Consider the following 115343-nt stretch of genomic DNA (forward strand, 5'->3'; position numbering starts at 1 on the left):
TTGCCCAGCAACCGAGCGATCGCTACCCCAGCAGCCCCAGCACCGTTAATTACGATGTGGATTTCCTCCATTGACTTATGCACGAGTTTCAGAGAGTTAAATAAGGCTGCCAAGGTGACAATTGCTGTACCATGCTGGTCATCATGAAAAACTGGTATATCTAATTCTTGTCGCAATCTCCGTTCAATTTCAAAGCAGCGAGGAGCAGAGATATCTTCTAAATTTACACCCCCAAAAACTGGAGCAATATTTTTAACTGCCTGGACAATTTCATCTGTATTTTGGGTGGCTAGGCAGATTGGAAAAGCATCCAGCCCGGCAAATTCTTTGAACAGCATCGCCTTGCCTTCCATCACTGGTAGGGCAGCAGCTGGGCCAAGATTTCCTAACCCTAGAACAGCGCTGCCATCTGTAACAATGGCAACAGTATTTTGTTTGATTGTTAAATTGTAAACTTCCTCTGGGTCTTGGGCGATCGCAGTACAAATCCGACCAACTCCTGGCGTATATGCCATTGCTAGGTCAGAAACACTTTTTAGCGGAATTCTGCTGGTAATGCTGATTTTGCCCCCGCGATGCAAATTAAAGGTGCGGTCATACACACTCAGCACCTTAATGTTTGGTAATGCTTTCACTGCTTGCACAATGGTTTCAGCGTGTTCAGTGCTAGCAGCATCAACTGTAATATCGCGGGTGGACTCTTTGCGGGTTTGCTCGATTAAATCAATTTGTCCTAGTAGTCCACCACTGGAGGCGATCGCCTGGGTTACTGACGCCAACATCCCTACACGATTGGGAATCTGCAAGCGAAGCGTCAAACTAAAACTAGAATTAGGAGTGAGGTCTGCCATTGTGATTTTTGAATTTAAGTTTTAGATTTTATATTGAATTCATTATTGAAAATCTGATCTAAATCTCAAATCTCATATTTTCTTGATATAAAAGAGTAACAATTTTGTAAATTTACTTGGATACACCAATATTTTTCCTATCTCTTCTTTATTGCTCTGTGTGCATCTATAGTTCCATAAAAAAGCGCTCTCTAACTAGAGAGCGCTTTTAATTTATCCTATCCTAAGATTAGCTATGAATTGCAAGACCTGATAACGCTACAGGTATTGCTTCATCAAATGCCAAATCTAACGGGAAATTGTGAGCATTGCGTTCGTGCATTACTTCAATCCCTAGATTGGCACGGTTGACCACATCTGCCCACGTACTAACTACACGACCTTGAGAATCAAGCACTGATTGGTTAAAGTTGAACCCATTTAAGTTAAACGCCATTGTGCTGATACCCAAAGCCGCCAACCAGATACAAACTACAGGCCAAGCAGCCAAGAAAAAGTGCAAAGAACGAGAATTATTAAAGCTGGCATATTGCCAAATCAACCGTCCAAAGTAACCGTGAGCCGCTACAATGCTGTAGGTTTCTTGTTCTTGACCAAATCTGTATCCATAGTTGATGGATTCAACCTCAGTCGTCTCTCTAACTAACGAGGAAGACACCAAAGAACCATGCATTGCACAGAATAATGCACCGCCGAATACACCTGCCACACCAAACATGTGGAACGGGTGAAACAGAATGTTATGCTCTGCTTGGAACACTAACATAAAGTTAAATGTTCCACTAATACCCAAAGGCATCCCATCCGAAAAACTACCTTGACCAATTGGGTAAATTAAAAAAACAGAAGTCGCAGCAGCTACAGGTGCAGAGTAAGCAACACAAATCCAGGGACGCATTCCCAGACGATAGCTTAACTCCCATTGCCGACCTAGCCAGCAGAAGATACCAATGAGAAAATGCAAGACGATTAGCTGATAAGGGCCGCCATTGTAAAGCCATTCATCCATCGAAGCAGCTTCCCAAATTGGATAGAAGTGCAAACCAATGGCATTAGATGTAGGCACAACAGCACCAGTAATGATGTTATTGCCGTATAGTAAAGAACCTGCAACAGGTTCACGAATCCCGTCAATATCAACGGGTGGCGCAGCAATAAATGCAATAATGAAACAAATGGTAGCGGTCAACAGGGTAGGAATCATTAAAACCCCGAACCAGCCGATATAAAGCCGATTTTCGGTACTAGTAATCCATTCGCAGAACCGATCCCACAGTTTACCGCTTTCGCCTCTTCTTAGAGTTGTGGTCATGGCTGTATTCTTGATTAAACGCTAACAACAAACTTTCTCAAGCCTTAAGATTTGAGAATTTTGGTTTTTTAAATACTCTGCCAATACCTTCTCCCTGATCACCGGGATTCTGCTCAATTACCTCACACCAAAAATACTGCTAACCTATTTTCCAAGGGAGACGGTGAAATCACAGGGAAAACTATCCCGGCTCTCTAATATCAGGTTTTACATTAACTATTTCTATTTTTCAATAAACTTAATTTAAGTTTTACTAATAGTTTGTAATAATTAATTGTTTAATATCTGTATCCATTACAGATAGTATTATTCAGTAATACAAGTTTGACTACACTTTATTTTAAGTATTATAAATTACTATTCATTTAATAAATATGATTTTGATTGTTGACCAATTTGCAACATCAGTTTTTAACTTACTACAATACCGAACACTCTAAGCATCTGTGGTAAGTGATCATCAAGGTTCTTAATTTGACACTCCCCCGACTGTTTAAATTTCGCTTCGCTGATTTAAACAGTCGGGGGATTCTTAAGAGTCCACAAACGAACTCTTAACGGCGTAGTCAATTCGCCTCTACTGACTCCACTGAGGTCAAGACCCAATGTTGTCGCTACTTTAGAAATTATGTTTGCTGCTCCATTGGCATCTGCGTTAATGTACCAATTGTTTGCAGTACGGAATAATCCACGCTTTACTCGCTTACCTGATGACTTCCAACTATCGGGTTTTTCACCATGTTTGGGTAGGCTATCACTATCTATAAACGAGGCAGCAGAGGTATTGGCTTCTTCGGTTTCTACAAAATCAATTCCGTATTGTTGACAAAGTTGAGAAATACGTTCTTTGAGTTTGGCTGTAGGGATTTGAACAAATTTCTGATTAGCTTTACGCCCCATATTAGACTTATCTTTTTGTCTTTGGTTCCACCCAAAAACAATTCGACCAATACCATTTTTTAGGCAGTGATTAATAACTAGTCTTGCTGCTTTGTTCACAGCATCCTTTATCTGACGGTTACGTTTTTCGGTGATTGCAGCTAGTTGCTTAGACCAGAAACCTTGAGGTTAATTCTCTTTTAAAGTGGCAACTCGCTTGTTGTACCATTGATTGAGAGACTTGAGATGCTTCCCATCAATAATAAAACTTGTGCCGACATTGCTAACGCAAGTCAACCAATTATCAATTCCATGATCAATCCCTAGTACTTTGCTTACATCCAATTGAGATTTGGCATCTTCAACAGGATAAACAAATTCGCTATAAAAACATCTGTTTCTAGGTAAAATCCTAATTTCTTTGATATTTTCCCACTTCAAATTAGATGGCATTGGTAGAAAAAATGCGTCAATACCGAACCAAGCTTTTACCTGATTCCCTAGCGGAATTCTGATGCCTTCTTCTGTCAACTTTAACCATCGTTTAGGGTAAGTGACTGTGAATAGTCCGTTTTTGCGATATTTAGGCAGCGAGGGTTTGTCTTGAAGTTCCCCACACTTCCAAAGTTTCATTAACTTTTGGAATGATTTGAAAGCTTCTGCGACATTATTGCAAGTTTGCTGCGCTGAGGACACATACATTGCTCCAAAATGCCTGTTCTTGGAGCGAGTCATTTCAGCACATATTTCAGCACGTTTAATTATCTTGCCAGTCTTAAAATAGATTTGCCTAGCGTAGTAAACAGAACAGTTCCAAACCTTGTTAGACTCTGTGCATAGGTACTCAATAACAGCCTGAACATCAGGTGGTGCGTGAATTAACGTCTGTTGGCATCCATACATATTTTGTTGATATCTTTAGACTAAACGACAGTAGATCACAAGATAATGAAGCTAAATATGATGGTTGAAAAATGGCGAGACTTCATGCGTAAATAGACTTTTGAGTATCAGCACTATAATCACTTTGTAGGCTTGGCTATTTTTCATTTCGTTTTCATCCCAAAGCGGCGTAAACCAGTTTTAAAAGGTGAAGTCAGAAATCGTCTCTATCAAATATGGCAAGAATTAGCTACAGAGAAAAAGTGGAACATCCGAGCTTTAGAAATTGCCCCAGACCATATCCACTTATTTGTTGAGATTAACCCAACAGATCCAATTCATTTAGTTGTTAAGGCTTTTAAAGCGAGGTCTTCAAATTATCTACGCAAAGAGTTTCCTGAACTACTGAAACTGCCTAGTTTATGGAGTAAAAGCTACTTTTTTAGCACAGCAGGTAATGTTAGTGCTGAAATTATCCAGAAGTACATTGAAGACCCGCATCACTACTAGACGGCTGAAGCCGCACGAGTCACTTTTCCGCCTCGCTCTGAAGAGACGAGGCTACCAAGTTTCCCGCTTTTTCGGGTGTAAATCAGACAGTTCAATTTAATTGAACTCATATTTTTGATAGATACGTTGTTTCTCCCGCTTACGTGATAAATACTCCTCTTTTTCATAACCCCAATATTCTATATAAACTTTACCTGATGGAATATAGAAGTCACAGAAAACTTCTTCTTCTACAGGAAGCTTTCGTTCATAAGCATGAACAATATCCGCCATATATAACCAGTTATCGATTGCCAACTCTGCTTTTGAACGAACCCAGTGTCCGTCTGTTGTGCGGTACTCCCCCGCCTGAAATTTCTCACGAAAGCCTAAGCTAGCATTACTTTCAAGTGAGGTAGGCTTGACATCTTCATGTTGACTTGTTTTGCGGAGTTCAGCAACAAAAATTTGATTATTAAGAATTTCCTCTGGCCAAAGAACATAAGGCTTATTATTTTTCTCCTCATGCTTCTGAACTGCTCCAAAGCTAAGACCTAAACGTGTAGCTAGCCAACCATTCGGAACTTTATCTAGCAACCCTAATTCAGCAAGGATAGGATTAATCTTATTCCTAGATAAGCCTAGCTGCTCACTAATTTTCGTAGTTGACAGTAATAGGTTAGAAGAGGAAAGAGTAGCAGACTTAGAAGTGTTTGCATTACTCACTTTTAGATTATTTGCTTTCCAATGTTCATAGCAAAGCTTGTGACCTGGTTTTGAAACTGACTGGTTACAGCCTGGTACAGTACAAGTCTCCATCGTTTGATTTGTAGTTTTCAAGAGAATATCCAGACCATAACATCAACAAAATTTGCAAACCCCCGAATTAATACCTATCTGTATCTAATTTGGGAACGCGAAATGTTTAGTCACCAATTGGTGTGTATCTATAGATTCCTAAAAAAAACACCCTCCAGAAATGGAGGGCGCTTTTTTATTTAGCTAAGTTTCAGTATTAGCCGTTGATAGCAGGAGCGGTCAGAGCAACGGGGGTAACTTCACCAGAAGCCAAGTCTAAGGGGAAGTTGTGAGCGTTACGCTCGTGCATAACTTCCATACCCAGGTTAGCGCGGTTGATGACATCAGCCCAGGTAGCAATGACGCGACCTTGAGAATCAATCACAGATTGGTTGAAGTTGAAACCGTTCAAGTTGAACGCCATGGTGCTGATACCCAGCGCGGTAAACCAGATACCGACAACTGGCCAAGCAGCCAAGAAGAAGTGCAAAGAACGGCTGTTGTTGAAAGAAGCGTATTGGAAAATCAAACGACCGAAGTAGCCGTGAGCCGCAACGATGTTGTAGGTTTCTTCTTCTTGACCGAACTTGTAACCGTAGTTTTGAGATTCGGTTTCGGTGGTTTCACGCACCAAGGAAGAAGTTACTAGTGAACCGTGCATAGCGGAGAACAAGCTACCGCCGAATACACCAGCTACACCCAACATATGGAAGGGGTGCAACAGGATGTTGTGTTCTGCTTGGAACACAATCATGAAGTTAAAGGTTCCAGAGATACCCAAGGGCATACCATCAGAGAAGGAGCCTTGCCCGATGGGGTAGATCAAGAATACTGCGGTAGCAGAAGCCAAAGGTGCGGAGTAAGCTACGCAGATCCAAGGACGCATACCCAAGCGGTAGGACAATTCCCACTGACGACCGAGGTAGCAAGCGCAACCGATCAAGAAGTGGAAAATTACCAACTGGTAAGGGCCACCGTTGTACAACCACTCATCTAAGGAAGCTGCTTCCCAGATAGGGTAGAAGTGCAAACCGATAGCGTTGGAGGAAGGAACTACTGCACCAGAAATGATGTTGTTTCCGTAGATTAAGGAACCTGCAACTGGTTCACGGATACCATCGATGTCCACTGGAGGAGCAGCGATGAAAGCGATTACGAAGCAGGTGGTAGCGGCTAGCAGGGTTGGAATCATCAGTACGCCGAACCAACCGATATAAATCCGGTTTTCGGTGCTGGTGATCCACTCGCAAAACCGTTCCCATACACTGGTGCCAGAGCGCCGTTGTAAGGTTGTTGTCATTGTTTTATGAGTGCGATGTTAGTTTTGAGAAAATTAATCAGGTGAATTAATTGCACCTGTAATCACTCAGTGTACATGAATTTAAATTAAAAATATTATTGATTCTTTTCTACTTAACAATAGTTAATAAACAATAATTAGTAATTAACAGTAATTAACTTTTATTAAAAAATGTAACATTAAGGGTAGGCATTACCCACCCTTTCCAGCAATAAAGATTAATTAAAAATCAAAGTAGATATATGGTAAGCCGCCTTCGGGGGCTAATAACCAAACCGCGTAGAGGCAAAGAGGTACAAAGACAAGCTTAACGGGCCAGTTGAACTCTAACTTTAGCCGACTCTTGAAAGTATAAACTAAGGTCATAAGAACAGCTAAAACCCCCAATATCCAAGCAAGTTGGTATTGGCTGATATTTAGAGCTTCTACATAGACTTTTTGAGCAAACTGGACATCAGCAGGATGACCCCAGAGATGTTGAATTACCAAAGAAGATTCTTGGAGGTTGGGTAGGCGAAACCAAATCCAAGAGGTAAAAACCATAAGTTGAGTTAACAGCCAAGCTAAAAATATCCCCAGAGGATTTTGCCAAAAATGCTCTAAATTCTCAAAGCGCTCGCTTAAAGCATCTGTGAGTCGATGAACTATCAAAGCTAATCCGTGATATGCACCCCAAACGACAAAACCCCAGGCAGAGCCATGCCAAATACCAGCAATCAACATCACAATTAATAAATTCCAGCAGGTGCGCTTTAAACCCCGACGGGAACCACCCAAAGGAAAGTAGACATAGTTACGTAGCCAATCTCCCAGAGTCATGTGCCAGCGCCGCCAAAATTCCGCAATACTGGTGCTGAAGTAGGGAAAGTCAAAATTCTCAGGTAAAACTAAGCCAAATAGCAAAGCACTACCACGGGCAATGTCTACATAACCGTTGAAATCTAAATACAACTGTAAGCCATAGGCAAATGTGGCTAACCAGAGATCGGTACTACCTGCTCGTTGCAAGTTGCCAAAACATAAATCGACAAAAATACCCAAATGGTCTGCCAAAATTCCTTTTTTTACTGCACCTCTAGCAATCAACCACAATGCCTGTGCGACTATATCAGGAGTAGGAATTTGCAGATGATGGAATTGATTCGCTAGGTTGTGGTAGCGAGTAATCGGCCCGGAAATTAGTTTGGCGAAGAATAATTTATAAGCAGCGAACTTAATAAATTGTTCAGTAGCAGGCGCCCCACGATAGACATCTATTAAATAAGAAATGCACTCAAAGGTAAAAAATGAAATTCCCAAAGGTGCAATAAATTTAAAAGAAGCATCTTGTGAGTTTGTTGACCAAGGAAATACAGAACTCAACCAGGGTGCTAGGTATTTAAATCCTAACAGGAGTAAAACATTTAAAATTACCCCTAACCACAAAAGCTTGAGACGACGCAGATTCCAGTCGGCTTGGGCAAACTGCCACTCTTCGTTAGAAATTTCCCAGTCAAGAGAATGCTGTCCAGGTGAGGTATTTTTCCCAATTTCTCGCCCTAGACGAAAATTAATAAAAGTAAGCGTTAATAGTAGTGGTAGATACTGAATATGTAAAGATGAATAGAAAATTATGCTGGCAATCAACAGTATCCATAACTGCGATTTCTGTTCTGTCACAGTCCAGTAAATTACTAGCACACTCAGCAAAAAAAGCCCGTAAAAAATTGATATAAAGTTCATTTAAATAATCAAGTGTCCATAGCAATATTTCAGAGTTAATAGCCTATAATAAACCGTCAATATTCAATAGCCATTGCTTATTTTCTCCTTTAACTATTTTGTAGGCCAAGGAATCATTGGATCATGAGCTAACTTCTTCGAGACTTCGTAAGCTCCAAAGCGGTTGAGGTGGCTGGGGTCAGAAAAGTAGTTATTGATTTTTGTCCACAGATGACTGATATCTCGATAGATAAAGTTTGAATTATTAGACACATCCAACATATATTGTTGAAACTCTTGCTCGTACTTTTTACGTACTGGATCGAGATAATCTGCGGTAACGGGTAGGTTGATAAACACTAAAGGAATTTTTTTATCCTGTGTAAACCGCAGCAATGATTGGAAGGCGGTATCTTGTTCACCGACTACTTGGAAAGATTGATAATCGCTGTCGTAATTTCCTGAAACTCTGGGGTGTTTTTGATAATATCTAGCGGGATTGTAGCGGATAGACAAAGGTAGAAAACCATCAAAGTCAACCGCTTGTAAGGAAGTATCCTCTTCTGAGGAATCGGTTTTTAGCTGTGTGGGTGATGTACTTGCCTGAGTGCGATCGCTAGCTAAAGGCAACGAGTTGAGTTGTTTGCGTAGTAAATCTTTAATTTGGTCTCGGTTTTGGTAGCTAGCAGAAGCAGCAGCTACAGCCTGATTTAACCATTTATTGGCAAGCTGATAGCTACTCATTTCGGGCTTTTCTGTTTTAGTTTTTTCCTCGTCAGATGAAGTCTCAGAGTTTTCGGGTAAGCGATCGCTACTGTTTGTTGCCACTGCTTTCTGCAAAGCTTGTTTATAGCCTGCTGATGCAGCGATCGCATTAAAAGTGATATCTTTACGACCACTGTTAAAGGCACGGGAACCATCTGCCCAAATAATCAGCTTTGGTAGTTCCGATGGTTCCAGCACTCGGCGAACAATAAAGTCTACAACTTGGGCTGTAGCACCGTTAATACCAAAGTTAAATACATCAATGTTGCGATAACCCTGAGTTGCCAAAGCTTGAGAAAGGGCAGCTGGATCGACTCCTCTTAGCGCACGGGAGGAACCCATAATCAAAACCTGGGGGGGTTTACCAGTTTTAGCCAAACGCTGTTTATATAGTGCTATTTGCTCATCTAACTGCCTAGCATTAAAACTGGGCATTTGCGATCGCGCGGCTAGCAGAATTGCGGTTGCGGTTGCTTTTTCCTTCAGTGGTGCAGCTACTAGGCTTTCTGTTTGAGTTTCATCACTTTGGGTAAAGCCAGAAGCATTGAATGCAGAACTCTTACCTTCAGTCGGTTTAGTTTTAGAAGTGTTAGCAAAAAATACTGTTCTGTGATTTTGATTTTCCTGAAATTTTACAGATGGCTTTTCAGGAGAAGATGATGAAGTCAAAATACTAGCGACCTTTGGAGTACTAGGTACAGCAGTGCGAGTGATGCGAGACATGATTTGACCCAACACCCAATCGGTTTGAAGGGTGAGTAACAGCCCCAAGCTACCCCAGACCAAAGCGACTTTTAGGTTTTGAGAATCAAAATATGGCTCTGTTGATTGGTCAGGTTCTGCAAATAGCTGTGTTCTCAGCAGCCATTTCTTCACTGTGGTACTCACCGTTGTTACCCAATCTCGTGCTACCTCTGTAATCAAAGTTTGGATTTCTTCGGTAGTTAAGTCGGGACGCAGAATTGATTCATTGGTATCAGTAGTTACAAGCTCGTTAACGTAGATAGCAGTAGCAGCAAATTCTGGGGTAGCTTCTGGGACTAAACGTTGACGATGTACAAAATCTTCACCGTGATGCCAAACAGGTTCCTTATTACCTGCACGGCGACCGTAAACACGTACCCCCTTAATGTTAGGAATTTTTAACTGGCGGATAAACTGCACGACTGCGTATGCCACTTTTTTACGCTCTGGACAAACGGGTGCATCACACATAATGTGCAATAAATCACCTTTTTGGCGTAGCATGACACGAAGACCGCCTGTTTTCAGCCGTCTATCTAAATCAGGATTGAGTAAACGCTCTAGTAAAAAATGTACAGCAGGTTCATCGCCAGATATTGCTAAATCGAGGGCTGATGTAGCGAGGGCTGGATGCTCCGCAGCAGGTAAAGACAGCCAATCAATCCAAGCTGGCTGCTTGTCGGTGGTTGTTTTTCCATAGACAGTTGCGGCGAGAATACCTTGGGGCGCGATCGCTTCGAGTCGAGATGCGATCGTCTCCAAGCATAAAGTTTTATCGGGTGCTGAAGCGTTTTCTAAAGGGTCAAAAGCTGGGGTGCAAAAAATATGTAGAGTCGATTCTTGCAGAGTAGCTTGTACGGCTACTTGAGACTCTAACAACACCTCAGTTAACAGCCGGGCGATCGCTTGCACATCCCCCCAACGCGCCCATCCCTTAAGCATCACCTCTGGTGGTGTCAAATCCACCCGCAAAAGCCAATCAGGTGTAGTTTCGCCATTTACTTGCGAAACAATCACTGCATCCTGATAGCCTACCAGCTTGAGATGTCGCAACTTCTGGGATACTGGCTCTGCTAACAATAAAGGATCAGGACTATAACCCGAATAACAACATATCCACAGACGATTTGACTCTAGCTGACCCTTCATTGTGGGCTTTGGCGGCTTGACTTTTACTTGTACTGCCACACCTAAAGTACTCAAAGTTTCGCTAAGATAGCGAGCAATGGCATCTGGATTTCCTTGCTTTGCCAAACTTTCGTTAGAGAGAATTAACGCTCCACCCGATTGTTTGCTTTTTCTCGTGTCCGCTAATAGAGCTTGATTGACCTGCTCTAAGTGCCGTTCTAGTTGATTTAAATAAACCCGATGACACCATTGGGGCCGCGACTCCCCTTTTTTCCGACCGTAGACAAATACTTGGTATATTGAGGGTTGTTCGTTATTTGTCAGGACATCCAAATCTGTTTGCTGTATTGCTTGCAGTAAGTCCGACAGAGTACGCCAACGCTGTGGACACTCTATACCTTCGCAAAGGATATGTAAATCATTTCCCCGCAACCGGACTTTCACCCCGAAAGTGTTAATGCCTGTTGCTTGGCTTACCCATTGCACTAAGGATTTTTGGCGATCTAGTAATGCTGTTTTCATGGGCAGTTAACTTTAAAGGAAGCAAGTATTGGGGGATAGTGCCTGTACTTGTAAACTAGAACCATAGATTTATCACACTCGGAAGTTTGGTTTTAACACTTTTGTTACCTTATTAGCTTGCAAAATGGGCAAAGATAGTTATATACACTTGCAAGCCTTACTAATGTGGGATTTTCTGTTTATTTTACTAATCTGTAAACCAAGAATTAGCAATGTCTCCTGTTACCCAAAAGACCTCACCTAACCCCGAATTAAATTTGTTGCTGTTTAGTATTCCCCAATCTTTACTTCTACAAATAGGTACAGCGTCCATATTAATGCTGCTTACCGCAGGGCAAGCCACAGTAAAAACCCTAGAAGCTATGGGACAAGCCAGTGAGGAGTTGTTTCGGGGCGATCGCCTACCCATACTCGACTTTCCAGAAGATAACGAAATAAATAATAGTTAAAAATTTTACTCTAAAAAATGGTTTACGCAGGGCAAATTCCATAATTTTTGCTTGCTGACCCCAGAATCCTCAACAATAAACGTCTTTGCAAGAATAAAGAATATGAGTTCCCTTTTATACTCTTTGTCTCACGCGGCGAACATCTATCCCGCATCAGAATTATTTTTGCGTCGTCGCCTCCAAATAGTGGAGGAATTATGGGAAACGGTTCTGCGGCAAGAATGTGGTCAAAAAATGGTGGATTTATTGCGGCAACTGCGCGATCTGTGTTCGCCAGAAGGACAAACCACTAATGACCAAGCATCGTCTGCTGTCAAGTTGATTGAACAACTAAACATCAATGAGGCAATCAGGGCAGCTCGGGCCTTTGCTCTGTATTTTCAGTTGATCAACATCATAGAGCAGGAATATGAGCAACGGCAGCAACTAACTCGTTATTCTGACGCAGAAATAGAAGCAGAAGAGTCAGAGAATCTACCAAATGTTACTTATTCATCCAACCAGAGCGAAAATGATGTACCTGTAGCGAAGGCGCTAGGAGCAGATCTACTAGCAAAGACTTGGGCCGCTAAACAGAAAGAAAAACAAAAAGGTACGTTTGCTGCTTTGTTTCCCTATTTATTCAAACTGAATGTACCACCGCAGCAAATTCAACGCCTCATAGCACAATTAGATGTGCGCTTAGTGTTTACAGCTCATCCCACGGAAATTGTTCGTCATACCATCCGAGATAAGCAGCGACAGGTAGTAAATTTATTGCAACAGCTAGATACGGTAGAAAACCGTACTGCAAGCACAATTGGAGGCTATCCTTGGGAAGCGACAGAATTACGCGAACAATTACTTGAAGAAATTCGCTTGTGGTGGCGCACGGACGAACTCCACCAGTTCAAGCCTACAGTACTCGATGAAGTAGATTATGCCTTGCACTACTTCCAAGAAGTTCTATTTGACGGCATTCCCCAACTGTATAAGCGGTTTAAATATGCTCTTGAGAGAACCTTTCCTTGGTTGGAACCACCCCAGAAAAATTTCTGCTCTTTTGGCTCTTGGGTAGGTTCAGATAGAGATGGTAATCCCTCGGTAACACCAGAAATCACCTGGCAGACAGCTTGCTATCAGCGCAAAATGGTTTTGGAAAGATATATTCAGTCAGTGAAGCAACTGGTTGAATTACTAAGCGTGTCGATGCACTGGAGTGATGTCTTACCAGATTTGCTGGAATCACTAGAGTTAGATCAGTCACATTTGAGCGAAGTATATGATGCGCTGGCACTACGTTATCGCCAAGAACCTTATCGGCTGAAGCTTTCTTATGTGCTAAAACGGCTGGAAAATACCCGCGATCGCAATTTAGCTTTGTATAAGCGGGAAATGCCAAAAAATGAAGACAAACCGATGTATCGTTCGGGGTCGGATTTTTTAGCAGAACTGCGGATGATTCAGCGCAACTTGACCGAAACCGGTTTAAGCTGTCGGGAACTAGATAATCTGATTTGTCAGGTAGAAATTTTTGGCTTTAACTTGACACAGTTGGATATTCGCCAAGAGTCTTCACGTCACTCAGACGCGCTGAATGAAATTCTGGAATATCTGCAAGTTTTACCCCAATCTTATAATGAATTATCAGAAGCACAGCGAGTTGCTTGGCTAACTGGGGAATTACAAACTCGCCGCCCCTTAATTCCGGCAGAGTTGCCATTTTCGGAAAAAACTAATGATGTAATTGAAACCTTTCGCATAGTGCGATCGCTACAGCAAGAGTTTGGTATTCATATCTGCCAAACTTACATTATTAGTATGTGCCGCGAAGTCAGCGACGTTCTGGAAGTTTTACTTTTAGCTAAAGAAGCTAGACTTTTTGACCCCGCAATTGCTGTAGGTACAATTCAAGTAGTTCCTCTTTTTGAGACGGTAGAAGACTTGCTACGCTCTAGAAGCGTGATGCAGCAGTTGTTTGAACTACCCTTATATCGTGCTTTGCTAGCTGGAGGCTACGCCGCAGACACGGGGAAACAATCCACCGCATCATCCCATCTCCCCGTATCCCCCGCTACTTGCCCTCTCACCCTTAACCTACAAGAAGTGATGCTAGGTTATTCTGACAGCAACAAAGACTCAGGCTTTTTAAGCAGCAACTGGGAAATTCATAAAGCCCAAAAATCACTTCAAAAAATTGCAGAACAGTATGGCGTGAATATGCGGATCTTTCACGGCAGAGGCGGTTCTGTTGGACGAGGTGGTGGCCCGGCTTATGAGGCGATTTTGGCTCAACCTGGTCATAGTATTAACGGACGAATTAAGATTACTGAACAAGGGGAAGTTTTAGCTTCTAAATACTCTCTGCTAGACTTGGCTTTGTACAATTTAGAAACGATCACCACTGCGGTAATTCAAGCCAGTCTGCTGCGGACAGGTTTTGATGATATCGAACCTTGGAATGAAATTATGGAGGAGCTAGCAGCGCGATCGCGTACTCATTATCGCTCCTTAATCTATGAACAACCAGATTTCATTGACTTTTTCCACCAAGTCACCCCAATAGAAGAAATTAGCCAATTGCAAATTAGCTCCCGTCCAGCGCGTCGTCCATCTGGTAAGAAAGATTTAAGTAGTCTTAGAGCAATTCCTTGGGTATTTAGTTGGACACAAACTAGGTTTTTATTGCCTTCCTGGTACGGTGTGGGTACAGCTTTGCAAGAATTCTTGAACGAAGAACCAGAAGAACACTTAAAGCTGCTGCAATACTTTTATATTAAGTGGCCTTTCTTCAAGATGGTAATTTCTAAGGCAGAAATGACCTTGGCAAAAGTAGATATGCAAATGGCACGTCATTACGTCCAGGAGTTGTCGAATCCCGAAGATAAACCCAGATTTGAGAAAGTTTTTGAGCAAATTGCTAGCGAATTTTATCTCACTAGAGATTTGGTGTTAAAAATTACTGGCCACAATCGGCTTTTAGATGGCGATCCTGTACTACAGCGTTCAGTGCAGTTACGTAATGGCACGATTGTACCGCTAGGTTTTATCCAAGTTTCCTTACTCAAGCGCCTACGACAGTCACGGAATACTGCCACATCTGGGGTAATCCACTCTCGTTACAGTAAAGGCGAATTATTGCGAGGGGCATTGTTAACCATTAATGGCATTGCCGCAGGTATGAGAAATACAGGTTGAAAACACACTAATCAGTGTCTAGTTATCAGTAAGCAGTGTTTGAATGTTAACTGACAACTGATAACTGACTAATAACTAATGGCTAACAAGCGAATTTTAATTTGTACTTTGGTGGCATTATCATCAGGATTTTTTGGACTTTACTTCGGTGGACAAATCACATTCATATTTCATAGCCAAAAGTGTCAAAACCAGCCTTGGGGCTTAAAGGAGATGTGTAACACTTGGGTAGCACCAGGAGCAATGTGGCAAGGTAGCACAACAGGATTATGGATAGGCACAGTCTTGGGAGCATTTGCCGCTGGTTTGGCAACTCGCCAAGCTTGTAATTAAGCTGGGGACTGGAGGCTGGGAAGCAGAGGGACAGGGAGCAGGGGAGGTAGCAACTCAGCACTCAGCACTCAGCACTCTTTCAAATCAGTGGGTGTTTGCAAATGGCTCAAGGTTTTCCAGGAGTGAGTGCTGCTATCGAAACAGCGCCAAGTTCCTCCTTTGGCTTCTTTGTAGCAAAAAAGAGTGCGATCATGACCGTCTAAATAGTCAGTTAAATAATATACAATCCCTCGAAACGGATAAGTTTTGCGGCTGAGACGCTTGGCCACTGCTTGATTTGGGCATTCAACGACGAAAACTGTTTTTCCATCTAGGTGAGCCAAAGAGAAGATACACATCCGCAAAATGGCTCTGAGCCAACTTTCAGAGTTGTCAAAATAGTCGTCTATGATTTTGTTAGTCAGAGCTTGTTCGAGGGTACGATCCTGATCGTAAGGAGTTTGAGCATCAGACATAGCATCACCTATTGCTACACCGTTGGTTTGAGATTAAACCAAAATCTTCAAAACTGACAACAGTATAGTCACTTTCAATGCCAAACCATTGAAATCATTTTATGGGAGCAAAAAAAGCTAGCGCAGCACCGAGTTCCGTAATTGGTTTTTAGTGTGAGCAAGGCTGGTAAAATCTACCTATAGCCTTCTGAGCGAATTGTCATGCCTGCTGAAACTAATCCAGTAAATCAAACAACTACAGGTGCTGATGCTATTGATGAAGCGATCGCACAAGGAATTGATTTTGACGGTTCTCCTATTCCAGTTGCCAAACTCGAACTGTATAACAAAGTGATGGCGCTGGAGGCAAATAGACAACGTAGTGGTGTATCTAACACCATGCGATCGCGCATCGTGCGTATTGGGGCCAAACATATTCCCCAAGCAGAACTTGATACATTGCTTGTAGAAGCTGGCTTTGCACCCTTAAAAGAAAAAGAAATTGCTTTTTTTTACAGCGGCAAGTAATTAATAATTAGAGATTTTTAAACTCCACCTGCAACTCTACCTCAGCCACGGGAAGAGATGCAGGTGATATTTTTTGAAACTACATACGCTCAAAAATTACAGCGTTCTGACACTCAACACTTGCGGTGGTGTTGAATCTGGTGGATAGATTAAATCTACCTGCACCATTCGCTGAGTTGAAGGTGGCAGCACAACCTTTAGTAACGGTTCTAAAACCTGGCCTGTTCTGTGCCATAAATGCACGTAGCGCGTCTTTTGTTGTCCTTGGTCATCGATATAACGTAGCCGCACACTACCACGGAAAAAGGGAAAATCTAGGGATGGTTTGCGTAAGCGTAGACCACCTTGAGATAATTTATCTTCCTTTAAAGGTGTTTCTAAAGTAACGGTAACTGTTTGGGTTTGATTAGTTGTATTGCTTAATGGCAAGCTGAGATTATATTCCACTCCATAATTGCCGTGGGCTTCGTATGCGGTATCTGGATAACGTACCAGCATCTTTGCTGTTTGGATTTGTTCAGTACCCAATCGACCACCTCGTAGAGTGTCTAAAGCATAAGAAATTACTTTGCCACGCTGAGGAATTGTAAGAGTTTGGGCTTTGGAATCTACCAGTTTGGCTTGCCACTGGGAACCTTGGGACACACCAGCTACACGCCCATAAATCAGTTGTCCACTAGTAGCATCTGGAGGAGTAGGGGTTTTATCCCGTGGCCCTGCAAAGGTTCCGGTATTTAATAGAGTTTGCCATTCTCTGAGAGTGGGTGCGCGTTCACTACCATCAGAATTTTTCCTAGCGAACATTGCCAAGCTAGCTGTATAAACTTTGCCACTACTACGCAGCCTCATAAAGCTAGAGCGTCCATTCACAGGCTTTTCCAGATTTTTTACGGGAATTGGATGATTTAGTAACAATCGGCTTTGTCCAGGTGGAATTACCAGCTTTGCCGGGAAATCTGCTTGCCTAATACCTCGCAATACATCACTAACGGCGCGATCGCCTGGCCCTGAGAAAGCTTTACCATCATTATTTTCTACGTAGGAAGGTAAAGTGGTAAAGGGCGCATCCTGCATCAAACAACTCGCCGCTTGTAAAATATTCACCGACACGGTTTTTTTACCTGGGTTATGCAAAATTACGCCTAAGTACAGCGTCTGTAAATCCTTGGGTGTGTGGATATAGTGATGAGCAAATAAGTCAAAGCGTCCCTGAAAAGGAAAATTAAGGTGTGCTGCTGGAGTTTTTTTACCAGTAGGGGAAAAGGTTGACAGTAAAATGCCCTCAGTTTTTACCCATTCTGGGCTATTGCTGTTAAAGACAGGTATTGTATCCAACTTCCCAGGTAAAGCACGTACTTCTCCTGGTTGCACAATTTCTTGAGGTGCTGGTTTGAGCGAAGTTTGGGCAACTGCTGAACCGTCACTAGGACGATTTAATTTAAAACCTGTGCATCCAAAACTTTGGGCGATCGCAAGTCCTGATAACAGTATGAATATAGTTGCAGATAGTTTGTTTTGTAGCTGATTAGCAGGCATAAATATTACTTTTCAAGGAAGCTTTAGTGTCAAAAATGACCCATTTTAACTACAAGTTCCTTGAGACTGATTTCTGAGAAGCACTCAACACTTACGTAACAAAATTGTTATGAATTATTAGAAAAATTTAACATACAGCAGTCCTAAATCATTCGTAAAATTTTCTTCTGCCACTCTCTGCGCTCTTTGCGTCCTCTGCGGTTCGCTAACAAGAGAAAAATAACCTGTTTTGTTAAATAATTTTCTCTTGCACACACAGCTTATAAATAATCAAAAAATATTTCTGGCACTAACCTTAATTCGCTAGATTTAAACCGATAAATATCTATCCAAAGCGCTCTATGCTTATGATTTGCTGACTCTGAAAAAATTAAGCTTTCTAATTGATAAAATTTAGGGTCTGCAAAATCGCATTGATACAGTTGAATTACTTCATGCCCTTGTCTCCCATTGAACATAAACAGGTTTTCTATACAACCCAAATAGCGAATATTTGTTAATTCTGCCTGAATTTCTTCTTGAAATTCTCGTTCTAAAGCTGCGCGACTAGTTTCACCAAATTCAACACCACCACCTAAAGCACGATAAAATGTTGACTGTTTTGTGGGGTCGTAACCTTCAGAAACAAAAATGCGATCGCCATCACGAATTAGTCCCAAGACTAACATCCGAATTTCGCCTGGTTTGTTCATTGGTTTAACTTAAATAATTAATTATCGTACATGGAGTAAGAACGGCTGTCGCTATCCTCAACGGGCCAGTCTGCATTTTCACCGCCAATGTACAATTCTTCAACAGTGACATATTCCTCGCTCAGTTGTTTGAGAGCATTAATTAAAATATCCAAAGCGATCGCATCACTGGTTCCTAAATCAAACCAACAACGTGCCCACTGCCCCTCATACTCAATCTCACCCATGTTATGCATCAGCGCTAGTAAGCTTTTGTCATATCCTTGGGAGTCGTAATTCATATAGCTGATATCCAACCCTGTTTCCTGCACCTGGAGATTTTCTGCATTAAATGCACCCAATTTGCCCAGATAAAACCAGGAATTAAAAACCTCTTCTACATACTGCTTTTCACGACCAGAAGGAATGGTGCTAAATTTTAGCCAAATCCATACATCAAAAGGATTAAACTCACGAAACTGGATGTGCATTGCTGTCAAATATGTGAATTACTATTTTCTCAAAACAAGCATATCAGGGTGAGGCATGAGATAGAAATAAGCGCTTGAGCGCTTATTTCTATTTAATTATCGGACTGCGTTACTCAAACGACTGTTAGCGTTGCTGCGTTCAGACTCAATCTGTCTTACCAAATCCGCTGGTAGTTGGGATCTTTTAGCCAAAGCTGTGTCAAAGTTAGCGATCGCTTCCTGAATCAGTTGTCGGCTGTTTTCTCTTCTACCTTGTGCGTGAAGAATTTGAGCTTTGAGATAATACAACTCTGGGTTATCCGATGCTGATTTTAAAGCACGGTTGGCATAATCAAGTGCCTGGGAGTAATTTTTTAAGTCTCGATAGGCAAGGGCAATACCCCGATCCACTAGATATTGAGGCGCAGCATTTTTTTCCAACCGTTGAATTGCCTCATCTGGATTAGCAAAAGGTAAATTCACGGCCAGTAACAAATCCATATAGCCCTTAATTAAGTTAAGTTCAGGATCGTTGGCAGAAATCGCTTCTGCTTTGTCTAAATGTTGATAAACTTGCCGTAGTCGACTTAAGGCTTTTGGCGCACCGCCTGCACCCTCACGGCTAATAATTGCACCACCCTCTAAGAAATTTCCTACTGCTACATATAAATTGCCGCGCAATGGATCGCTAGAAATCAGCTTTTGTCCGGTTTCTAAGGTTCTCTTGCTGTATGTGTCTAGTGTAGAGAAATCCTTATTAACATATGCTAAGGATGCCCTCATTGCATAAGCTAGAGGTTCATTTGGCTCACTGGATAGCGCTTCTTGTAAGTAGCTTTCTGCCACTCGATAGTTACCTTGTTGGAAAACTGCTTTAAAAGCTGCTTCTGTTTTGTCACCAATTTCACGAGGTTTGGTAGTACGAAACGGATCTCCAGCTAGAGAAGGAAGAATTGATAGATGAAATGCGATCGCGGTTGCAAAAGTCGCCTGAGCAAAACGACTCACTCTAGCAAACACAATTGGTTGAGGAGCAGAAAACCATTTAGTCATTGTAACCCTCAGAATAATTGCGGTTGTAATAGTTGTTTGTGTTACTTAGAATGCAAAAAATGTTTAATCTTAACGTGCGCCTGTTTCAGCAAGCATGATTTATAAGATCGACTTCCGTAATTATTCTAGGTTCCCATGCTGGTTGTAGCCATGGCTCATACGATAGGCTTTTGGATTAAAAGCTTTCACCACAAAGCTGCTCTGGTATAACAGCGAAGTCTGCCACAATAGAAAGAAGTACCTGAAGTGGGGCTTTTGTAGTTAGTGTCGGATATTTGCCAAGAAAAATTCGTCACTTTCAGAAAGGATAGATGATTATTGCTGTTAGATTAAGGTTTTAAGGCAGGTTATGCGCTATGTAAAATTTTTAGAGTTTTCCAGTTGCTCTTAGTGTAGTTCAGCGTAGTGATCAGTTATTCGCCAACTTTTTGGTAATCTTTACAAATGCTCTATCTCAGAAATCTGATTTATCACCCCACAGCCTGCCCAACAGCGATTCTTAAAACAATCAACCTGGAATTAGCACCTCAACAGCTGGGTTTGATTATTGGCCCAAGTGGTTCTGGTAAAAGTACCTTATTAGAAATTTTGTCTGGACTAGCCGAACCTACATCAGGCGCAGTTTTTTGGCGTGAACAAGAACTTATATCTGAACAGCTGCAACAATTAGCTGGGCTGGTGTTTCAGTTTCCTGAACGGCATTTTTGCGGCGGTACAATTTTAGAAGAATTGCGTTTAGGGCATCCAGAACTAGGGATAGAGCGAGTAAGACAGGCACTAGGTGAAGTAGGATTAGATCATTTATCGCTGTCAGCTGCACCCTATGCTTTAAGTGGTGGTCAACAACGGCGTTTAGCTTTGGCAGTACAGTTAATTCGCCAACCAAATTTATTATTGCTGGACGAACCAACAGCAGGTTTAGACTGGTCGATGCGTCGTCAGTTGATCAGTTTATTGGCGAAGTTGAAACAAGATTGGACACTGTTAGTAGTTACACACGATGCTGGGGATATGTTGGCGATCGCAGATAGTTGCTGGACGCTCAACCATGGTGAACTAGAATCAGTTGACCCAACAACACTGGAAGCCACAATTAAAGAACCCCTACCTGCGGCGTGAGATCACGGAGTTGGGGATGCGGGGAAACTCCTTGTGTCCTCAGCATAGTTACCTTATTTTCAAGCTAGAACTCCATGGGCGATCGCCCACAATAAAGGCATGAATTTTCATGCCCAATGTCCAATGCCCAATGTTTAATGCCCAATGACTAACTTATTGCCTGAAATGGCAGAAATATGGCAGCAAACTCTCAATTGGCAACCAGCTGCTCAACAACAGTTGCAATTCCAGCAACTTTACGAGTTAATTTTAGAAGGTAACCGCCACCTCAATTTAACTCGCATCACCGACCCCCAAGAATTTTGGGAAAAACATCTGTGGGATTCTCTGCGGGGAATTGCGCCTCAGGGAAGATTTATCTCTTCTCTACAAGAAGGTGCATCTGTAATTGATATTGGTACTGGTGCGGGTTTTCCTGGCATTCCAGTAGCGATCGCTGTACCAAATTGCACAATTACTCTTTTAGATTCAACCCGAAAAAAAATTACTTTTTTGGATAAAATATTAACCGAACTTTCCCTGAGCAATGCCAAAACTCTGATTGGTAGAGCTGAAGAAACAGGCCAGCAATGCCAGCATCGACAAAGTTACGATATTGCCTTAATCCGCGCTGTTGGGCCAGCCTCCGTCTGTGCGGAATATGCTTTACCATTGCTCAACCTGGGTGGTTTAGCCATAATTTACCGTGGTAATTGGACAGAAGAAGAAACTACAACTTTACATAATGCAGTTGAACACTTAGGTGGCGTTGTAGAATCAATTGAACAATTTACTACTCCTTTAAGTACAAGTATCCGTCACTGCTTGTACTTACGTAAGATAGCAACCACGCCAGCTAATTTCCCCCGTGCTGTTGGAATACCTACTCAAAAGCCACTTTGACCTCTGAGCTAGCTGTTCTTGCGTAGAATTAGGTTGCGAACGCAATTGGGCAAGATTAAATATACAGATGTAGACAAGTGTTCTAGATCAGGAAAAAGGAATTAGTTAATCTCAAGACAAAGGCTTGTGTGTTATTTAGTCTAGACGCGATTACCAAGCAATCGAGCGTACTCATTTTTGATAATCGAATAACATTCACAAGATGTACCTTCCAAATCTCCCCTATTCAGGATGGTAATTTCTCCACGCCTGTAGCTAATCATTCCGCCTCGGCTGAGAGTGCCGAACCCGTTCGGCCTTCGTGTAGCGTGTCCGCGCTGGCAAGTATGTTATGCCGTTGTGAAATTAATACCTTGGGAAGAAGTCCATCTTGGCCCTAAAATTCTACACGGGGAAGCAATTAAGTGCGCCCGTAATTTACTGTGTCATAAGAGGAGTTTTTTGTGGACTTATCCCGTATACCTGCCCAACCAAAACCGGGTTTAATCAACGTTCTGATTGAAATTCCAGGCGGGAGTAAAAATAAATACGAATACGACAAAGACTTGCAAGCTTTTGCCCTAGATCGGGTACTTTATTCTTCGGTACAATATCCATATGACTACGGTTTTGTGCCCAATACTTTAGCCGATGATGGCGATCCTTTAGATGGTATGGTTATCGTCGATGAGCCAACCTTTCCAGGCTGTGTAATTGCTGCGCGACCGATTGGCTTGCTAGAGATGATTGATGGGGGCGATCGCGATGAAAAGATTCTTTGCGTTCCTGACAAAGATCCGCGCTACGCTCAAATAAAATCTCTGAAAGACCTACCATCACACCGCTTGGATGAAATTGCTGAATTTTTCCGCACTTATAAAAATCTGGAAAAAAAAGTAACTGAAATTCTCGGTTGGCAGGATGTTGACCAAGTTAATGCTTTGGTAGAAAAATCCATCAAAGCTGTTAAAGGATAATTGATCATGAGAGTAGGGAATTGAGCATCGGGTTAATTACTAATACTTGGTGTTCAATTCCCAATTCTCAGTTAGTAATTTAAAGTTGAATTATCTACTTTGGCACAAACTAGCTAAAATCCTAGTCACCAAAGTTGAAGAACCAGGAAATAATAATTTTTACTGGTTACGAAACACAAAAATTGCCACAGAATCCCTAAATGCAATGCAGCGTACTCTCCTTTTGGCAAAAATTCACAACTGTACTCTCACAGGGGCAAACATCAACTATGTAGGTAGTATCAGCATAGATAAAGTTCTGTTGCAAAAGTCTGGCATCTTACCCTATGAACAGGTACAAGTAGTGAATAATGCTAATGGCGAGCGCTTCATTACTTATGCAATACCTGCTCCAGCCAATTCAGGAGTAATCGAGCTAAATGGAGCTGCGGCACGTCTAGGCATTATAGGTGATCGCTTGATTATAATGGCTTACGGGCAGTTCACTCCGGAAGAGTTGCAAAATTACTCGCCTACGGTCGTCATTGTAGACGAAAAAAACCGACTGTTGGAAGTGCGGCACTACGATGACCTGCTCAGTAAGGTCTAGACTTCAAAGAATAATGTCAAATTTTGAACTGTCGGCTTCCCAAAGCTATTTAACCGAGAAGCAAACTACTGTACTAAGTGGTTCAGCAGAACAATTGCTCGTGCAATTTTGGGGTGTTAGGGGTTTAATTCCTACTCCAGATAGCAGCACCCATAGTTATGGTGGGAATACTGCTTGTGTAGAAATGCTTGTAGGAGGGAAACACTTAATTTTTGATGGGGGTACTGGCTTACGTATATTGGGTAAAGCTTGGCAAAAATTGCAACAGCCAGTAGAAGCCCACTTATTTTTTACTAACTCCCAATCAAATCGCATTCAAGGGTTTCCTTTTTTTGCTCCTGCGTTTATTGCAAAAAATTGCTTTCATATCTACGGCACAGCTGCCTCTAATAGTGCCTCAATCAAACAATGCCTACATGACCAGATGCTTCAACCGCACTTTCCTTACCCTTTACAGGTAATGCAGTCGGAATTGCATTTTCACAATCTAACTCCAGGTAGCGAGGTCAAACTAGATGATGTCATAATTAACACAGCAGTAATTAATCAAACTCAGCGCTCAGTAGGCTATCGAGTTACTTGGCAGGATTATAGCGTTGCCTACGTTACAGATTTGCACAAGAATGCCGAACCATTAGAGCAAGAACGAATTTTACAGTTTATTAATGGCGTGAATTTACTAATTGCCAATGCTACATACACTCCTCCCACTGCTCACAACCATGACTCATCTGATTTGCAGTGGCAAACTGCTGTCAATTTAGCTAATAGCGGTGGTGTACAAAGCTTGGTCATATCTCACCATCACCCAGATGATGATGATGATTTTCTTGATCAAATGCAAAACAAAGTTAAATCTGCATATCCTAAAGCGCTGTTAGCCCGTGAAGGTCTAACATTAGCTATTGGTAAGTAATTTTCAAATTTTTAGCTTATACCGCCACCTTCTGTATCAACCATAAATGTTCTTTTTGTGAAGGGTGAAAGTCCTTTTTCAAAGCATCTATTGCGTTGAATAATACTTTGTACAAGAACTTATCTTTGGTAATCCAAAACTCGATTAACTCCTGCCACACTTTTCTATCTAACAATTTTTTGTCTTGATACAGCAATATAGCTAAACCTAAATTCAGGAAAAATAAAATTAAAATATGAGCTATAAACATACCTACTAGACGCAGCAGGTAGTTACTAGTTTTATCTTGCAATACATCAAATAAAACTGTTTTGTGTTCGAGTTCTTCTACTGCGTGCCATTCAAAAAGCTGCTTTAATTGTGGTTCAGCTTCGGCAAATAAATCAACTTCTAAAACAAATTCAGCCATTAAAGTAGTCAAATGTTCAATTCCTACACTAATAGCTAAATTTAAATTCGTACTCATTCGGCGTTCCAGAATATTAAAAAAAATCATCTGTAGCCAATTGAGATAAGTATCAAATTTATAACCTAAAGATTTTAAGTTATGCCAAAATTTTATATGCTGAACCGAATGTTGACCTTCTTGCAATATAAAAGCTTGGGCTTGTTGTTTTAGTTGAGGATTTCCAATAAATTTGATTCTTTTTTTGGCATTGCGAATTAGATATTTTTCAATATCAGGAACGCCAAGGGTGAAGCTATTAAATAAGTGCGTTTTGAAAATACTTTGTTTAAACCAGTATCTTTCAAAAGATTGAGAAAAATCAAGATTTAATTGCCGGACTTTGATGTTATCCATCTGGGTTAATCTTCTCAACTAAAAACTTAGAGAGAATTCCACACTAACCACAATAATAATTTTACAACTTAAACTGGTTGAAAAACTGCTTCAGAAACAGAATTTACTACTTGAGCGAGTTCTTGAAGTTTTGCTGCTACTGCACCACTGGTTAATAATTCTTCTACTTTGGCTATACCCGATCGCATATCTGGGCAAATGCCACTACGCCAAAGGTAAAAACCTCCATTCCATAAGGCTGTTTGCTTCAGTTCTTCAGAGTGACCAGCTAAAACTGCTTGCATTTCGGTAAACAGTTCTTCAGTAGCGCCAAGGGGGACGTTCTTAGTAGTAAATCCATATTCACGAGGTACGAGGTGCAACCGTTCTAGATCCCCAGAGGCTTCAGGTGCTGATAAGGCAATGATAGCAGTGCGATCGCGTGGTAACTCGCAACTACCTTCCAAGCCCTTGATTAATGTAAATTTTGTTACATTTTGCCGCGCCAATGTTTCCTGAAATAGCGTTTCCGTTGGAGGATGGACAAACCCAGCAATAATGTGAGCATCCCCAGCATAAGGACACCAAATTAGCTCCATTGTCGCCAAGGGTGGACGCTTACCTAATTGGTCGCGGTAATCCCAAATACTTTGGGTTAAGGGAAAATGTTTAGGCGTATAAACAAAGCCAATTCCTGTTTGCTCAAAAACCTGCTGAGTTTTTGCTAGTGGCAAGTTAGTCCAATCGACCCCTAACCCTTGCCAAATCTCTACCAAGGGCAGTCCGTACTTTGTCGGTAGGCGATCGCCACCGTGCATGATTACTGGTTGACCTACACAAGCCAGTAGTAAAGCTATGATCGGACTAATTGGTGCGGTGCGCGTTCTGCCATCGTAAGGTATTCCCAAAACTATCACTGACCGTGCAGAAGCAATAGGTTGAAGCTTTGGCCCTAATTCATTGTAAGCATCTAACATCCCTGCTAACTCTTCTCCTGTGGGACGCTTGATGCGGTGGGCAATTAAAAATGCTCCTATTTGGGCTGGTGTTGCTTCACCTAGCAACATCATTTTGGTAGCCGTGGACGCTTCAGGACGAGTTAAGTTTTCTGCTGTGTGGTTACCACTGCCTACCTTTTGCACGAATTGCCTAAATACGTTGCTCATAACAGTAATTAATTATTGGTCATTACTCATTAGTCATAGTAATTACTTATTAGCCAATCTGGGAAATATACATTTTTGACTAGAAACTCATCAGGCTTACGAAGCCGATCGCTGCTGGCGTATTTGCGGTGGAATACTTTCTCGCACCAGTTGCCAAAAGTGCTTGATGGGGGGTATTTGGAGGCGATCGCCAGTTGTCACCATAACTACTCGACGAGTCAAGCTAGAACTATCAGGCAAAGTACCAGAAATATTACTGGCTAAAGGGCGCACTGCCAGAGTGGGGTCGTGTCGTGCTTCAATTAATGCTGAGTGAGGTAGCAAAGCGATGAGTTCGCCTTGGCGCACCACTCCCCGGAAAGCATCTAAGGTGTTAACCTCTAAAGCAGCTTGGAGTGTGACTTCTATGCGCTCAAATCTATCTTGGATTAAGCGTTGCATCCCATAACCATCTTTAAACACCACTTGCGGATAACGAATTAGCTCAGGCCAAGGAATACATTCGTATTGAGCTAGTGGATGTTTGGCTGCGGTGAGAACTTCTATCGGTTCGTCATAGAGTACTTCTACCACCATTTCTCTGCCAGTAGTCAAAAAGCGATTATTCATCACAATCGCTAGATCTACTAATCCATCTTTGAGAACTTTTAAAGCGCGATCGCTACCCAATGAGGTTACCCGCAGTTGTACATCTGGATAATCGCGGCAAAATTGTTGTAGCACTGGTGGTAAATATGAGCCGCACATTGAATGAATGGCTGCAATGCACAATTCTGGCTGCTTTCCTGCAATTAAATCTGTTAATTCATCTGTAGCAGTTTGCCACTCTTGGCAAATTTTGCGAACACGAGGCAGCAAACGTTCGCCTCCCAGCGTCAGTTTGGCGTGAGTTGTTCGATGAAACAGTTCTATCCCCAAATCTGCTTCTAATGCTTGGATTTGGCGACTAATTGTCGATTGAGTAACACCGCATTTCCGCGCTGCTTGTTGAAAGCTGCCTGTTTCCGCGATCGCAAGAAAGGCTTGCAACTGCTCTAGTCGCATTTTTTCGTAGCCTGAATTACATTTAGAGATTTCATTAACTTAACGGTTTTTTCTCCTAAATTTGGTACAGTTTGTTACCAGGAATTTTCTTTACAATATTTTAATTTAAATTTTTCGGATTAGTATTTTACGGTTTTACTCGTCCATAGTCGCCTTTGCGTCAGATTACTAGCAAATTCTCCTCTCAAAAAATTTGATTATTTTCTTTTGCTGTATCTAAATACCAAAATGAAAATTTCTGGTTCATCACATTTTGGGGCAACGCAATTCGTAATTCGTAATTTGGTTACCATTCCGCCAGGGCGATCGCTACTCCTTGTTGCAAATCTGGTGTGAGTGCGGCATCATTCGCTAGCTGCTGTAATTGTTGATGTGCGACTTCAGGCGCTAGATTCTTAAGTGCAGCGATCGCATGTAGTCTTACCTGTGCATCTGGATCTGCCAATAGCAAAATCAATGGTTCAATCGCCTGCAATCTGCCTAACTGCCCTAAAGACAAAGCGATCGCGCTTTTGATGTTGGTTATTTCTGTAGCTGGATGCTTTGATTCCAGCATTTCCAGCAAAATTTCTGTGGCTATGATGCTTAACTGCGGCTGTTGTACTCGCCCTAGAACTGTGACTATTTCCTGCCACAGTGTTTCTAGCGAGCTTTGATTCAGCGCTTGTTGCAGATATTCCAAACTGGAAGAATTCCCTAACCAGCTAAGGGCACGAGTTATCTCTAATTGCAGCTTCAGCGATGTCTGAGGTGAGATCAGCACTTGGAATAAGTGTTGGGCAGCTTCGTCACAAGCCATCCGGGAAAGGGCAATTGCTGCTGCACAAGCAACGTCTTCATTTAAGTCATGCAGTCTAGGTTGCAATCTTGCGACTAAATCGAGTGTTTCGCATAAGTCAGGACGAAAACCTAAACCCTGCACTGCGGCGCGTCGGACTGTAGCAGCCACATCATTCAAAGCGTTGATCAATATGGGTGGTACACGTTCATCATGAAAACTGCTGAGGGATTCAATTGCTGCAACCCTAACTGTGGCTTGGGAATCTTGTACCACACTCAACAGCGGTACAATCGTTTCTGTTCGCCGGATGTAAGAGAGCGATCGCACTGCTAAAAGTCGTGTATCTTCCTCTATTAAGAGTTCGGAGAGTGCCGCGATAGCCAGAGTATCCATTTGCCCTAATGCGGCAGCGGCCATTTCCTTCAATTCTTGATTTTCGGCGCTTTTCAATAATTGCACCAAAGGAGCGATCGCATTTGGATGCTGAAACTCGCCCAATATTCGCACCGCATACCAGCGTACTTCTTCCTCTGCGTCTTCATCTTCTAATATCTCAATTAGCCGAGGAATAGCAACATTACCCAATTGAATCAAAACCTTGGCAATGTCCCAGCGTTGCTGAAAATCTCCCATATCTAAAATCGAGAGTGCTAATTCCAGGAGATATTCTCGATTTTTCACTATTTCTGGATTTGTAGAGTCTTCTTTTAGAATCATCTGCTGTAAATATTGCATCAGCGATGACCAATCAGCTGCATCATGTGCTGCCTGTGCCTGCACCAAAAGCTGGTTGATATTATTCACGATTCGTAGAATCCCCTATTCTGCTAGTTTATATTTTTTCAATGGCGGCTCAATAAAAACTCTGCGTACCTTTGCGTTTAAAAACGTTCTACTCATATTTGCTTCACTACAACAGAATTGCCCTCAATTTTAGCGGCATAAGTTTTTAATGGTTCTGTAGCTGGGCCTTTTTGCACTTTACCATCAACTCCAAATTCTGAACCATGACAGGGACAAGAGAATTTTTTTGCTTGTTCTTGCCATGTCACTATGCAACCTGCATGAGCGCAGGTGGGGTTAACAGCAATTATATTTTCAGTTTTAGATGTACCAATTACCAGCACAGCTCCAACAGGTGAGTTTTTCTCCAACAATTGGCCAGTCTTATCTAAATCCGTGGAAGTGCCTACTTTTTGCCAATCCCCAGATACTGAAGACGTCGGTGCATTTGTTTGGGAAGAACAAGCGGCAATTGCTACAGGCAAAGAACTCGCTATCCAACCTAAACCTACCCAATTAATGAAATCACGACGTTTCATGGCTGTTGCAATTATGTCTAGGTTTTAACTAACATACGCCATCTTCAAGAATTTTTGAATTCAAATTAGCTGCGATCCGCGCAATCGCTCTTACTCATGAGGCTTGCGCCCCTAAATAGCCATACTAAGTGCAGAAAACGCATCAGAATAATACGTTTTTGGCAATTTTATCAAAATTTCGTAGCTATTTATACGATTTTAGCTAAATTACCACTTTAACCTTAAGAGTATGTAAATCGTTACACTTTCAGTACCAGAACAACCTTTACACCTTTACCAAATGGAAGCACGCAAAGATTGTTCCTGAAGCCATAATTCAAGTAACAAAATATACACTTAATGAGAATTAACCCCGTATATCCGGGAATTGCTGAAACTACGAGTCAATTGATAGTGGGCAATGAGTAGAGTATGGCGAAAACAATTCTACCATTCAAAAACCCTCAAAAGCTCAAAATAGCAAGTTTTGAAATTTTAATGCGATAGACGATTAGCTTATAGAGATTTTTCGAGATTAACAATTTGCAATGAGAGTCAACTCATGACAGATACAGCAACTACCACCACAGCTAGCCTCAACAAGTTTGAGAAATTTAAGGCAGAAAAAGATGGACTTACCGTCAAAAGCGAGATAGAGAAATTTGCTGCCCTTGGTTGGGAAGCAATGGATGAAACAGACCGTGACCATCGGCTCAAGTGGGTGGGTGTATTTTTTCGCCCAGTTACGCCTGGTAAGTTTATGATGCGGTTGCGGTTACCTAACGGTATCCTCACGAGTGATCAGATGCGTGTGTTAGCGGAAGTCGTACAGCGTTACGGTGACGATGGCAGCGCCGATATTACCACGAGGCAGAATATCCAATTACGGGGGATCAGGATTGAAGACTTACCGGATATTTTTAATAAATTTAGCGCTGTAGGTTTAACCAGTGTTCAGTCAGGGATGGATAACATCCGCAATATCACAGGTGATCCAGTGGCGGGGTTAGATGCGGATGAATTGTTCGACACGCGAGAGTTAGTGCAGCAAATTCAGGATATGCTCACTAACAAAGGAGAAGGGAACGCAGAGTTTACCAACCTCCCCCGCAAATTTAACATTGCAATTACTGGTGGAAGAGACAATTCAGTTCACGCCGAAATTAACGACTTGGCTTTTGTACCAGCGTTTAAGCAAGGGAATGGGCAAGAATTTTCTCAATCCCCGACATTCGGATTTAACGTCCTGGTAGGTGGCTTTTTCTCAGCCAAACGCTGTGAGGCGGCGATTCCTTTAAATGCTTGGGTAGCACCTGAAGATGTGGTTGCTTTATGTAAAGCCATTTTAGAAGTTTTTCGTGACCACGGCTTACGCGCTAACCGACAAAAATCTCGCCTGATGTGGTTGATTGACGACTGGGGTTTAGATAAATTCCGTTTAGAGGTAGAAAACCGTTTGGGTAAGTCATTGTTACCCGCAGCGCCAAAAGACGAAATCGACTGGGAAAAACGCGACCACATTGGTGTATATAAACAGAAGCAACCAGAATTAAACTACGTAGGCTTCAATATCCCTGTTGGTCGTTTGTATGCCGAGGATATGTTTGAAATTTCCCGCCTGGCAACAGTTTACGGTAACAGTGAAATCCGGCTCACGGTTGAGCAGAACGTAATTATCCCCAATATTCCTGACTCACGTTTAGCCACATTTTTAACTGAGCCATTGCTAGAAAGGTTTGCTGTTAACCCTGGTTTACTGACGCGATCGCTAGTTTCTTGCACAGGCGCACAATTTTGCAACTTTGCCCTCATCGAAACCAAAAACCGCGCTTTGGCAATGATTCAAGCCTTGGAAGCAGAGTTAATCCTAACTCGCACGGTACGTATTCACTGGACTGGGTGTCCTAACTCCTGTGGACAGCCACAAGTAGCCGACATCGGCTTGATGGGAACTAAAACTCGCAAAAATGGCAAAACCTTGGAAGGAGTTGATATCTACATGGGCGGTAAAGTCGGTAAAGATGCTCATTTGGGAACTTGCGTCACCAAAGGCATACCTTGCGAAGACTTACAGCCAGTCTTACAAGATTTACTCATCCAACACTTCGGGGCGAAACTCAAGCAAGAAGCCTTAGTTACTCATTAGACCTGTCTTGAAAAGAAGGCAGAATGACAGGAGGCAGAGGGCAGAAGGAAGGAAAAAGTTTTCATCCTTAGTTTCAATCTCAGATTATAAACTCTCTGCGCCTCTGCGACTCTGCGTGAAACTTAAAATTCTTGCTTTCCAAATATTCCTGCAAGAAGTCTATTAAATGAGTGCCGAGTGGATAAAAAGCAACAACCAACAACAGCAACAACCAACAACTAAGTAACTAACAACTAAAGGAAAAATGGCAAATCTTTCGCGTAGAAAATTTATTTTCACCACCAGTGCTGCGGCTGCTGCTTCTATCTTGGCTCATGGTTGCTCCTCTAATAATTCCAATTCAGCCACAACAGGTGGACAAGCACCTTCGGCTGCCTCAGCTGCCAACGTCTCTACAGCAGCTAACGCACCGAAAGTAGAAACAACCAAAGCAAAGCTAGGATTTATCCCTCTAACTGACGCTGCACCACTAATTATTGCTAAAGAAAAGGGCTTTTTTGCCAAATACGGCATGGCTGATGTTGAGGTCATCAAGCAAAAATCTTGGCCTGTCACCCGCGATAACCTGAAAATTGGTTCAGCTGGCGATGGGATTGATGGCGCACACATCCTCAGCCCCATGCCTTATTTAATGACTATCAACGATAAAGTGCCCATGTATCTTTTGGCACGGTTAAATACCAACGGTCAGGCGATCTCTGTAGCTAATAAATTGAAAGATTTGAAAGTTGGCTTAGAGAGTAAGGGGTTGAAAGAGGCAGCTGAAAAAGCCAAAGCTGATAAACAATCCATGAAAGTTGCCATGACTTTCCCTGGTGGTACTCATGATTTGTGGATGCGCTATTGGCTAGCGGCTGGCGGGATTAATCCCGATCAAGATGTGGTTTTAGAACCTGTACCACCACCACAAATGGTGGCGAATATGAAAGTTGGTACAGTCGATGCCTTTTGTGTGGGAGAACCCTGGAATGCTCAATTGGTTAGCCAAAAGTTAGGTTATACAGCTTTAGTTACAGGCGAGTTGTGGAAAGACCATCCAGAAAAAGCCTTTGCTATGCGTAAAGATTGGGTTGATAAAAATCCCAACGCTACCCAAGCACTTTTGATGGCAGTTCTAGAAGCTCAACAGTGGTGCGATAAGCCAGAAAACAAAGAGGAGATGTGCAAAATCTGCTCTGACCGCAAATACTTTAACGTTGCTGCCGCAGATATTTTAGAAAGGTCTAAGGGCAATATTGACTACGGCGATGGACGCACGCAACAAAACTTCGCCAATAGTATGAAGTACTGGGCTAATAACGCTTCCTATCCTTACAAGAGCCACGATACTTGGTTTTTAACAGAAGAGATTCGCTGGGGTTATTTGCCAAAAGATACCAAAGTTAAAGAAATCGTCAATCAAGTAAACAAAGAAGACCTTTGGAAACAAGCAGCGAAAGCAATTAATGTACCTGCTTCTGAGATTCCTAGTAGTACTTCTCGTGGGGTTGAGACTTTCTTTGATGGTGTCAAATTTGACCCAGAAAAACCAGAAGAATATCTCAATAGTTTGAAAATTAAAAAAGTTTAATGATAGCTGCGATCGCTGCTTTTTGGCCCAACTAGAGTACAACAGGAGAAAGTAAAAAAATGACAGCTATTGTAGGCAGCCGTATTAACAGAAAAAAGTCTCAAAATGCTATCAGTAAATTATTTTGGCAAAAGATTGCGCCGCCACTAGCAGCATTAGCTATTTTTCTAGTGATTTGGCAATTACTTTGTTTAAACCCTAACTTTAAATTACCTGGGCCAATAGAAACAATTACTGAAACTTGGAATCCTTTTATCATTCAGCCATTTTTTGATAATGGTGAAAGTGATAAAGGCTTGGGTTGGCAAATACTTAGTAGTTTAGGAAGAGTAGGTTTGGGATTTTCCCTATCGGCAATTGTGGGAATTGCCTTGGGAATTGTCATCGGCGCAAATTCATTACTCTTTAATGCTGTAGATCCCCTATTTCAAGTATTACGAACTGTACCGCCTCTAGCATGGCTACCCATCTCACTGGCAGCATTCCAACAGGCTAATCCTTCAGCGATTTTTGTCATTTTCATTACATCTATTTGGCCAATTATTATCAACACCACAGTAGGTGTACAACAAATTCCTCAAGACTACGTTAATGTTGCTAGGGTGTTACGTCTCAAAGGCGTAAAGTATTTCTTTAAAATAGTGTTTCCCGCCACTGTTCCTTATATCTTCACAGGCTTACGCATTGGTATTGGTTTATCTTGGTTAGCAATTGTTGCCGCGGAAATGTTAGTTGGTGGTGTAGGTATTGGTTCGTTTATTTGGGATGCCTACAACACTACTACAGAAACAAACATGAGCGAGATTATTTTAGCCCTCGTCTACGTTGGTTTAGTTGGCTTGCTGTTAGATAGAATGGTAGCTTTTATCGCTAGCAAAGTTGTAGCAGAACAGAAGTAATGAGAGGGCAGAGGGCAGAAGTATGAAGCTTTAGTCCTGCAAATAAGAAATGACGAATGACCAAGGACTAATAACAAATGACTACTTTTGTAGAAGTTGACCATGTTGACCGTGTATTTGAACTACCAAATGGTGGCAAATATATTGCTCTTAAAAATATTGAATTGAAAATCCAACAAGGGGAATTTGTTTCTCTAATTGGACATTCTGGTTGCGGTAAATCTACCTTGCTCAATATCATTGCAGGTTTAGATAGAGCCAGTATTGGCGGTGTAACTTTGGAAGGGCGAGAAGTTAAAGAACCAAGTCCAGATAGGATGGTAGTGTTTCAAAACTACTCGTTGCTTCCCTGGTTAACAGTACGGGAAAACATCGCTCTGGCCGTGGATGAAGTCTATAAGGATCAGCCCAAGGGTAAACGTCGCTTAATTGTCGAAGAACATATCGACATGGTAGGACTGCGCCTTGCAGCTAATAAACGTCCGAGCGAGTTATCTGGGGGGATGAAGCAACGGGTAGCGATCGCCCGCGCCTTGGCTACCCGTCCCAAGTTGTTACTGCTAGACGAACCCTTTGGGGCGTTAGACGCCTTAACACGCGGTAGTTTGCAAGAACAACTGATGAAAATCTGCAACGAACATAACGTTACCTGCGTGATGGTGACACACGATGTCGATGAAGCGCTATTGTTGAGCGATCGCATCGTTATGCTCACCAATGGCCCAGAAGCACACATCGGGCAAATTCTAGAAGTCCCGATCCCCCGCCCTAGACAGCGCCTAGAAGTAGTAAATCATCCCAGCTATTACAATCTGCGGAACGAAATGATTTACTTCCTCAACCAGCAAAAACAGGCTAAGAAACGCAAAGCTGCACAGACTCAAGCACCAATCGTTGTATCCCGCAATGGCTTAGAAAAAGTCAATCTAGACATTGGCTTTTTACCCCTGACTGATGCCGCACCGTTAATCGTTGCTCAAGAAAAAGGCTTCTTTGCTCAGTACGGCTTAGAACAAGTCACCCTCAGCCGCGAAACTAGTTGGAAGGAAATCGCTAAAGGTGTGGGTACTGGCAGATTAGATGCAGCCCAGATGGTCGCTGGAATGCCTCTTGCCCTCACTTTAGGTGCTGGTGGTAAACCGTCGATTCCTGTAGTCAACGCCTTAAATCTTTCCCGCAACGCTAACGCCATCACCTTAAGCAAAAGATTGTATAGTCAAGGCGTGAGAAACCTGGCTGACTTAAAAACAGCAATTAATGCCTCTCCCGACCAAATTCTGACTTTGGGAATCGTACATCCCACATCAATGCAGAACTTAATCCTGCGTTACTGGCTGGCCGCTGGTGGGATCGATCCTGATAGAGATGTCAGTCTGACGGTAATCCCACCAACAGAAATGGTTTCCCAACTTAAAGCCGGAAATATTGACGGTTACTGTGCTGGAGAACCCTGGAACTACCTTGCTGTTCATGAAGATATCGGTTTTGTTGCTGCTACCGCCCTAGAAATTTGGTCAGGACAGCCGAAAAAAGTTTTGGGAGTGCGGGAAGAGTGGGCGCAGCAGTACCCAGAAACTTATCTTGCTTTGGTAAAAGCACTGTTAGAAGCCTGCAAATACTGCGACGACTTCCGCAATCGAGAAGAAATTCTGGAATTAATCTGCCGCCCTGAGTACTTGAATACCAATCCTGCATACGTCCGTCCTGGTTTTATCGATCCTTACGATCGCGGCAACGGTACAGAACCCCAGGAACTAGCAAGATACAACCAGTTTTATCTCAATCAAACCAACTATCCCAACCGCACCGAACTTTTGTGGATGGTGACTCAGCTAGCACGTTGGGGTTTAGTAACCTTCCCCAAAAATTGGGTGGAGGTAATTGACAGAGTTTGCCGCACGGACGTTTTTGGTGCTGCTGCACGCGACCTCGGCATCCTCGATATCGGACAGGACAACCCCATTCATTTATTTGATGGTAAAGTTTTTAACCCTTCAAATCCCATAGAGTACCTCAACAGCTTGGAAATCAAACGACAAATCCGTATTGAAGAAGTATTTATTTAGTCAAGAGTCAAGGGTCAAGAGTAATTAATTATCCTCCTCATCTTCCTCTCTCTGCGTGAGGAAATTATAAATTCATCGAACAAAGCAAAAAAACATCATGCAAACAGCAAAAAGAACAAACACCCAACTCAACCAACTACAAACACAAAAAGCAGAAAATTTTCTGGTGATTGAAGGCGTCAGCAAAATTTACCCCACTCCCGAAGGCCCTTACACGGTATTGGATGGCGTTGACCTAAAAGTTCGTGAAGGTGAATTTGTTTGCATAATTGGTCATTCTGGTTGTGGTAAATCAACCCTACTCAACATGATTTCCGGGTTCAACACCCCTACTGATGGTGTAGTTCTCCTGCAAGACCAGCCGATCACCGAACCAGGCCCAGACCGGATGATGGTATTCCAAAACTACTGTCTTTTGCCTTGGTTGAGTGTCTTTGACAACGTTTACTTGGCTGTTGATTCGGTGTTTCCGAAAAAAACTCAGGCAGAAAAAAGAGCGATCGTTAGAGAACATTTGGCAATGGTGGGGCTAACAGAAGCCGCAGATAAAAAACCGAGTCAGATTTCTGGGGGGATGAAGCAGCGAGTTGCGATCGCCCGCGCCCTCTCTATCCGTCCGCAAGTTCTGATTCTTGATGAACCCTTCGGTGCATTAGATGCGATCACTAAAGAAGAATTACAAGAAGAACTACTGCAAATCTGGCGCGATCATCAAGTCACCGTACTCATGATTACGCATGACATTGATGAGGCACTTTTCTTAGCCGATAGAGTTGTGATGATGACTAACGGGCCTGCTGCTCAAATTGGTGAAATCTTAGATATTCCTTTCTCCCGCCCCCGCAATCGTCGCCGCATCATGGAAGACCCGGAATACTATAACTTGCGGAACTATGCCCTAGACTTCTTGTATCGCCGTTACGCTCACGATGATGAGTAAAAACAATTAGCAAAATTCTTTGGCATCTATCTTTGAAAGTATGAATTTTAACGCATAGCTATGATGCCGTTTTTACATTCATATCATCAAAATGTGATTGCAGATACAAATAAACTTGCTAGGTAATTTTAGTTTAGTATTAACAACAACTTACGCACTCCCTAAAATTTTTCTAATTAGGGAGTATGAATTTCAGCTTTAGAGTTAGCACAAATATCAAGAAATATCTGATCTGCTGAGGGTAATTACTTAATTACCCCTGTATTTTTCCATGCAGTTTTTTGACTGAGGAAGGTTTGAATGCTCAAAGGATTATTTTCATTCAGGGATCGCTATCGTATATTGCATCAGACTTGGTTTGCCTTTTTTCTCACCTTTGTCTGTTGGTTTAATTTTGCTCCCTTTGCGACCACTATTGGCAAGCAACTAGATTTAGCACCTGAGCAAATTAAAACTTTGGGCATTTGTAACCTTGCCCTCACAATTCCAGCACGGCTAATTATCGGTATGCTTCTGGATCGCTTTGGCCCCAGAATTACATACTCAATACTGTTAATGTTCGCTGCCGTTCCTTGTTTAGCTACGGCGTTTTCGCAAGACTTTAACCAACTAGTGATCAGCCGCCTACTGATGGGGATTGTTGGTTCTGGGTTCGTTGTGGGTATCCGCATGGTAGCTGAATGGTTCCCTCCAAAAGAGATGGGAAGTGCCCAAGGTATTTATGGCGGTTGGGGTAATTTTGGGGCTTTTGGTGCAGAGTTTGCCCTACCAATGATTGCCGTTGCTACTAGCTTTTTGGCTGGTGGTGCTTCCAATTGGCGGTTGGCGATCGCCCTTACAGGTATCATTGCTGCTATATACGGTGTAATTTATTACAATACAGCCCAAGATACACCTGCTGGCAAAGTCTACAATAAACCCAAGAAAAATGGCGCTTTGGAAGTAACTAGCGTTAAAAGCTTTTGGGCAATGATTCTCTCAAATTTTGGTTTGATTTTTGCCTTAGGTTTGTTGGCTTGGCGCTTAGAACAGAAGAATATTCACTTTCTTAATCAAACCCAAATGTATTTGGCTTGGGTGTTGTTAGCAGGATTGTTTGCTTACCAAACTTACAAAGCTTATCAAGTTAACAAAGAATTACTAATTGGCAAGAAAACTTACGCGCCTGCACAGCGTTATCAGTTTGGTCAAGTTGCTTTACTCGAATTCACTTACGTAACTAATTTTGGTAGTGAGTTAGCAGCCGTTTCTATGCTACCTGCCTTCTTTGAAAAAACCTTTGGTTTAGAGCATGTAGTAGCAGGAATGATCGCCGCTACTTATCCCTTTTTAAACTTAGTTTCTCGCCCCAGCGGTGGCTTAATTTCGGATAAATTTGGCTCACGTAAGTGGACAATGACAATTATCAGCGCTGGCATTGGTATTGGCTATTTAATAATACATTTTATTAACAGTAGCTGGCCAATTCCTTTAGCGATCGCAGCGACTATGTTTGCTGCTTACTTTGCCCAAGCTGGCTGCGGTGCAACCTACGGTATTGTACCTCTAATTAAAAAAGAAGCTACCGGGCAAATCGCCGGCAATGTTGGAGCTTACGGTAATTTCGGTGGCGTAATTTATCTGACAATTTTCAGCTTAACTGATGCATCAACACTCTTTAGCACAATGGGTATAGCAGCTATAATTTGCGCTTTCATGTGTGGTTTCTTCCTCAAAGAACCAAAAGGTTCATTTGCATCTGGTGATGAAGTTGAATCCCAAGAAACAGAAGTCAATCGATCTTCTTTATTAGTAGAAGAATAAGCGAAAACTAAGATGAAGAGTATTTTATTCTTCATCTTATACTTATGTATTTAGTAAATCAGCAGTAGCTTATAAAAATGTGTTTGTTTATTATTTATATATAAAGAACAAAATAATCACATAAAGAATACTCATAATTTTGCAAAATTGAAATCATTAATTACAGCAACTTTTGATCTACAACCTGCTACTTAAACATTTAAACAATTGGCGAATACGGTGTACCTGCCATGAGCGAATTTACCAAAACTTTATGTCCTTACTGTGGTGTTGGATGTGGACTCGAAGTTTCACCCCCAGCCCAACACGGCAAAGCGACTCATCGTGATAGTCAAGGAACTCCAATTTGGCGGGTGCGGGGAGACAAAGCCCATCCATCAAGCCAGGGTATGGTTTGTGTCAAAGGTGCGACGATCGCTGAGTCTTTGGATAAGAACAGACTACATTACCCAATGGTGCGGGACTCTTTAGATCAGGAGTTCCGGCGCGCCAGTTGGGATGAAGCTTTTGATATCATCACCAAACGTATTCAAACAGTGCGCTTCACCCAAGGGCCAGAAGCTATATGTATGTATGGTTCTGGTCAATTTCAAACTGAGGATTATTACATCGCCCAGAAACTGATGAAAGGATGTCTGGGTAGCAATAATTTTGATGCCAATTCTCGTTTATGTATGTCTAGCGCTGTAGCTGGGTACATTCAAAGCTTTGGCGCAGATGGCCCTCCCTGTTGCTACGATGATTTAGAGTTAACCGACTGTGCATTTTTAATTGGTACGAATACCGCTGAGTGTCACCCGATTGTTTTCAATCGCTTGGCGAAGTACCACAAAAAAAATCGTAAAGTCAAAATGATTGTGGTTGATCCCCGGCGCACACCAACCGCAGAAGCCGCTGATTTACATTTAGCTATTCGTCCTGGTACAGATATCGACTTATTAAACGGTATTGCTCACTTGTTGATGCGCTGGAACTACATTGATGTCGGATTCATTGACGACTGTACCAACAACTTTCCTGCTTATGCTGAAGTTATTCGCCACTATGCCCCGAATGTAGTAGCTTATCGATGTGGGATAAGTATTGCAGATTTAGAAACAGCGGCTCGCTACTGGGGGCAATCTCAGCGGGTACTGTCTTTATGGTCGATGGGTGTGAATCAATCAAGCGAAGGTACGGCTAAGGTCAGAACTATTATTAACCTGCACTTGATGACCGGACAGATTGGTAAGCCTGGGGCGGGGCCTTTTTCGCTGACAGGACAGCCAAATGCTATGGGAGGGAGGGAAGCTGGAGGTTTAGCGCACTTATTACCTGGTTATCGCTTGGTAAAAAATCCCCAGCACCGTGCAGAAGTTGAAGATTTTTGGGGACTGAAGCGGGGGCAGATTTCACCCAATCCCGGTCTGACGGCTTGGGATATGATTACTGGGTTGGAAAATGGCGCAGTGGGTTTACTGTGGATTGCTGCTACCAACCCAGCTGTCAGTATGCCAGATTTAGAGCGGACGAAGAAGGCGTTGTTGCGATCGCCCTTCACTGTCTACCAAGATGCTTATTACCCGACAGAAACCGCTGCTTATGCTCACGTCTTGCTACCTGCTGCTCAGTGGGGCGAGAAAACTGGGGTAATGACCAATTCGGAACGCACAGTTACCCTGTGTCAAGCATTCCGCCAACCACCAAGAGAAGCGAAACCAGATTGGGAAATTTTCGCCGAAGTAGGGCGCAGATTAGGCTTTGTCAAAGAATTTGCTTTTGCTAACTCTGCTGAAGTCTATGCTGAATTTGTCCAACTAACTCGCCACCGTCCCTGCGAGATGACGGGTATTAGTCATGAGCAATTACAAGCACAAGGCCCCACGCAATGGCCTCATCCAGAAAAGGACGCGGGGCCATTTCCCTTCTCCGTATATCCTAAGTATGGTAAGCGCCTCTACACCGATTTACGCTTTCATACTCCTGATGGTCGTGCGCGGTTTGGGGCGTATCACTCACGAGGGCTGGCAGAACCACCAGACCCGGATTATCCCTTTGTGCTGACCAATGGGCGACTTTACGGACACTGGCATACCCAAACTCGTACTGGTCGAATTGATAAAATTCGACAAATGCATCCCGAACCGTTTATTGAGATTCATCCTCGTGATGCTGCTTTTTTAGGGATTACAGATAACCACTGGCTCGAAGTGCGATCGCGTCGGGGTAAAGCTAAGTTCCCGGCAAAAGTCACAAAAGCGATCGCCCCTGGTACGGTGTTTGTTCCTATGCATTGGGGGGCGTTGTGGGCAAATGATGCTGAAGCTAATGCTCTCACCCATCCAGAATCTTGCCCCGATTCATTGCAACCAGAATTAAAAGCTTGTGCAGTGCAGGTAATGCCAATTTCTGTGGAAGTTCCACACAAAAATTATCAACTTCAGTCCTCGCAATGGTAAGCTGCTACATATACCATTAAATAAGTAATTGGTAATTCAGTTCATAGGTAATAGTCAATAGTTGCTATTATTTTTTCTAATCTTGTAAAAACACGGGTAACTGTATCCTTATTTTATAAGTATGACCGATCAATTCTCACTGAATTATTACTAGCAAAAAAGCAAAAACTCCAATAAAAGTTAATTTCCTGCCGTTAGCCTTAGCTATGAAAAAACACAAATCGCGGCACTGTGTTTTTTGCTAATCCTCTAGATTTATCTACGAGGGTTTTCTTTTATATTTTTGCTAATTACTTGCTATTTAAAAAGAGGGGGCAGCACATGAGAAGGCTAGTCAAGGGAATTAAAGAACTTGCTAAAGACGATAACTTTATGCACTCAATTGAAAAAATAGAAGTGCTAGTCTCGAAAGTGTTATCCCTATTGATGGTGCTGGTAATTTTGGCTGCGATCGGAGATTTAGTGATTTTCCTGATGAAAGAGTTATTTACCACACCATACGGGAGATTCAATACTACATTATTTAAAATTTTTGGTTTATTTTTAAATATTTTAATTGCATTAGAAATTTTAGAGAACATCACTGCTTACTTGCGAAAACACGTTGTTCAAGTTGAGTTAGTTATTGTTACTTCTTTAATTGCTGTGTCGAGAAAAATTATTATTCTTGACTTAGAAAAAGTAACAGGAATTGATATCATTGGATTGGGAGTTGCCGTTCTGGGTCTGTCAATTAGTTATTTGCTCATCCGTTTTAGTAATTCTAGAAAACATAATTAATACCATATTAATATTGAAGATGCATATTATTAGCCTTCTGTGGCAGTTTTTGTTCTGTAGTTATCGGCTGGAAGCTTGAAGTGATAATGTGCAGATCACATAAAATTAGTATGTCATTTTCTATATAAATGAGTGTTGCAATATAAAATTATGGTAACTTTCTTTGAATTTGAAGCAGATTTTGTTGATTCTCTTCGCTGTATACCGATGCAGGTACGCTACAAACTAGATACCTGTGGTATCAAGCTAAAATTATCTGATTGGAATCAGATGTCTCAAGCTGATCGTCAGGCTTTAGTTGAATTACCTTGCACTACAGAAACAGAAATTCAATCTTATCGGCAAGATCTCGAACAGTTAATTTTAAATCGCACTGGTGTACCAGCTACACATTTGCCTATTGAGCCTGAACCTGCATGGATTGACTCTACAAATATCCCAACTAGTGTTCAAGAGCAAGCTCAAGCAATAGATATCACCCTTACACCTCAACAGTGGGCATCTTTAACTCCTTTACAGCGTTTTGCCCTGATTAAACTCAGTCGTTCTGGGCATGAAAATAAAAACTTTCCCAAAGCAATAAGAGAGTTTAATCTGCTGTAAATGCAATATTTACACAAGTACTAACTGAAACCGAGGATGCTTTCCTTGTCCCCCCTGGGCGAACGGTGTATTAAGCATTTACCAGTACTGAATGTTATTTTTTAGTTACAAAAAATACTATAAAATGGCTACAAAAAATTATAATTTTTTTGTATTTAGCTAAATATAGTAAATACTACTAAATATCTAATAAATGACCAACCATAGAATTTCTACTAGGATGTCAGTAATACCTAATCTATATAATCGATAATTACTACACGTTTCAAACAAGCTTGAGGACAAAATTCCAGTAGTTATAATACTTGTTAACACTTGATAAGACAATTTTAAATTTTCATTGAGCAAATTTTGAATGCCTGAGCAGTGAGTAAAGCTATAGTGTATTTAGCAAAGCCACAGCTACAGCAGTCGTAATTAGTATATGAACAAGTTACAAGTCAAAATCCTGTTAAATCAGATACTCTTTTTTCACAAGCTAAATGAGATTGCTGTAATGTGGCTTTGCTGAGGTTCTAATGCCAAAGTATTTTAAGAATTAGTTTAAACACGCACTCTAACTCGATGACAGGCAAAAACGCAAGACATAATGCATTTCTGCGGCTAGTGTCTGGTAATGGAGCACCTTATAGGTCAGAATCCCGCTACTCGCTGCTCCCTAGTAAAGAGGTGGTAATTGGACGCGACCCCAGCTGTCAAGTTGTCTTGGATGCCATGATGTATCGGATGGTATCCCGTCGTCATGCTGTGATTCGTCCCCTCTCTTCATCTCCAGATGGCAAATTTAGCTGGCTAATTTGTGATTTGAATAGTGCTAATGGCACTTATTTAAATGGACACCGCCTACAAGGTTGTCAAGAATTACATGCAGGCGATCGCATTTCTTTGGGTGCTGATGGACCGCAATTTGTGTTTGAACACGAATTTGTCTCCCCAGTTACGATCATGACCAGGCCAGCCACACCACTGCCATCAGCAGGTTACCCCCAAGGGCAATTAAAACCTGATTCGGTGAGCTTTACTCAACTGTTTCCCATTATTTCTACTGGCAAAGATTTAACTCGTAAAGCTTACCTCGTACCGGGAATTCTGACAGTAGTATTCGTGGTGCTAATGTTTGCTACGGTAGGTCAGCCGCAAGCTAATCAAGTTATTGTAGCGAGCTACATAGCATTTGCTGCCTATTATTTTGTTTACCAACTGTGCGGTAAACCGAAGCCTTGGTGGGTACTCATGTCAGTAGCATTGGGTACGTCGTTTATTTTGCTCAGTCCCCTATTAGATTTATTTATCTTTGTGTTTCGTGGCATTCTGCCTGGTAACTTGCCTTCAAATCAGGATTCGATCACCTTTACAGAATTGCTGGTGCGAATGTTTTTTGGTGCTGGGTTGATGGAAGAATTACTAAAGGCTTTACCTGTATTGGCAGTGTTGTTAATTGCTATTAAATTGCCCTCACCTTGGCGAGAACGCATAGGCGTTTGGGAACCTCTAGATGGGATTCTCTTAGGAACAGCTTCTGCTGTGGGTTTTACCCTGTTAGAAACTCTCGGACAATATGTGCCAGTAATTACACAAAATGTTGCCCAACAGTCAGGAGTAGGGACTGGTCAATTGGTGGGATTGCAATTGCTCATTCCGCGAATTTTAGGCTCTGTAGCAGGACACATGGCTTACAGCGGTTATTTGGGGTATTTTATCGGGTTGGCTGTCCTCAAGCCCCGCCTGAGTTGGCAAATTCTCCCCATTGGTTATATTAGCGCTGCTGCACTCCATGCTTTGTGGAACGCTACCGGATCTATCAATGCTTTACTGTTGGTGGTTGTTGGCGTGTTGTCGTATGCATTTTTGATGGCGGCAATTCTTAAGGCACGTGCTTTATCACCAACGCGATCGCAGAATTTCGCTACCCGCTTTCTCGGCCCTAAATAAGCAGCTAATTAGCGATTACCAAATACGTAAAATTTTGAATTGTTAATTAATTGAAGTTAGTTCTCCACCAGGAACTAAGTGTCTAGAACTCCAACCATTTTTTATGTCTTTGGGTAGATAGTGCTAGTTTGGCAATCCGCTTATAGTCTGAAGTATATTAGGGAAACTGTACTTAGAAAAAAACCAGCAAAAACGCATCAGACCCGCAAGACAAGCGCCGAGTGCGGGCAAAGTTAATAGTTACCTGAAATATAGCCCCATTCAGGAATAACAGACAACTGCATTTAGGATTCTGGCTGAAAGCTATTTAGTCTGGTGAGGGCGTAGTAAGAAATTGCTAAACTAACCTTTGCTTGCTCGACTTCCGATAAAGATGTCCACTCGCGGTTACCCAAGTTACTCATTACACATACCACATTTTGTGGTTCGCCACTACGCATAGCATAGGCATAAGGACGCGCTAAAACCAATAAATCTTCTGCGCCCCAAGTAGGCAGTACATCTTGAACACAGTGAACGAGTTGCTCACCAATTGATTGTTGGGAAGTAAAAATTTCAGCAGCTTTGTGAGCGATCGCATTTAGCCAGCCTTGGGGTACAGCTGAAGCAAAAGATGTTTGTAAGCTTTCTTGCAAAGCCATGACAATCTGGCTGATATTTGTCTTAGAGTCTGAAGCAGTAGATTTTTTTTCCCAAAGATTATCTAACTGGCTATAAAAAACTTGCGATCTTGCCGTAAGTTCTTGCTCAAGCACATCATCGATAAGAAACTGCTGTTCTAGTTGGCAAAAATAAGCTTCTGATTTCTCATCAGCTGGATTCCAGGGGTAACTAGCATCCTCAGCTTCTAGTAAAGTTGCTAAAAAATCTAATTCTACTTGAGATGGTAAAGATGAGATAGTCTCTGAATTGTTGATTTGGTGAGTCATTTGTCGCCTCCAGACTAATTATTTAGCAGTATTGACAGCTACAACTGTCAGAATCACATTTCCGCAAAAAAAAGTGAATTTTGCCTATGGTGAGAATAAATTTGTGAGGCTGTTGCTCATGACTGAAATTGCAATTATGCAATACCTAAGTTAAGAGCCTTCGATAATAAACTGCCATATCTCACCTCTAGAACTACCAAACTTTAATTGCATTCCTGATGTTAAAGGTACTTCCTCTCGGAGGATTTGTTGCCAACCATTAGAACTGAAAATCCAGGTTGTCCCGTAGGTAGATAAATCTTGTAAGTAATAAGTTCTTGCCGGAGCAGTGTCAGTGAAAGTATTCCGACATAAGATTTCAGCATGGCGTTTAGAAACAGAGGGTTCTGGGATGACAATATCATTGTCTTTTGTGCGACCAATCCGAGTCACTCCAGAACGTAATACCCAGGTTTTACCACCTGCTGATAGCGATCGCAAAGAGGCTGTAGGAAATGAAGCTACCACACTCGGAATAGTAGTTTCTGGTAATTCTGTAATTCCTTCATCAAAACTTTTAATCAATTCGCCATTAAAATCTGGATGTAGGTAGAGGACAGGTAAAGTCCATGCTGGTTGATTGAACTTATATACTGTTAACAGTTCTTGCCTAGCTTCTGCCACAGCCTCATCAATTGGCTTGCGCGATCGCAAAGCTTCCGTAAAGACTTGAATAAAACTGTGGCTTTCTTCGTCAGCAATCTCATCGCGCATTCCCAAAACCGCAGGTACGCCATGACGAATCAGCACTTCTGCCAAACTGCTAGAGGGTATAGCTTGATTATTTATAGCAGCTGGTTGTGCGCCCCAGCAGGCATTGAAAACCGCCAGTTTTACACCAGTACGAGTCAATACTTGGGCCAGTTCTATGCCATTGAGGGTCATGCTTGGGCGCAAAAACAGTAATCCTCCATCTGGATCTGGCAGACCGTGACCAGCGTAAAAGAAGACATTGTATGCTTTAGTTTCTAACTCCTGAATCAACTCTTGTGGGCTTGGTTGCAGAAGTGTATGTACCATGCAGGGTGCATATCCCTGAGAATTGCTACCTAAAGGCCCTGCATTGGCGAGAGTTTTTTCTAAGATTGCCGCTTCTTTTTCCAGTTGCAAATTTTCATCTTGTCCTAAAACCAGCAGAATATTTAAAGCTTGGTCTGTTCGCAAATAAGGCAATGATTCAACTTCACTGGTAGTGCGACTAAATAGTAAATCTTGAGATAGAGACATCGCCGATTGGCCAGGCTCACGTTGCATAATTTCCCAAGGTAGGGCGATGAGATCCGGGTCACGAATTTCCAGTCGAAAGCGCAGACGTGTATGCTGCCCCATAGCAATGCCACGACTTCGTTCTAAACTTCCGAGAATTTGCCCATTAAATAACCAACGCCATAAATGAATTCCCAAGTATTGCATTAAGCGGCTACTGTAGCCTCCTGGCTGACCCGAAGGCAATGAAACCAAGTTCACTGGTAATGGATTTGTTTGTAGAGGCGTTGAGCGAGAGTAAATACTTAAGGGGCTATGACCAGCAAACATCTGCTGCCATTCTTGCCAAACTTGAGAGAGTTCCACAGGCCATATACAATCATGCAAAACATAACCACTGGGATAGGGAGCCTTAACCACCCATATGGCGAAGTTATCAGAGCTAGTATTAATCAAACGGGCGATCGCCAGGTTCAGGCATGGCAATGGATTCATTAAATCAAAAGGTATTAAATAACAAATAATTTCAAATAAAAATTTTCCAATGTAAAAATATCTACATTGTATTGTAAGTTTTTTTCGCTGGTTATTACCTGTATTATTTCAGGTTTTTACCAATTTATGGAGTATTCGATTTGGTTGGACTAGTATCACTTTGTGGATTTGGTACAGGTGTCTGGTTATCTAGCGATGGCGAGACATCATCACATGCACTCGGCTGTTTTGCTGATAAAACATTGACCTTATATTTTTTTAGTTGAGATTGGGAGAATTGAATTGGTGCTAATTTCTCTACTTGTTGCGAAGAGTTAGAATTATCTGGTTTATTCACTGATGACTGAGCTGGTGTATCTTGGGGGCACAAGCGCAGTTGCACGAAAAAATCTCTAGAACCCGCTTTAGGATTTGGTTTTTTATCGATAACTTGTAAAAGGCTACCAGAGGGTAATAATTCTTGGTTATTTAGGCGGATTGGGGCCTGGGTTTGAATTACCCACCCAGAATCAAGGTTGTCAATAGTTCGCGGTGCAGTTGCTTCTGTGGTAGTTGGCTGCGGAGTTGCGGTTGGGCTAGTCACAACTGGAGTTTCACCGGATGGCGATCGCATCTGCATTACTAAGTATCCCAAATAACCGGCTGCTAAAACTAATATTAACGGAACTATAAAATTTAGTGGTAGTTGGGCAGTTTTGGCAGGCTTAGTTTCTGGGATTACTTGTGTTTTCTGATTGGGGTTACCTAGGAGTGTTCCTTGTACTGTTCTGGACGGAGCATTAGTAGCTTTACCCAGGAAACTGTCTGGTATGACCGCTGCCAGGCTTGAGTTTGGTTCAGAGTATCGAACTTGACAATGTACTAAGGCAATAGTGACATTATCATGTCCATTTTTAGTGTTAGCAATTTCTACTAATTTTTCAGTAGCATGTGCTACATCGGTTTCCCCTGTCAAAATCGGTAAGACTTCTGTTTCCCAATAGTCCTCAACGCGGTCAAAGTCGCTCAAACCATCGGATGTAAGTAGGAAAACAGCATCTTCATCCAGAATAAACCTCTGGGCAGTGGGATGTAATGAAGTACTGGGACTCATTCCTAAAGCCTGGACGAGAGAGCCAGATCCACCTTGTAATATTGCTTCACGGTAGACAGCATAGCCTAACCGTACCTCACGCGAAGCTACATCATCATCAAGGGTAACTTGATAACAACCGTGGCGCGTAATCCAGTAGGCACGGCTATCACCGACGTGGGTAATGTACATTTCATGGGCAATTGGTAATGCCATTACCAAGGTGGTGCCCATGCGTTGACGTCCCTGCCGATTTTCGCCGTCATTGCGTTGGCTAATTTTGTCATTTACAACTGCCACTGCTGATTCTAAGTCATTTAGCAGCAGTGAAGGGTCTATGTGGTCATACGGAACTTTTGTGAGTTCATGTACCTGATGCTGAATCGTTTCAATTGCTAAATTTGATGCTACATTGCCTCCCTCGTGCCCACCGATGCCGTCACAGACAATGGCTAGGGCGGTCGCCTGTGGAGGTTTACTTACTAAGGTACCACTGGGAGGGTAACAGGCATCTTCATTACGTTGGCGACTGGGGCCAGTGTCAGTTTTAGTGAAAATTTTGATAGTAGACTTTTGCGATCGCCCTAATTGAGCTAGTCCTTGATCTAAGACTGTAATTAATTGATCAGGTGAATTGATCTGTTGCTGAATTAAAGCATTACTAATTTTGTTGATAAGTTCAGCTATAGCTGGTTTTGCCTCTCTGTGCAATTGCTGCCAAAATTCTCCTAATTGAGGTAAGCCTGGTGTTGTTGAGGAGTCAACACGCAATTCTAACAAGCGTACTAACGACCCTTCTACCCTTAACAAATATGGGTCTAGTAAGCTAGAGGCCACACCTTCACTTGCAAATGGATGCCAAAGATGAGCTAACTGCCATAGCCAATTGAGTTGGCGCATTGATGTAGCGTCACGCCAAGCACTGATTAACTCGCTACACAGTTGCACTTGTAGCGCTGTACCATCGGTCAGTATTGGGGGTTTTTCTAAAAGTAATATGTCTTTACGAGAACGACCATCGGTTACAGGTATTACTCCATATACCTGCGGTACGTGTAATCTGTAAGGAATAAGTCTTAGATAAGCTCTAATTGCCGACGAATTATCTAATTCAGGTGTTTGCGGAACTAACCCAGGCTTAGTATCTAAAACAACAGATTTATTGATCACTAAATAGCGCTCGTCCAAGATTTCTCCGGGAGTGGCAACACTCAGGCCATCTCCCTCAGCCCAGAGGTAATGCTTGGGTAGAGGTGTGGAGCATCGCAAGCAAAATTTATGTGTTAAGGGGTTGAGAGCTTGACACATCTCATTTGGGCAGTAGAGCGTTGCCACATCATTTTCCATAGTTTTCGCACCGATCAGCAATTGGCAATTTCTTCAGCAGCATTGGCAATTTCTTCAACAGCATTAGCAGAGGCAATCTGGATCGCTCATGTTTCTTTAACCCGACATATCCAACTTTGGATCAATGATTTTAGCTGGCTGATACTAGCAGGCGCTAATAATTATCTACTTATCCAAAGAAATCGCTCCTCAGTCAATCCTACAGCCTCATCATACTTTCTATTCCTTATATGACTCTCTATCAACAGCGCAGCTAACTTCAACTCTGCCACCACAGCTTAACTCCAGCCAGCATAACTGTACTGTTTACTTTTGATAAATTACCTGATCACAAAGCGGTAGATAATACTAGTATTTCTATAGTTTATAAGTTGTGAGGCATTAATAACTTTAATTAAGAATTAAGATAACTGAACACATAAGCTAAACGAGGCTCTCAACTTTGTCAAATATAGTTCACCAATTTTTAACGTAATTTAGAAAAACCATTATCCGATTAATGATGCCATTGTTAGTTAATGTTTTGGGTAATTGGCATTTCTAGCACACCTACCAGTGATTTTGCATCTATGAGAATTGTCTAGAATGTACTGTATTATCTCTTGGCTAGCTACATCTCTTCACAACGAGGACATATGTTACTAATCACATACTGCATAGCTGTAGATCCGAAATTTTATAAAAAATAAATATATTCAAGTTTTACAGATATATTTTGAGAGGATGACCAAGCACTAAAGCGGTAGCTATCATATTAATTAGTGCGAATCTATACTAACTCTGCTAGCTTGGCTTTTAGCACAAAAAATTGGTTAACAATCCATTGAATAATTTAAATCTAGCAATACTAGCTGTTACAGCTGTACTAAATATTAACTGTGTCAGAAAGCTTCTACCTAAAAAATTCTTATCAGCAACTTCAGGGTATTGACCTATACGTACTGTAATTCAGCATAGATAGCTGAGGATTATTTCGTTCACCGAAATCGCAAGTGGTAGATTAACTACTAAAACTTAAACTACCAAAACTTAGCTTATTGTTCACATCTAGTACTATTACTTAAAGCCGCAGCAGACAAGTCTTAGGGGCATGGTACAGCCTGCCCCTAAAAAGCCAAGAATTACAAAACTTTTAGTTGTAGCTCTTGACTTTACTGTTTCTCATCAGTTGCTACTTGGGGGATTCCCATGCTGTAGTTGGTGACACGGCTTAGGAGATTGTAGCTGATTTCGCCTTTTTGTAGGAGCGATCGCAAATAATGCTCCAAATCTGATCCAATGCGGCGTAAGTTGTAGTCTGTTAAATCCTGGCCACTAGATGCTTCTACCAGTTCATCAAACTTACGATAAATCTTTTGCAGCGCATCTTCATTCCAGTTAAATTCATTGTCTGGGTCAACATCTAACGATAAAACCTGATTACTGGGAACCAGTTCGCCATCTCGGTCAATTTCCGCTGCAAAAATGCGGATATGCCGGGTTGTGGACTTAAGCAGCATCGGGTTGTCCATAAAAGGGTGTAAGATTTGGGTTGATTACACTGAAATCATTGTAGACGCTATACCTGAGCTTGAATGACCTTAATAAAAAGGAATCATGCCTATGGTGCAAGCATTAGCCAAAATACTATCTGCACTACACTCTCTTCAAATTCTTAATTTTTCGTTTCACTGCATTAGTCCTAAGAGAAGCAGCAAGATCATAGCTTTTTTCAGGCTCTCCTTGACACGGGGAGCCAGTGTATTGTAAAGCCTAGTGTGTTGACGGGTTGTCCCGATTTGAACGAACTGGTGTTGAGAAATTAGAGGAGGGGTCACAAATCCATCGAATTAACGTTTGTTGAGCGTCAAACTTTAGCAAACTTTAGCCGGAGTTGCCTTTGCGACAATTTACAGGTAAGCTGTTTTGATTTCTAGAGGAACCACGAGTTTACTATGGCGGTCAGTTAACCATGTCTAATCACTACTGCTAGGCTCTTTTTACTTGACAAAATCTAGAAAGCACTAGAATAGCAGACTCGGCTGTAATAAAGTAATCAGTGTCTATAATTTTCATTCAGAACAAAAATAAATCTTTAATGACTTTGCTGATTGATGTCTCCTGAATTTTATGATGAAAAAAATGAACATCTAGTAAATTTACGTAGTTATGGCACAACTACCTCTAGCTTTCATAAAAGAGAAAAACTTTAGTGTTTTTACGTAAGTGTAAACACGAAAATTTCAGTAAAATTCCAAACTGTTATTGACGTTTAGATAAAGTTGATGTAAAAACCTTTAAAAAGCTCGAACAACTTCTTACAGAAACTTTATTGTATAGAATCTTAAAAACTGAATAATAGTTATGGCTTACCTGAACCACCTTTGGCGCAGGGAAAATACAGCCTACGCAGTCAAAGTCTGGCTCGAAAAGAACACAGGAGAGTGGAATAGAAGACAAATGTGATGGATGAAGAATGATTCTGAGTTCAACCACTTTGGATTCAAAAAAAAATTAAAGAATTTTTGTTGGGTATTTAGCTCCTCAACCTCATGACCACCAAGTAAAGGAATCCGCAAAATTTATGAACTCCAAAGCCTTACCACGTCAGATAAATAATATTGAAGTAGGTGTTTATGAGTGTGAAATACATCTCAAATTCCGGTTGATTGAGGAAAAGAGTCTATTAGGCGATCGCGAGCAACTATTGCAAGTGCTTTTAGATGCTTTAACTGAAGGCTCTGATGATTTTCTAGAGACACTGCAAGCGTCTGTTAAAGCCCAGGAAGTTTCTGAATTTAAAGCTTCACCGCAAATGCGACGCCAACTCATGCGCTTACGAAATTTCGCCGATAATAGTCAATAAATATCTGTATAATTTGAGTAGTGACAAGTCGTGGCTTAGATATCAAATGGTGAATTTGTTTTAAGTTTACCTATTTGCTCTAACCTTGAGTTGGCTTGTGTAACTTAACCTCAAGGCTAGGAGTTTACCTTACTCTCCGAAAAGCCCAAGAAAGCGTCACAGTAGCCCTCACCCTTTGCACTACGGAAATATTTGGGTGCCTACTAATGCAGTTACGCCTTCCTACTAAGGCAGGTTACAGTTTTTCAAGGATTTTATTTTTGGCAAATACCTTTGATCAGGGTGTTACTTCAAGTTGGTAAAGTACTAGTTAGCAATCATTTACGTTAAATACTCTGAACATTTCAGAGATTTCTAAATTTATGGGTTGCTTCGTGAGCGATTGCAGCTGTTTAATATTAGGATTTTGCAAGCTTGAAGTTTCATTCCACCCTTACACATGGCATATGAGATAATTTTCACAAACCCATTAGGGTAGGATTAATTTTTTAGAAGATTAGTCGATAAATTTAACTACTTGACAAAGGGCTGAAGGCTTAATACTGAACTGTTAATTAGTCCAACTAAAATCAATTCTCATCCCACAGCTACGAAAACATCGCTATGCTCGTTTTCATAAAAAGCCGTGGGATTTCGAGTCATTAGCCCTTGGTCATTAGCACTAATGACTGTTGACTTAATTACTTAGCAATTTTTCAAGCTAAAACCCACGAGTAAATGCCCACAATGAGGGCATGAAAATTGTTCCTCCTTATTCTCCAGTCCCCAGCCCCTCTTTTCAAGACAAGCTGTCTATTTAGCAAGACCGTGTTCTAAAGCAAAACGAACTAACTCTGTACGGCTATTAGTACCGGTTTTACTAAACAAACGGCTAACGTACTTTTCGACATTGCGGACGCTGGTCTCTAAGCGACGGGCAATTTCTTTGTTCATTAACCCTTCAGCGACCAAGTTTAAAACACTTTGTTCTCTAGGGGTCAGGTCGATTTTAAATGGTGCTGGTGATTGTGAGATCGCATTTCTTTGAGTTAACAAAGCCTTTATTTGGGCAATTTGATGGGCTAGTTCAGCAATATCAGGAGTTTCACCGTCTTCACCTGTAGTTTGAAGTTTAGCTGTGCGACGGGCAAGTAAGTTTTCTACTATGGCAATTAACTCATCTGGGTCGAAAGGTTTGGGTAAATAAGCATCAACACCAGCTTGATAGCCTTGAATGCGATCGCCTGTCATGCCCTTAGCAGTTAAAAATACTACTGGCAGCGTTTGGAACCGAGGATCATCTCGCAGTTGCTTGAGGAATTGATAGCCGTCTACCTGGGGCATCATGATGTCAGAAATCACTAAGTCAGGCGTGTTCTGCTGCATCAAATCCCAACCCTCACGGGCGTTACTGGCGACTTGAACGCTGAAACCGCTTTCTTGTAAATAATCTTTGACGGCTTCCCGCAATCCCGGTTCGTCATCTACCAGTAACAGTTGTGCTGACATTTGAAATTTCCTTAAGTTTACCTTTTTCCAATTTAGCGAAACTTGGTAGGCATTGAACAATATACAGACAGGTCAACTTTTGTGGAGAATTCAAAATTGAAATTCATCTGAGCTAATTTCTATAGCCAATCAATAATCTGGGCTTTTTCTGGCAGCTTGGCTTCGCTTTGCCCAGAGTAACGCGCTTTCGCAGTAAATAATGCAATAGGAGTACTTAAAAAGTCTACAAGGCTGGCTTGACCCGCGATCGCCTTGACGCTATATTTAGGCACTTCCTTCAATAACCAGCGTACCAAGCGATAGTAATATTCCTGGCGTTTAAGCCCTGGCATTAACTCCACGCCATACAGTTCGTGCAGATAGCGATTTGAGCGCCCATAGCGCCGCCATTGGCTTTTCAATTCTTTGAGTGTGGTACGGTGACGGTGCTGGACTACAGCATCTGGGGCAAATTCCAAATGCCCGATGTTTGCCCCCAGAATCCGCCAACAAATGTCTGCATCTCCACCAGTAGTAAGATAAGGACGAAATAAACCAACTTTTTCTAAGGCGATGCGTTGAACTGCTAAATTAGCGGTTTGACCGTAAGCACAGAAAGGATGGGCAAGGGTGTGCTTTTGTGATAAGGTTTCTTGACGGTCTGCATGTTGTTCTAGCAGAGTTTTACCTGGTAGAGCCTTAATTTCACCTACAACAATTACTACATCTGGTTTGATGAAAGGTTTAATTAATGATTCTAGCCACTGCGGTTGAGGACGGCAATCAGCATCGGTAAAAGCTACAATTTCCCCGGTTGCAGCTCGAATGCCAGTGTTACGAGCTGCGTAGGAGCTTTGAATTTGGTTTTCACTCAAAGGGTGAATTGTAATCGGGCAAAGTTCAGCAGATGCTTTTAGGGATGTGAGAGTGCGATCGCTACTGTTATTATCTACCAGCAAATACTCTACCCGTTCTTTAGGGTAAGTTTGAGACAGCAAACAAGAAATTAAATCTGGTAAATCTGCCTCACCATTATAAATAGGAACAACCACCGACACCCTTGGCATAAAGCTGTTGGCGGTGGTTGCATCAACTAATTGATGATTCATAAATTAAAATTTTGGATTGGGATTACTTACTAGTATTCCCAATCCAAAATCTTAAAACTGATTAGAACACGCACTTGGTATGACTCAAAAAATCCGGCTTGGGAAATAATTGAATACGTAAATCTAAAATTTCAAGTCGCTAGCGCGGACACTCATTGATCCAGTGGGTTGATTTGCCGGAGGTTGAGCGAAGTTATTACTAGATAGCGCTGTAATTGCTCGCGCATATTGTGGATCGTTTGGAGTGCCAACTAAATCTGGATTAGACGCTAGTTGACGCTCTTGTGCTTCTGTTAAGTCTAACTTGATATCTGGTGTGATGCCTTTGTGGTTAATATCCGTTCCCTGGGGAGTGTAATAGTGGGCAATGGTGACTGCCAAGCCCGAACCATCAGCGAGTTGATGAACTGACTGTACTAACGCTTTTCCAAAGGTTTGACTGCCAACAACTACTGCTCGCTTATTATCTTTGAGTGCCCCTGTGAGAATTTCGCTAGCACTAGCTGAATTACCATCCACCAGTACTGCTAAGGGAAGCTGAGTCAGGGCAGTGCGATTAGCTTTAGTATCTTCCGCTCCTCCTAACCGATCTACTGTACGGACAATTCCGCCATTATCCAGCCACATCCGCGCAATTTCAATGCTCGACTGCAACAAACCACCAGGATTGCCTCGCAAATCCAATACATAAGCATTTACTTGCTTACCGTTTAAATCGCGGATGGCTCGTCGCATTTGTTCTGCTGCATGAGAACTAAATTCTCGCAACCGGATATAGCCAACACGCCGATTACCTTCTTGCTTGAGGGTATAACGTACAGTTGGTACTTCAATAGTTGCCCTGGTTAGCTTCAAATCAAAAGCATTCTTCCCTGACCGCCCCAGGCGCAATGTCAGAGGAGTACCAGCTTTACCACGAATTAGCTTGGAGGCATCATCCACTTTCATCTGCTGAGTGGGTTTGCCATTAATTGCTAAAATTTCATCGCCTGCTTTAATACCAGCTTTCAGCGCTGGGGAATTTTCTATAGCTTCTACAACAGTGAGCCGCTTGGTTTTATCATTTAATTCCATGCGAATGCCAATCCCAGAGACTTCCCCTGATGTTTGGCTGGTCAGCGCCTCATACTGTTTGGGGTCCATAAACCGAGTGTAAGGATCTCCCAACTGTTGTAAAGCTTCACGAATGGCAACGTAAGCTTCTTCATGAGTTGTATAGTTTTTACTTAACAAACTTTGTCTAGTTGCTTGCCAATCTTGTTGATTAAATTTGCCATCAACATATTCACGATTCACCAGTTGCCAGACTTCGTCAACTACTGCTTTGGGGCTATCTTGTAGGGCAGCCCGAACGCAGCGAGTCCAAGCCGGGCCAAATAAAGATACAGTGGCGCTCGTGGCGATCGCTCCACCAATCAAGGCTACTTGGAGCGGCGAGTAACGTTTCGCAGATTGGTTCATGTATATCAGCTGGAATAATTGTGTTGTTGACAGTTTAGCAATCAGATTTTCCAAAAAATTTTAAGTTTTATACTTAAGTTTAGCTATACTTCCTTCATCATTTCTTATTGAAATGAAGCTAAAAATATTGCTTTACTTTATGACAATCATTTCTCTGTTTGCTAGCTTTCTCCGGACAATCATCTAGAGTATGTGACAGTTTTATATGTGTCAACTATATACTCTCGATTATTTTTATAAGATAGCACTTTGCTTATTGACTTGCAGATACTTAAGATATCGACAAACTATGCTTTTCTTACTTATGTCATGAAACGTAAAGGTTACTTGAAAACAACAGTTTCAGTTAAGAGAAAAGCTGGGTAACTGTGGCGATTGATACAAAAAATAGCTTGTGGTTTGTGCGTTATCTTTGGCGTTTGGCTAATCTGTACCACTATAACCTTAGTTTATGCATCTTCCTAAGCAGTAAATGCCTTTTTGCGTTAAGCTGACTCATCCACGAGTCTTTAATACTGATTAATGAGTTTTTTAGCTCCGTTAATGAGGCTTTGATGCTCGTTCACCAGTTTTTTAGACTCGTACCTTGGTGATCGTAGCTTGCATCTGCCACAATTCAGCCAGAAGCGCATTCTAAACCAAAGAATCTGGATCTACGCCAAGCGATCTGAGACGTTCTGCCAGCATTTGAGCGCGTTGTTCTGCTTGTTTAACTCGTTCTTCTGGTGTTAATAAACGCTGACCTTGCTCAGTATACCAGTAAAGCCACTCGCGTGTAATGCCTTGATATGTTCCCTGTTCACAGCCAATCCCTAACCCAATTTCCGGTAGCCAAACGGGATTTACTCGCTGCAATTGATACTTCCCATTTACCAGGCGATACACTTCTAAAGTCTGTTTTCTTCGCCGTTGGGGATTATAAACGACATAATATAAAACTTCTAACTGGGCATAAAACTCTTTCTTGGTGCTGTATTCCCCACGCCGTGTTTGAGAAACCACTTCTAGCACCATAGTTGGTACGCGTTGTTCTTCCCAAAGTAGGTAACTTAAACGCAGATTCTCATCAAAAATACGTTCAACTCCCAGACTCAAAAACCCATCTGGTACGATCGCTGACTGATCGGGATCGTAATAAATCCCCATATCAACACCAAAGAACCAGTCCATACGGTCTGACCATGCCATAGCTAGTATGGCTTCCAGTAAACCAGGAATTAAATGTTGCAGCTGATTATCCACAGGGGTATCGTCAGAGTCCGGCAAATCCTCGGCGGAGGGTAAGCAGTCTAGCGGATCGTACTGTAGCATGATCTGATTAGCGTTTATCTCGTACTTTGATCATAAGTGGTTACGCAAAATCATTTATGTCATTGCGAGCGAAATGAAATGTAGCGTAGACGCAATGACAAATGTATATTTAATTTTGCACTACTACTTAGTGCTGCTTACTGAAGTCCGGGCGAATGGAATTTGCTCTTCTAACTCCAGAGAAATAGTTTGATAGAGATGATCGAGCATCGCCCGCACAGATGGAGGAAGGGATGTAAAGCGGATGTAGAAGCTGCCTTCTAGTGTAGGTTTTTCCAAGACTTTGGCATAAAAATCTTCACCGACTTCTTGGGGCAGATTTTTATTCAGCAGGATGAGTTTTAAATTCGTTAGGGGAAGTGGCAATTCTTCTTCAAGGTTTTTGTGCTGAATCAGGGCTTCCTGGCGGGAGAGCTTGATAATCTCTGCTTGATACCAGCGATCGCCTACGTGTTTGCTTTCCAAGGTAACGTACTGGAGCGAAATAGCTTCTGGCAAATCTAGGAATTGTTCTTCCGACTTAGAGAGAAACAGGTTATGCTCTCCACCAATGCCGCTGATTTCATAAAGGTTAATGGGGTCTTTTACTCCTTTCATCTGCACCTTTTGGTGTGTATCCACCTGCACAATGTCTCGCACCTCAGACAACACATCTTCGGAGATGATAATTTGTCCACCCACACTGCACGCTTCAATGCGGTAGGCAAGGTTAATGTGGCTACCGACGACACCATACTTTGTACGTTTTTCTGACCCGATGTTGCCGACTACAACCTCACCTGTATGAATGCCAATGCCCATTTCCAGGAGCGGAAAGCCCCATTCTTGCATCTGCTGGTTGACGGGAATCATTGCTTGTTGCATAGCGATCGCACACGCAACTGCCCGTTCTGTGTCGTTTGCTCTCACGGTAGGCGCACCAAATAATGTCAGAATGCCATCTCCCATGAACTCATCGATTGTACCTTCGTAGCGGGTAATCACATCCGCCATATATTCCAGGTAAAAGTTGAGGATGGTGATCACTTGCTCTGGTGACAGCCGTTCGGCTGTAGCTGTGAAGCCGCGCAGATCCGAGATTAAGATGGTGATTTTACGTCGCGTCCCGCCTAACTCTAGCCCAAGGGGATTTTCTAGCAGATTGCTGACAATCTCATCACTAAGGTAACGCCCAAAGATTTGCCGAATCAGCGCATTTTTATTTTTCAGTTCCCCGTTAATTTTGGCAAGTGCCTGAGTGCGATCGCGCACCTTTTCTTCTAGAGTTTCAAACAATTCCTTTAACTGTTTTGCCATGCAGGTGAAAGACTCAGCCAGTTCCCCAATCTCATCAGACCGTTCAATTGGCAGTTCTTGCTCCCAGCTTCCATCTGCCAGATCCTTGGCGGCGGTATTCAAACGCTGAATCGGCTTGACAATCCAGAGGGATGTTTGCAGTCCCACCACCATTGCAATAATCAGCGACAGCAGGCACAGCAGCGTCGTGATCCGGGTATTTGCCTGGATGCGTTCCATGAAATCCGCTTCCGGCATAACAACCACAATTAACCAATCCAACCCCCTACCATCCTGTAACGGCGTAACTTGAAGAAATTGCCGATTTCCTTGGATATCAAAGTCTAGTAGTTGGCTATTTTGAATTTGTGTAAAATTGCCAAACTTTTGTTGTAAATGTTTAGCACTCTGCTGGATTAGATAATTTTTACTCTCAAAAGCTTTAATCCGTTGCGGCTGGTTACTGGTAATTTGGTAGGTTGCATCGGGCGTAGATGTGGCAACCAGCATACCAGAACGTTCCATAATGAACGTCTGACCAGAGGTGCCAATCTTTAAGCTTTGCAGAAATGCATTCACCTGGGAAAAAATAAAATCGCTACCAAGGACACCCTTGAGTTTTCCTTGCTTGTCATACACAGGTTGGGCTGCTGTAATTGCTAGTCCCCCTGTACTGAAGTCCCGATAGATTTGGCTCCATGTAGGTTGACCTGCCTGAACTGCCTGCTTGTACCAGGGACGTTGGCGTGCATCGAAATCCGGCAAAGCTTCGATTAGACGTGCGCGATCGCCCTGTGCATTGGTCGCAAAGTACTGGTTGTATCCTGTAGACTGATTGCGTTGAATTACCTGCAAATCACCATTCGGTAAGCGTCTTGCTCCTAAATATTCTCCTGTAACGCTACCGTAAAAGTTGTAGGTGATCACTGGAAAGGTACGGATCTGCTGCCAGAAATACTTCTGTTTATACTGGGTATTTTGAGTATCTAACTGTCCTAACTCAATCGAATTTGCATTCAGCCGATTGATCAGATGGGGTGTTTCCACATAAAGCAGTAGCCTCTCGTTGACCCGTGCGGTTACCTCATCCCGGAGTTGGGTGGCGACCTCGTTCACTGCACGTTGCCCATTGCGGAAGGAAAAATATCCGGTCAGCCCTACAGCCGTAATTACCTGGAGTAGTGTAGATACAATAAAAATGACTCGTAGCGGCATTTTTCTATACATAATTTTGATAGCTAAATGCGTGGTCTCGCACCAGCCGGTATCCTCCAGGTAAATTCTCCTTTCTTCCAGGATTCCCAGATAACGAGGATGATTTAACCAAAATTATGGTTGATTAAATAGGAAGTTATTATTAAATCCGATCGCCCGCTCACGTACATCAAACAGACTACTGAGTATTAACCATCGCCACAATAGTAGATAGAGGTACTTCTGCAAAATACTCCCGCTGAAATTGTTCTTCGCGCACAGCAGCTAAAAATTTAGTAGCAGCCGCATCAGCTTGAGTTTCCGAGGCATTTTTAGATTCTTGACTAATTCTCAAATAATTGTCTTGGCGTTGAAGTGTGAATCCTAAATATTTTAAAGCTCTGATTCCTAAAAGTAAGGTTTGGTCGCCGATGCCCAGTTTCTCTAACAGTTGGACGCGAGTAACTAGTTGATTGGTGCGGCTGAGGTATTTGGCAATTCCGACAAGGGTAAGCCAAATTTGGGCGGGTGGTTGATGATTGGGTTTAGACCAGGCGATCACAAGTTTTTGGTTATTGTAAACTGAGCGTTTCCACCAAGCACGTAAATCATCCCAACTAGTTGGGCATTCTTCGAGGATCAGTGCGGAGTTGTGAGTTGTGATTTCTGAGTGTTCTTGATTGCGCCAGTCTAAGATGAGTGCTGAGTTTTGAGTGCTGAGTACTGAGTTAGCGCTGGGACGGACGGCAATTAATCTGATTTCATAGCGTTTTTTAAAGGTGTTATAGTCCAGTTCGGCTATGCAATCACATCTACCTATGGGTAATTCATCTTTGTAGTGTCCCCACCAAATACCCGGAAAAGCATTTCTGCTGGAATCATCCCGGATATCAAACTCGGTTTTGATGTACTGTACTTTTTTCCCTTGGGAATCTTGTTGATTGCGATGCCAAGCATTTTCAAACCAGCAGTTTTGAATCAACAGTTTTGGAACAGGATTACCCATTCCACAAGGTTCTAATACTTTTAGTTCTAAAAATAATTCTTTCCCTAAATCACCTACTGTGACCGCTATGTCTGCTTGCACTGTAGGCGTTAGATTTTTACCACCTAAAGATTGCCGTAACCTTTGATTAATTGCTTCTGTAAATAAGGGAATATTTTCCACCGCCAGACTCAAACCCGCCGCAAAGGGATGTCCCCCAAAGCGATGCAATAGATGTGCTTGGTCTTTAACTAATTGATATAAATCGACCGAATTCACCGAACGGGCAGAACCACGGGCTAATGAGAGTGCTGAGTTCTGAGTGCTGAGTGCTGAGTGTTGAGTGTTGAGTGTTGAGTCCTGAGTAATAATTTCTCCCCCTGCTCCCCTGCTCCCCTGCTCCCCTGCTACTTCTGTACTCAATAAAATCGTGGGGCGGCCTGTTTCTTGTGCTACTTGTCCGGCGACTAAGCCTAAAACGCCTACGGGCCATTGGGAATCTTCCAGAACGATCGCACTGGTGGTAGATAAATCTAATTGGGTAAGTTTTTGTGCAACTTGAGTTTGTACATCTTTCTGCAAAGACTTACGGCGGGCGTTAGCTAGTTCTGTATCTTCTGCGAGTTCATTACAACGTTTCACATCCCGGCTGGTGAGTAGTTCTACACAAAAGCTAGCATCACCTTGAATGCGGCTAACTGCATTGATGCGCGGCCCCAAACCAAAGGAAATATCTGTGGGGCGATCGCCACTTTTTTGGCACAATTCTAATAATCTCCCCACCCCCGGACGTCGCCTAGCTGTTGGTGGTTGTTTAAAATCTTCCTGTAGTCTTTGAATTCCCAATTGCGCCAAATATCGGCAATCTCCACTTAGCTCTACCAAGTCGGCAATTAAACCTACTGCTACTAAATCCAACAAATCTGCCAATGGATTTTGAGGCACATCAGGCAAGGTTAAATACAAGGCTTCTACCAACTTGTAAGCTACCGCCACCCCAGACAAATTAAACAGCGGATGTTCATTGGGCAAATTACGGGGGTTGATAATCGCTGTTACTGGTGGACGTTCTGCGGGTAATGTGTGATGGTCTGTAACTATGACATCAATACCTAACTGTTTGGCATAAATAATTTCATCTATATTTGTGCTGCCAGTGTCGCAAGTGACAATTAATGTACAACCTTGTTTTTTTAAGTTATCAATTCCTGAAAGATTGAGTCCGTGAGATTCCGTGAGACGATTAGGAATGTAGTAAATTAACTGAGCATTTTGCACAAAAAATTGCCCCAAACCATCCCATAGCACAGATGTAGAGGTTATACCGTCAGCGTCAAAGTCTCCCCAAATGGCAATTTTCTCACCAGCATTGCGTGCTTGTTGCAATCGTTCCACTGCTAGATGCATTTCTTGACCAAACTCAAAGGGGCTGGCTGGTTGATAAGCTTTATAGTTGACGAATGCTTCTAATTGTGAGCTATCTTGTATTCCCCGTTGCCACAATAATTGCGCTGCAAAAACTCCACCTGATGCAGGTGTATACTTTTTCACACTTTGAATAAACCACTCTGGTGCTTGTTCAGTTGCCGCTAGAATCCACTGCATTTGAAAATTTAAAATTAAAAATTCCAAAAATTTCTAAATCTAAAATAGAACCTTATAGGCAAGAGCCTACAACGAGAGCATAAAAATCTTTCTCCCCAGTCCCCAATGCCCAATACCCAGTCCCAATTAAATCGGTGCTTGGTCTTCTGTTGTAATTTCATTAACTAAAGGATTGAGTACTGCATCGCTAGCAAATCCATCAGTCTTACGGGCACGAATAGCTGGGCGGGTTCGTGGTACGCGTTGCGGAGCAGCTCGCCGATAACCTGCTCTTTCAGCTTTTTGATGTTCATAATCAATCAGTCTGCCGTAGTGTTCATGCTTGCTTAAATTCATCGACAGAAAAATATGCTGACGGATATTTCCAAAACCTTTGCGGTTGAAAAACTTCACTGCGGGAACGTTGGTAGGATCGGTGTCTACCAGCATGAACCGCGCCCCATCTTCGATCATCCGGGCGACAATTTTATCAACTAATTTATCTGCTACTCCCCGACGCTGAAACATAGGATTCACTCCCAGCCAGAGAATATATCCATAAGTCCAAGATGCTTTGGTGATGATGGTTCCTAAAATGAATCCTGCTAGTTCCTCATCTATTTCAGCTACTAAGCAATATTCTGGATCTGTATTGTAAAGTCCTATTACTTCCCATTCATCCCAAGTTCTATATAAATAAGGATATAAATCACTCGTAAATAGTCCTTCTCCCAAGTGGTAGACGGGGGCTATGTCGTCAATTCCTAATTCACGGACATAAACTGTCCCCATGTCATCAACGTTTGTCATACTGCTTAAAATTGTGATTACTTAAATATAGATATTTTTTAAAGTTTAGTGATATCCATTTTGCCAGGAATGGAGAACGTAGGGTAAGCATTGTCTACCAAAACCCGGAAATAGTGCTTAATGTCTACCCTACAATTATTAAAGTGAAACTTCTTGAATATTGTTGATATTTGGCAGTGTATTGCTAGCTATTGCTTCCGCATCATTTTGTGTACGTTGGCAGCGAGTGGCAAATTGACAAAAATTGCAGGCTTTATTTCCTACTGGTAATTGGGGAAATTGCTCTTGTTTTTGGTAACGTTCCAGCCAATAAGTTAAATCGCTTAACAAATCATTAAGTTCTTTTGCTGTTTTCTGATGCTGGGCATTACTGTAACTAAATTTAATGTTCTGCGGTTTGCCTTCAGACTGAACAAACCAATAAGTCATAGAAATATTTTCTGGCAAATAATCGCTAGTTTCTGCCAAAACATACATATAAAGACGTGTTTGCCAGTTCCGTTCTAATTTGCGTTTGTCTGGTGGTTTAGGATAAGTTTTCCAGTCTAGAATTTGTGCTTTTTGATTATCTGCAATTAATAAATCATAAATAACAGTGAGTAAATAATCTTGAACTTGTAGGGTGCGGTAGTGTTCGCTTTCCCGGAAAGTTTGGCTATTGGCAGCAGGTGTTAAAATTTCTGGTGCAGCATTGGCAAAAGCTGTCATCCAGCTTTGTAGTTGGGTATCCGCTTGCAAAAAGCTATGAATTGGTAAACCCATTTCGCGCTGTTGCATCAGCAAGTGAAAGCGACTACCTAAAGTTTGTCGTTCTTCCTGTTCTGGATCTGCGGGAGAATTGAGGCTTTCTAAGTAAGTATGTTGAAACTGACGAGGACAACGTTCTAATAAGTTAAGTTGTCCTTGGGAAATTCGTAATAGTTGATTTGAAGTTGTCAGCATTCTTATATTTTAGAAGCGATCGCAGTGTTAACGGAGTTCAAAGCCTCGTTCACGGAGTTCAAAGCCTCGTTCACGGAGTTCAAAGCCTCATTCACGAGTATCAAAGACTCGTTAACGGAGTTCAAAGACTCATTCACGAGTATCAAAGACTCGTTAACGGAGTTCAAAGACTCATTCACGAGTATCAAAGCCTCGTTAACGGAGTTCAAAGACTCATTCACGAGTATCAAAGACTCATTAACGGAGTTCAAAGACTCATTAACGGAGTTCAAAGCCTCGTTAACGGAGTTCAAAGACTCATTCACGAGTATCAAAGCCTCGTTAACGAAAGCCTGTAGTCTATTACATATACAGGTGAGTTCTTAAAAGCACTGCGATTGCCTACACCTGATGAAGCGAAGAACATTACTGAGGCGACAGGGCTAACAGCAGCGCAAGTATTGATACCAAAAGCTTTAGGGGATGTAAAAGATAAAAAATAAAAGGTAAAAGGATGAATTAACTTTGTTTTTCCATCCCCTTACCTTTTTATGTACCTGATGCTTATTTAATGTTAGCCCTTGCGTCCCTAACTGCGGCAACAAAAAATAATCCTGTGAGTGGAATGCTCAATGCTAGGATAATCGCAGTCATTTGCACGCCTAAATCTGGTTGTCCAGAACTGAGTTCAAAAATTGAACCGACAGCCGCGATCGCTGTTACACAAGAACCGCCTAAAAATAAACCGCTTTTTGGAGTTAAATACACTACTAGACCACCCTACGCTACTGGTTTCACAGCTTGATACGAGAAGCCATTTTTAGATAGCTCCTGGGCCAAAGTCAAGGAATTATCCACGCGGTCTACAAATACGACACCGTTGAGGTGATCCATTTCGTGCTGAATGCAGCGTCCGAGTAAGTCATTAGCTTTTAAAGTCTTTGGACGGCCATATTCATCTTTATAAGCAATCTCTACCACTTCAGGGCGCTTTACGTCCAAGTAGACGCCCGGAATACTCAAACAGCCTTCTTGAGCAACGCAGATGTCGCGGCTCACTTGTTTAATCGTGGGGTTAATCAATACCAGTGGTGGGTTAGCTGCGTTATCTGGTTCGCAGTCAATCACAATTAATTGTTTATTTATTGCTACTTGTGGTGCAGCCAAACCAATGCCATCTTTGCTGTACATAGTTTGCAGCATTTCGCGTACCAGTTGGCGCAGTTCATCATCTATTTTCGCAATGCGCTTTGCCGGTTGACGGAGAACGCGATCGCCTAAATAGTGAAGTTCCAAAGGAGGATTTTTTAACTTTTTTTTCTCGACAGCAATTTCGGAGGGCATGATTCTCTATGGCTAGTTTTTGAACATTCCTGATACTTCAATTCTATCAATCTCCACTCGTTACCCAGGTGTGATCCCAAAATCTCCTTTTGGTTAAATTTCTAACGCAATTATTTCTGTTGCTTACGCAGTGTCGAGTATAAAGGGTGATGTACTCTCGCATAAAGCCTAGAAAATTACCTGCGAGACTAACTACGAAATTTAGATATTGGGGTAATGTATGTTGAAATTTCTGACGAAACTTGATTACTTACTCAAAGAAACTTTCCTCGGTTTGCTGCGTGGAGGTTGGATGAATTGGGCAGCTGTCAGTACTGTAACGGTATTGCTATTTTTATTTGGTATGAGTCTGCAAACTTCTTGGCAATTAGAAAAGCTACTCAACCAATTCGGTAGCCAAATGGAAGTAGCAGTTTATCTCGATTCGGGTACACCAGCCGCAAGTATTGAACCACTAGTAGCAAAAATGCCAGAAGTGGTAGCAATGCAAATAATTACCAAAGAGCAAGCTTGGACTAAGTTAGTTAAAGAATTAGGAATTTCTGATATTGAAGGTGCAAATCAACAGTTAGGGGAGAATCCGCTAGTTGATGAGTTGCAGATCAAAGCACGTAACTCTGAGGTTGTACCTACTTTAGCGACGCAATTAGCTAAGTTGCCAGGAGTTGATCTAGTGCAGTATGTAGATGAAGCAGTCAAACGCATCGCCCAGTTGCACAAAGGACTGAACTGGATTACTTTGACAATTACTATTATTCTGACCTTAACTGCGATCGCCGTTACTAGCATTACTATTCGGCTGATTGTGATGGCACGTCGTCAGGAAATTGAAATTATGCAACTAGTCGGTGCAACTGCTGCTTGGATATACTTACCGTTTATTTTGCAAGGTATAAGTTTTGGCTTACTTGGTGGTGCGATCGCTTGGAGTTTTATTTCACTAATTCAACAGTTTTTAGGAAAATTGCTAGTCAATCAACCTGAGTTGATTCAATTTATTACAAAAGGTGTGCAACTCACTCCAGCACAAATATTATTATTACCTTTGATTCTCTTGAGCTTTGGTGCAGCTGTAGGATTAATGGGTAGTTTATTCGCTGTACGGCGTTTCGCTAAAAGTTAGCAAGCTTTTTGGAGTATATCTTAATTACGAATTACGAATTACGAATTACGAATTAATATGACATCTCAATGGGAACGTTTGCTGCTAAACCTTGGTGAATGGCAAGGTTCATTCACCCGGTTCTCGCCCCAAGGTGAACTAAAAGAAGATATTAAAAGTGTTGTTTCCTTTGAAGGATTGAACAACAATCAGACAATGCGCCAAATTGTCCGCCGTCAGGGGCAAAAAGATTTGGTTCTAGAATACAGTTCTCTGGGAAAGAATACTCTGTTGTTTGAAAATGGGGCATTTTCTCAAGGTTCTATTCAACTTGCACCATTTACCGAATTTGGTGCAGAACTAGGTTTGATTCATGAAAACCGCCGTTTGCGTTTGGTGCAACTGTTTGATAAAAACGGTCAGCTAGACAAACTTACCTTAATTCGAGAACATTTAGCTGGTACTGAAGCACGAGAAAGTCCTGCTGTGCAAATAGATGACTTGTTAGGAGAATGGCAAGGTGAAGCAATAACAATATACACAGATTTGCGTTCTCCTAATACTGTCTCGACAACCCTGAAATTACAAATTGATGAAGCTGGGCGCTTTTTTCAAAGTCTTTCTTTTGGCGAACATACAATTACTTCTACCGCTACCATTAAAGGGTCTATCATCCATTTCGATCAAGATCCACAAAAGCAGATGCAAGTATTGCTGCTCCCTGGTGGCGCTTCTGCTACTTCTCCACTTAAGGTAAATTTACGCCAAAGTTTTATCTTAGAGGTGGGTTGGTTAATTCAGCCAAATCTGCGCCAAAGAATGATTCGCAGCTACGATGATAAAGGCGAATGGGTGAGCCTCACCTTAGTTACAGAAGAAAGAATTTAGGAGTGTAACAGTTTCACTTTAACGAGTGTTAAACTGCTTCTTCGCTGCTATCCAGTTTTCTCTTAAGTATCTGTGCCATTTCCTTCAAATCCTCGTCAGTTTGAGGAAATCGGTACTTCGGACTGTTAGGATTACCACGTTTGATTAGTGCTTCAATTGCCTCATCATCCTCTCTATGTGCTAAAACGTAAGCTCTCAGTTCTTGGCGGGTCATTCGGCTAAAGTCAGGCTTCGTCATCATTGAACCTCCATTGACCATCGGCAAAAATCAAAATCTCCAGGCTCTCAGTCACACCAGCAAGAATAAATACTGTCTTGGTATTTTGGTTATACCGAAATACATGGATAGGCTGATACCCATTTGATAGCATTTGGCATACTTTGACACAGGCTAGAGCCTGTTCTGCGGTAGGCATACACTTTTATGTATATGATAGCGAGTACCACCTTACCGTAAAAGTCGTACCGTATTGGCTTGAAGGGATCTAAACAAATAACTAAAAGACAAAAACTATTTTAAAAGCTTAGTCATCCTTTATACAAATGTACAAGGGCTATGCAATGCTTTGTTGAGTAAAGCTTGATATTCTGCATCAGTAACGCGATAAGCACCAAATCTTTCCAGGTGGGGATTCATCATTTGAGCGTCAAATAGCACAAATTGCCTCTGACGCAACCTTTCTACCAACTTTACCATTGCTACTTTTGAGCCTTCGCTAATGCGGTAAAACATTGATTCTCCAATGAAAGCACCGCCAATCACAATTCCTAAAATTCCTCCAGCGAGTTCGTCACCGTCCCAAGTTTCAAAGCTATAAGCATAACCCGTCTGGTAAAGAAGCCAATAAATTCTTTGTAGTTCTGGCGAAATCCAAGTTGTTTCGCGGTTAGCACACCCAGCTACCACAGCTTTAAAATCACGATTAATTGCGATCGCAAACCGTTCTTGATTTAGGATGCGCCGCAAGGATGTAGGATAGCGAAATCTTTCATCTAAAGGAATTAACGTGCGATCGCGACTACCATACCAAGCCAAGCCTTCAGTGTCGTCGGCCATGAGAAAATAGCCTTGAGCATAGCCTTGAATAATAGCGGCGATATCATATTGCATAGTTAAGCAAATAATCAAAAAAGCCTGACTGAGAATGCAACTTGATGCTAACAGTCATCTTCTGCATTCCTCTTAGTTCCTCTGCGTTGAAGGTAAATCAAGATGACAGAACCAATTCCACCGATCACCCTACCCCCGGCTGAAAATCCCCAGCTTGAAGGTGAATGGTTACAACAACGCCTGCTGCGGTGGCTGGATGCAGAATTTCTGCCGGAAATAGTCAATCAAAAAATTGCCCAACGCGCCGCCCAGATTTTTATGCGACAACGTATGGAAGGAGAAAACGACCTTGGTTCTCTGGTAATTGCCATTGTTACAGAGATGCAGGCGTTTGATTTTTCCAAAAGTTTTTATGGAGAGTTTGCGATCGCTAACGCTGTCAGCGATCTACTCTTAGAAAGTCTGGGGATTGATCGGTGTTGCGGTCAATGATCTTTGTCATTTGTCATTTGTCCTTAGTAAATAACCAATGACTAATGACTAATGACTAATGACTAATGACCAATGATTACCAACTAGACTTAACTACTCCGGGCAATAGACCTTCGTGTGCCCATTCTCGCAAAACGTTCCGAGATAGCCCAAAGTCACGATAAACACCTCTAGGACGCCCTGTTACCCAGCAACGGTTGCGGCGGCGGGTTGGTGCGCTATTACGGGGTAGTTGTTGAAGTTTTCGGTGAATTTCTAGCTTATCAAGGGGAGATTCGGCGCTTTCAAACTCTATTTGTAACGCTTCCCGCTTTTCAGCATACTTTTCTACCAACTTGGCGCGTTTTTTCTCGCGCTCAATCATGCTCTTTTTGGCCATACATTCTCTAACTTAATTTAAAGACAGCATTTTCCATTCTACAGTTATGATAGGCTTTTAGCCTCTTTTGCCCTCAACAGATATCAGCTTTATTGTACTTCGGGTTTCTTCCCACCTCAAAGTATAGTGCTAGCTTTCTCTTAGTGTTAACTGTTCACTAATTTTTGTTAGCAGCTGGGCAGAGATCCGCCAAATCACAAGCAAGGCAAACAGGGGAACGAGCTTTACAGATAGCACGTCCGTGATAAATCAGCCGAATTGACCAATTTTCCCAATCTGATTGTGGCAATAACTTCATTAAATCTTGCTCAATATGAACAGGGTCTGTGTGTTTTGTTAAACCCAAGTGATTGCTGAGGCGCTTGACATGAGTATCGACCGTCACCCCAGCATTAATACCATAAGCATGAGCAAGAACTACATTAGCCGTCTTTCGCGCCACACCTGGAAGCTTTAACAACTCTTCCATTTGGTTGGGAACCACAGAATCAAATTCGGTGACAATCATTCGACACGCGGCTTGAATATTCTTCGCTTTATTGCGATAAAACCCGGTCGAACGCACCAACTCTTCTAACTCTGTCAAATCAGCATTTGCTAAACTCGCAGCATCAGGAAATCGACTAAATAAAGCTGGTGTCACTTTATTTACTCGCTCATCTGTACACTGTGCAGAGAGAATTGTTGCCACTAAAAGCTGCACTGGTGTTGAGTAGTTTAAAGAGCAAGTTGCATTCGGATAAAGACGCTTTAAGCGAGTCAGAATTTCTAGCGTCCGTTGCTTCTTAGATGGCGGTTTGTGAGTAATGGTCACTGGAACAATTTTTGTACCCACTCCAACTGGGTTGTTAATTGGGTAGTTTCTTTGACAATCAGAAAAATTCCTAGTCCTAACAGTAGCACCAAACCAGTTTGCATAACACCTTCTTGAATGCGGTTGGGTAGGGGCTTACCGCGCAGACCTTCAATCAATAGAAAAGCGAGTTGTCCCCCATCTAAAGCTGGTAGAGGCAAAATGTTAATAACTGCTAGGTTAATGCTGATCAGTGCTGCAAAGAAGAACAAACTGCCTGTATCATTTTGGGCAATATTCGCACCAATTTCGACAATTTTAATTGGGCCAGCTACTTGGTTAGCAGTTTCGCCAAAGTTAGTGATCAGTTGCCCAAAACCTTTAAATGTCAAAAGCACAATCCGCTGAAATTCTGTAGCACCAAACTTCAAAGCTTCTATTGGATTGACAATACGACGACGCTCAACTTTACCGTTGGGAGAAAGGCCAATACCAATAGTACCGCCATTGGATTTCGCCTCCGGAACCACGTTTACAGATAACCTTTCGTCGCCACGGGCAATTTCGAGTTGAATTGAGTTACCTGCATTAGTTTTAATTAAGTCTCTAAAAGCGTCTATCTCTTGCAAAGAAGTGCCAAATTCTCTTTGATTAGCCGCTAAGATGACATCTCCTGGCTTAATTCCAGCGTTAGCTGCTACAGAACTTACTTCTGGTGCTAGCTGTTGGATTAAGACTCCAGGTTGGCTGGCTTGTCCTACCCCGACAAAACTCACCTGTCCTACTAATAGGAGATAGGCAAATATTAAATTTGCAATCACGCCCGCGCTAATCACGATCGCTCGATCTAATATCGGACGATTACGCAGCAGATTCGGGTCATTAGGGGGAACATCGCTATCTGGATCATCATCAGGAAAGCCCACAAAGCCACCTAAAGGAAAAGCACGGATAGCATATTCAGTTTGCGGCCCTTGGTATTTCCATAAAATTGGCCCAAAACCCAAAGAAAAACGGTTAACATGAATGCCCTGAGAACGTGCTGCAATGAAATGTCCTAGTTCGTGTACCAAGATCAAAACAGCTAAGACTGCGATCGCTGCTAAAACTGACATAGATCAAATTAGTGAAGATATTAAGCTATATAACTATCTTCATTCTAAAATGTGTAACTGGCTTGAACTTGGATTTACTTGTCTGTATGGAATATTTTCGCGGTAGATATCGGTCATGAGCATACAGACTGATGGCTGATGGCTAATTGCTGATTACAATATTTCACGTCCTAAGTAAGGTTGCAGAGCTTCTGGTATCTTTACCGTCCCATCCGGTTGTTGATAATTCTCCAAAATTGCTGCCATTGTACGTCCCACAGCTAACCCAGAACCGTTGAGGGTATGTACAAACTGAGTACCCTTCTTCCCTGCTTCTTTGAAGCGAATGTCAGCCCGTCGTGCCTGGAAGTCTATAAAATTGGAACAGCTAGAAATCTCGCGGTATTTGCCAGACGAGGGCAACCAAACCTCTAAATCATAAGTTTTGGTTGATGAGAATCCTAAATCCCCAGTGCATAAAGTTATGACTCGATAAGGTAACTGTAAAGCTTGTAAAATCGCCTCTGCATTTCCCACCAATTTTTCTAGTTCATCAAAAGAATGGCTCGGATGGACAAACTTGACCAGTTCGACTTTATTGAATTGATGTAGGCGAATTAATCCCCGCATATCTCGCCCATAACTTCCAGCTTCACGGCGAAAACAAGGCGTATAAGCACAGTGATAAATAGGTAAGTCTTCAGCAGCGAGAATTTCCCCCCGGTAGAGGTTAGTAACCGGAACTTCCGCCGTTGGAATTAGCCACAAGTCATCGTCAGCGCATTTAAAGCTTTCTTCAGCAAACTTGGGTAGCTGACCAGTGGCTGTCAAAGACTCGGTATTCACTAAAACTGGCGGGCTGACTTCTATATAACCAGCTTCAGTCTGGAGAGCCAGCATAAATTGAATTAATGCCCTCTCTAAGGCCGCACCAGCACCTATTAGAGCCACAAAGCGACTTTGGGCAACTTTTACAGCTCGTGCAACATTGAGAATACCCAGCTTTTCCCCAATTTCCCAATGCGGGAGAATATTCTTGTTCTGAGGAATGTACTCATCACCCCAACGGCGAACTTCTACGTTCTCTTCCTCACTTTTACCGATGGGTGTAGATTCACTGGGTAAATTGGGGATTGCCAACAACAATTGCTCAATTTCAGCTTTGAGTTCTCTTTCTTGCGGTTCCAGTTCGCTTAATTGAGTTTTAATGGAGTTACCCTCATCTCGCAAAGATTGAATTTCTGGAGATTGAGGATTGGTTCCAGATTTAATCTTTTGTCCGACGATTTTACCAATTTCATTACTCCGGGCTTGGAGCTGACTGCGTGCCGCCTCTAGTTCCCGTTGTTGCTGATCTAGCTGTAATATCGGTTGAATGTCATATTTACCACTACGAGTATTCAACCGCTCTTGAATCAATTGGGGATTTTCCCGTATTTGCTTAATATCCAGCACAGATTTTTCTTTTGTCTTTCGCCTAGTATCTTCCTGCCAAAACATCAGCATATACTGATTTTGGCTTGCCATGACAGGAATTGCAAATACAAAAATTTTGCTCTGCCAATCTTGCCAATGATTAAATATCCCTTCTAAGGCCGAGTAATCCGATTGAGGAGCCACAGCGAGGCAATCAGTCCTGCAAAGTGAGCCATGACTGTGTTTGTGTTTGCCTGCACTACAAACATATCCAAACCACTGATGAATGGTTGGTTACCTTGAGGAGCAAAGAAAATTTGAGTTTGAGTAATGGCTCTGGCTGCTAGAGTTCCTACAATCGCCTGTGCCCCTAACAAAGTCAATAGTATTCCTAGCAAATTTACCATTATACCTAAGCGTAATACTTGTACAGTCTCGCTTTTACGCGGACGGTTGTTGGGATTAGCAGATAGCAATTGATTACCTAATCTCGTATAACGGTAAGCCAAATAAATACCTACACCCAAGGCAACCAGCCCACAAATTGCCAGAAAGATACCAAATCCCGCTCCTGCATTATTACCTGTACTACCAGGTCTTTGACTAGAGATAGCAAACAGCAGCAGAATTACACCAGAAACCACGCCTAGTACTAGCTGGAACCAAAAACTAATCCAACCTGTAAGACGGAACTTTTGGCCAATTGCCCGAAGATTAGAGGAAGACGCTGTAGCGTCAGAGTTTTGTGACATATTGGTAACCAATGTGCTAGGCGCTTCTACAGGGGCTGGGTATTAGGTATTAGATATTAGGTATCAGATATTAAGAAAACTCTTCTCTATTCCCCAGTATCCAGCCCCTAGTCACCATATTTTAAGGTCTGCACTGGCATAATTACTGTAAAAAAAGTGTTTATTAAGTTTTACAGACAAAATTGCATTTTACCTGTAAAATTTCTTCGATAGCAGCTTATGCTTAAGCAGTTCTAACCAGCTCGGCATCACTTGACACTAAGACGGCAGCAAAGCCAAGGTCTTAATCGCTCCTCACCACACCGTCTTGAGCTTGGGTAGGAACGCAGTATTTTGCGTTCCTTAAACTCACACACTCGTCCCACAACTTTAATCAGCGTGGGTCATCGTTTGATGTCTACCCTTTAGAAATTCTGCCTAAGTAGCGTTATATACTTAGCCTACTTCGGTAGCGCTGTATACTAACTACAAGCATTGTATATACCACCCTAAGACATTTTTTTAGCCATTCACTAACCATGAAACTTGAGGATATATATCAATTCTTTGAGAATCCTCCGCCAACTTACCTCTGTCAGGAACTAGCAGTTTGTTACATTCTGTATGTTTTACTACAAGGTGAATCCTACGGAACCGAGTTGATCCAGCGATTGGAGACTGAAAACCCAACCTATAGGCTTTCGGATACCGTGCTTTACAGTGCGATCAAATTTCTCGAAGACCAAAGAGCAATCACTGGGTATTGGAAAAAACTCGAAGGGCGGGGACGCCCTAGACGAATGTACCAAGTTTCTCCAGAATGGCAAGTTCAATCACAGGATTTAGCTCAACTTTGGTTAGACTACATCAATCAAAGGACAAATTAACGAATAATTGATAATGAATAAGTCTCCTCCAGTCAAACAGTAAGTACTTTTTTATGGATACTGCTATTCTGCCATCCACATTGCTGCTAACCTTTTTGTTATCGGTTGGGCTGTTTTTCTTTATTCGTGCCTCAACTAAAGACCGCACCCAAACAGCACAACTGATATCTGAGCAAGACGAAGCTACTTTAATGCCTCAATTACAAGAGTATTTTCGCTCCCGGTCTTATCGAGTGGCAGCGATAGACCGAGAAAAAAACCAAGTGACTTTTGAAGGGTTTGTTAAACCAAGCTGGTTTTTGGCAGTGTTTTTGACACTGTTGGCATCGATTGGTCTTGTTTGTCTATCATTGGTTTTATCACTGCTGTTTCCTAGCTTTAGTGCCTTGTTTGTAGGCATACTATTGCTGTCGCCTTTGAGTGGCCTTTTTTATTGGAAAAAAGCTGGAAGACTTGAGAAAGTATCGCTCAAATTGGAAGCCAGACCAAATGAGCAATACTCCTCAAGTAAAATGACTGTAATTGCCCATCGGGACGAACTCATTGAGTTACAGAGGGCGCTACAGTTAAAACTTATTGAATAACTATTGATGTTATCAATCATCCATTAGTATGAGATGCAGGCTTCTGACAAAATTTTCCGGAGACAGGCATTAGGGAGCTGAAAAGACAAGTAATAATATGTCAATTACCCTACGATATTATATCGTAGGGAAAAACTATATCTTTTGATAGAGCGTTCTGAGCAATCCACTAATTGAGCGTGCAACTTCGCTCTTGCTTATAGACACGTTTCGCTCTATTCTGACTCCCTTCTGCATGATCAGACTATAAATCAACCCGTGCAAACAAGCATGGTTTGAGATGAGTTGATTGTCCGATTACCTGGACTAGCTCTACTGGCAAATCAACTACAAACTAAAAAAATGAAAATTTGGCATAACATGAGCAATTTTGCCAGTTAAATGATTGTCAGAAGCCGTATGCAATACGTAAATTAAGCATTCGTGCGTCAGCGACTAGCCAAAGCTAATGTTTCCTGACCAGCAGGAGCTTCTAAGATCCTCAAGCTGGGAAACAAGAAATGATTTTCTTCTACGTATTGAGCACCAAATAGTCCTTTTTCTGCCCAAAAATAACGGTCTGTGGTGTGTTCGTTCCGCTTTACCAGTAGCAATGCAGGTGGGGCAATTCCTTCAGCTAGAATAAATTTTCTAGCTGCTGTAACTGGTTTTTCTTCGCCACTTTCGATGCTATATTGAGGCACGTGCTCTAGAATTCGCCGCCCTTCTTGGCGACGACGACTTTTGCGCTTCCGTCTCCTGGCCAACCTATTTTCCTCCTCTTTCAAGCTATAAATTGTAGTGTTAGCTACAAAATACGTCGTAATTATATAGGTTCTAGTTCAAAAAATCAACCGTTTTTCACCTTTTGATACAGCAAAAATAATATCTTTAATTTAAGGGCAGATAAATCAAAATTAGGAAATATATAATTTCCTGGCGCAAACCATTACTAAAAAGATTTAGTTAAGCTTTATTAAATGATCTGTGAAAAATTAAGCCTCTTCTTTAATGTACCCTCAAAGTCTGTAATTCTGAGCAATATTCTAAAAAATGTTAATGTCTGCCAGTTCTGATTTTGTTGCTCTGTGCCGAGAGCAAATAGCACTACTAACCCAAGGGCTTGGAGCATCGTTAAGTGTTGTCTATCTAACACAAGAATTGGTAGAAGCTCCTACAGATCAGGCGAAATTAATTCCTGTGGTGATTTATCCAGAGACGGCAATATTACCTCCAGGGGAGGATGCTACTGAGGCGACAGGATGTAGGCAACTTCAAGTAGGAAATATTTTGGCATTACCCCAGTATCCCAGAAAATTATTGGCACCAGGGTCGGAATCTTCTAGCTCATCACAGGAATCTGGGATGCCAGAGGAATATATGCTCAGTAGCAACCAAATGGTTTTGCCTCTAATCCATGAGGGTGTGATGATGGGGTTACTGGTGACAGGTAGGGAAGACAGGGCATGGAGTGAGCAAGAGCAAAATGAAATTCAAAGGATAGCCCAAACGCTGGCGATCGCCTGTATTTTGGATCAGCGTCGAGCATGGTTACAGCATGAGCTACATCAACAACAAATCCTGCAAGAACAGCAGCGCGATTTGTTAGATAATTTATTGCACCAGTTTCGCAATCCCTTAACAGCATTAAGAACCTTTGGTAAACTACTGATCAAGCGATTGCGGCCAGGAGATCCTAACCGAGATGTCGCAACCAATATAGTCCGAGAAAGCGATCGCCTCCAAGAATTATTGCAACAGTTTGATCAAGCTATTGACTTGACACAGGCAGATTTAGCTCCACTCTCGCTGCCAGAAAACCGAGAATTCGTAGAAGCGACTATTCAAAAAGAATCTAAACCAGCCCTTTTATTGCCAGGAACAGGAGATAAAGTAGCTGACTGCTCTTTAGCAGATTTGTTAACACCATTGTTAATCTCAGCTAAAGCTATTGCACAGGAACGAAATCTACAACTGATAACTAAAATTCCTCGAAATTTACCTTTAGTACGCGCTAATATCAAAGCATTACAAGAGGTAATAAGTAATATAATTGATAATGCCTTGAAATATACTCCTGCTGGTGGTAAGATTCTAGTTCAGCTAGGACAAAAAAAAGATAATTTTCAAGGAATTTCTATCAGTGACACAGGTCCTGGGATTCCTCCGCAAGATTTAGAACATCTTGGAGAGCGTCATTACCGTGGTGTACAAGCAAAAACAGAAATACCTGGCACAGGTTTGGGGCTAGCGATTGCCAAACAATTAATAGAACAAATGCAGGGCAAGATTGAAGTTTTTAGCCCTGCAATTAATTCGCTGATTACATCACCTAAGACACCGGGAACTACGTTTATTATTTGGTTACCTGAAGTTCACCGAAACAGTGCTGATTCCTGAGTAACAAGTGCTGATTAAAAAACTAAAATGAATTGCACGAGCGCACAAACAGCCTCAGTACTCAGCACTACTGAAAATTAATCACTTGTAAATAAGCAATAGCTAATAACTGAAGCCTATCTGAGTGATACCAGCAAATTTTGATTGATTGTCATTTGGAGGTCGGTGTCTGGGTCAATTGCAATTAAATCAACGCTGCTTTTACCAAAGAACAACCCAATCAACGCACCGATACCAGCCCCACCCAGAACTTCTTCTGTAGCGATCGCGCGATCGCCCGTGACTGCTGATACCGCAGCCGCTGCTCCTGCGCCCAAGACGGTATTCTGAATGATAGTGCCAGTACTTGTACCTTTGTTGACTGTTTGTGTTTTGGTAATCACTTCAGAAGTGGCATTAAGCTGATACTCTTGCCCTGTGGTTAAAACCAGTCTCTGGGCAACGAATTGAGAACCACCTTGAGCGGGTTTAAGTTGTCCAATCACCTGACTACCAGCAGGAATTACTACTGCTCCCTCCTGTGTAACCACGTTTTGCGCCACCGTCAGTGTCAAAGGTGCAGTTTCATCCTTAGTGACGAGGATTTTTTCAGCCTTGTCATACTTGACAGGAATAGCAGTTCCTTGAGGAATTGTGACGGCGACAGGCGTTGTGGGTGTGGTTGGTTGAACAGCCACAATATACGGAGAGTTAATTGCTGAGGCTTGATTAGCACTAACTAATGCCTGGTAGATAAAAGCTGCTACCTGTGCCCGCGTAGCGGTTGTAGTCGGATTCAAGAAATTAACATTAGGATAGTTGACTACAATTTGTTTCTCAGTCGCCGCCGCGATGGGACTACGGGCATAGCTAGCGATGTTAGCAGCATCATTAAAGTATTGCAGAGTGCTTTCAACATTTCTGTTGGGAGTGTATTCCAAACCGTTGGCAAGGGAAACCAAAACCTGCTGGCGAGGAATAGCTTGGTTAGGCTCGAAGCGATTTCCAGGATATCCTGACAAGAAACCGATGGTATAGGCTTGCTGAATGGCACTGGATGCCCAATAATTGCTTGGCACATCAATAAAATTGATGGCTTGCCGTTGTGGTGCTTTTTGGAAAGCTTTGTTGACCATAGCGGCAAATTGAGCGCGTGTCACCGGTTCTTCTGGACGAAAACTGCCATCAGGAAATCCAGCAATTACACCTCGCTGTGATAACTGTTGAATAAATTGTGCTGCCCAGTAGTTAGATGAAACATCAGAAAAAGTAGTTTGAGCTAAAGATGGAGTAACTGCAATAAAGGGTGCTACAGCTCCTGCTGTAATACTTAAAGCCATGAGTGCGGCTGTGCCAGATTGCCAATGATTTAAAGCAAACATTTATTTTTTCGTCCTAAAGTTTTTTTATTTTCTGTTAATTAATTAGACACTTTATCAAGTAAAATGTTCCTAAAATATTCAAGTTTCACATAAAGCATTATTTTAGTAACAAATCCATAAAAAATATCAATTTACAATTATCTAAAAAATAGATAATCATGGTATTAGCTAATTATCTATTCTCTACGCTAAAAGCGGTATACTAACAATCATAGATATTGAACAAGACGATATATTGCTAGAATAGTTGCTGAACAATAAGATTTTTTGACTGTAAAAAATTAAACGATCGCACACAATAGTTAAAGTGGCGATCGCAGATTGGGGATGATTAAAGTCACGACTTAAATTGAGTTAAGCCTAGTAGCGGGATAGTACCAAACTAGAGGTCAAAGTGACATCTAAATCCTGTTCAGGCCGCAAGACGAAAACATCAGCTTGTTTTTTCCGTAACAGTATACTTGCTCCAGCACCAGCCGCCGCACCAATAATAGGTTCTAAAACTTCAATTTTGCGGTTACCTGTAATTAAAGAGATTACACTAGCAGCACCTGCACCAATCGCTGCATCTGTTAAGATACTTCCAGTATCTGAACCCTGCGAGATTCTTTCAGTTTGGGTAACTGTTCGAGAAGTTGCATTAATTTGCTGACGCCGGCCAGAAGCAAATACTAATTCTTGCGCTACAAACCTCACACCTTTATTCTGGTTATTATTTCTATCACTGGAATAACGTCCATCCAGATTTACAGGTTCTAGTCTGCCAACAACTTCAGTTCCACGAGGAATCAATACCTGTCTGTTTCTATCGATAATATCGCTTTCTATTTTCAGAGTTAGAGGTAAAGTCTCCCCTGGATTCACAATTACTTTTTCTTTCTCGTAGGTAACAGGCAATGTTACATTATTAGGAATAGTAATTGTTCTAGATTGACCAATATTGTATTGAGCATTAGCAGGGGTAGAGGTAAATAGAGGAGTAATTGCACCTGTGGTAATTGCCATTGCCATCAGTGCAGCGGTTCCAGATTTCCAACGATAAAAAAGTGTCATAGTAGAGTTTCCGTTTATATCTGTGAGATATTTATTGACGCAGATTTACTGAGATTGTTTCTGAATATTTTTAAACCTATCTACAGGGGTATTCTCAAGGTAAGGGTGCTTTTTCAGCGAGGAGTATTTGCGATTGTTCCTCAACATTTCTATTGCTAACGCACGTCCATTACTCAGTTCACAACGCTCACACATATAGCATATGACGAAAACTTTGGTGAGATTGTTCCTAAACAGTTTACCTCTGCCTAATACTATATATACTGCTGAAATACAAGCGAATAGGCTGAGTGTGAACTCTCACTTACATTGTAGATTTATTTTTGAGTATTAAAAATTAAGAATTAGCGTATCAAGAAATACCTAGCAATTAGAAATGACGCGCCAGTGCTACAACGGGGAACCACCAAGGGCGCGCTGGCTTGGCTATACAAACGAAACTCACCTACGCGGGTTTGCTTTTTCAAATTATCCACAGTGATATCGTCTCTGGACTTACGACTTCCTATCTAAGCTTACTTTCGTTAGATAACTTAGGTGCTGAAAATTCCTCGACTATTCCTTCTTGAATCGAGTGAGCAATGTGGTAAAACTGGGGGTTAATCTGAAGAAATATTTAGTTTTTTCGTATTGAAGGCAAAATTGTTCAGTTAACTCTCATCAATCAGCTAAGGTGAAACCAATTTGCCTTTACTCTTCCTCTCCTACCCATGTATACACGGCTTAACCAGAGGATTATTTGATTTTTGTGGTGCATGTAAAAAGCTTTAGCTAGTTTACACTAGACAGCCTCAGCGAATAGAATTCCTAGTTATTTGCCTGCTTCTTTTACAAATAAACAAGTAAACAATCAAAAATTTTCCCTTTCTTCGTTAGTCGCTGTTCTGCTTAAGCTTTTTTCTTAGTTAGCAAGGATAAATATCGGTCAATCTCCAAAGGAGGTTTATTTTTTCTTTGAACTTGACAAAAATCCTTCAGGCAACAAGAAAAAACCGTTGATTACATTGTTAAATTTTGTAAAATAGAAGTCTTACAGGCTAGAATCCTGATATTTAGATAGTTAGACTAACAAGAAGTGCATCTGTACTGTTAATTATTAAAAGTATATGTGGCCTTATAGCCTCAATGATCCCAGTACAACTAATCCTTAAAAATTTTCTCAGTTATCGTGATGCAACTTTAGATTTTCGCGGTTTGCATACAGCTTGTATTTGCGGTTCCAATGGTGCGGGTAAGTCATCGCTTCTAGAAGCTATTACTTGGGCAATTTGGGGCGAAAGCCGCGCCACATCTGAAGACGATGTTATCCATTCGGGAGCTAAAGAAGTTCGGGTTGATTTCACATTCCAAAGTAATCAGCAAAAATACCGGGTGATTCGCACCCGTGTGCGGAGTGGGGCTAGCGTCCTAGAATTTCAAATTGAAACACCCTCTGGTTTTCGGCCGTTGACAGGTAAAGGAGTCAGGGCAACACAGGATTTGATTTTAGAACATATCAAGCTCGATTACGATACTTTTATTAATTCTGCCTACCTGCGTCAAGGTCGTGCAGATGAATTCATGCTCAAGCGTCCCACTGAACGCAAAGAAATTTTAGCAGAGTTATTGAAGCTTAATCAGTACGATGATTTGGAAGAACGGGCAAAAGAGTCCTCCCGTCAGTTTAAAGCACGGGGGGAGGAGTTAGAGCGTTCTTTAGAGTCGATGAAAACTCAACTGCAACAACGTGAGGTAACTCAGACGCAAAGAGCCGAGTTAGAAGCAGAACTTAACCAACTGCAACAAGTGCAAGCTTTTGAGAATATTCAATTACAAAGTTTGCAAGTTGTGCAGCACCAGCGCCAAACAAAAGTAGAACAACTCAGTTTTGTGAGGCAGCAATACCAAAATCTTACCCAAGACTGCGATCGCCTGCAACAAGAGCAGTTAGCAATTAAAAGTCAGTTATCAGATTTAGAAGGCATACTAAATCAAGCAGATGAGATCAAAGCTGGATACGTTGAATATCAAAGTCTGCAATCTCAAGAAGAAGCTTTTGCTAGCAAATTTGAACACTACACTCGCGCTCAACAAAATCGCCAACAAAAGCAACAGCAGCTTACTAAACAAATTAATGAAATTGAACGGCAGCTGCAACAAGCCCAAGCTCAATTAGAAGCGTTACAGCAACAAGAGCGAGAAATTCAGCAAACTCTTACCAAGTCAGCTGAGGTAGAAGCTGGTTTGGCACAATTAGCCGCAGCGCGTCAACGTGTTGCTCATCTCGATCAATTGCAAATGCAAGTGTCTCCCTTGCTGCAACAAAGGGCAACTTTACAAAGCCAACTCGATCGGTTACAAGCTGGTTTGGTAGCACGAATCGAACAGCTAGAATCTACAGAAAACCAATTGCAACGCCAGCATCGTCGCCAACCACAACTGCAACAAGCAGTGATGGATGTGGCCATCCAAATTGAAGAATTGGAAAAAAAGCGGGTTTATCTGCAACGAGTGCAAGAAAAAGGACAGGAGAGACGTCACTTTATTGAACGGTTGCAAGCTCACCAACGGGACTATGAAAAACTGTTAGGAGAACTAGAGCAAAAACTGCAAATGCTCCAAAACCCTAACGCTCTTTGTCCATTGTGTGAGCGTCCTCTAGATGAACATCACTGGAATCGGGTAGTCCAAAAAACTGAAGAAGAGTTGAAGGATACCCAAGGACAATTTTGGGTAGTCCGAGAACAGATGGCTGTCTCAGATAGAGAAATTCAGGTGCTTAGGCAAGAATACCGAGAAATATCCCAACAGTTGGCAACTTACGATACCTTGCGCGAACAAAGAGGACAGTTGGCAGCACAGTTAGAGGCTAACAGCGATGTTCAACAACAGCTACAACAAATTGCTATTGAGAAACAACATCTAGAGCGATCGCTACAAGTAGGTGATTACGCCCCAGATAAACAGTCGGAACTGCACCAGCTAGACCAATATCTGCAACAATTAAATTACAATGAACAAAATCACGCCCTGGCTCGTAGCGAAGTTGAACGCTGGCGGTGGGCAGAGATTAAACAAGGGCAGATTAAAGATGCTAGCAAGCGGCAAGCGCAACTAACAGCACGCAAGCCGGAATTACAAGCTAATATTGCTCAATTACAAGCTCGAATCCAGCAAGAGCAAACTGATTCTGAGTGTGCCAAACAAATAGCTGCCCTTGATCGTTACATTGTCGAGATTGGCTACAGTTCAGAGCAACACAATCATCTCCGTATGGCTGTACGCCAAGCTCAATCTTGGCAGTTACGCTATCAACAAATGTTGTCCGCACAGCAGCAGTATCCTCAACTCCAAGCCAGATTGCAAGAGTTAGAGGCTGCCAAAAACGCTAGATTAGCTGAACGGCAAACACTTGGTAGCCAAATCGAAAGCATGAAACAGCAGTTAGAAGAAACTGCCAACCCAACTGCTCAAATTCAAGCTTTAGAGCAACAACTTCAGACACGCAGACGGCAACTTGATGAACAAATAGCGAAGTTGGGGCGTTTAGAACAGTTGGCTATGCATCTAGAAACACTGCAAACTCAGTACGAGCAACAGCAACAGCAGTTGTTATCTTGCAAGCAGCAACATCGCGTTTATCAGGAATTAGCGCAGGCATTTGGTAAAAATGGTATCCAAGCATTAATGATTGAGAATGTCTTGCCACAGCTAGAAGCCGAAACAAATCAACTGCTCTCACGACTTAGTGCCAATCAGCTGCATGTACAATTTATTACTCAAAAAGCTGGGCGGAGTGGCAAGTCAACGAAGAAAAATGTCAAGCTGATAGACACCTTAGATATTTTAATTGCCGATGCTAGAGGAACGCGAGCTTATGAAACTTACTCTGGTGGGGAAGCCTTTAGAATTAACTTTGCCATTCGTTTAGCCTTGGCGAAGTTATTGGCGCAACGGGCGGGAGCGGCGTTGCAGTTATTGATTATTGATGAAGGTTTTGGCACACAGGATGCAGAAGGATGCGATCGCTTGATTGCAGCGATTAATGCGATCGCATCTGATTTTGCTTGCATTCTCACCGTTACCCATATGCCCCACCTCAAAGAAGCCTTCCAAGCCCGTATCGAAGTTAGTAAAAACCAGCAAGGTTCTCAGCTGCATTTGTTAACTTAAAAATTACAGTAGTTAGTAACAAAAAGCGCGACTAACTACTGTCCACTATTCACTGACTTAGCAGCAATTAAAAGTATTCTACCCGTGCGTCTAAACCATAAGAGCGTAACATTTTAGAGACTTTTTCTGCCTCTGCGCGATCGCCGAATCTGCCAGCATTTACATAATCTCCTAAACTGGATGTCTCCACAACCGGATTAGGTATATACTGACGTACTTTATTTAAAGTCTCAGCATTGTGAATAGGCACTACTACTACATAGCGATTGTTGTTATTAATAGCAGAATTATCCACCGCAGAGCTATTTAACCCTAATGCTTGCCAAGTTTGTGCATCTACAACCCCAGTCGGATTGAGCCGAGAATATTGCTGGAATGCATAGACATACGCTCTAGTGTTTTCACCAAAATAGCCATCAGGATTGGCGTTAAAGAAGCCTAATTGCAACAAACGCTCTTGAATTGCTTTAACATTTTCACCGCGATCGCCTATAGTCAGATAGTTTCTAGGCGATTGAGCTACTTGAATTGTAGGTGATTGAGCTACTTGAACTTGCGGATTATTAGCATATCTATTTTGCCAAACGCTTCGTACTGCCTGCAAAGCTTGTGCATCAGCTACCCCATCAACAGCTAGCTGGTAATCTCGCTGGAACCGGATGAGAGCATCTCTAGTCATAGGGCCAAAGTTGCCAGTGGGATTAGTTTTCAAGTACCCCAGATCCGCTAAATACTCTTGTAGTTCTCTTACTTGTTGAGTAGGAATACTGCTTGTAGCTGGAATTTTAGTCTGAGAATAACCCAGTAGTCTATTCCAAGTTTGTCGATTCACAATTCCATTTGCAGGTATGCCAGAATTTCGCTGAAATGCAATCACAGCATCACTGGTAATTCGTCCAAAATTACCAGTGGCAGTAGTATTAAAATAACCTAGCTGCTGCAAGCGCTGTTGCAACCTAGTCACTGCTGCGCCCTTGCTACCTTCAGAGAGAGTAGGATATTCACCACCTTGGTTTGCGTTCAGTGTTGCTTGTCTAGTTCTGGCCGGAACAACAGTATTAGTACGACTTCTAGAAGATTGCTGGGATCTAATCAATGCCTGCTGCGTCTGTGGCCCAAAATAGCCCGTAATTGGGCCATTAAAATAGCCTAACTGTTGCAAACGCTGTTGTAGCCTGATGACTTCTGGGCCTCTGCTACCCAATTGCAGATGACTGCGTACATTAGTAGAGGTTCTAGTCTGGCACGCTTGTTGCAGTGCGCTTTGAGTGCTGTTTCCGACAACCCCATCAGCAGGTAATCTTTTAGCTTGCTGGAAAGCGGTAACAGCCTGCTGGGTTAAGGGGCCAAATTGACCGTTTACTGGGCCACGAAAGTAGCCTATTTTTTTTAAACACCTTTGGATGTTTGCTACTTCAGTTCCATTACTTCCTACTTTCTCAAGTGCTAAAGTTTGCCCAGCTACACTCAGAAGTGTCATGGTCAACGCTACAGATAAAAAACGCATCCCAAACGCGCTAGACAGCTTTATCCAATTCAAGAATCTAAAATTAACTTGGACAGGAACAACCTCAAGGCTTTCAGTTGGTTTATAGGCTAAGGTGAGATGCAGATAACCAATAGTTCCCATAGATTTACTATTTTATCGAGTAATAAAAGTTACTTAATACAGAGTTTTCCGATATTATTTTAAGTATGTTTTTAAATAAAAGTAAATAATTTTACATTAGTTATAGAGATTTGTCTGTTATTTAAGGTAAAGGCTAGGTAATATTTTGTTAATCGTCAAAAACTAATGTGAGCAGTAGATATTTAGATGAGAGGGCAAATTATTGCTGTTTTTGGTAAATTACTTGAAATATTGCAATTTATTTAAAAAAAGGCTGCGATTTAATCGCAGCCTTTTTACGTAACTATTGTTATTGTTGTGCTTCCTCAGTATTCTCAATTTTTTTAGTATTACCTATTTTTACCCAACCTTCTTGCTCACCATTTTCTAGGCGAATCTTTTGCCAAGCTTTATCTTGACTTTCTTCCAAAATGACAACTTTTTGATTAAAAGCCGCTCCACCAACACGTTGAGCGTCTTGTTTTGGTTCTGCACGCAAACTTAAACCTTGAGACCAAGTAACTGTTCCTAGATAAGCTCCTGGCGGTAATGGTTTTGGCGATTCCTGAGCTTTGGGGGATTCAGTAGGATTGGCAGAGGGTGTTGGGCTAGAAGATGGTTCAGGCTGAGAAGTATTTGTAGCTTCTACTACGGTTGCTTTTGGAGATTGAGTTCTAAGCGCGGGATGATCATTCGCAAAAATCGGTTTGGTAGGGGGTATGGCAGTTCGATTCATAAAATAAAGTGCAGCTGCAACACCACTACCTATTAAGATGGCGATCGCCAAGAAAAACCCAAGTATAAATTTTAGTAGGCCAGAAAGCATAATTTATAACCTCATTTCTAATAGTGAATAGTCCATAGTAATTCATGATTAAAAATCCACTATTGACTTTGGAATTTAGACTAACTCATTCGGGACTTACGCACAAAGGTTGTCTGTTGAGATTGAGTGTAAGGGTGTAGGGATTTTAAATATTTACACCCCTATACCCCTAAACCCCTTATCCAAACCCTTGATGAGTACTGATCACTGTGTAAGTTTTATCATTAGCGTAGCTTGCCAAAGGTTTCGCTCAAAGGGCTGTGTTTCGATGCTAAACGCGCTCTCCCAGCAGCAGCCCATTCTTGTAATTGCTGAATTTGCTCCACAGCAGTCCGCGCCAGAGGAATAATCTGACTGGCCGCTTCTAAAATGTCATCATTACTAAAGTCTCGATTTTGGCTAAATCCTATATGCATCGCTTCAATCAAAGTTTGTTCAATCTCGGCTCCAGAAAAATCAGGTGTTTCATATGCTAGCCTATCGATGTCATAACTTTTTAAGTTATGCGGGCGCAGTCGAGATAAATGAACGTTAAAAATTGCTTTTCTTTCTTCTTGGGTGGGTAAACCGACAAAGAATATTTCATCAAATCGCCCTTTACGCAGCATTTCTGGTGGTAGGGCTTGGATATCGTTAGCGGTAGCAACGACAAATACAGGTGAGGTTTTTTCGGCTAACCAATTAATAAAAGTGCCAAATACGCGGCTAGTAGTTCCCGCATCACCTTTACTACCAAGTCCGGAAAAGGCTTTATCTATTTCATCAATCCACAAAACACAGGGAGCTAAAGCTTCAGCTACTTGAATCATTTGGCGAGTGCGGGATTCCGATTCCCCTACTAAACCACCAAATAACCGCCCTACATCTAGGCGCAGTAAAGGTAAATGCCAATGATGGGCGATCGCTTTTGCTGTTAAAGATTTTCCAGTTCCCTGAATACCCACCAACATTAAGCCACGGGGGTGCGGTAATCCGTATTGTCGCGCGCGTTCAGTAAATGAGCCTCCCCGACGCAGTAACCAATCTTTGAGGTTATCGAGTCCGCCAATATCAGAAATTTGCTCGGTGGCGGGGTAAAAGTCTAAAATTTGCGTTTGGCGAATAGTTTGGCGTTTTTCTTCTAAAACTAGATCCACATCTTCGGGTTGCAGTTCGCCATGAGTAGCGATCGCCCTGGCTAAAACTCGGCGAATTCTTTCCATTGAAAGCCCTTGACAAGAGCGCACCAAGTCATCCAAAACTTTGCCACCAAGGGAATTACCAGTAACTTGTAATAAACGTTCCACTTCCGTTTTAATTTCGGCGGCGGCGGGTAAGGGGAATTCCACAACTGTCAGCACTTCGGTTAAATCGTCAGGAATAGCAATACGCGGCGACAGCAAGACAATATTTTTCGGTTGCGACTTGAGAAGTCGAGCTAAATTGCGGAGTTTACGGGCGATCGCCACATCTTCTAAAAACCGATGATAGTCTCGTAGAATCAACACTGCTGGCGCAGAGGCTGGTAATTTCTCCACAAATTCTAAAGCTTGCAGGGGGTTACGTCTCCCAAACCCAGCATCATTAGGATTACCCTGGTAGCCATCGACAAAATCCCAGGTGTACACTGGGCGATTGCCTTGATTTGCTGCTTCTTCCCGGATCGCTGCTTCTACCCTTTCTTCCTCAAAGGTGGGAATATAAATCAAAGGGTAGCGGGCACGTAGCAGCAGTTTAAACTCTTCGCGGAAGTTCATAAAGTAGCTGTTAGTGGTTAGTTGCTATTGAACGCAATGTACAACTTTCTTTAAACAAAATCCCACTTCCTGTGATGTTATCGCTTCATCTCAAAATCAAAAAGTAGAGTGTGCTCAAGCGATCGCACCATCTAGCCAGCAGTGTATAGATCAATTTCAACACAGATGGTGATTGTGAAAGAAGGATCTCAAGCAAAGCGATCGCATCTATATTTGCTCTGTCCAAAGTTTTTTCTAATAGTTTAGATATAACTTATATTTTTTTCTTAATAATCTGACTTTACATGAAAAAAATTTGGGATTCGCTTTAAAATTTATTGTGCCGACACATTAAAATCAAGAGCCTGAGCTTGTATGGGAATGCTCACCTTGGAAATATGTATTCCATGTAAACAAAATGGACATCATATTACCATCTAGCCTATCCTTGTTTGCAAATCCCCTACATATTGAAAATCCACTCCTAGTTGATGGCAATTTGGACAGGCTAATGTTGAAATATTGGGCAAGTAATTATTAATTTTAGTAACTATAGATATCCATCCAAGAAAAATACTATAGCAGTCCTAAATGATACGTGAGAATGAATAAAGCCTCTAAAGCTTGTTAAATAAAGATTTTTATCTCAGCATTTTCTCACGAGTGATTCTGGATTGCTATATTTCTATCCTTTCTTCTCGGACTCATTTTGGCATTACCAATTTAATATCAGTAAATATTTCCAAACTTAGTTTAGAAATATTTATAGGGTACGTTAGGCGCTCTCTTGTAGTCTTATTAGAACTAAATAATTAATTGCGCCATAACGTACCAAATGGCATATTGACAAAGTTTACTATCCCGGAAGTTGCTTTTTCAGCGCTTCCAGCGAAGCCCAGCGATTATCAATCGACTCTTCCGAACTCCTAGCATCGCTACTAAGAATACCTGGGCAATTGAGGTTACAAAGTTGACGCTGGGGGATTGCTAGGCACATTTGCTCGTACAGCCATTCACTGGGATAAAAATAACCATCAGGTGGTAGGGTTTCTACCAAATCTTCCACAGCTACTTCCCTTTCTAAAGGCAAGTCTTGTGCTTGATTAGCTGTTTCATCTAACCAGATGACTTCCGTGGTATCGACTACCAAACGCTGATTGTATTGCTGTAAGCAGCGGTTACAAGTACAAGTAATAATTGCTTCTGCCTGCCCCGAAACTTCTAAGTAATTACCTTGATGCTGTACACGGATGAGACCACGAACAGGCGTTAACGTTTCCAGGCCAGGCAGAAAATCCTTAACTTGAATTTCCTCTGTCCGCTCCGGGGCTTTAGTTAGCTGCGGAATAAAAATTGCGTCCATAGGATTTGTGAGATATCCTCACGAAACGAAAATTATGCTATTTACCAGCAATTTTGCTGATGTTACAACTTTATTTTAGCTTTTAACAACAGAAGAGATTTGCACTCAAGTAGGCTTTACGGTGCGATCGCTGGACGAACCACAAGATGACGATGTGGTTCTTTACCGCGACTGAAGGTTTCCAAATCGCCAAACTCCTTCAAAAAAGTGTGAATTTGACGGCGTTCCGCAGAACTGAGCGATTTGATTTCTACTTCTTTACCTGTAGCTCTTACTTCTTGGGATGCAGCTTCTGCTAATGCCCGAATTTCCGCTTCTCTTTTGACGCGGTAGCCATTCAATTCAATAGTATAAGAGGCTTGCTCTTCCTGGGGTTGGTTTAAGTTGAGGACTGAATTAGCTAGATACTGAATTGCATCTAGCACCGAACCATCAGCACCAATCAAAATTCCGATTTGTTCTGGGTTGAGGTTCGTTTCATTAATAGTCAACCAATAATTATCCGGTTCTTCGGAGTCGCCGCCCTGAGGTTGGGCAGGTTCTAAATTACCCTCAACCTCAGCAGATACCCCAGTAAGTAACAGCAGTGTTTTTAACCACTGCTGCCCTCGCTGCATGGGACTGTTGCTCATGATCAATTTGTAGCCTTTTTCTTAGAACTTTTTGGCTCGAAGGGCAATGCCTTCTGCTCTGCCGTTGCTGCTTCTTTTTCCTGGGTTGCTACAATTTTTTGCAGTTCTTCCGGTAAGGGTTCGCGCGAGAGAATGAAAGTTTGCAGAGTTTGGAAGATATTTCCAATTACCATATACATCAAAACCCCAGCTGGCAGGGGGAAGAACAAAAACATCCCAGAAAAGATGACTGGGGTAATTTTGTTGACTGTCTCCTGCTGTGGATTGCCACCGCTAGAATTTTGCCCAGAGAGAATTTGGCTCACATAAAGACTGATACCGAAGAAGATAACCATAGCGACAATATCCCAGTGGATTGTGCCGTCGGGATCAGTTGCGCCTACCCTACCTAAGGCATCGATAAACAAAAATCCTTTATCTGCTGCTAGCCCCGGAATAGTGCCTTGAATGGTCACATCTCCGGGCTGTAAGGCTTCTATATTACCGTCAGCATCAATTTTGATTCTGTCTTCCCCTTTAGTAACTTTCCATTCGGGAAACAGCTTATTTTCTGGATGCTCCGCCAAGAGTACCTGAAATGGTTTGCCTTCCAGGGTTTGATATTGTATCTTGGTCTTTTCTCCTACTGCTAATTTGTTACCGCTAGGGAGGATAGCAGTAATGCGGGTATGTTCCCCATCAGCAATATAAATATTTTGGGGAGGAGTAGCAAAAGCTTGGGGTTGAATTCGTTCGATTTGTTCGGCGGGAAAGATTTGCAGGTTGACGTTGTAGTTAACTCCAGCAAATGGCGAACCCCGCAAAGTGGCAAACAGCGCTAGCAAAACTGGCATCTGCAACAGCAGTGGCAAACAGCCAGCAAGTGGATTGCCAAATTCTTTTTGGACATTGACCATTTCCTCTTGCTGCTTTTGCGGATCGTCTTTATAACGCTCTTTAACTTCTGCCATCCGCTTTTGCATCAGAGGCTGCACAATCCGCATCCGCCGCATACTCCGAATCGAACCAGCACTCAGGGGATAGAGCGCAAAGCGGACTATCAATGTTAAGGCAACGATCGCCAATCCATAGCTAGGCACTATGCCATAGAAAAAGTCTATGATTGGCAGCATCACGTTGTTCGAGAGAAACCCGATACCAAAATCCATTATTCTGAATTCAACCTGAGGTACTGTAAACTGAACTGAATCTAATTTATCTAAATCATGATTTATCCGCGACTATCATTTACTACGGATAGCCGCACATTCAAATTGCTGAGTCCTGAGTTTTGAGTAATGAGTGAGTAGGTAGTCAGGGATGATGAAAACTCAATTTACTTGGCCGAGTTATCTTATCTTAATGATTATTAACTGTTTGCGCCTGTATGGAGCATTACTCAGGACTCAAAACTCAGCACTGTCTAACTACTTAGCAGCAGTGGTGTATTGAGGATTTTTTGCAGCAACTCTTTCATTAATGTAGTCATAGACGGCCCGAAAATTGGGAACAGCTCGCATTTCCAAACGACTACCATTTCTCAGGGTTAGCACCATATCTCCCCAAATACCCAGACCACGAGGAACTTTGACGATTTTGACAATTTCTGAGTAAATTACGTCAGTGCGATCGCGTCCCATCCAACCTCCCATCACAGAAATCCGACGATCTGTAATGCGGTAGCGTAGCCACAATGCCCTGACAATTGCCCCAACTGACAACGGTATCCCCACGACGGTCAGCCCAATCAGCAGGTTGAGAATTAAATCTCCAACATGGGGGCCACCCTCATAATAAATATCTTCACGAATACCCATTGAGTACCTCAGCTTGTGCTAACAACTGCTCTAATTCTTGCAGAAATTCTTGGCTTACGCACTCTCGTTCTGCTGCTGTTGGTTTCACAATTACCACTAACCGCCATCCTGGTGACAATCTAGGTAATAACTGATACAAAGCTACTGCTATTTGCCGTTTTATTCGGTTGCGAACTACTGCACGCTTGCTAACTTTTGTGCTAATCGAAATGCCAATGCGTGTGCTGGCAAGATATGCTGCATCAGTTAGCTCTATATTCTTGGGGGCAGCATCCAAAGAAGGGTTGCCGGAAAATGACGGACGTAAGGCCCTCAATGTCAAATAAGAGCCATGACGCCGAATTCCTTCCCGGAAAACTGCCTGGAAATCTTGTCGGGATTTTAGCCGATTCGCCTTGGGCAAAGCCACATTTGCTCTTTTAGCCTAATAAACCCCTAAACACTGAGACGATACCGTCCTTTCTTTCTCCTGGCGCTGATGACGTTTCTTCCATCTGGTGTCCGCATCCTGGCACGAAAACCAGAGGTTCTTTTTCTCTTACGGCAAGTGCCGCCTAGCGTTCTCTGCATACTTTTCTCCTCTTAGGTGATATTTATAAAAAGTCACAATCTCTTATTATATCATTATTACAGCCAAACAATGATATTCCGGCAGATTCAGTGGTTAGTTAACAGACCGACAGCCAACAACTAACCACTGATAACAGTTTAATTAACGCTTAAAACCCATGTTCCCATGTAACGCAATAGTGGCACTTCACCAGGGGAAAGAACTTGGCAGTTGAAATAGTAAACTCCACCGAATGCAGGGTTTTTCACGTTAGATAACACCAACTCTACCCTACTACCTGCTGGTACTGGCTCTTCGGGAAAAATTTCAATCAACCCAGCTTCTTTATTCCACTTCACTTCCGAAAGAGGCACTTTTTTGTCTTTGACTCTGACCTCAATTCCTTTGGGGTCAAAACTTCCTTTGTAATAATCAGGGTACGTAATAGCAAATTGAGCAACGGCTAACTTCATTTTATTGGCTGGGATCCTTAGTAGATACCTATCCCAGTTATTAGCCTGTCCGCCAAAATCTAAGCGGTATGGCAGCTGATTTTCGCTTTTGACCCCGCTAAAAAGTGTTAATCCTGGTAAACCTTGCGCCCAGGTTATTGCTTGGAATCCTGTTAGCAGACAGCTAGTTACAGCTAAAGTTGAAAGTAAACGTCGCATAATTAGGCTCCTCCACCAGATAGGATGTTGGTTATTTAAATAACTAAAAGTTTAGCCTTCGTAAATAAACTTTACTACTGACTTTCTCAGAATGGACGTTAAATAGAAATAAAAAGTGCCATGCGCTCTAGAGATTGGATGTATAATACTTAGTAAATTTAGCAACTAACTTTATAAAAAACTCCCTAGCTTTACGGCCTAACTATTTTGTCAATGCCTAAGTCAATTTTCAACAAAATGGAAACACTAGGGAAATTTGATTGTGTTTCTGAATATGTATAAGTGTATCTAAATTGTAAGGTTTTTGTTATAAAAATTGAACCATATAACCAGCGATCGCCAGTTATCTTGGGCTAGATTAATTAAAACCAGCTTGGATAAAAATAGTAATCATTAAAAATCAATTGAAAATTTATCAAGCTTTTGTAATTAGATGCATATTGCAGTATGTAAGAAAGGAATACAAAATTTTTCAATCCCTAAAAGAAGCTGAAGACAAAGACGCAACATTTGGGAATCAACATAGGATGTGCAGTAGTATGTAAGCCTATTTGCAATTATCTGGGATTGTGACATCTGCAAGCGGCAAAGTGAGGCTTTGCCTGGGAAATAGAGAGTGAAAGAGGAAACTTCAAGGTTCAATCTACTAGAAAAAGCAATGGCTGCTAGTCCCCGCCTATGCACTATAAGTGTGGGGAATGGCTGATCAATAAAATTGCATAGTTGGCAGAGATTAGGTATTTATCTCCAGGAGATTTCATGAGAATAGCAGTTGCCAAAGAAATCGAAGTTGGTGAACGTCGTGTAGCATTAATTCCTGACACAGTTGCCCGATTAGTAAAACAAGGTTTAGAAGTTTGGGTAGAAACAGGTGTAGGAGAGCGAGCATTTTTTAGCGATTCTGCTTATGAGGCAGCAGGAGCCAAAATTATTGCCGATACTGTGACATTATGGGGTGAAGCAGATATTCTTTTGAAAGTCAGTCCGCCACAAGAACGGGAAGATGGACGTTCCGAAATTGACTTACTAAAGCAAGGAGCTGTATTAATTAGCTTTTTGAATCCATTAGGAAATCCTTTGGTGGTGCAGCAACTGGCAAATCGCCAAGTGACAGCCTTAAGTATGGAAATGATTCCCCGCACCACCAGGGCACAAAGCATGGATGCATTGTCCTCGCAAGCGTCCCTAGCAGGTTATAAATCCGTATTAATTGCCGCAGCAGCATTGCCGAAATATTTCCCGATGCTGACTACAGCCGCAGGTACAATCGCCCCAGCCAAAATATTTATCATGGGTGCTGGTGTAGCAGGATTGCAAGCGATCGCCACCGCTAGGCGCTTAGGAGCAGTAGTAGAAGCCTTTGATATCCGTCCTGCCGTCAAAGAAGAAGTCCAAAGCTTAGGGGCAAAATTCGTCGAAGTTAAACTCGAAGAAGAAACCGTCGCGGCTGGTGGCTACGCCAAAGAGATTTCTGAGGCTAGCAAACAGCGCACCCAGGAAATTGTTGCCGAACACGTCAAGAACGCCGATGTGGTGATTACTACCGCCCAAGTTCCTGGAAGAAAAGCGCCTTTGCTTGTCACTGAAGAAATGGTGGCTCAGATGAAGCCAGGTTCAGTAATTGTAGATTTAGCTGCCGAACAGGGCGGTAACTGCGCCTGCACCGATCCCGGCAAAGATATTGTTTGGAATGGTGTAACGATTATCGGGCCAATTAATCTCCCCTCATCAATGCCAGTTCACGCCAGCCAACTGTATGCTAAAAACGTGACATCGTTGATGCAATTGTTAATTAAAGATAAAGCTTTACAGGTTAACTTTGTCGACGACATCGTTGATGCGGCTTGCGTTACCCACGCAGGTGAAATTCGCTCTCAACGAGTACGCGATGCGCTACAAGCTATTAGCGGCGTAAAGACAACTTAATTTAGCAAAAGTAATAAGCAATGGGTAATGGGTAATTGCAAAAAAAACTGTTACTAATTACCAATTAGCAATTATCAAAAGGAGTTTTTATTTCATGACAGATGCATTGCTTGCTGCTTTATTTGTATTTGTCTTGGCATCGTTTATCGGCTTTGAAGTCATCAACAAAGTACCACCGACTTTACACACGCCTTTGATGTCAGGCTCAAATGCAATTTCCGGTATTGCTGTATTGGGAGCAATAGTAGCTTCCGGTGCTAGAGAGACAAATGTTTCGGTGATTCTTGGTTTGATTGCTGTCGTATTGGCAACAGTCAACGTTGTCGGTGGTTTCTTAGTCACAGATCGGATGTTGCAAATGTTTAAGAAAAAGGAGATTAAGGCGTGAGCGACTTTATACCAACTGGGATTCAACTGACGTACTTAGTCGCTGCATCCTTATTCATTCTGGGATTGAAAAAGCTGGGTTCACCCGCCACAGCACGAAATGGCAATATCATAGCAGCTGTGGGAATGCTGCTGGCGATCGTGGCGACAATGCTAGATCAGCATGTGTTGAATTACGAAATGATTTTGTTGGGCTTGGCGATTGGATCGGGAATTGGTGCGATCGCCGCTTACAAAGTTCAAATGACAGAAATGCCCCAAATGGTGGGTTTACTTAACGGTTTGGGTGGCGCTGCTTCCGCACTTGTCGCCGTTGCCGAATTCTGGCGATTATTGGATAGTTCGCAACCGATTCCCCTAGATGTCAACATTTCCATGCTGCTGGATGTGTTAATCGGTGGTGTTACCTTCACAGGCAGCTTTTTAGCCTTTGCAAAATTGCAAGGTTTAATCAGCGGTTCCCCGATTACATTTCCTTTCCAGCAACCATTTAACCTTCTGCTTCTGGGTGCTTATATAGCAGGTAGTGCTTACTTAATCATCACACCGGATAGCTTACCCATATTCTTAGGAGTCGTTGCGGTTTCCTTAGTGTTGGGTGTAATGTTCGTCATCCCCATTGGTGGTGGCGATATGCCTGTAGTCATTTCGCTGTTGAACTCCTTGTCAGGTGTAGCAGCATCAGCCGCCGGATTCGTGGTGATGAACAATATGTTGATCATCGCTGGGGCATTAGTGGGGGCCTCTGGCTTAATTCTCACCGAAATTATGTGTAAGGCGATGAACCGTTCTCTGTTCAGCGTGCTGTTCAGTGCTTTTGGCACAGGGAGTGCTGCTGGTGGTGGTGCTGCTGGTGGCGGTGCAACCGATCAAACCGTCCGCAGCATCGATCCCGAAGAAGGGGCAATGATGTTAGGTTATGCCCGTTCTGTGGTGATTGTGCCTGGTTATGGTATGGCAGTTGCCCAAGCGCAGCATAGCGTCCGGGAATTGTCAGATCAACTAGAACGGATGGGTGTTGATGTCAAGTACGCTATTCACCCCGTCGCTGGAAGAATGCCAGGACACATGAACGTGTTACTGGCTGAGGCAAATGTGCCTTATACCCAGTTGTATGACATGGAAGATATTAATCCCCAGTTTGATCAAGCGGATGTGGCTTTAGTAATTGGGGCAAATGATGTAGTAAATCCAGCAGCGCGGAGTGATGCTAATAGCCCAATTTATGGGATGCCAATTCTAGAAGTGGATAAGGCAAAGCAGACAATTGTGATTAAGCGCGGGATGAGTACAGGTTTTGCCGGTGTAGATAATGAGTTGTTCTACAAAGAGAAAACTACAATGCTTTTTGGTAGTGCTAAAGATATGGTGGCGAAGTTGGTTTCTGAAGTGAAGCAACTGTAAGAGAAACGAACCGCAGAGGCGCAAAGGGCGCGAAGTAAAGAAAGAATTAGAGAGTTGGTTTGCCTTGGAGGTGTGATGCTTCTGGGGCAAGTTTTTTATTTAGAGAATTGGCTCACGCCAAGGCGCAAAGATGCAAAGGAAAGAAAGAATTAAGAGATTCGACTTGTTTTGAAATTTAAAAATTTTTAAGCTAAGATTTTTAATTAAACTTTCAATTTTAATAATCTTGGTTAATACGGTTTAGAAATTCCTTCCATCTAGATACAAGTGCTGACTGACTTGGTTGATATTGAGAGCATATAAGTTTTCTACCATCCAATTTTTGATAATGAGTTTGTAAAACTTTTGGATGAAACTTCACTTCTAGAGATTCTGGGTTAATACCCAATAAATTTAGATCAAATAAAGTATGTAAGTCTGCACGTAACAAAAGCCCATTATCTGGATGATTATCATCAGTACCACGATAGGGTGAGATATGGGCAGCTTCTAAAACATCAAGTAGCTTTAACCCAGTAATCATACATTAATCGCCATAGCGTTGACGCAACAAGTCTCTAAATTTGGACTGTCCACGACGTTCTTTAATTTGACGAAATACAGTTTCACGTCTATCTTCCGTTACAGGAACATATTCAGAAGCTTCATCACTTTGAAGATATTTATAATCACTGTTTTCATTAATTAATTTAGCATCTCTTTCCTCTGCGTCTCTGCGTGAGATAAAAAAAGCGATCGCCTTTTACGACGCGCCAATATGCAATCGCTAATTTGTTGGTTGAGAAAGATTTAAAACCACAGCTAATGCTTGAGAAACAAGTTGCATTTCTGAATCAGATAGTTGACCAAGTTTTCTCACTAATCTGGTTTCTGAAACTGAGCGGATTTGAAAAGTATCCACACCAGAAACTTTAGCTAAACCATTATCTGCACTTGCTTCCAGTCGCACCATCCAAGGTCTGACTGCATATCTTTCTTTCCAATCTGTAACTGGAACAATGACTTTCAAAGGCAAAATCCCAATAGCATCATCATTGACTATGATACAAGGACGCTTCTTGCTAATTTCCGTCCCTACAGTTGGATCTAAATTCACTAACCAGACTTGACCTCTATACATAAGAGGCTGAGTTGTGGAGGTCTTCATCTGGATATTCGTAAAAATCTTCCCCTTCCAAATCAGAGAAGACATTTAATTCACTATCAGATGCGTAGTCTGCAACAGCTGTGATTGCGGCTAGTATTAATTGGCGTTTTTGCTCATCTTTGGTAAGTGAATTTTGCTCTCTAAGTACCAGTTTCAAAGCTGCTTCAGCTATTGTTAAACGATCGCTTACACTTAAATTTACAAGTGCTTGGAGAATTTCCTGAGTTCCCATGCTAATTCATAGAGCCACTTATATTACTCATAGTAATGAATTTATCTTATTCTTCGCTATCTTGATACAAATCCTGCAAGGCTTGCAGTTGAGTTTTACGAGCAACACGACGATATTTTTTACTTTCTAATTTTGGCTCGTATTGGCTCTGACCTTTGCCTTTGGTTTTTAACTTCAAGGTAGATTCAGGATCAGCTTGTTGGTTTAGGTGAGTTTGATACGCGATCGCATCTGCTAAAAATTCCACATAATGTTCATATCGCTCCCAGTCTCCCCGCACAGCACAATCTGGTTCATCTCGATGCAGGCAATCGCTAAACCGACAGCTACCAACAGCTAAACGCTCTCTGGCTTCGGGAAAATAATATATTAATTCTTCGGGAGTACAATAGAGGTCAGGCTGATTAAAACCTGGAGTATCTGCCAATAAGCCCCCATTAGGTAATTCAAATAACTCTACGTGGCGGGTAGTATGGCGACCACGAGCCAACTTGCCAGAAACTTCACCTACTCGCAAATTGGCATTGGGAATTAGTGTATTAATTAAACTTGATTTACCAACGCCAGAAGGCCCAGCAACTACAGTAATTTTATCTTGAAGATGGCTGGTTAATTGGTCAATATTTATACTATTTATGACGCTAATAAATAACGGCTGATAACCCCAACCAACAAGGCGATCGCTAATTTTTTGTTGCACCTGGGGTGAAACTAAATCACTTTTATTCAGGCATAAAACTACATCTAAACCTGTTGATTCAGCCTTAACTAAAAAGCGACTTAACTGGTAAGGTTCCAGAGGTGGATCTGCAACAGCGAATACCAGCATGATTTTGTCAACATTGGCGATGGGCGGACGATCTAATTGAGTTTGACGGGGTAAAACATCAGCGATCGCTCCTCGTCCTCCAGCCCAATCTGGTTCTTCAATGACCACGCGATCGCCCACCATCACTTGTTGCCCAATTTTTTTCAAGCGTGATCTGCGGGTGCAGAGGAGGAGTGAGGGAGGGGGAGAATGAGAGACAAGGGGAGTATTTATGTCCTTGTCTCCTACATCCAGCTGGACTTGGTAAAAATTTGCTTGTACAGCTAACACAGTACCTATTAACTGTCCAGTGGCGAAATCAGATTTTCCTGTCATTGGGCAATCACAGGACGGCGTACTAACAACGAAAAATAACCAGAGCAATCTGCAATTTGTTCTACTTGATAGCCTGCCATTGCTAGGCTATCAGGAACCTGCTCAATTGGCTCTCCAGGGTCAAGCCAAACTTCGAGCAATCCTCCCGGTGACATTTTCTCTAGACGTAGTTTTGTCCGAACAAAATTAATCGGGCAAGGAGTGCCGCGCAAGTCAAGTTGAGCATCAGGAGATGATAGAGAAGAGGGCTTCATTACTTAAACAGATTTCCTAAAAATCCTTCTAGACCGCCTTTACCAGTACGCTCTCCCTTAATTTTAGCCAGCTTCTCTAACAATTCTCGCTCCTCCGGAGTCACCTTGTTAGGAATATCGATTAGCACTGTCAGCATATGGTCTCCCCGACTGACAGGATTACCTAAGCGAGGTACACCACGATTTTCTAACTTCATCACCGTATTTGGTTGAGTTCCGGCGGGAATTATAAGTTCTACAGGCCCATCGACCGTATCTACTTCTAAACGGCAACCTAAAATTGCTTGCAGGTAGCTAATTTTAATTTCTGAGAGAATATTAATACCATCTCGGTGGAATTCCTCATCCTCATTCACGAATAAGTACACGTACAAATCTCCAGGCGGGCCACCACGCTGCCCCGCATCTCCTTCTTGAGAAATCCGCAAGCGTGTGCCATTATCTACACCCGCAGGAATAGTAATTTTGAGTTTTTTAGTGATTTGATTTGTGCCTTTACCGTCGCAAGCATCACATTTGTCTTCAATCACCATCCCCGTACCATTACACGTAGGACAAGTTGAAACTTGAGTGAAACTGCCAAAAGGCGTTCTAGTAACACGGCGTACTTGACCCGAGCCGCTGCAAGTCGAACAAGTCCGAGGACGAGTTCCTGGCTTTGCGCCTGAACCGGTACAGACATCGCAAGTTTCTAGATGAGAAATGCGAATTTCTTTTTCACCACCAAATACCGCTTCCCGAAAATCTAACTTCAGGTCTAATCGCAGGTCATCACCCCGCGCCGGCCCACTGCGTCGTCTTTGCGTTGTTGGGCCACCCATTCCACCAGCAAAACCACTGAAAATGCTTTCAAAGATATCGGCAAAGCCGCCCATGTCGCCCATATCTTGGAAGCCTACACCAGCGCCTGAAACACCCTCAGGCCCAAAGCGGTCATAACGAGCGCGGGTTTCCGGCTCGGAAAGCACTTCATAAGCGCGGTTAATCTCCTTAAAGCGATCCTCCGCTCCCGGTTCTTTGTTCACATCTGGGTGATACTTCCGGGCTAAACGGCGGTAGGCTTGTTTGATATCTTCTTTGTCGGCGTCACGGGAGACACCCAAAATTTCATAATAGTCGCGGGCCATATAGCAAAGGTAAAAGTTAGAAGTAAGAAAGCAGAAGAGCCACTGTATTGGAGAGCCAGTACGTTAAACGAGTTCCCCTATAAAGTATGTGGCGTGGCAGAAGGAAGAGGGCAAAAAGGCGAAAGGTAAAAGTTAATTTTTATTAATAATTGATTTTACCCTTTCCCTTTTAGAAAAATCACCAGCCAGTATTGAGCAACAGGTGCTTTCCTCGTAGAAGACGACAAAAGCTACAGAAATCACGAGCAAAGCAAACCTCTACTCTGACTTCTCTCTGCCTGAGGCTATCTCTTTTACAATTGTGCTACGTAGGTGGGGCAAACCCCGCCCATCCACCAGAGGAGCTAGCCGCACCATTAGGTGTGGAAAACCCCCCAATGCGTTTTGGCATCTGTGCTGGTACACCCTCTAGCCCACGGCAATTCGCTTCTACAATCTAGCAAACTTGGGGACTGGGGACTAGGGACTGGGAAAAGCAACTTGTGCAGGGAGCAGGGAGCAGGAAAGACAAAGGGACAAGGGGACAAGGGGAAAGAACCATGATTAACTCTTGCTCCTTGTCCTCTTCATCCAATGCCCAATACCCAATCCCTAATCTATCGCCTCGTAATCAGCCTGTGCGGTGTTTTCGTCATCAAAATCAAAGTTAAATTGCGGTATTAGCGTTCCACCCATTGGTTGCTCCTGTTCTGAAGTAAACAGAATTTCTGAAACCTCAGCTAACTCATCATTTTGGTTATTAGCCCGGTTATACACGTTAGCACCAATGGCAAATAGCGCTTTTTGGAAATCTTCCAAGCGCTGCTGAAATTCTTGTGGAGAAATACTGGAGTTAGCTATTGCTGCTTGGAGTTGTTGGACTTTTTCATGTGCCAAAGCTTTCATCTCCTCACCAATGAAGCCGCTATTCTCCTTTAAAGTTGTTTCATAACTTAAAAATAGATTCTCTGCCTGGTTTTTAAGTTCAACCAGTTCTTTACGTCTTTTATCTTCCTCAGCAAACACTTCGGCTGCTTGCCGCATTCGTTCTACTTCTTGGGTACTCAAGCCGCCTGTATTCGTAATCCGAATACTATGCTCCCTGCCAGTACCTTTGTCTTGAGCGCTAACCTTGAGGATGCCATTGACATCGATTTCAAAAGATACTTCTATTTGCGGGACGCCACGAGGTGCTGGAGGAATTCCTGCTAAAAGGAACTTACCAAGACTTTTATTATCCCGTGCCATTGCTCGTTCACCTTGGAGAACGTGTATTTCTACCGAGGTTTGCCCATCAACTGCTGTAGAAAAAATTTGGGATCTGCTGGTAGGAATTGTGGTGTTACGTTCGATGATTTTGGTAAATACTTCTCCTAAGGTTTCAATTCCCAAAGACAGGGGTGTGACATCCAATAAAAGGAGATTATCAACTTCTCCACCTAGTACCCCGGCTTGGATAGCAGCTCCTAGTGCGACTGCTTCATCGGGGTTAACAGAGCGATCGGGAGCTTTGCCGTTGAAAAACTTGCTCAAGGCGTTTTGGACGGCAGGGATGCGGGTAGAACCACCTACTAAAATAATCCGATCTATATCTTGTGGTTTGCGATCTGCGTCTTTCAACGCTTGGATCATCGGATCAATCGTAGCTTGAATTAAATGATTTGTTAGTTCTTCAAATTTGGAGCGGCTGAGTTCCAATTCTAGATGCTTGGGGCCTGTCTCATCAGCAGTGATAAAAGGCAAATTGATAGATGTATTCAGCATACTAGAAAGTTCAATTTTTGCCTTTTCTGCTGCTTCCCGTAGGCGTTGCAGTGCCATTTTGTCTAGAGACAGGTCAATTTTCTCTTGTTGCTGGAAGCCTTCAATTATCCAGCGCACAATACAATCATCAAAGTCGTCACCACCGAGTTGATTATTACCATTAGTGGATTTAACTTCAAAAACACCATCTCCAAGTTGCAGGATGGATACGTCAAAAGTACCGCCTCCCAGATCAAAGACTAAAATTAGCTGCTCTTGGTTTTGCTTATCTAAACCAAAGGCTAAAGCAGCCGCAGTTGGTTCGTTGATGATCCGTAGGACTTCAAGTCCAGCAATAGTTCCCGCGTCTTTAGTTGCTTGTCTTTGAGCGTCTGTGAAATATGCTGGTACGGTAATCACTGCCTGAGTAACAGTTTCACCCAAAAAATTTTCTGCGTCCTGTTTGAGCTTTTGCAAGATCATGGCAGAAATTTCTTGTGGTGTATAGTTACGTCCGCGAATTTGCACATCAACGGTATCGTCTCGACCTTTGACACAGTTGTAAGGTACGCGATCGCGTTGTGTATCCGTGTCTTCCCAACGAAGACCGATGAATCGCTTGATACTGAAGACTGTGTTTTCGGCATTGGTTACGGCTTGGCGCTTTGCCAACTGACCGACTAAGCGATCGCCTCCTTTTCCAAATCCCACAATACTAGGAGTAGTTCGTCCACCTTCGGAATTAGCGATCACAAGTGTTTGACCACCTTCCATAACTGCGACGCAACTGTTAGTAGTGCCTAAGTCGATTCCAATAACTTTTCCCATACTGCTCAGTATTTTTACGGATTTCTTTTGACTTGATGCTTCGCGGACGTTCTTATTTTTGTGTTGTGCTACAGACCAACGCTCACGGAAAAGTCTGTGGAAATCCTGTTACTAACGGTAAGCAAGAAGTTGAAAAACACAGATGTGTTTCAAGGTGAGTGCTTAAAGTTACCTTTGGAGGGTTACTAACACTTGAACGTTGGTTTCTTTTCAGACAACCATGCCTCTTTATGAAAGCTAGCACCAAAGGACAAGCCGTCAAACTTCGGCTTACCGTCAACAGCCATTCCTGGATTAAATATGGGATGCTCGCCTTTGCTAGAACCAAGGCACTTTTGGTCAGTGAGGCGAGCAAATACAGCTTAACTGTTGGCTGGACTCGACTGATTTTCTTGTGCAGGTAGTGTGTCTTCCTTTGGAGCAGCCACTTTCACCATTGCATGGCGCAGCACGCGTTCACCCAAGTAATATCCGCGTACTAACTCTTCTAACACTGTTCCTTCAGGATGTTCATCCGTAGGTTCGCGCATTACAGCTTCATGCAGGTTGGGATCGAATTCTTGACCTTCAGGACGCATTGGCGATACACCAAGGCGTTTGAGGCAATCTACTAATTGTTTGTAGACACCTTGGTAACTTTTATGAATTGTCATTTCGCCGTCGGTTTGTGGTTTGAGGTGCGATCGCGCCCGCTCAAAATTATCAACTACTGGCAATAATTCTGTAATTGTGTTGCGCTTCACCTGCGCCTCTAAGTCTTCTTTTTCTTTTTGGTTGCGTTTGCGGTAATTCTCAAAATCTGCGGCAATTCGTAGATATTGAGTGTTACGCTCTTCAACTTGCGCTTTGAGAGACTCGATTTGTTGAGCCAATTCTGTCAAAGCTGCCGTTTGTGCGCCCTGATTTTCACTAGCAGCGACGCCATTCTCTTGATTGAGCGTAGCTGTACCTACTGGTGCATTAGTTTGATCTGCCACTTGCTCAGTAACCTCGCTGCCAGATTCGTTGGAGTTGATTTGGGTTGGGGAGTCGCTATTCATTGCTTGCTTTACCTCTATTGGTTCACCCAATTGCTGGCTTGTATTGTTTACCTGTTTATTTTCGTCTATCATTGTCCACTCATCCCAGATACTATTTACGGCATTATGTCACTACAGGTTGCGTTGCTATTGACAGCTAGCAACTGCGGCTTGTCATGTTGCCGAAATTTTCCTGGAACTGATGTCACGTCTTCTTATTGTGACAAATGGTGAACGCGTTAGCGTATAAGCTCCCAGGACGGTAATCCGAACGGGTAGGGTAGTTGGAAAAGCACGTCTTTCGGACGAGAGGCGGTCAAGATATTTCGCCCCTCATCATTAGTTATAAGTCATTCTTTTTACTTAAATTTACGTAAGATTCAACGTTTACTCTTACCAAGAACGCCTCAAACATCGACTTCATAACTTGCTTGACACCAAAGTTGCTTGAGTAGCAAAAATTTTTGGCTCGAATTTACTCAACGTAAATGAGAATTCTATGCCACAGCCTGGGAATACTTTACTCAGAGGTTTTCCCTACCAATTGCTCATATATGACTTACTCGTCACCACAACGGCGCAGTACCGCTCTAACTACAAAAACAGAGTTTTCGCCCTTCGGCAACAAGCTAGTGCAGGCTGGTTATGTCAATAGCGAACAGATGAGGCAGGCGCTGATTGAAAGCCGCAAGTCTGGCATCCCGCTAACAGAGATGCTGGAGTCAATCACTGGGCGACAACTATCACCTGAGTTACTCAGACAGTACAAGAAACAGCAGTTATTTGAACTTAAAATACTATACGGTGTTGAATTCCTCGATCCGGAAGTCAACCAGCTTGGCAATACGATGGTGGGAAAACTGATTGAAACCTTAATCCCGGTGGATATCTGTCGCCGCCATCGCTTGATACCACTATCAAAAAACGAAGACCAAACCCCCCCCTGCGTTTTAGTGGCGATGGTCGATCCGGATAATTTAGAGGCTTCGGATGACCTCAACCGCATCTTGCGCCCACAAGGTTTAGCATTGCAGCGCATGGTGATCACCCAAGAGGATTACCAACAGATTATCAATCAATACTTGGATGAACTGGCTGTACGACAAAAACATTTAGAACAAGAAAAATTTACAGACATCAATCAAGATTTAGAAAATCTTGGTAATCTCGATGCAGATGATACCCCTGATGACATGGAGGCTGACTTAGGGGCGGCGATGAAGGGTGCGGAAGATGCACCAGTCATTAATCTAGTCAATAGAATTCTTGCCAAAGCCTTGCATGAGAAGGTATCTGATATCCACATCGAACCGCAAGAAGAAAACCTCCGCATTCGCTTTCGTAAAGATGGCGTACTGCGTCAAGCTTTCGACCCCTTGCCCAAAAAAATCATTGCGGCAGTGACAGCCCGGTTTAAAATCATCTCCAACCTAGACATTGCTGAGAGACGTTTACCCCAAGACGGACGCATTCGGCGGATGTTTGAGGGACGTAAGGTGGATTTTCGTGTAAATACCTTACCCAGTCGCTACGGCGAGAAAGTTTGTCTACGGATTTTAGATAACTCCTCCACTCAACTCGGATTGAATAAGCTGATTACCGATCAGGAAACCTTAGATATTGTTAAGGACATGGTGAGTCGTCCCTTCGGTCTGATCTTGGTCACTGGGCCAACTGGTTCTGGTAAAACCACCTCGCTTTATTCAGCACTGGCAGAAAAGAACGATCCGGGAATTAATATCAGTACGGTAGAAGATCCAATTGAGTACAGTTTGCCAGGAATTACTCAAGTACAGGTGATTCGGGAGAAAGGGCTGGATTTTGCTACTGCTTTGCGGGCTTTCTTACGGCAAGACCCAGATGTGTTACTCGTGGGTGAAACACGAGACAAGGAAACTGCAAAAACCGCGATTGAAGCAGCCCTGACAGGTCACTTGGTATTAACTACCTTACACACAAATGATGCTCCAGGAGCGATCGCCCGTTTGGGAGAAATGGGCATTGAACCTTTCATGGTTTCTAGTTCCCTGATTGGCGTCTTGGCACAACGCTTGGTACGACGTGTATGTCCTGATTGTCGTATTCCCTATACTCCCACTACCGAAGAACTTGCTCGCTATGGTCTATCAGCTTCTCAAGAGGTGAGTGTCACTTTCTACAAAGCTAATACCTTGCCAGCCGAATCCCAGGCAGAAGCTAAAGCCAAAGGTCAAGGTTGTTCAACCTGTAATGGTGTCGGTTACAAGGGACGTTGTGGTGTTTACGAGGTCATGCGAGTCACCGAGAACTTGCAAACCTTAATCAACGAAGAAGCACCAACGGAACGCATTAAAGAAGTAGCAGTAGAAGAAGGCATGAAAACCTTGCTGGCTTACAGCTTGGATTTAGTGCGTCAAGGTTCCACGACCTTAGAAGAAGTTGAGCGGGTAACTTTTACTGATACCGGTTTGGAAGCCGAATTAAAAGCTAAACGTAAGAGTGGTCTAACATGCCGCACTTGTGATGCCACATTACAACCAGAATGGCTAGATTGCCCTTACTGTATGACACCTCGCTTTAGTGATTAGTCAACCCCTACGGGAAATTCGCTCATTAAAAACTCAAACAGGTCTTTGATTTTAAATTGGAGTGCAGCGACGGTCAAGGCTCAATAATCACAGGCAAACAAAAAACCACTAACAACTGACAAAGGAAGCAAAACTATGGAAATGATGATTGAAGACTTGATGGAGCAGATGATTGAAATGGGCGGTTCGGATCTGCATTTATCCGCAGGTTTACCTCCCTATTTCCGTATCAGTGGCAAACTCACTCCCATCGGTGAGCATATATTAACTGCTGATCAGTGTCAGAGACTGATTTTTAGTATGCTCAACAATACCCAGCGTAAAACTTTAGAGCAGACCTGGGAACTAGATTGTTCTTACGGCGTTAAAGGCTTGGCTCGCTTCCGCGTCAATGTTTATAAGGATCGGGGAGCATACGCTGCTTGCTTGCGTGCTTTAAGTTCCAAAATTCCCAACTTTGATAAATTGGGTCTGCCAGATGTAGTGCGGGAAATGACAGAAAAGCCCAGAGGATTAATTCTGGTAACGGGGCCTACTGGTTCTGGTAAGACAACTACCCTAGCGGCAATGATTGACTTAATTAACCGCACTAGGGCAGAGCATATCTTAACAGTAGAAGACCCAATTGAATTTGTCTATGAACCAATTAAAAGCTTGGTTCACCAACGACAACTTGGGGAAGATACAAAGAGCTTTGCTAATGCTTTGAAAGCAGCTTTGCGGGAAGATCCAGATATTATTCTGGTAGGAGAAATGCGGGATTTGGAAACGATTTCTTTGGCTATTTCTGCCGCAGAAACAGGACATTTGGTATTTGGAACTTTGCACACTAGTTCTGCTGCACAGACCGTTGACCGGATCATCGACGTTTTCCCCCATGAAAGACAAACCCAGGTACGGGTGCAGTTATCTAACTCGTTGGTGGCAGTATTTAGCCAAACTTTAGTACCAAAGAAAAATCCCAAACCAGGTGAATATGGCCGGGTGATGGCTCAAGAAATCATGATTATTACTCCTGCTATTTCTAACTTAATTCGAGAAGGTAAAACATCTCAAATTTACTCAGCAATTCAGACTGGCGGTAAGTTGGGTATGCAAACTTTGGAGAAGGTTTTAGCAGATTTGTATAAAGCAGGAACTATCTCCTTTGAAGCAGCTATGTCTAAGACTTCCAAGCCTGATGAAATCCAACGTCTGATCGGTGGCGCTCCACCGCAAGCAGCAGGTGCAAAACCTGGTGCTAGTGGTGTTGCTAGAGCGCATTAAAGTTTGACTAAACACAGTACTGGTAATGGTTAATAGATAACAATCAAGGAGCTAAAATAATAATTATTGACTATCAACTATGGACTATTAACCAAAGTACTAATTACTTCATTTTGAATTTTTAATTTATTAATCTATGCCTACCTATGTTGCCCGCGTTCGGGACTCACAAGGAAGATCCAGAACTGAAAAATTTTCTGCTGAATCTTTAGCTCAAGCCCGTACTAATCTAAGAGATCAAGGGTTTGTTGTCCAAGAGTTAAAACAATCTCAAAGCTTCAGCTTTGATATGAAAAAATTTCAGACCTCAATGGTCAAAGTTTCCGTTAAGGATAAGGCGGTGTTCTCTCGTCAGTTTGCCGCTTTAACGAATGCGGGAGTAGCAATTGTTAGAAGTCTGGGCGTACTATCTGAGCAGTGTAGCAATCCTAAATTAAAAGCAGCTCTGATTGAGATTAGCGGTGATGTCCAAACCGGCACGAATCTTTCAGATGCAATGCGTAAGCATCCTCAATGCTTTGATAATTTGTATGTCAGTATGGTTCAAGCTGGCGAAATTGGTGGTGTTCTCGACGAAGTATTAAATCGCTTAGCTAAGTTGTTAGAGGATGTTGCTCGTTTACAAAACCAAATCAAAGCCGCATTGTCTTATCCCGTGGTTGTGGGTTTTTTAGCAACTGCGATCTTTGTAGGCATGACTGTTTTTCTAATTCCCATTTTTGCCAATATTTTTAAAGAAATAGGAGTAGAGTTACCTGCTTTAACACAATTCTTGATGACTTGCAGTGAAATATTACGCAGTTGGTGGTCTCTAGTGATTATTGCTGCAATTATGGCATTTATGTTTGCCTATAAGCAGTATTACAAAACTCGTGTTGGTAAAGAAACTATCGATCGCCTTTCTTTGAAGATGCCTTTGTTTGGTGACTTGATTCAAAAATCCGCAGTAGCCCGCTTTAGCCGTACTTTCGGGGCTTTAACTCGTTCTGGTGTACCCATTCTCACTTGTTTAGAAATTGTGCGGGATACATCAGGAAACCAAGTTGTTGCCAACGCCATAGATGCAGCACGTGCAGAAATTCAACAAGGAGGCATGATTAGTATTGCTTTGCAAAAAGAGGCTGTGTTTCCTGCTATGGCAATTCAGATGATGAGTATTGGCGAAGAGACTGGAGAATTAGATGCGATGTTGATGAAAGTTGCAGATTTTTATGAAGATGAAGTCGAGCAAGCAGTCAAAGCACTAACCAGTGTTTTAGAACCACTAATGATTGTAGTCTTGGGTGGGATGGTTGGTACGATTTTGTTGGCTATGTATCTGCCTATGTTTAAGGTATTTGAAAAGCTTGGCTAAACAAAGGCTGAAGTATAAATTATGTAAATCTTTATACTTCATACTTCACAATTCGTACTTCATCCTTGAAAGAAACATGCCTGTGCAAAAATCTGATTACGAAGCTAGTTTAGCGGAGTATAGCCATCATATAGCTGCGATCGCTTTGTTGAAGCAGTATCGACCTTACTTGGAGATGATTCCTAGTTTGCGGCGTCCAGATGAAAGTGTGATCACAATTCCTTTGCCAATTATCCGTCTCCGTAAAACAGAGACAACAGCTCCGCAGACTACTTGTTTACCCTGTGATCTGGCAATATTAATGTGCGATCCGGAGTGGAAAATCAAAACTGGAGCTGAGATTTTAGTTTTTATTCATCGTCCCCATGAAGACTTTTCTGACTTGTTGGGGCGCTGGCGACAAACCCAAGTTTTCCTAGACAAAGATTATGAGTGGCTAATGCCTTACCGCCACAAGCATGTTTTGAGTGAGGGAACTAATACTATATATCCTCTGTTTGTGGTTTTTAATGAAACTTCAGAACGCATTCAGCGGGGTCTTGTGGGTGCAGAACTTCCATTTGTGATTCAAGCACCTCCCTTGGTATTTGAAGATCATCCTATCGACTCTTTTTCTCCAGAAAGTCCAATAACTTAGATCAAACAAAATACAAAATTAAAAAAGGCAAAAGAAGGATTTTCTCTTTCTTTTGCCTTTTTATTTACGGATACTTTACCGTACAGATTTTGCTACATAGTCCGACTAATTAATTCATCGTACTGGTTCACTTTTTACTTTACAAAATGAGGCATAATTTCAGCGGCGGTAAATATTCCGTACATGCCGCGCTGGTACAATTGGTTACCAGCTTTGAGATAACCAAAAGCAGGGCCGCAGACATTGGCTGCCATGCTAGTTTCATCTCCAAGGGTAAAGGTGTGGGTGGAAATCTTACCTTCAAAGGTGCGCCCTGTTACCTTAACGTTGGTACTGAGGGGTTTTTTAGGATTGCGAGTGTCAACTACACCACCAACAGTAACGCGATCGCGATCGCAAATTCCCGCAAACTCTAGCATTACATCATCAGCGTGTTCCATACTTGTCAAGGTAAGCACGCCATTAGTTTTATCTAGTAGTGCTTCTACTTCTGCGTCAGTCATTGCCCTGGCAGTTTCCACTGTATAACCAGGCATATGGCCAATGTCTTCTCGAACTGTGGCGCGGTAAGCTTCCCAGTTGGCAATTCCCACCCCAAAGGTAATTTCAACTTTATGAATTTCGGCGTAGCTTTGGGCTGCTAAAGCGGCTGCTGCTGTTAAAAGTCCTGGTGTAGCACCACATCCTGTCATGTAGGTAATCCCAGCAGCTTGCAGTTCTGCTTTCATCGCCAGTAGTTGTTCTACAGCAGTGGTGCGTTTAATTGCATCTACTAGCACCCCACGCCAACCGGATTTAATAAACTCTTTGGCGACAGAAGGAATAAAGTCGTTGGGTAAGTTAGGCAAAGCCAAAAAATACCCATCCACAGGATGTGCGCTTTCGATTAAATCCTGGATACTATGATTTGTTAAATTACCAACTGGCTCTAAATAACCTACCGAACCTTGAGACTGGTAAGTTGCAATACATTCTTTAGTATTTAAACCATCAGCAGCGTAGGCATAGCCTTTTTGATCTGCCGCTGCAACTAAAATCATTTCCCGTTTGCCAGCAAGTACCTTGGCGGCTGCTTGTCCGAGTCCGCCGAAACCCAGTACTCCCACACGTATCGCTGGCGAAATATTTAGAGAACTTTTGACTTGTTCTAAATTCATAGTCAATTAGTTAAGTTGAAACAAAAGCCTTTAGCATTAAGCATCTCAGCGTCTGGCTTGTGGCTTGTGGCTGATGGCTAATAGCTAAAAGCTATAGAGGTTAATTATGATTCATTATCCTGGGTTCTTCTGCTCCCAGATCGCTTTTTTTGCCAGAAATTATTGCTGAGTTGCTGGGCGTGAGTGAATTCTTATCCAGCATCGCCTCAAAAATCCAGAGTACTAAGAACATTACGACTACCATACTTACTATTTTTTTACATTCTTGTGTCCTAATAACTCTTGTGTTTTTTAAATATCGTAACCATTCTGCACTAAGTGTGTAGCGAAACTGTAATGAAAAGGTGACAGCAAGCCGTTTTGCAAAAAATTGCTTATTTTTCCTATCTCTTCAAGGGCGAGATGAGTTTCATTGCTGCTTTGCAAATTGCTTTTTTAATATTTTTATATTTTGTATAAGAAATTACTTAAATATATTGATGTGTAAAAAACATTTGTATAAAATTTACATATTATTTTTTTATTTTAAAATGGCATCAAGTTCATCGTCTAGTAGAGATATCGGTTTAGATACTCTCAAAGCTTTCGGTATTATTTCAGTACTATTCTGGCATTTACAACCAATTCAAATTTATGGAGAGGATATATTGTCAATAATTATCAGAATGTTAGTTATTACTATAAACTATCAGTTATTTCTCGTAGCTGTTCCTATATTTTTTGTTGTCTCAATTTATCTTTTTTTAAAGAAGGCTAACTCAGATAATAGATATTCTTTCAAAAGATTATTGAATTTATTTAAATTATTTGCTTTTTGGACTGGATTCCATCTGATTTTCTATTTCATTACTCAAGTTGCGATTTTTAAAACTATTGAATTTGAAAACTTAATTTCATCTTTAGATATAACTAAAGTATTACTTGGGATTCAACCGAGCCTCCCTCTAGCGGGAGACTCGGTTTTCTATTTCTTATTTAACTTAATTTTTCTAACCGCTCTGGCTTTCATGTATAAGCAAGTGGCTCAGAGAAACAGACAGATTTTATCTATTGCAATTATTATTATATTTACGATTTACTTTGAATTTTTATCAATTATAGGTATTTATATTAATTACTATAGGCTTGATAATTTTATTGTTTATATTGCAATTGCAGATATCTTTGCTACTACTCCTAAATTACTTAGTAGGCTTAAATATTTATATCTTGCTATATATATATGCTTTTCGGTTCAAGATATTATTTTTAGAGAAATGGGCATGATTATGAGTATTTATGCTAGAGGATCTATTCTATATGCTAGTCTGGTCATTTTATCCTTCATTTATCCATTAAATGTTGGCGAAAATTTATTTATAAAGAAACTTGCCAAGTATTCTTTAGGAATCTATGCTTTTCATAAATATTGGCAGTATTTAATTATAATGTTCATCATTCAAATTCAAAGCCAAATAAGTTTTATTAGATACAACACATTTATACCTTTGCTCGTGACATTTCTAGTTATAATCACTACTGCTGCAACCATTTTTATACTTAATAAAACACCTTTAAAAGTCTTTATTTGTTGAAATTCCCAAGTGTCTTGAACATGGGCGCAGCTATTAGAACCCGAATTGTTAAAATCGACAATTTTCAAGGTGTTAGGTTCGCAAACTTCTGTTAGAGCAACGCGGTATTCATACAGAGGTTGAAATTGAGGTTAATGGCGATCGCCTAATTTTTCGCCCAACACAAAAATTACGGCTTGGGTGAGACGATGCTTTTGCAGCAATGGCTCAACAACAGGATAATATTCCCCTAAATGACGTTAATACAATAGGTTTAGATCAGTTGGAATGGAAGTGGTAGTCAAGTGTTAGGTAAAATCACATTATTTTAACTTATCCCAATTAAATTTTCTTTATAAATAACCCCTGAATTATCCCCTGTCCTCTGTTCCTTGCCCTTTATTACTATTTCGCCGGAAGGTTTTTTCTGTTAACGAAACACTGCCAATACCTTGGAGAATCCCACGACCAATTAAACCTAAACCGCGACCAATGACTTGAGTAAGAATAAACACAATCCCACTGCCAAAAACAGCTAATAGTGATTTGATCCGAGGTGCAATCGCATCTTGAAATTCTAAGAGCAGCGTCACCGCAAGAGGAACTCCAGATAATTTTGTTAGCTCTTGACCACGAGGAGCATAAACTGAAGTTTTAGCAATACCACGGGGCGCAAATACAAATAGCTCATAACGGCTTTCAAAAATAGCCGTCGGTTTATTTATATAATTATACAAGCGGTATTTCCAAGTTAAATTGTTCCTAAAGCGCTCAATTTCTCTTGTTGAAATTAATTTCCGATCATAAAAATTTTGCTTAATCACCTCTAAATCTGCCAAAGAATTAAGTAGCGGTTGCACCACACCATTCGCTACTTGAATCAACAAATTCTCTAAAATCATTAATGCTTGTGACTGCGCTTCAGTGCTACCTGCTGGGTAAGATGTGTTCTCTACTTGCAAATCCCTTTGAAATAGTAGATAAGAAAATAACTCCATTACTAAAGGAGTTTGATTAAGTATTCCTGCTTGTACTACCTGAGAATTTTGCAATAAAAAAGGAACAGTTTCTAAACTGCGATCGCCTACTTGTAACCGAGAAAATTTTCCAAAAAAATCTGTAACTGCTACTTGCCACAAATCATGTAATATAGTATTTTTAAACTCATATAATTGACTAGGTTGAATTCGGGAAGCCCGTAATTCATCTAACATTTGAGCTAGTTTTTGCAGAATCAGATAAAGTAATTCTCGTTTTTTATCTGGGCGTAAAATATCAATTTCTAAAGGTACATCTGTAACATTTTGTAAAGGAAATTGCAATTTAGTAATACAAGATGCAAATAAAGCAGATTGCAGCGCTCTCGGACTCAGTAAAGGCGATGACTTTTGCACCTGTTGTGAGTTTGATGTCCTAATGGCAATACTTGTAGAGGAAATTCCAGGCGATCGCCGAGTAGATATAGCGAATTGTCGCTGCTTTTCTTGTCGCCTTTCCTGTGATGAAGCCAATAACTTATTCAACAACCAACGAGCCGCCAGCAGTTCTCGTCGCTGTCCAGCCAAAACTGCCTGATCTATTAATGGCAGTCCAGGAACTTGCAGTTGTGCTGTTACTGACGCTAGGGTAGATTCAATATAAGCAATTCCTGACAAGCGCCAATTATTCCGCAATTTAGCAAAAGCAAGCTTTAAATCATAAGTATTGAGTCTCCTTTGCTCCCCTGCTTCCCTTGTTTCTATCTCTTCATTTTCCCTGCTTTGTTCAAACCACAGGGAACCGCCTTTTGCTACTTCGTCAATAGCAGCAACCAACTCGGAAACAGCAGTACCTTTAGGGCAGTAGCCATCTACACCCGCTGATCTTGCTGCCAAAAGTAGTCCTGGATTGGTAATAGAACTTAGAAGCAATATTGGCAGATGAGGGTACTGCGCTTTTAGTTGTCCACACAGTTGTAATCCTTGCTG

Annotated in this window: 101 protein-coding genes and 2 pseudogenes (2 of these 103 cut by a window edge); 39 read left to right on the plus strand and 64 right to left on the minus strand. The window is 42.1% G+C overall.

Going from position 1 to position 115343, the window contains the following annotated elements; genetic code table 11:
* The 4 genes from AC5JL8_RS12550 to AC5JL8_RS12565 form a co-directional block, all read right to left on the minus strand.
* Window positions 1-851, minus strand: partial view of a malic enzyme-like NAD(P)-binding protein gene (locus AC5JL8_RS12550; RefSeq protein WP_495880107.1) — the 5' portion only. 541 nt of this gene lie to the left of the window's left edge; only the first 851 of its 1392 coding nucleotides appear in the window; it begins with the start codon at window positions 849-851; its stop codon lies off the left edge, out of view.
* Window positions 852-1080: 229 nt separating this feature from the next.
* Window positions 1081-2163 carry a photosystem II q(b) protein gene (gene psbA, locus AC5JL8_RS12555; RefSeq protein ID WP_495880108.1) on the minus strand — a complete coding sequence of 361 codons (1083 nt, stop codon included), beginning with the start codon at window positions 2161-2163 and terminating at the stop codon, window positions 1081-1083.
* A 513-nt stretch (window positions 2164-2676) separates the two neighbouring features.
* A complete protein-coding gene (locus AC5JL8_RS12560) occupies window positions 2677-3162 on the minus strand; it encodes an IS200/IS605 family accessory protein TnpB-related protein (protein ID WP_495880109.1) in 486 nt (161 codons plus the stop codon).
* A 69-nt stretch (window positions 3163-3231) separates the two neighbouring features.
* Window positions 3232-3738, minus strand: coding sequence for a transposase (locus AC5JL8_RS12565; protein ID WP_495880110.1), 507 nt, complete (start codon window positions 3736-3738; stop codon window positions 3232-3234).
* 312 nt (window positions 3739-4050) lie between these two features.
* Here AC5JL8_RS12565 and tnpA point away from each other — a divergent pair.
* A pseudogene (tnpA, locus tag AC5JL8_RS12570) lies at window positions 4051-4434 on the plus strand (IS200/IS605 family transposase); the annotation flags it as partial.
* A gap of 96 nt (window positions 4435-4530) precedes the next feature.
* On the opposite strand, the gene AC5JL8_RS12575 reads toward tnpA, so the two are convergent.
* From AC5JL8_RS12575 to AC5JL8_RS12590, 4 genes are all read right to left on the minus strand, one after another.
* The gene (locus AC5JL8_RS12575; RefSeq protein ID WP_495880111.1) at window positions 4531-5253 is read right to left on the minus strand and encodes a hypothetical protein; all 723 of its coding nucleotides are present in this window, start codon (window positions 5251-5253) and stop codon (window positions 4531-4533) included.
* Window positions 5254-5428: 175 nt separating this feature from the next.
* On the minus strand, window positions 5429-6511 hold the full coding sequence (psbA, locus tag AC5JL8_RS12580; protein ID WP_495880112.1) for a photosystem II q(b) protein: 1083 nt from the start codon (window positions 6509-6511) through the stop codon (window positions 5429-5431).
* Between the two features lie 222 nt (window positions 6512-6733).
* Window positions 6734-8233: an MBOAT family O-acyltransferase gene (locus tag AC5JL8_RS12585; RefSeq protein WP_495880113.1), complete on the minus strand. Its 1500-nt coding sequence runs from the start codon at window positions 8231-8233 to the stop codon at window positions 6734-6736.
* Between the two features lie 93 nt (window positions 8234-8326).
* Window positions 8327-11371: a DUF1574 family protein gene (locus tag AC5JL8_RS12590; RefSeq protein ID WP_495880114.1), complete on the minus strand. Its 3045-nt coding sequence runs from the start codon at window positions 11369-11371 to the stop codon at window positions 8327-8329.
* A gap of 212 nt (window positions 11372-11583) precedes the next feature.
* Between AC5JL8_RS12590 and AC5JL8_RS12595 the strand changes: the two genes are divergently transcribed.
* From AC5JL8_RS12595 to AC5JL8_RS12605, 3 genes are all read left to right on the plus strand, one after another.
* The gene (locus AC5JL8_RS12595) at window positions 11584-11820 is read left to right on the plus strand and encodes a hypothetical protein (protein ID WP_495880115.1); all 237 of its coding nucleotides are present in this window, start codon (window positions 11584-11586) and stop codon (window positions 11818-11820) included.
* A 102-nt stretch (window positions 11821-11922) separates the two neighbouring features.
* Window positions 11923-14997, plus strand: coding sequence for a phosphoenolpyruvate carboxylase (gene ppc, locus AC5JL8_RS12600; RefSeq protein ID WP_495880116.1), 3075 nt, complete (start codon window positions 11923-11925; stop codon window positions 14995-14997).
* 78 nt (window positions 14998-15075) lie between these two features.
* A complete protein-coding gene (locus tag AC5JL8_RS12605; protein WP_495880117.1) occupies window positions 15076-15330 on the plus strand; it encodes a hypothetical protein in 255 nt (84 codons plus the stop codon).
* 68 nt (window positions 15331-15398) lie between these two features.
* Here the strand turns inward: AC5JL8_RS12605 and AC5JL8_RS12610 are convergent, their stop codons facing one another.
* Entirely contained in the window at window positions 15399-15785 is a 387-nt protein-coding gene (locus tag AC5JL8_RS12610) for a hypothetical protein (RefSeq protein ID WP_495880118.1), read from the minus strand.
* A gap of 201 nt (window positions 15786-15986) precedes the next feature.
* Between AC5JL8_RS12610 and AC5JL8_RS12615 the strand changes: the two genes are divergently transcribed.
* On the plus strand, window positions 15987-16292 hold the full coding sequence (locus AC5JL8_RS12615) for a small RNA NsiR4-regulated ssr1528 family protein (RefSeq protein ID WP_495880119.1): 306 nt from the start codon (window positions 15987-15989) through the stop codon (window positions 16290-16292).
* A gap of 96 nt (window positions 16293-16388) precedes the next feature.
* On the opposite strand, the gene AC5JL8_RS12620 is transcribed toward AC5JL8_RS12615, so the two are convergent.
* The 4 genes from AC5JL8_RS12620 to AC5JL8_RS12635 form a co-directional block, all read right to left on the minus strand.
* Window positions 16389-17828: a DUF3370 domain-containing protein gene (locus AC5JL8_RS12620; RefSeq protein ID WP_495880120.1), complete on the minus strand. Its 1440-nt coding sequence runs from the start codon at window positions 17826-17828 to the stop codon at window positions 16389-16391.
* A gap of 260 nt (window positions 17829-18088) precedes the next feature.
* A complete protein-coding gene (locus AC5JL8_RS12625) occupies window positions 18089-18520 on the minus strand; it encodes an NUDIX hydrolase (protein ID WP_495880121.1) in 432 nt (143 codons plus the stop codon).
* 17 nt (window positions 18521-18537) lie between these two features.
* On the minus strand, window positions 18538-18990 hold the full coding sequence (locus tag AC5JL8_RS12630; protein WP_495880122.1) for a DUF3531 family protein: 453 nt from the start codon (window positions 18988-18990) through the stop codon (window positions 18538-18540).
* A 96-nt stretch (window positions 18991-19086) separates the two neighbouring features.
* Window positions 19087-20022, minus strand: coding sequence for a Sll0314/Alr1548 family TPR repeat-containing protein (locus AC5JL8_RS12635; protein WP_495880123.1), 936 nt, complete (start codon window positions 20020-20022; stop codon window positions 19087-19089).
* Window positions 20023-20466: 444 nt separating this feature from the next.
* Between AC5JL8_RS12635 and AC5JL8_RS12640 the strand changes: the two genes are divergently transcribed.
* Entirely contained in the window at window positions 20467-21141 is a 675-nt protein-coding gene (locus tag AC5JL8_RS12640) for an ABC transporter ATP-binding protein (RefSeq protein WP_495880124.1), read from the plus strand.
* A gap of 144 nt (window positions 21142-21285) precedes the next feature.
* Window positions 21286-22023, plus strand: coding sequence for a 16S rRNA (guanine(527)-N(7))-methyltransferase RsmG (gene rsmG / locus AC5JL8_RS12645; RefSeq protein WP_495880125.1), 738 nt, complete (start codon window positions 21286-21288; stop codon window positions 22021-22023).
* Between the two features lie 140 nt (window positions 22024-22163).
* Here rsmG and AC5JL8_RS12650 read toward each other — a convergent pair whose 3' ends face one another.
* A complete protein-coding gene (locus AC5JL8_RS12650; protein WP_495880126.1) occupies window positions 22164-22286 on the minus strand; it encodes a hypothetical protein in 123 nt (40 codons plus the stop codon).
* Window positions 22287-22466: 180 nt separating this feature from the next.
* Between AC5JL8_RS12650 and AC5JL8_RS12655 the strand changes: the two genes are divergently transcribed.
* The 3 genes from AC5JL8_RS12655 (at window position 22467) to AC5JL8_RS12665 (ending at window position 24484) form a co-directional block, all read left to right on the plus strand.
* Window positions 22467-22979, plus strand: a complete 513-nt coding sequence (locus tag AC5JL8_RS12655) for an inorganic diphosphatase (RefSeq protein WP_495880127.1) — start codon at window positions 22467-22469, stop codon at window positions 22977-22979.
* Window positions 22980-23184: 205 nt separating this feature from the next.
* Window positions 23185-23568, plus strand: a complete 384-nt coding sequence (panD, locus tag AC5JL8_RS12660; protein ID WP_495880488.1) for an aspartate 1-decarboxylase — start codon at window positions 23185-23187, stop codon at window positions 23566-23568.
* 13 nt (window positions 23569-23581) lie between these two features.
* Window positions 23582-24484: an MBL fold metallo-hydrolase gene (locus AC5JL8_RS12665; RefSeq protein WP_495880128.1), complete on the plus strand. Its 903-nt coding sequence runs from the start codon at window positions 23582-23584 to the stop codon at window positions 24482-24484.
* A 16-nt stretch (window positions 24485-24500) separates the two neighbouring features.
* Here AC5JL8_RS12665 and AC5JL8_RS12670 read toward each other — a convergent pair whose 3' ends face one another.
* The 5 genes from AC5JL8_RS12670 to AC5JL8_RS12690 all read right to left on the minus strand — a co-directional run bounded on the left by AC5JL8_RS12670 (window position 24501) and on the right by AC5JL8_RS12690 (window position 29578).
* Window positions 24501-25286, minus strand: coding sequence for a metal-dependent hydrolase (locus tag AC5JL8_RS12670; RefSeq protein ID WP_495880129.1), 786 nt, complete (start codon window positions 25284-25286; stop codon window positions 24501-24503).
* A gap of 68 nt (window positions 25287-25354) precedes the next feature.
* Complete coding sequence (locus tag AC5JL8_RS12675; RefSeq protein ID WP_495880130.1) at window positions 25355-26431, minus strand: anthranilate phosphoribosyltransferase family protein; 1077 nt, start codon at window positions 26429-26431, stop codon at window positions 25355-25357.
* Between the two features lie 96 nt (window positions 26432-26527).
* Complete coding sequence (locus AC5JL8_RS12680; RefSeq protein ID WP_495880131.1) at window positions 26528-27475, minus strand: LysR family transcriptional regulator; 948 nt, start codon at window positions 27473-27475, stop codon at window positions 26528-26530.
* A gap of 286 nt (window positions 27476-27761) precedes the next feature.
* Entirely contained in the window at window positions 27762-29063 is a 1302-nt protein-coding gene (locus tag AC5JL8_RS12685; protein WP_495880489.1) for a HEAT repeat domain-containing protein, read from the minus strand.
* A gap of 89 nt (window positions 29064-29152) precedes the next feature.
* A complete protein-coding gene (locus tag AC5JL8_RS12690; protein WP_495880132.1) occupies window positions 29153-29578 on the minus strand; it encodes a QcrA and Rieske domain-containing protein in 426 nt (141 codons plus the stop codon).
* Between the two features lie 541 nt (window positions 29579-30119).
* Here AC5JL8_RS12690 and AC5JL8_RS12695 point away from each other — a divergent pair.
* The 10 genes from AC5JL8_RS12695 to AC5JL8_RS12740 all read left to right on the plus strand — a co-directional run bounded on the left by AC5JL8_RS12695 (window position 30120) and on the right by AC5JL8_RS12740 (window position 44734).
* Window positions 30120-31703 carry a ferredoxin--nitrite reductase gene (locus AC5JL8_RS12695; RefSeq protein WP_495880133.1) on the plus strand — a complete coding sequence of 528 codons (1584 nt, stop codon included), beginning with the start codon at window positions 30120-30122 and terminating at the stop codon, window positions 31701-31703.
* Window positions 31704-31947: 244 nt separating this feature from the next.
* Window positions 31948-33273, plus strand: coding sequence for a CmpA/NrtA family ABC transporter substrate-binding protein (locus tag AC5JL8_RS12700; protein ID WP_495880134.1), 1326 nt, complete (start codon window positions 31948-31950; stop codon window positions 33271-33273).
* A gap of 59 nt (window positions 33274-33332) precedes the next feature.
* A complete protein-coding gene (gene ntrB / locus AC5JL8_RS12705; RefSeq protein ID WP_495880135.1) occupies window positions 33333-34172 on the plus strand; it encodes a nitrate ABC transporter permease in 840 nt (279 codons plus the stop codon).
* A 77-nt stretch (window positions 34173-34249) separates the two neighbouring features.
* Entirely contained in the window at window positions 34250-36238 is a 1989-nt protein-coding gene (locus tag AC5JL8_RS12710) for an ABC transporter ATP-binding/substrate-binding protein (protein ID WP_495880136.1), read from the plus strand.
* A 97-nt stretch (window positions 36239-36335) separates the two neighbouring features.
* On the plus strand, window positions 36336-37178 hold the full coding sequence (locus tag AC5JL8_RS12715) for a nitrate ABC transporter ATP-binding protein (protein WP_495880137.1): 843 nt from the start codon (window positions 36336-36338) through the stop codon (window positions 37176-37178).
* A 300-nt stretch (window positions 37179-37478) separates the two neighbouring features.
* The gene (locus AC5JL8_RS12720) at window positions 37479-38981 is read left to right on the plus strand and encodes a NarK family nitrate/nitrite MFS transporter (RefSeq protein ID WP_495880138.1); all 1503 of its coding nucleotides are present in this window, start codon (window positions 37479-37481) and stop codon (window positions 38979-38981) included.
* 230 nt (window positions 38982-39211) lie between these two features.
* Window positions 39212-41419 (plus strand): molybdopterin oxidoreductase family protein, encoded by a 2208-nt coding sequence (locus tag AC5JL8_RS12725; RefSeq protein ID WP_495880139.1) that lies wholly within the window; start codon window positions 39212-39214, stop codon window positions 41417-41419.
* 321 nt (window positions 41420-41740) lie between these two features.
* On the plus strand, window positions 41741-42199 hold the full coding sequence (locus AC5JL8_RS12730; RefSeq protein WP_495880140.1) for a phosphate-starvation-inducible PsiE family protein: 459 nt from the start codon (window positions 41741-41743) through the stop codon (window positions 42197-42199).
* Between the two features lie 150 nt (window positions 42200-42349).
* Window positions 42350-42802 carry a nitrate reductase associated protein gene (locus AC5JL8_RS12735; RefSeq protein WP_495880141.1) on the plus strand — a complete coding sequence of 151 codons (453 nt, stop codon included), beginning with the start codon at window positions 42350-42352 and terminating at the stop codon, window positions 42800-42802.
* 564 nt (window positions 42803-43366) lie between these two features.
* Entirely contained in the window at window positions 43367-44734 is a 1368-nt protein-coding gene (locus AC5JL8_RS12740) for a PrsW family glutamic-type intramembrane protease (RefSeq protein WP_495880142.1), read from the plus strand.
* Between the two features lie 284 nt (window positions 44735-45018).
* On the opposite strand, the gene AC5JL8_RS12745 is transcribed toward AC5JL8_RS12740, so the two are convergent.
* From AC5JL8_RS12745 to AC5JL8_RS12755, 3 genes are all read right to left on the minus strand, one after another.
* A complete protein-coding gene (locus AC5JL8_RS12745) occupies window positions 45019-45663 on the minus strand; it encodes a hypothetical protein (RefSeq protein WP_495880143.1) in 645 nt (214 codons plus the stop codon).
* 150 nt (window positions 45664-45813) lie between these two features.
* Window positions 45814-47394 (minus strand): CHAT domain-containing protein, encoded by a 1581-nt coding sequence (locus tag AC5JL8_RS12750; RefSeq protein WP_495880490.1) that lies wholly within the window; start codon window positions 47392-47394, stop codon window positions 45814-45816.
* Between the two features lie 133 nt (window positions 47395-47527).
* Complete coding sequence (locus AC5JL8_RS12755; RefSeq protein ID WP_495880144.1) at window positions 47528-49822, minus strand: PP2C family protein-serine/threonine phosphatase; 2295 nt, start codon at window positions 49820-49822, stop codon at window positions 47528-47530.
* Between AC5JL8_RS12755 and AC5JL8_RS12760 the strand changes: the two genes are divergently transcribed.
* The gene (locus AC5JL8_RS12760; RefSeq protein WP_495880508.1) at window positions 49775-50056 is read left to right on the plus strand and encodes a hypothetical protein; all 282 of its coding nucleotides are present in this window, start codon (window positions 49775-49777) and stop codon (window positions 50054-50056) included. The two genes, AC5JL8_RS12755 and AC5JL8_RS12760, sit on opposite strands and share 48 nt — an antisense overlap.
* Window positions 50057-50973: 917 nt before the next feature.
* Here the strand turns inward: AC5JL8_RS12760 and AC5JL8_RS12765 are convergent.
* On the minus strand, window positions 50974-51333 hold the full coding sequence (locus AC5JL8_RS12765) for an NAD(P)H-quinone oxidoreductase subunit M (protein WP_495880145.1): 360 nt from the start codon (window positions 51331-51333) through the stop codon (window positions 50974-50976).
* Between the two features lie 1052 nt (window positions 51334-52385).
* On the opposite strand from AC5JL8_RS12765, the gene AC5JL8_RS12770 reads away from it, so the two are divergent.
* Window positions 52386-52667, plus strand: coding sequence for an Npun_R1517 family heterocyst differentiation transcriptional regulator (locus AC5JL8_RS12770; RefSeq protein ID WP_495880146.1), 282 nt, complete (start codon window positions 52386-52388; stop codon window positions 52665-52667).
* Between the two features lie 792 nt (window positions 52668-53459).
* Here AC5JL8_RS12770 and AC5JL8_RS12775 read toward each other — a convergent pair.
* The 8 genes from AC5JL8_RS12775 to AC5JL8_RS12810 all read right to left on the minus strand — a co-directional run bounded on the left by AC5JL8_RS12775 (window position 53460) and on the right by AC5JL8_RS12810 (window position 64805).
* Complete coding sequence (locus tag AC5JL8_RS12775; RefSeq protein ID WP_495880147.1) at window positions 53460-54155, minus strand: response regulator transcription factor; 696 nt, start codon at window positions 54153-54155, stop codon at window positions 53460-53462.
* Between the two features lie 119 nt (window positions 54156-54274).
* Window positions 54275-55243: a glycosyltransferase family 2 protein gene (locus tag AC5JL8_RS12780; protein ID WP_495880148.1), complete on the minus strand. Its 969-nt coding sequence runs from the start codon at window positions 55241-55243 to the stop codon at window positions 54275-54277.
* Between the two features lie 123 nt (window positions 55244-55366).
* Window positions 55367-56704: a carboxyl-terminal processing protease CtpB gene (gene ctpB / locus AC5JL8_RS12785; protein WP_495880149.1), complete on the minus strand. Its 1338-nt coding sequence runs from the start codon at window positions 56702-56704 to the stop codon at window positions 55367-55369.
* 633 nt (window positions 56705-57337) lie between these two features.
* The gene (locus tag AC5JL8_RS12790) at window positions 57338-58015 is read right to left on the minus strand and encodes a Uma2 family endonuclease (RefSeq protein ID WP_495880150.1); all 678 of its coding nucleotides are present in this window, start codon (window positions 58013-58015) and stop codon (window positions 57338-57340) included.
* A gap of 123 nt (window positions 58016-58138) precedes the next feature.
* Complete coding sequence (locus AC5JL8_RS12795) at window positions 58139-60517, minus strand: adenylate/guanylate cyclase domain-containing protein (protein ID WP_495880151.1); 2379 nt, start codon at window positions 60515-60517, stop codon at window positions 58139-58141.
* A 166-nt stretch (window positions 60518-60683) separates the two neighbouring features.
* Window positions 60684-63074 (minus strand): single-stranded-DNA-specific exonuclease RecJ, encoded by a 2391-nt coding sequence (locus AC5JL8_RS12800; RefSeq protein WP_495880152.1) that lies wholly within the window; start codon window positions 63072-63074, stop codon window positions 60684-60686.
* 126 nt (window positions 63075-63200) lie between these two features.
* Window positions 63201-63863: a GNAT family N-acetyltransferase gene (locus tag AC5JL8_RS12805; protein WP_495880153.1), complete on the minus strand. Its 663-nt coding sequence runs from the start codon at window positions 63861-63863 to the stop codon at window positions 63201-63203.
* 138 nt (window positions 63864-64001) lie between these two features.
* Window positions 64002-64805: a PD-(D/E)XK nuclease family protein gene (locus AC5JL8_RS12810; protein WP_495880154.1), complete on the minus strand. Its 804-nt coding sequence runs from the start codon at window positions 64803-64805 to the stop codon at window positions 64002-64004.
* Between AC5JL8_RS12810 and AC5JL8_RS12815 the strand changes: the two genes are divergently transcribed.
* Window positions 64796-65143 carry a hypothetical protein gene (locus AC5JL8_RS12815; protein WP_495880155.1) on the plus strand — a complete coding sequence of 116 codons (348 nt, stop codon included), beginning with the start codon at window positions 64796-64798 and terminating at the stop codon, window positions 65141-65143. The genes AC5JL8_RS12810 and AC5JL8_RS12815 overlap by 10 nt on opposite strands.
* A gap of 205 nt (window positions 65144-65348) precedes the next feature.
* Here the strand turns inward: AC5JL8_RS12815 and AC5JL8_RS12820 are convergent, their stop codons facing one another.
* Both AC5JL8_RS12820 and def read right to left on the minus strand, forming a co-directional pair.
* Window positions 65349-65552, minus strand: a complete 204-nt coding sequence (locus AC5JL8_RS12820; RefSeq protein WP_495880156.1) for a hypothetical protein — start codon at window positions 65550-65552, stop codon at window positions 65349-65351.
* A gap of 12 nt (window positions 65553-65564) precedes the next feature.
* Window positions 65565-66128, minus strand: coding sequence for a peptide deformylase (gene def / locus AC5JL8_RS12825; RefSeq protein ID WP_495880157.1), 564 nt, complete (start codon window positions 66126-66128; stop codon window positions 65565-65567).
* A gap of 220 nt (window positions 66129-66348) precedes the next feature.
* Here def and AC5JL8_RS12830 point away from each other — a divergent pair, with 220 nt between their 5' ends.
* Both AC5JL8_RS12830 and AC5JL8_RS12835 read left to right on the plus strand, forming a co-directional pair.
* Complete coding sequence (locus AC5JL8_RS12830) at window positions 66349-67251, plus strand: cell division protein FtsX (protein WP_495880158.1); 903 nt, start codon at window positions 66349-66351, stop codon at window positions 67249-67251.
* Window positions 67252-67308: 57 nt separating this feature from the next.
* Entirely contained in the window at window positions 67309-68118 is an 810-nt protein-coding gene (locus AC5JL8_RS12835; RefSeq protein ID WP_495880159.1) for a DUF3598 family protein, read from the plus strand.
* Window positions 68119-68146: 28 nt separating this feature from the next.
* On the opposite strand, the gene AC5JL8_RS12840 is transcribed toward AC5JL8_RS12835, so the two are convergent.
* The 3 genes from AC5JL8_RS12840 to aat all read right to left on the minus strand — a co-directional run bounded on the left by AC5JL8_RS12840 (window position 68147) and on the right by aat (window position 69229).
* Window positions 68147-68359, minus strand: coding sequence for a DUF6887 family protein (locus AC5JL8_RS12840; protein ID WP_495880160.1), 213 nt, complete (start codon window positions 68357-68359; stop codon window positions 68147-68149).
* Window positions 68343-68534 carry a DUF6888 family protein gene (locus AC5JL8_RS12845; protein ID WP_495880161.1) on the minus strand — a complete coding sequence of 64 codons (192 nt, stop codon included), beginning with the start codon at window positions 68532-68534 and terminating at the stop codon, window positions 68343-68345. Before AC5JL8_RS12845 ends, AC5JL8_RS12840 begins: the two co-directional genes overlap by 17 nt.
* Window positions 68535-68653: 119 nt before the next feature.
* Window positions 68654-69229: a leucyl/phenylalanyl-tRNA--protein transferase gene (gene aat / locus AC5JL8_RS12850; RefSeq protein ID WP_495880162.1), complete on the minus strand. Its 576-nt coding sequence runs from the start codon at window positions 69227-69229 to the stop codon at window positions 68654-68656.
* Between the two features lie 102 nt (window positions 69230-69331).
* Between aat and AC5JL8_RS12855 the strand changes: the two genes are divergently transcribed.
* Window positions 69332-69661, plus strand: coding sequence for a DUF8822 family protein (locus AC5JL8_RS12855; RefSeq protein WP_495880163.1), 330 nt, complete (start codon window positions 69332-69334; stop codon window positions 69659-69661).
* A gap of 76 nt (window positions 69662-69737) precedes the next feature.
* Here the strand turns inward: AC5JL8_RS12855 and rpsN are convergent, their stop codons facing one another.
* The 5 genes from rpsN to AC5JL8_RS12880 all read right to left on the minus strand — a co-directional run bounded on the left by rpsN (window position 69738) and on the right by AC5JL8_RS12880 (window position 74095).
* Window positions 69738-70040: a 30S ribosomal protein S14 gene (gene rpsN / locus AC5JL8_RS12860; protein ID WP_495880164.1), complete on the minus strand. Its 303-nt coding sequence runs from the start codon at window positions 70038-70040 to the stop codon at window positions 69738-69740.
* Window positions 70041-70197: 157 nt separating this feature from the next.
* Window positions 70198-70875 (minus strand): endonuclease III, encoded by a 678-nt coding sequence (gene nth / locus AC5JL8_RS12865; protein WP_495880165.1) that lies wholly within the window; start codon window positions 70873-70875, stop codon window positions 70198-70200.
* A complete protein-coding gene (rseP, locus tag AC5JL8_RS12870; RefSeq protein ID WP_495880166.1) occupies window positions 70851-71948 on the minus strand; it encodes an RIP metalloprotease RseP in 1098 nt (365 codons plus the stop codon). Before rseP ends, nth begins: the two co-directional genes overlap by 25 nt.
* Window positions 71949-72101: 153 nt before the next feature.
* Window positions 72102-73382, minus strand: coding sequence for a serine--tRNA ligase (serS, locus tag AC5JL8_RS12875; RefSeq protein ID WP_495880491.1), 1281 nt, complete (start codon window positions 73380-73382; stop codon window positions 72102-72104).
* 134 nt (window positions 73383-73516) lie between these two features.
* On the minus strand, window positions 73517-74095 hold the full coding sequence (locus AC5JL8_RS12880; protein WP_495880167.1) for a DUF3611 family protein: 579 nt from the start codon (window positions 74093-74095) through the stop codon (window positions 73517-73519).
* Between the two features lie 518 nt (window positions 74096-74613).
* On the opposite strand from AC5JL8_RS12880, the gene AC5JL8_RS12885 reads away from it, so the two are divergent.
* Window positions 74614-74961, plus strand: a complete 348-nt coding sequence (locus AC5JL8_RS12885; RefSeq protein WP_495880168.1) for a PadR family transcriptional regulator — start codon at window positions 74614-74616, stop codon at window positions 74959-74961.
* Window positions 74962-75014: 53 nt separating this feature from the next.
* A complete protein-coding gene (locus AC5JL8_RS12890; protein WP_495880169.1) occupies window positions 75015-75545 on the plus strand; it encodes a cofactor assembly of complex C subunit B in 531 nt (176 codons plus the stop codon).
* 428 nt (window positions 75546-75973) lie between these two features.
* Here the strand turns inward: AC5JL8_RS12890 and AC5JL8_RS12895 are convergent, their stop codons facing one another.
* A complete protein-coding gene (locus tag AC5JL8_RS12895) occupies window positions 75974-76291 on the minus strand; it encodes a DUF3155 domain-containing protein (RefSeq protein WP_495880170.1) in 318 nt (105 codons plus the stop codon).
* Window positions 76292-76577: 286 nt separating this feature from the next.
* Here AC5JL8_RS12895 and AC5JL8_RS12900 point away from each other — a divergent pair, with 286 nt between their 5' ends.
* Complete coding sequence (locus tag AC5JL8_RS12900) at window positions 76578-77924, plus strand: GAF domain-containing sensor histidine kinase (protein WP_495880171.1); 1347 nt, start codon at window positions 76578-76580, stop codon at window positions 77922-77924.
* Between the two features lie 116 nt (window positions 77925-78040).
* On the opposite strand, the gene AC5JL8_RS12905 is transcribed toward AC5JL8_RS12900, so the two are convergent.
* A complete protein-coding gene (locus tag AC5JL8_RS12905; protein WP_495880172.1) occupies window positions 78041-79285 on the minus strand; it encodes an S-layer homology domain-containing protein in 1245 nt (414 codons plus the stop codon).
* Between the two features lie 360 nt (window positions 79286-79645).
* The gene (locus tag AC5JL8_RS12910; protein ID WP_495880173.1) at window positions 79646-80338 is read right to left on the minus strand and encodes a conjugal transfer protein TrbI; all 693 of its coding nucleotides are present in this window, start codon (window positions 80336-80338) and stop codon (window positions 79646-79648) included.
* 1125 nt (window positions 80339-81463) lie between these two features.
* On the opposite strand from AC5JL8_RS12910, the gene sbcC reads away from it, so the two are divergent.
* A complete protein-coding gene (gene sbcC, locus AC5JL8_RS12915; protein ID WP_495880174.1) occupies window positions 81464-84490 on the plus strand; it encodes an exonuclease subunit SbcC in 3027 nt (1008 codons plus the stop codon).
* 67 nt (window positions 84491-84557) lie between these two features.
* Here sbcC and AC5JL8_RS12920 read toward each other — a convergent pair whose 3' ends face one another.
* The 10 genes from AC5JL8_RS12920 to AC5JL8_RS12965 all read right to left on the minus strand — a co-directional run bounded on the left by AC5JL8_RS12920 (window position 84558) and on the right by AC5JL8_RS12965 (window position 93652).
* Window positions 84558-86120 carry a peptidoglycan-binding domain-containing protein gene (locus tag AC5JL8_RS12920; RefSeq protein WP_495880175.1) on the minus strand — a complete coding sequence of 521 codons (1563 nt, stop codon included), beginning with the start codon at window positions 86118-86120 and terminating at the stop codon, window positions 84558-84560.
* 289 nt (window positions 86121-86409) lie between these two features.
* Entirely contained in the window at window positions 86410-86925 is a 516-nt protein-coding gene (locus tag AC5JL8_RS12925) for an SH3 domain-containing protein (protein WP_495880176.1), read from the minus strand.
* A 224-nt stretch (window positions 86926-87149) separates the two neighbouring features.
* On the minus strand, window positions 87150-88661 hold the full coding sequence (locus tag AC5JL8_RS12930) for an AAA family ATPase (RefSeq protein WP_495880177.1): 1512 nt from the start codon (window positions 88659-88661) through the stop codon (window positions 87150-87152).
* Window positions 88662-89496: 835 nt separating this feature from the next.
* Window positions 89497-90003, minus strand: coding sequence for a YceD family protein (locus tag AC5JL8_RS12935; protein WP_495880178.1), 507 nt, complete (start codon window positions 90001-90003; stop codon window positions 89497-89499).
* Between the two features lie 116 nt (window positions 90004-90119).
* Window positions 90120-90635: a Jag family protein gene (locus AC5JL8_RS12940; RefSeq protein WP_495880179.1), complete on the minus strand. Its 516-nt coding sequence runs from the start codon at window positions 90633-90635 to the stop codon at window positions 90120-90122.
* 2 nt (window positions 90636-90637) lie between these two features.
* Window positions 90638-91783 (minus strand): membrane protein insertase YidC, encoded by a 1146-nt coding sequence (yidC, locus tag AC5JL8_RS12945; RefSeq protein WP_495880180.1) that lies wholly within the window; start codon window positions 91781-91783, stop codon window positions 90638-90640.
* A gap of 258 nt (window positions 91784-92041) precedes the next feature.
* The gene (locus tag AC5JL8_RS12950; protein WP_495880181.1) at window positions 92042-92431 is read right to left on the minus strand and encodes a PH domain-containing protein; all 390 of its coding nucleotides are present in this window, start codon (window positions 92429-92431) and stop codon (window positions 92042-92044) included.
* Window positions 92418-92840: a ribonuclease P protein component gene (gene rnpA, locus AC5JL8_RS12955; RefSeq protein WP_495880182.1), complete on the minus strand. Its 423-nt coding sequence runs from the start codon at window positions 92838-92840 to the stop codon at window positions 92418-92420. The genes AC5JL8_RS12950 and rnpA overlap by 14 nt, the downstream gene beginning before the upstream one ends.
* A 26-nt stretch (window positions 92841-92866) precedes the next feature.
* Window positions 92867-93001 carry a 50S ribosomal protein L34 gene (rpmH, locus tag AC5JL8_RS12960; protein WP_190602644.1) on the minus strand — a complete coding sequence of 45 codons (135 nt, stop codon included), beginning with the start codon at window positions 92999-93001 and terminating at the stop codon, window positions 92867-92869.
* Between the two features lie 138 nt (window positions 93002-93139).
* Window positions 93140-93652: a DUF2808 domain-containing protein gene (locus AC5JL8_RS12965; RefSeq protein WP_495880183.1), complete on the minus strand. Its 513-nt coding sequence runs from the start codon at window positions 93650-93652 to the stop codon at window positions 93140-93142.
* A gap of 759 nt (window positions 93653-94411) precedes the next feature.
* On the opposite strand from AC5JL8_RS12965, the gene AC5JL8_RS12970 reads away from it, so the two are divergent.
* From AC5JL8_RS12970 to AC5JL8_RS12980, 3 genes are all read left to right on the plus strand, one after another.
* On the plus strand, window positions 94412-95578 hold the full coding sequence (locus AC5JL8_RS12970) for a Re/Si-specific NAD(P)(+) transhydrogenase subunit alpha (RefSeq protein ID WP_495880184.1): 1167 nt from the start codon (window positions 94412-94414) through the stop codon (window positions 95576-95578).
* A gap of 94 nt (window positions 95579-95672) precedes the next feature.
* Entirely contained in the window at window positions 95673-95966 is a 294-nt protein-coding gene (locus AC5JL8_RS12975; RefSeq protein WP_495880185.1) for an NAD(P) transhydrogenase subunit alpha part 2, read from the plus strand.
* A complete protein-coding gene (locus tag AC5JL8_RS12980; RefSeq protein ID WP_495880186.1) occupies window positions 95963-97369 on the plus strand; it encodes an NAD(P)(+) transhydrogenase (Re/Si-specific) subunit beta in 1407 nt (468 codons plus the stop codon). Before AC5JL8_RS12975 ends, AC5JL8_RS12980 begins: the two co-directional genes overlap by 4 nt.
* Window positions 97370-97586: 217 nt before the next feature.
* Here the strand turns inward: AC5JL8_RS12980 and AC5JL8_RS12985 are convergent, their stop codons facing one another.
* The 6 genes from AC5JL8_RS12985 to dnaJ form a co-directional block, all read right to left on the minus strand.
* On the minus strand, window positions 97587-97892 hold the full coding sequence (locus AC5JL8_RS12985; protein WP_495880187.1) for an HNH endonuclease: 306 nt from the start codon (window positions 97890-97892) through the stop codon (window positions 97587-97589).
* A 243-nt stretch (window positions 97893-98135) separates the two neighbouring features.
* Window positions 98136-98489: a type II toxin-antitoxin system PemK/MazF family toxin gene (locus AC5JL8_RS12990; RefSeq protein WP_495880492.1), complete on the minus strand. Its 354-nt coding sequence runs from the start codon at window positions 98487-98489 to the stop codon at window positions 98136-98138.
* On the minus strand, window positions 98482-98748 hold the full coding sequence (locus AC5JL8_RS12995; RefSeq protein WP_495880188.1) for a hypothetical protein: 267 nt from the start codon (window positions 98746-98748) through the stop codon (window positions 98482-98484). The genes AC5JL8_RS12990 and AC5JL8_RS12995 overlap by 8 nt, the downstream gene beginning before the upstream one ends.
* A gap of 46 nt (window positions 98749-98794) precedes the next feature.
* The gene (rsgA, locus tag AC5JL8_RS13000; RefSeq protein WP_495880189.1) at window positions 98795-99892 is read right to left on the minus strand and encodes a small ribosomal subunit biogenesis GTPase RsgA; all 1098 of its coding nucleotides are present in this window, start codon (window positions 99890-99892) and stop codon (window positions 98795-98797) included.
* Window positions 99889-100146, minus strand: coding sequence for a sulfurtransferase TusA family protein (locus tag AC5JL8_RS13005; RefSeq protein WP_495880190.1), 258 nt, complete (start codon window positions 100144-100146; stop codon window positions 99889-99891). Before AC5JL8_RS13005 ends, rsgA begins: the two co-directional genes overlap by 4 nt.
* On the minus strand, window positions 100146-101273 hold the full coding sequence (gene dnaJ / locus AC5JL8_RS13010) for a molecular chaperone DnaJ (protein WP_495880191.1): 1128 nt from the start codon (window positions 101271-101273) through the stop codon (window positions 100146-100148). Before dnaJ ends, AC5JL8_RS13005 begins: the two co-directional genes overlap by 1 nt.
* A gap of 191 nt (window positions 101274-101464) precedes the next feature.
* Between dnaJ and AC5JL8_RS13015 the strand changes: the two genes are divergently transcribed.
* Window positions 101465-101713, plus strand: coding sequence for a hypothetical protein (locus tag AC5JL8_RS13015; RefSeq protein WP_495880192.1), 249 nt, complete (start codon window positions 101465-101467; stop codon window positions 101711-101713).
* Between the two features lie 151 nt (window positions 101714-101864).
* Here the strand turns inward: AC5JL8_RS13015 and dnaK are convergent, their stop codons facing one another.
* Both dnaK and grpE read right to left on the minus strand, forming a co-directional pair.
* Entirely contained in the window at window positions 101865-103823 is a 1959-nt protein-coding gene (dnaK, locus tag AC5JL8_RS13020; RefSeq protein WP_495880193.1) for a molecular chaperone DnaK, read from the minus strand.
* Between the two features lie 362 nt (window positions 103824-104185).
* Complete coding sequence (gene grpE / locus AC5JL8_RS13025; RefSeq protein ID WP_495880194.1) at window positions 104186-104935, minus strand: nucleotide exchange factor GrpE; 750 nt, start codon at window positions 104933-104935, stop codon at window positions 104186-104188.
* 461 nt (window positions 104936-105396) lie between these two features.
* On the opposite strand from grpE, the gene AC5JL8_RS13030 reads away from it, so the two are divergent.
* The 4 genes and pseudogenes from AC5JL8_RS13030 (at window position 105397) to AC5JL8_RS13045 (ending at window position 110666) form a co-directional block, all read left to right on the plus strand.
* Window positions 105397-107409: a GspE/PulE family protein gene (locus AC5JL8_RS13030; RefSeq protein WP_495880195.1), complete on the plus strand. Its 2013-nt coding sequence runs from the start codon at window positions 105397-105399 to the stop codon at window positions 107407-107409.
* A 132-nt stretch (window positions 107410-107541) separates the two neighbouring features.
* Window positions 107542-108675 (plus strand): annotated as a pseudogene (locus tag AC5JL8_RS13035) (type IV pilus twitching motility protein PilT); the annotation flags it as partial.
* Window positions 108676-108811: 136 nt separating this feature from the next.
* Entirely contained in the window at window positions 108812-110029 is a 1218-nt protein-coding gene (locus AC5JL8_RS13040) for a type II secretion system F family protein (protein WP_495880196.1), read from the plus strand.
* 76 nt (window positions 110030-110105) lie between these two features.
* Entirely contained in the window at window positions 110106-110666 is a 561-nt protein-coding gene (locus tag AC5JL8_RS13045; protein WP_495880197.1) for a hypothetical protein, read from the plus strand.
* Between the two features lie 134 nt (window positions 110667-110800).
* Here AC5JL8_RS13045 and bioU read toward each other — a convergent pair whose 3' ends face one another.
* The gene (gene bioU, locus AC5JL8_RS13050) at window positions 110801-111823 is read right to left on the minus strand and encodes a (S)-8-amino-7-oxononanoate synthase BioU (protein ID WP_495880198.1); all 1023 of its coding nucleotides are present in this window, start codon (window positions 111821-111823) and stop codon (window positions 110801-110803) included.
* A 344-nt stretch (window positions 111824-112167) separates the two neighbouring features.
* Here bioU and AC5JL8_RS13055 point away from each other — a divergent pair, with 344 nt between their 5' ends.
* On the plus strand, window positions 112168-113397 hold the full coding sequence (locus AC5JL8_RS13055) for an acyltransferase family protein (RefSeq protein WP_495880199.1): 1230 nt from the start codon (window positions 112168-112170) through the stop codon (window positions 113395-113397).
* 350 nt (window positions 113398-113747) lie between these two features.
* On the opposite strand, the gene AC5JL8_RS13060 is transcribed toward AC5JL8_RS13055, so the two are convergent.
* On the minus strand, window positions 113748-115343 hold the 3' portion of the coding sequence (locus AC5JL8_RS13060) for a DUF3685 domain-containing protein (protein ID WP_495880200.1). 222 nt of this gene lie beyond the right edge of the window; only the last 1596 of its 1818 coding nucleotides appear in the window; its start codon lies beyond the right edge, outside the window; its stop codon occupies window positions 113748-113750.

Source organism: Mojavia sp. (genome assembly GCF_059505145.1).

Coding starts and splice junctions, on each gene's coding strand:
- dnaJ (WP_495880191.1), bottom strand. CDS start 101,273: ATGGCCCGCGACTATTATGAAATTTTGGGTGTCTCCCGTGACGCCGAC.
- ntrB (WP_495880135.1), top strand. CDS start 33,333: ATGACAGCTATTGTAGGCAGCCGTATTAACAGAAAAAAGTCTCAAAAT.
- AC5JL8_RS12795 (WP_495880151.1), bottom strand. CDS start 60,517: ATGTATAGAAAAATGCCGCTACGAGTCATTTTTATTGTATCTACACTA.
- AC5JL8_RS12990 (WP_495880492.1), bottom strand. CDS start 98,489: ATGTATAGAGGTCAAGTCTGGTTAGTGAATTTAGATCCAACTGTAGGG.
- AC5JL8_RS12665 (WP_495880128.1), top strand. CDS start 23,582: ATGTCAAATTTTGAACTGTCGGCTTCCCAAAGCTATTTAACCGAGAAG.
- AC5JL8_RS12755 (WP_495880144.1), bottom strand. CDS start 49,822: ATGGAAAATGATGTGGCAACGCTCTACTGCCCAAATGAGATGTGTCAA.
- AC5JL8_RS12900 (WP_495880171.1), top strand. CDS start 76,578: ATGTTAATGTCTGCCAGTTCTGATTTTGTTGCTCTGTGCCGAGAGCAA.
- def (WP_495880157.1), bottom strand. CDS start 66,128: ATGCCCTCCGAAATTGCTGTCGAGAAAAAAAAGTTAAAAAATCCTCCT.
- AC5JL8_RS12930 (WP_495880177.1), bottom strand. CDS start 88,661: ATGAACTTCCGCGAAGAGTTTAAACTGCTGCTACGTGCCCGCTACCCT.
- AC5JL8_RS12935 (WP_495880178.1), bottom strand. CDS start 90,003: ATGGACGCAATTTTTATTCCGCAGCTAACTAAAGCCCCGGAGCGGACA.
- rsgA (WP_495880189.1), bottom strand. CDS start 99,892: ATGACAGGAAAATCTGATTTCGCCACTGGACAGTTAATAGGTACTGTG.
- rsmG (WP_495880125.1), top strand. CDS start 21,286: ATGACTAACTTATTGCCTGAAATGGCAGAAATATGGCAGCAAACTCTC.
- AC5JL8_RS12640 (WP_495880124.1), top strand. CDS start 20,467: ATGCTCTATCTCAGAAATCTGATTTATCACCCCACAGCCTGCCCAACA.
- AC5JL8_RS12715 (WP_495880137.1), top strand. CDS start 36,336: ATGCAAACAGCAAAAAGAACAAACACCCAACTCAACCAACTACAAACA.
- AC5JL8_RS12975 (WP_495880185.1), top strand. CDS start 95,673: ATGACAGATGCATTGCTTGCTGCTTTATTTGTATTTGTCTTGGCATCG.
- AC5JL8_RS12690 (WP_495880132.1), bottom strand. CDS start 29,578: ATGAAACGTCGTGATTTCATTAATTGGGTAGGTTTAGGTTGGATAGCG.
- AC5JL8_RS12910 (WP_495880173.1), bottom strand. CDS start 80,338: ATGACACTTTTTTATCGTTGGAAATCTGGAACCGCTGCACTGATGGCA.
- AC5JL8_RS12790 (WP_495880150.1), bottom strand. CDS start 58,015: ATGCTACAGTACGATCCGCTAGACTGCTTACCCTCCGCCGAGGATTTG.
- sbcC (WP_495880174.1), top strand. CDS start 81,464: ATGATCCCAGTACAACTAATCCTTAAAAATTTTCTCAGTTATCGTGAT.
- AC5JL8_RS12940 (WP_495880179.1), bottom strand. CDS start 90,635: ATGAGCAACAGTCCCATGCAGCGAGGGCAGCAGTGGTTAAAAACACTG.
- AC5JL8_RS12700 (WP_495880134.1), top strand. CDS start 31,948: ATGGCAAATCTTTCGCGTAGAAAATTTATTTTCACCACCAGTGCTGCG.
- ppc (WP_495880116.1), top strand. CDS start 11,923: ATGAGTTCCCTTTTATACTCTTTGTCTCACGCGGCGAACATCTATCCC.
- AC5JL8_RS12855 (WP_495880163.1), top strand. CDS start 69,332: ATGACAGAACCAATTCCACCGATCACCCTACCCCCGGCTGAAAATCCC.
- ctpB (WP_495880149.1), bottom strand. CDS start 56,704: ATGAACCAATCTGCGAAACGTTACTCGCCGCTCCAAGTAGCCTTGATT.
- AC5JL8_RS12805 (WP_495880153.1), bottom strand. CDS start 63,863: ATGACAAACGTTGATGACATGGGGACAGTTTATGTCCGTGAATTAGGA.
- rseP (WP_495880166.1), bottom strand. CDS start 71,948: ATGTCAGTTTTAGCAGCGATCGCAGTCTTAGCTGTTTTGATCTTGGTA.
- AC5JL8_RS12595 (WP_495880115.1), top strand. CDS start 11,584: ATGTCTCCTGTTACCCAAAAGACCTCACCTAACCCCGAATTAAATTTG.
- AC5JL8_RS12890 (WP_495880169.1), top strand. CDS start 75,015: ATGGATACTGCTATTCTGCCATCCACATTGCTGCTAACCTTTTTGTTA.
- psbA (WP_495880112.1), bottom strand. CDS start 6,511: ATGACAACAACCTTACAACGGCGCTCTGGCACCAGTGTATGGGAACGG.
- AC5JL8_RS12650 (WP_495880126.1), bottom strand. CDS start 22,286: ATGATTAGCTACAGGCGTGGAGAAATTACCATCCTGAATAGGGGAGAT.
- AC5JL8_RS12620 (WP_495880120.1), bottom strand. CDS start 17,828: ATGCCTGCTAATCAGCTACAAAACAAACTATCTGCAACTATATTCATA.
- AC5JL8_RS12745 (WP_495880143.1), bottom strand. CDS start 45,663: ATGACTCACCAAATCAACAATTCAGAGACTATCTCATCTTTACCATCT.
- AC5JL8_RS12675 (WP_495880130.1), bottom strand. CDS start 26,431: ATGAGCAACGTATTTAGGCAATTCGTGCAAAAGGTAGGCAGTGGTAAC.
- AC5JL8_RS12965 (WP_495880183.1), bottom strand. CDS start 93,652: ATGCGACGTTTACTTTCAACTTTAGCTGTAACTAGCTGTCTGCTAACA.
- AC5JL8_RS12880 (WP_495880167.1), bottom strand. CDS start 74,095: ATGTCACAAAACTCTGACGCTACAGCGTCTTCCTCTAATCTTCGGGCA.
- rpmH (WP_190602644.1), bottom strand. CDS start 93,001: ATGCAGAGAACGCTAGGCGGCACTTGCCGTAAGAGAAAAAGAACCTCT.
- AC5JL8_RS13030 (WP_495880195.1), top strand. CDS start 105,397: ATGACTTACTCGTCACCACAACGGCGCAGTACCGCTCTAACTACAAAA.
- yidC (WP_495880180.1), bottom strand. CDS start 91,783: ATGGATTTTGGTATCGGGTTTCTCTCGAACAACGTGATGCTGCCAATC.
- AC5JL8_RS12845 (WP_495880161.1), bottom strand. CDS start 68,534: ATGCCTACCGCAGAACAGGCTCTAGCCTGTGTCAAAGTATGCCAAATG.
- bioU (WP_495880198.1), bottom strand. CDS start 111,823: ATGAATTTAGAACAAGTCAAAAGTTCTCTAAATATTTCGCCAGCGATA.
- AC5JL8_RS13005 (WP_495880190.1), bottom strand. CDS start 100,146: ATGAAGCCCTCTTCTCTATCATCTCCTGATGCTCAACTTGACTTGCGC.
- psbA (WP_495880108.1), bottom strand. CDS start 2,163: ATGACCACAACTCTAAGAAGAGGCGAAAGCGGTAAACTGTGGGATCGG.
- AC5JL8_RS12970 (WP_495880184.1), top strand. CDS start 94,412: ATGAGAATAGCAGTTGCCAAAGAAATCGAAGTTGGTGAACGTCGTGTA.
- AC5JL8_RS12775 (WP_495880147.1), bottom strand. CDS start 54,155: ATGTCAGCACAACTGTTACTGGTAGATGACGAACCGGGATTGCGGGAA.
- AC5JL8_RS12720 (WP_495880138.1), top strand. CDS start 37,479: ATGCTCAAAGGATTATTTTCATTCAGGGATCGCTATCGTATATTGCAT.
- AC5JL8_RS12585 (WP_495880113.1), bottom strand. CDS start 8,233: ATGAACTTTATATCAATTTTTTACGGGCTTTTTTTGCTGAGTGTGCTA.
- AC5JL8_RS12740 (WP_495880142.1), top strand. CDS start 43,367: ATGACAGGCAAAAACGCAAGACATAATGCATTTCTGCGGCTAGTGTCT.
- aat (WP_495880162.1), bottom strand. CDS start 69,229: ATGCAATATGATATCGCCGCTATTATTCAAGGCTATGCTCAAGGCTAT.
- AC5JL8_RS12925 (WP_495880176.1), bottom strand. CDS start 86,925: ATGCTTTCTGGCCTACTAAAATTTATACTTGGGTTTTTCTTGGCGATC.
- AC5JL8_RS12590 (WP_495880114.1), bottom strand. CDS start 11,371: ATGAAAACAGCATTACTAGATCGCCAAAAATCCTTAGTGCAATGGGTA.
- AC5JL8_RS12730 (WP_495880140.1), top strand. CDS start 41,741: ATGAGAAGGCTAGTCAAGGGAATTAAAGAACTTGCTAAAGACGATAAC.
- AC5JL8_RS12695 (WP_495880133.1), top strand. CDS start 30,120: ATGACAGATACAGCAACTACCACCACAGCTAGCCTCAACAAGTTTGAG.
- AC5JL8_RS12670 (WP_495880129.1), bottom strand. CDS start 25,286: ATGGATAACATCAAAGTCCGGCAATTAAATCTTGATTTTTCTCAATCT.
- AC5JL8_RS12605 (WP_495880117.1), top strand. CDS start 15,076: ATGGCTAACAAGCGAATTTTAATTTGTACTTTGGTGGCATTATCATCA.
- AC5JL8_RS12615 (WP_495880119.1), top strand. CDS start 15,987: ATGCCTGCTGAAACTAATCCAGTAAATCAAACAACTACAGGTGCTGAT.
- AC5JL8_RS13045 (WP_495880197.1), top strand. CDS start 110,106: ATGCCTGTGCAAAAATCTGATTACGAAGCTAGTTTAGCGGAGTATAGC.
- AC5JL8_RS12770 (WP_495880146.1), top strand. CDS start 52,386: ATGAACTCCAAAGCCTTACCACGTCAGATAAATAATATTGAAGTAGGT.
- AC5JL8_RS12810 (WP_495880154.1), bottom strand. CDS start 64,805: ATGCTGACAACTTCAAATCAACTATTACGAATTTCCCAAGGACAACTT.
- panD (WP_495880488.1), top strand. CDS start 23,185: ATGCAGCGTACTCTCCTTTTGGCAAAAATTCACAACTGTACTCTCACA.
- AC5JL8_RS12780 (WP_495880148.1), bottom strand. CDS start 55,243: ATGAATCATCAATTAGTTGATGCAACCACCGCCAACAGCTTTATGCCA.
- grpE (WP_495880194.1), bottom strand. CDS start 104,935: ATGATAGACGAAAATAAACAGGTAAACAATACAAGCCAGCAATTGGGT.
- dnaK (WP_495880193.1), bottom strand. CDS start 103,823: ATGGGAAAAGTTATTGGAATCGACTTAGGCACTACTAACAGTTGCGTC.
- AC5JL8_RS12840 (WP_495880160.1), bottom strand. CDS start 68,359: ATGATGACGAAGCCTGACTTTAGCCGAATGACCCGCCAAGAACTGAGA.
- AC5JL8_RS12725 (WP_495880139.1), top strand. CDS start 39,212: ATGAGCGAATTTACCAAAACTTTATGTCCTTACTGTGGTGTTGGATGT.
- AC5JL8_RS12995 (WP_495880188.1), bottom strand. CDS start 98,748: ATGGGAACTCAGGAAATTCTCCAAGCACTTGTAAATTTAAGTGTAAGC.
- AC5JL8_RS12710 (WP_495880136.1), top strand. CDS start 34,250: ATGACTACTTTTGTAGAAGTTGACCATGTTGACCGTGTATTTGAACTA.
- AC5JL8_RS12630 (WP_495880122.1), bottom strand. CDS start 18,990: ATGCACATCCAGTTTCGTGAGTTTAATCCTTTTGATGTATGGATTTGG.
- AC5JL8_RS12610 (WP_495880118.1), bottom strand. CDS start 15,785: ATGTCTGATGCTCAAACTCCTTACGATCAGGATCGTACCCTCGAACAA.
- AC5JL8_RS12950 (WP_495880181.1), bottom strand. CDS start 92,431: ATGGGTATTCGTGAAGATATTTATTATGAGGGTGGCCCCCATGTTGGA.
- AC5JL8_RS12830 (WP_495880158.1), top strand. CDS start 66,349: ATGTTGAAATTTCTGACGAAACTTGATTACTTACTCAAAGAAACTTTC.
- AC5JL8_RS12985 (WP_495880187.1), bottom strand. CDS start 97,892: ATGATTACTGGGTTAAAGCTACTTGATGTTTTAGAAGCTGCCCATATC.
- AC5JL8_RS12835 (WP_495880159.1), top strand. CDS start 67,309: ATGACATCTCAATGGGAACGTTTGCTGCTAAACCTTGGTGAATGGCAA.
- AC5JL8_RS12680 (WP_495880131.1), bottom strand. CDS start 27,475: ATGCGACTAGAGCAGTTGCAAGCCTTTCTTGCGATCGCGGAAACAGGC.
- AC5JL8_RS13040 (WP_495880196.1), top strand. CDS start 108,812: ATGCCTACCTATGTTGCCCGCGTTCGGGACTCACAAGGAAGATCCAGA.
- AC5JL8_RS12735 (WP_495880141.1), top strand. CDS start 42,350: ATGGTAACTTTCTTTGAATTTGAAGCAGATTTTGTTGATTCTCTTCGC.
- AC5JL8_RS12765 (WP_495880145.1), bottom strand. CDS start 51,333: ATGGACAACCCGATGCTGCTTAAGTCCACAACCCGGCATATCCGCATT.
- AC5JL8_RS12800 (WP_495880152.1), bottom strand. CDS start 63,074: ATGCAGTGGATTCTAGCGGCAACTGAACAAGCACCAGAGTGGTTTATT.
- rpsN (WP_495880164.1), bottom strand. CDS start 70,040: ATGGCCAAAAAGAGCATGATTGAGCGCGAGAAAAAACGCGCCAAGTTG.
- AC5JL8_RS12885 (WP_495880168.1), top strand. CDS start 74,614: ATGAAACTTGAGGATATATATCAATTCTTTGAGAATCCTCCGCCAACT.
- AC5JL8_RS12905 (WP_495880172.1), bottom strand. CDS start 79,285: ATGTTTGCTTTAAATCATTGGCAATCTGGCACAGCCGCACTCATGGCT.
- AC5JL8_RS12635 (WP_495880123.1), bottom strand. CDS start 20,022: ATGACTAAATGGTTTTCTGCTCCTCAACCAATTGTGTTTGCTAGAGTG.
- AC5JL8_RS12920 (WP_495880175.1), bottom strand. CDS start 86,120: ATGGGAACTATTGGTTATCTGCATCTCACCTTAGCCTATAAACCAACT.
- AC5JL8_RS12625 (WP_495880121.1), bottom strand. CDS start 18,520: ATGAACAAACCAGGCGAAATTCGGATGTTAGTCTTGGGACTAATTCGT.